Source organism: Kribbella alba, from assembly GCF_039529635.1.
GTDB lineage: Bacteria > Actinomycetota > Actinomycetes > Propionibacteriales > Kribbellaceae > Kribbella > Kribbella alba.
Map to the genome: position 1 here is coordinate 394,517 of NZ_BAAANE010000002.1, position 113,655 is coordinate 508,171.

The 113,655-nt window shown below is 68.1% G+C and carries 103 protein-coding genes, 1 tRNA gene and 1 pseudogene (1 of these 105 running past the window's edge); 27 read left to right on the forward strand and 78 right to left on the reverse strand.

The features are described 5' to 3' along the window. From sppA to ABD210_RS03855, 14 genes are all read right to left on the reverse strand, one after another. Positions 1 to 1,604, reverse strand: the 5' portion of a protein-coding gene (gene sppA / locus ABD210_RS03790; protein WP_344108726.1) for a signal peptide peptidase SppA. The gene continues 55 nt to the left of window position 1, outside the view; only the first 1,604 of its 1,659 coding nucleotides appear in the window; its start codon is at positions 1,602 to 1,604; its stop codon lies off the left edge, out of view. Between the two features lie 29 nt (positions 1,605 to 1,633). Further along, entirely contained in the window at positions 1,634 to 2,065 is a 432-nt protein-coding gene (locus ABD210_RS03795; protein WP_344108728.1) for a DUF2550 domain-containing protein, read from the reverse strand. Positions 2,066 to 2,157: 92 nt separating this feature from the next. Then, the gene (locus tag ABD210_RS03800; protein WP_344108730.1) at positions 2,158 to 2,574 is read right to left on the reverse strand and encodes a F0F1 ATP synthase subunit epsilon; all 417 of its coding nucleotides are present in this window, start codon (positions 2,572 to 2,574) and stop codon (positions 2,158 to 2,160) included. A gap of 4 nt (positions 2,575 to 2,578) precedes the next feature. Next, positions 2,579 to 4,036, reverse strand: a complete 1,458-nt coding sequence (gene atpD, locus ABD210_RS03805) for a F0F1 ATP synthase subunit beta (RefSeq protein ID WP_344108732.1) — start codon at positions 4,034 to 4,036, stop codon at positions 2,579 to 2,581. Between the two features lie 5 nt (positions 4,037 to 4,041). Beyond that, a complete protein-coding gene (locus ABD210_RS03810; RefSeq protein WP_344108734.1) occupies positions 4,042 to 4,953 on the reverse strand; it encodes a F0F1 ATP synthase subunit gamma in 912 nt (303 codons plus the stop codon). A gap of 6 nt (positions 4,954 to 4,959) precedes the next feature. Beyond that, positions 4,960 to 6,597 (reverse strand): F0F1 ATP synthase subunit alpha, encoded by a 1,638-nt coding sequence (atpA, locus tag ABD210_RS03815; protein WP_344108736.1) that lies wholly within the window; start codon positions 6,595 to 6,597, stop codon positions 4,960 to 4,962. A 105-nt stretch (positions 6,598 to 6,702) separates the two neighbouring features. After that, on the reverse strand, positions 6,703 to 7,500 hold the full coding sequence (locus ABD210_RS03820) for a F0F1 ATP synthase subunit delta (RefSeq protein WP_344108738.1): 798 nt from the start codon (positions 7,498 to 7,500) through the stop codon (positions 6,703 to 6,705). Continuing rightward, positions 7,500 to 8,066, reverse strand: a complete 567-nt coding sequence (locus tag ABD210_RS03825) for a F0F1 ATP synthase subunit B (protein WP_344108740.1) — start codon at positions 8,064 to 8,066, stop codon at positions 7,500 to 7,502. Before ABD210_RS03825 ends, ABD210_RS03820 begins: the two co-directional genes overlap by 1 nt. Before the next feature lie 31 nt (positions 8,067 to 8,097). Continuing rightward, entirely contained in the window at positions 8,098 to 8,328 is a 231-nt protein-coding gene (gene atpE / locus ABD210_RS03830; protein ID WP_344108742.1) for an ATP synthase F0 subunit C, read from the reverse strand. A 75-nt stretch (positions 8,329 to 8,403) separates the two neighbouring features. Next, a complete protein-coding gene (atpB, locus tag ABD210_RS03835) occupies positions 8,404 to 9,186 on the reverse strand; it encodes a F0F1 ATP synthase subunit A (RefSeq protein WP_344108745.1) in 783 nt (260 codons plus the stop codon). 97 nt (positions 9,187 to 9,283) lie between these two features. Further along, positions 9,284 to 9,496 (reverse strand): hypothetical protein, encoded by a 213-nt coding sequence (locus ABD210_RS03840; protein WP_344108748.1) that lies wholly within the window; start codon positions 9,494 to 9,496, stop codon positions 9,284 to 9,286. 114 nt (positions 9,497 to 9,610) lie between these two features. Then, positions 9,611 to 10,072 (reverse strand): Cg1360 family ATP-synthase-associated protein, encoded by a 462-nt coding sequence (locus ABD210_RS03845; protein WP_344108750.1) that lies wholly within the window; start codon positions 10,070 to 10,072, stop codon positions 9,611 to 9,613. 265 nt (positions 10,073 to 10,337) lie between these two features. Continuing rightward, a complete protein-coding gene (locus ABD210_RS03850; protein ID WP_344108752.1) occupies positions 10,338 to 11,459 on the reverse strand; it encodes a glycosyltransferase family 4 protein in 1,122 nt (373 codons plus the stop codon). Then, positions 11,459 to 12,178, reverse strand: a complete 720-nt coding sequence (locus ABD210_RS03855) for an L-threonylcarbamoyladenylate synthase (RefSeq protein ID WP_344108754.1) — start codon at positions 12,176 to 12,178, stop codon at positions 11,459 to 11,461. Before ABD210_RS03855 ends, ABD210_RS03850 begins: the two co-directional genes overlap by 1 nt. A 95-nt stretch (positions 12,179 to 12,273) precedes the next feature. Here ABD210_RS03855 and ABD210_RS03860 point away from each other — a divergent pair, with 95 nt between their 5' ends. Both ABD210_RS03860 and ABD210_RS03865 read left to right on the forward strand, forming a co-directional pair. Then, the gene (locus ABD210_RS03860) at positions 12,274 to 13,293 is read left to right on the forward strand and encodes an adenosine deaminase (RefSeq protein ID WP_344108756.1); all 1,020 of its coding nucleotides are present in this window, start codon (positions 12,274 to 12,276) and stop codon (positions 13,291 to 13,293) included. Between the two features lie 54 nt (positions 13,294 to 13,347). Further along, positions 13,348 to 14,304, forward strand: a complete 957-nt coding sequence (locus ABD210_RS03865; protein ID WP_344108758.1) for a hypothetical protein — start codon at positions 13,348 to 13,350, stop codon at positions 14,302 to 14,304. A 4-nt stretch (positions 14,305 to 14,308) separates the two neighbouring features. On the opposite strand, the gene prmC is transcribed toward ABD210_RS03865, so the two are convergent. The 13 genes from prmC to ABD210_RS03930 all read right to left on the reverse strand — a co-directional run bounded on the left by prmC (position 14,309) and on the right by ABD210_RS03930 (position 32,705). Next, positions 14,309 to 15,142: a peptide chain release factor N(5)-glutamine methyltransferase gene (prmC, locus tag ABD210_RS03870; RefSeq protein WP_344108761.1), complete on the reverse strand. Its 834-nt coding sequence runs from the start codon at positions 15,140 to 15,142 to the stop codon at positions 14,309 to 14,311. Next, positions 15,139 to 16,215, reverse strand: a complete 1,077-nt coding sequence (prfA, locus tag ABD210_RS03875) for a peptide chain release factor 1 (protein WP_344108763.1) — start codon at positions 16,213 to 16,215, stop codon at positions 15,139 to 15,141. Before prfA ends, prmC begins: the two co-directional genes overlap by 4 nt. 89 nt (positions 16,216 to 16,304) lie before the next feature. After that, the gene (gene rpmE / locus ABD210_RS03880) at positions 16,305 to 16,511 is read right to left on the reverse strand and encodes a 50S ribosomal protein L31 (RefSeq protein WP_344108766.1); all 207 of its coding nucleotides are present in this window, start codon (positions 16,509 to 16,511) and stop codon (positions 16,305 to 16,307) included. A 139-nt stretch (positions 16,512 to 16,650) separates the two neighbouring features. After that, the gene (gene rho / locus ABD210_RS03885; RefSeq protein ID WP_344108768.1) at positions 16,651 to 18,780 is read right to left on the reverse strand and encodes a transcription termination factor Rho; all 2,130 of its coding nucleotides are present in this window, start codon (positions 18,778 to 18,780) and stop codon (positions 16,651 to 16,653) included. Positions 18,781 to 19,108: 328 nt separating this feature from the next. Beyond that, complete coding sequence (gene thrB, locus ABD210_RS03890; RefSeq protein ID WP_344108770.1) at positions 19,109 to 19,990, reverse strand: homoserine kinase; 882 nt, start codon at positions 19,988 to 19,990, stop codon at positions 19,109 to 19,111. A gap of 1 nt (position 19,991) precedes the next feature. Further along, positions 19,992 to 21,077, reverse strand: a complete 1,086-nt coding sequence (gene thrC / locus ABD210_RS03895; protein ID WP_344108772.1) for a threonine synthase — start codon at positions 21,075 to 21,077, stop codon at positions 19,992 to 19,994. 5 nt (positions 21,078 to 21,082) lie between these two features. After that, positions 21,083 to 22,378 carry a homoserine dehydrogenase gene (locus ABD210_RS03900; protein WP_425552618.1) on the reverse strand — a complete coding sequence of 432 codons (1,296 nt, stop codon included), beginning with the start codon at positions 22,376 to 22,378 and terminating at the stop codon, positions 21,083 to 21,085. A 207-nt stretch (positions 22,379 to 22,585) separates the two neighbouring features. Beyond that, positions 22,586 to 27,826 carry a peroxidase family protein gene (locus tag ABD210_RS03905; protein WP_344108777.1) on the reverse strand — a complete coding sequence of 1,747 codons (5,241 nt, stop codon included), beginning with the start codon at positions 27,824 to 27,826 and terminating at the stop codon, positions 22,586 to 22,588. A gap of 523 nt (positions 27,827 to 28,349) precedes the next feature. Then, entirely contained in the window at positions 28,350 to 29,753 is a 1,404-nt protein-coding gene (lysA, locus tag ABD210_RS03910) for a diaminopimelate decarboxylase (protein ID WP_344108779.1), read from the reverse strand. Continuing rightward, the gene (argS, locus tag ABD210_RS03915) at positions 29,750 to 31,408 is read right to left on the reverse strand and encodes an arginine--tRNA ligase (protein WP_344108781.1); all 1,659 of its coding nucleotides are present in this window, start codon (positions 31,406 to 31,408) and stop codon (positions 29,750 to 29,752) included. The genes lysA and argS overlap by 4 nt, the downstream gene beginning before the upstream one ends. Before the next feature lie 74 nt (positions 31,409 to 31,482). Continuing rightward, positions 31,483 to 31,920 carry a YchJ family protein gene (locus tag ABD210_RS03920; protein ID WP_344108783.1) on the reverse strand — a complete coding sequence of 146 codons (438 nt, stop codon included), beginning with the start codon at positions 31,918 to 31,920 and terminating at the stop codon, positions 31,483 to 31,485. A gap of 23 nt (positions 31,921 to 31,943) precedes the next feature. Next, complete coding sequence (locus ABD210_RS03925; protein ID WP_344108785.1) at positions 31,944 to 32,459, reverse strand: hypothetical protein; 516 nt, start codon at positions 32,457 to 32,459, stop codon at positions 31,944 to 31,946. 60 nt (positions 32,460 to 32,519) lie between these two features. After that, positions 32,520 to 32,705 carry a PspC domain-containing protein gene (locus ABD210_RS03930; RefSeq protein ID WP_344108787.1) on the reverse strand — a complete coding sequence of 62 codons (186 nt, stop codon included), beginning with the start codon at positions 32,703 to 32,705 and terminating at the stop codon, positions 32,520 to 32,522. A gap of 155 nt (positions 32,706 to 32,860) precedes the next feature. Here ABD210_RS03930 and ABD210_RS03935 point away from each other — a divergent pair. Beyond that, positions 32,861 to 32,932, forward strand: a tRNA-Arg gene (locus ABD210_RS03935). A 180-nt stretch (positions 32,933 to 33,112) separates the two neighbouring features. After that, positions 33,113 to 34,609, forward strand: a complete 1,497-nt coding sequence (gene zwf / locus ABD210_RS03940; protein WP_344108789.1) for a glucose-6-phosphate dehydrogenase — start codon at positions 33,113 to 33,115, stop codon at positions 34,607 to 34,609. A 25-nt stretch (positions 34,610 to 34,634) separates the two neighbouring features. Here zwf and ABD210_RS03945 read toward each other — a convergent pair whose 3' ends face one another. Beyond that, positions 34,635 to 34,946, reverse strand: a complete 312-nt coding sequence (locus ABD210_RS03945; protein WP_344108791.1) for a TetR family transcriptional regulator C-terminal domain-containing protein — start codon at positions 34,944 to 34,946, stop codon at positions 34,635 to 34,637. Between the two features lie 83 nt (positions 34,947 to 35,029). After that, on the reverse strand, positions 35,030 to 35,902 hold the full coding sequence (locus ABD210_RS03950; protein WP_344108793.1) for an LLM class F420-dependent oxidoreductase: 873 nt from the start codon (positions 35,900 to 35,902) through the stop codon (positions 35,030 to 35,032). A 156-nt stretch (positions 35,903 to 36,058) separates the two neighbouring features. Between ABD210_RS03950 and ABD210_RS03955 the strand changes: the two genes are divergently transcribed. Together ABD210_RS03955 and ABD210_RS03960 are read left to right on the forward strand one after the other, a co-directional pair. Beyond that, positions 36,059 to 37,114: a tartrate dehydrogenase gene (locus ABD210_RS03955; RefSeq protein ID WP_344108796.1), complete on the forward strand. Its 1,056-nt coding sequence runs from the start codon at positions 36,059 to 36,061 to the stop codon at positions 37,112 to 37,114. After that, positions 37,111 to 37,998: an alpha/beta fold hydrolase gene (locus ABD210_RS03960; protein ID WP_344108798.1), complete on the forward strand. Its 888-nt coding sequence runs from the start codon at positions 37,111 to 37,113 to the stop codon at positions 37,996 to 37,998. The genes ABD210_RS03955 and ABD210_RS03960 overlap by 4 nt, the downstream gene beginning before the upstream one ends. A 121-nt stretch (positions 37,999 to 38,119) precedes the next feature. Here the strand turns inward: ABD210_RS03960 and ABD210_RS03965 are convergent, their stop codons facing one another. Beyond that, positions 38,120 to 38,503 (reverse strand): Cif family virulence factor, encoded by a 384-nt coding sequence (locus ABD210_RS03965; RefSeq protein WP_344108801.1) that lies wholly within the window; start codon positions 38,501 to 38,503, stop codon positions 38,120 to 38,122. 384 nt (positions 38,504 to 38,887) lie between these two features. Between ABD210_RS03965 and cobF the strand changes: the two genes are divergently transcribed. The 9 genes from cobF to ABD210_RS04010 all read left to right on the forward strand — a co-directional run bounded on the left by cobF (position 38,888) and on the right by ABD210_RS04010 (position 49,180). After that, a complete protein-coding gene (cobF, locus tag ABD210_RS03970) occupies positions 38,888 to 39,649 on the forward strand; it encodes a precorrin-6A synthase (deacetylating) (RefSeq protein WP_344108803.1) in 762 nt (253 codons plus the stop codon). Between the two features lie 228 nt (positions 39,650 to 39,877). Further along, positions 39,878 to 40,786, forward strand: a complete 909-nt coding sequence (locus ABD210_RS03975) for a chitinase (protein ID WP_344108805.1) — start codon at positions 39,878 to 39,880, stop codon at positions 40,784 to 40,786. Positions 40,787 to 40,887: 101 nt separating this feature from the next. Then, a complete protein-coding gene (locus ABD210_RS03980) occupies positions 40,888 to 42,513 on the forward strand; it encodes a carboxylesterase/lipase family protein (RefSeq protein WP_344108808.1) in 1,626 nt (541 codons plus the stop codon). 433 nt (positions 42,514 to 42,946) lie between these two features. Further along, positions 42,947 to 44,101, forward strand: a complete 1,155-nt coding sequence (locus tag ABD210_RS03985; RefSeq protein WP_344108811.1) for a N(5)-(carboxyethyl)ornithine synthase — start codon at positions 42,947 to 42,949, stop codon at positions 44,099 to 44,101. Between the two features lie 80 nt (positions 44,102 to 44,181). Beyond that, positions 44,182 to 45,411, forward strand: coding sequence for a precorrin-3B synthase (gene cobG, locus ABD210_RS03990; protein WP_344108813.1), 1,230 nt, complete (start codon positions 44,182 to 44,184; stop codon positions 45,409 to 45,411). Beyond that, positions 45,408 to 46,043, forward strand: a complete 636-nt coding sequence (locus tag ABD210_RS03995; RefSeq protein WP_344108815.1) for a precorrin-8X methylmutase — start codon at positions 45,408 to 45,410, stop codon at positions 46,041 to 46,043. The genes cobG and ABD210_RS03995 overlap by 4 nt, the downstream gene beginning before the upstream one ends. Further along, positions 46,040 to 47,539 (forward strand): precorrin-2 C(20)-methyltransferase, encoded by a 1,500-nt coding sequence (locus tag ABD210_RS04000; RefSeq protein ID WP_344108817.1) that lies wholly within the window; start codon positions 46,040 to 46,042, stop codon positions 47,537 to 47,539. The genes ABD210_RS03995 and ABD210_RS04000 overlap by 4 nt, the downstream gene beginning before the upstream one ends. A gap of 90 nt (positions 47,540 to 47,629) precedes the next feature. Next, the gene (locus tag ABD210_RS04005; RefSeq protein ID WP_344108819.1) at positions 47,630 to 48,304 is read left to right on the forward strand and encodes a hypothetical protein; all 675 of its coding nucleotides are present in this window, start codon (positions 47,630 to 47,632) and stop codon (positions 48,302 to 48,304) included. Positions 48,305 to 48,448: 144 nt separating this feature from the next. Continuing rightward, on the forward strand, positions 48,449 to 49,180 hold the full coding sequence (locus tag ABD210_RS04010) for a hypothetical protein (RefSeq protein ID WP_344108821.1): 732 nt from the start codon (positions 48,449 to 48,451) through the stop codon (positions 49,178 to 49,180). 296 nt (positions 49,181 to 49,476) lie between these two features. Here ABD210_RS04010 and ABD210_RS32385 read toward each other — a convergent pair. Beyond that, a pseudogene (locus ABD210_RS32385) lies at positions 49,477 to 49,626 on the reverse strand (helix-turn-helix domain-containing protein); the annotation flags it as partial. Positions 49,627 to 49,681: 55 nt separating this feature from the next. Here ABD210_RS32385 and ABD210_RS04015 point away from each other — a divergent pair. Continuing rightward, positions 49,682 to 50,743 (forward strand): FAD-dependent oxidoreductase, encoded by a 1,062-nt coding sequence (locus ABD210_RS04015; protein WP_344108824.1) that lies wholly within the window; start codon positions 49,682 to 49,684, stop codon positions 50,741 to 50,743. Between the two features lie 39 nt (positions 50,744 to 50,782). Here the strand turns inward: ABD210_RS04015 and ABD210_RS04020 are convergent, their stop codons facing one another. Next, on the reverse strand, positions 50,783 to 51,262 hold the full coding sequence (locus tag ABD210_RS04020; protein WP_344108826.1) for a GyrI-like domain-containing protein: 480 nt from the start codon (positions 51,260 to 51,262) through the stop codon (positions 50,783 to 50,785). Positions 51,263 to 51,439: 177 nt separating this feature from the next. Between ABD210_RS04020 and ABD210_RS04025 the strand changes: the two genes are divergently transcribed. After that, positions 51,440 to 51,961 carry a TetR/AcrR family transcriptional regulator gene (locus ABD210_RS04025; RefSeq protein WP_344108828.1) on the forward strand — a complete coding sequence of 174 codons (522 nt, stop codon included), beginning with the start codon at positions 51,440 to 51,442 and terminating at the stop codon, positions 51,959 to 51,961. A gap of 160 nt (positions 51,962 to 52,121) precedes the next feature. Further along, positions 52,122 to 53,345, forward strand: a complete 1,224-nt coding sequence (locus tag ABD210_RS04030; protein ID WP_344108830.1) for a glycoside hydrolase domain-containing protein — start codon at positions 52,122 to 52,124, stop codon at positions 53,343 to 53,345. 117 nt (positions 53,346 to 53,462) lie between these two features. On the opposite strand, the gene ABD210_RS04035 is transcribed toward ABD210_RS04030, so the two are convergent. After that, the gene (locus ABD210_RS04035; RefSeq protein ID WP_344108833.1) at positions 53,463 to 53,834 is read right to left on the reverse strand and encodes a cupin domain-containing protein; all 372 of its coding nucleotides are present in this window, start codon (positions 53,832 to 53,834) and stop codon (positions 53,463 to 53,465) included. A 63-nt stretch (positions 53,835 to 53,897) separates the two neighbouring features. Here ABD210_RS04035 and ABD210_RS04040 point away from each other — a divergent pair, with 63 nt between their 5' ends. Further along, positions 53,898 to 54,362 carry a MarR family winged helix-turn-helix transcriptional regulator gene (locus tag ABD210_RS04040; RefSeq protein ID WP_344108835.1) on the forward strand — a complete coding sequence of 155 codons (465 nt, stop codon included), beginning with the start codon at positions 53,898 to 53,900 and terminating at the stop codon, positions 54,360 to 54,362. A 229-nt stretch (positions 54,363 to 54,591) separates the two neighbouring features. On the opposite strand, the gene ABD210_RS04045 is transcribed toward ABD210_RS04040, so the two are convergent. The 4 genes from ABD210_RS04045 to ABD210_RS04060 all read right to left on the reverse strand — a co-directional run bounded on the left by ABD210_RS04045 (position 54,592) and on the right by ABD210_RS04060 (position 60,169). Further along, entirely contained in the window at positions 54,592 to 57,444 is a 2,853-nt protein-coding gene (locus ABD210_RS04045; protein WP_344108836.1) for a DEAD/DEAH box helicase, read from the reverse strand. A gap of 171 nt (positions 57,445 to 57,615) precedes the next feature. Further along, positions 57,616 to 58,401, reverse strand: a complete 786-nt coding sequence (locus ABD210_RS04050) for an ABC transporter permease (RefSeq protein WP_344108838.1) — start codon at positions 58,399 to 58,401, stop codon at positions 57,616 to 57,618. Continuing rightward, positions 58,398 to 59,222 (reverse strand): ABC transporter permease, encoded by an 825-nt coding sequence (locus ABD210_RS04055; protein ID WP_344108840.1) that lies wholly within the window; start codon positions 59,220 to 59,222, stop codon positions 58,398 to 58,400. The genes ABD210_RS04050 and ABD210_RS04055 overlap by 4 nt, the downstream gene beginning before the upstream one ends. Next, on the reverse strand, positions 59,219 to 60,169 hold the full coding sequence (locus ABD210_RS04060) for an ABC transporter ATP-binding protein (RefSeq protein WP_344108842.1): 951 nt from the start codon (positions 60,167 to 60,169) through the stop codon (positions 59,219 to 59,221). Before ABD210_RS04060 ends, ABD210_RS04055 begins: the two co-directional genes overlap by 4 nt. 383 nt (positions 60,170 to 60,552) lie before the next feature. On the opposite strand from ABD210_RS04060, the gene ABD210_RS04065 reads away from it, so the two are divergent. Continuing rightward, complete coding sequence (locus ABD210_RS04065; RefSeq protein ID WP_344108845.1) at positions 60,553 to 61,242, forward strand: DUF4386 domain-containing protein; 690 nt, start codon at positions 60,553 to 60,555, stop codon at positions 61,240 to 61,242. A gap of 180 nt (positions 61,243 to 61,422) precedes the next feature. On the opposite strand, the gene argG is transcribed toward ABD210_RS04065, so the two are convergent. The 6 genes from argG to ABD210_RS04095 form a co-directional block, all read right to left on the reverse strand. Beyond that, positions 61,423 to 62,841 carry an argininosuccinate synthase gene (argG, locus tag ABD210_RS04070; RefSeq protein ID WP_344108847.1) on the reverse strand — a complete coding sequence of 473 codons (1,419 nt, stop codon included), beginning with the start codon at positions 62,839 to 62,841 and terminating at the stop codon, positions 61,423 to 61,425. A 368-nt stretch (positions 62,842 to 63,209) separates the two neighbouring features. Then, on the reverse strand, positions 63,210 to 64,061 hold the full coding sequence (locus ABD210_RS04075) for a chitosanase (RefSeq protein ID WP_344108849.1): 852 nt from the start codon (positions 64,059 to 64,061) through the stop codon (positions 63,210 to 63,212). A gap of 133 nt (positions 64,062 to 64,194) precedes the next feature. Continuing rightward, a complete protein-coding gene (locus tag ABD210_RS04080) occupies positions 64,195 to 65,067 on the reverse strand; it encodes a diacylglycerol/lipid kinase family protein (RefSeq protein WP_344108851.1) in 873 nt (290 codons plus the stop codon). A 1-nt stretch (position 65,068) separates the two neighbouring features. Continuing rightward, a complete protein-coding gene (gene tatC / locus ABD210_RS04085; protein ID WP_344108854.1) occupies positions 65,069 to 65,824 on the reverse strand; it encodes a twin-arginine translocase subunit TatC in 756 nt (251 codons plus the stop codon). Positions 65,825 to 65,900: 76 nt separating this feature from the next. Next, positions 65,901 to 66,209 (reverse strand): twin-arginine translocase TatA/TatE family subunit, encoded by a 309-nt coding sequence (locus tag ABD210_RS04090; RefSeq protein ID WP_344108856.1) that lies wholly within the window; start codon positions 66,207 to 66,209, stop codon positions 65,901 to 65,903. 66 nt (positions 66,210 to 66,275) lie between these two features. Beyond that, a complete protein-coding gene (locus tag ABD210_RS04095; RefSeq protein WP_344108858.1) occupies positions 66,276 to 66,461 on the reverse strand; it encodes a hypothetical protein in 186 nt (61 codons plus the stop codon). A gap of 88 nt (positions 66,462 to 66,549) precedes the next feature. Between ABD210_RS04095 and ABD210_RS04100 the strand changes: the two genes are divergently transcribed. Further along, positions 66,550 to 67,767, forward strand: a complete 1,218-nt coding sequence (locus tag ABD210_RS04100; RefSeq protein WP_344108860.1) for a winged helix DNA-binding domain-containing protein — start codon at positions 66,550 to 66,552, stop codon at positions 67,765 to 67,767. 97 nt (positions 67,768 to 67,864) lie between these two features. Here ABD210_RS04100 and ABD210_RS04105 read toward each other — a convergent pair whose 3' ends face one another. Together ABD210_RS04105 and ABD210_RS04110 are read right to left on the reverse strand one after the other, a co-directional pair. Beyond that, complete coding sequence (locus ABD210_RS04105; protein WP_344108864.1) at positions 67,865 to 68,842, reverse strand: helix-turn-helix transcriptional regulator; 978 nt, start codon at positions 68,840 to 68,842, stop codon at positions 67,865 to 67,867. Between the two features lie 64 nt (positions 68,843 to 68,906). Next, positions 68,907 to 69,869, reverse strand: a complete 963-nt coding sequence (locus ABD210_RS04110; protein ID WP_344108868.1) for a helix-turn-helix transcriptional regulator — start codon at positions 69,867 to 69,869, stop codon at positions 68,907 to 68,909. Positions 69,870 to 69,972: 103 nt separating this feature from the next. Here ABD210_RS04110 and ABD210_RS04115 point away from each other — a divergent pair, with 103 nt between their 5' ends. After that, positions 69,973 to 71,070: a DUF3866 family protein gene (locus ABD210_RS04115; RefSeq protein ID WP_344108870.1), complete on the forward strand. Its 1,098-nt coding sequence runs from the start codon at positions 69,973 to 69,975 to the stop codon at positions 71,068 to 71,070. Between the two features lie 243 nt (positions 71,071 to 71,313). On the opposite strand, the gene ABD210_RS04120 is transcribed toward ABD210_RS04115, so the two are convergent. The 9 genes from ABD210_RS04120 to ald all read right to left on the reverse strand — a co-directional run bounded on the left by ABD210_RS04120 (position 71,314) and on the right by ald (position 81,721). Further along, positions 71,314 to 72,285, reverse strand: coding sequence for an FKBP-type peptidyl-prolyl cis-trans isomerase (locus ABD210_RS04120; protein ID WP_344108872.1), 972 nt, complete (start codon positions 72,283 to 72,285; stop codon positions 71,314 to 71,316). 212 nt (positions 72,286 to 72,497) lie between these two features. Next, on the reverse strand, positions 72,498 to 73,859 hold the full coding sequence (gene pafA / locus ABD210_RS04125; RefSeq protein ID WP_344108874.1) for a Pup--protein ligase: 1,362 nt from the start codon (positions 73,857 to 73,859) through the stop codon (positions 72,498 to 72,500). Between the two features lie 604 nt (positions 73,860 to 74,463). Then, positions 74,464 to 75,204, reverse strand: coding sequence for a pseudouridine synthase (locus tag ABD210_RS04130; RefSeq protein ID WP_344108877.1), 741 nt, complete (start codon positions 75,202 to 75,204; stop codon positions 74,464 to 74,466). After that, positions 75,197 to 76,903 (reverse strand): SMC-Scp complex subunit ScpB, encoded by a 1,707-nt coding sequence (gene scpB, locus ABD210_RS04135; protein ID WP_344108880.1) that lies wholly within the window; start codon positions 76,901 to 76,903, stop codon positions 75,197 to 75,199. Before scpB ends, ABD210_RS04130 begins: the two co-directional genes overlap by 8 nt. Then, positions 76,900 to 77,931, reverse strand: a complete 1,032-nt coding sequence (locus ABD210_RS04140; protein ID WP_344108883.1) for a segregation and condensation protein A — start codon at positions 77,929 to 77,931, stop codon at positions 76,900 to 76,902. The genes scpB and ABD210_RS04140 overlap by 4 nt, the downstream gene beginning before the upstream one ends. Further along, the gene (locus ABD210_RS04145; RefSeq protein WP_344108885.1) at positions 77,924 to 78,310 is read right to left on the reverse strand and encodes a hypothetical protein; all 387 of its coding nucleotides are present in this window, start codon (positions 78,308 to 78,310) and stop codon (positions 77,924 to 77,926) included. The genes ABD210_RS04140 and ABD210_RS04145 overlap by 8 nt, the downstream gene beginning before the upstream one ends. Further along, complete coding sequence (locus ABD210_RS04150; protein WP_344108965.1) at positions 78,307 to 79,182, reverse strand: ParA family protein; 876 nt, start codon at positions 79,180 to 79,182, stop codon at positions 78,307 to 78,309. Before ABD210_RS04150 ends, ABD210_RS04145 begins: the two co-directional genes overlap by 4 nt. 488 nt (positions 79,183 to 79,670) lie before the next feature. Then, positions 79,671 to 80,609: a site-specific tyrosine recombinase XerD gene (gene xerD / locus ABD210_RS04155; RefSeq protein WP_344108967.1), complete on the reverse strand. Its 939-nt coding sequence runs from the start codon at positions 80,607 to 80,609 to the stop codon at positions 79,671 to 79,673. Continuing rightward, entirely contained in the window at positions 80,606 to 81,721 is a 1,116-nt protein-coding gene (gene ald, locus ABD210_RS04160; protein WP_344108887.1) for an alanine dehydrogenase, read from the reverse strand. The genes xerD and ald overlap by 4 nt, the downstream gene beginning before the upstream one ends. Before the next feature lie 395 nt (positions 81,722 to 82,116). On the opposite strand from ald, the gene ABD210_RS04165 reads away from it, so the two are divergent. Together ABD210_RS04165 and ABD210_RS04170 are read left to right on the forward strand one after the other, a co-directional pair. Then, complete coding sequence (locus tag ABD210_RS04165; RefSeq protein WP_344108889.1) at positions 82,117 to 82,866, forward strand: phosphotransferase; 750 nt, start codon at positions 82,117 to 82,119, stop codon at positions 82,864 to 82,866. A gap of 219 nt (positions 82,867 to 83,085) precedes the next feature. After that, entirely contained in the window at positions 83,086 to 83,916 is an 831-nt protein-coding gene (locus ABD210_RS04170; RefSeq protein ID WP_344108890.1) for an LLM class F420-dependent oxidoreductase, read from the forward strand. Positions 83,917 to 83,981: 65 nt separating this feature from the next. Here ABD210_RS04170 and ABD210_RS04175 read toward each other — a convergent pair whose 3' ends face one another. Further along, positions 83,982 to 84,425, reverse strand: coding sequence for a cupin domain-containing protein (locus ABD210_RS04175; RefSeq protein ID WP_344108892.1), 444 nt, complete (start codon positions 84,423 to 84,425; stop codon positions 83,982 to 83,984). A gap of 215 nt (positions 84,426 to 84,640) precedes the next feature. Here ABD210_RS04175 and ABD210_RS04180 point away from each other — a divergent pair, with 215 nt between their 5' ends. Beyond that, the gene (locus ABD210_RS04180; protein WP_344108894.1) at positions 84,641 to 84,991 is read left to right on the forward strand and encodes a VOC family protein; all 351 of its coding nucleotides are present in this window, start codon (positions 84,641 to 84,643) and stop codon (positions 84,989 to 84,991) included. Between the two features lie 360 nt (positions 84,992 to 85,351). On the opposite strand, the gene ABD210_RS04185 is transcribed toward ABD210_RS04180, so the two are convergent. From ABD210_RS04185 to ABD210_RS04215, 7 genes are all read right to left on the reverse strand, one after another. Beyond that, complete coding sequence (locus tag ABD210_RS04185; RefSeq protein ID WP_344108896.1) at positions 85,352 to 86,962, reverse strand: RecQ family ATP-dependent DNA helicase; 1,611 nt, start codon at positions 86,960 to 86,962, stop codon at positions 85,352 to 85,354. A 118-nt stretch (positions 86,963 to 87,080) separates the two neighbouring features. Beyond that, positions 87,081 to 88,064 carry an N-acetylglucosamine kinase gene (locus ABD210_RS04190; RefSeq protein WP_344108898.1) on the reverse strand — a complete coding sequence of 328 codons (984 nt, stop codon included), beginning with the start codon at positions 88,062 to 88,064 and terminating at the stop codon, positions 87,081 to 87,083. Continuing rightward, positions 88,061 to 89,215, reverse strand: coding sequence for an SIS domain-containing protein (locus ABD210_RS04195; RefSeq protein ID WP_344108900.1), 1,155 nt, complete (start codon positions 89,213 to 89,215; stop codon positions 88,061 to 88,063). The genes ABD210_RS04190 and ABD210_RS04195 overlap by 4 nt, the downstream gene beginning before the upstream one ends. Further along, positions 89,212 to 90,576, reverse strand: coding sequence for a family 4 glycosyl hydrolase (locus ABD210_RS04200; RefSeq protein ID WP_344108902.1), 1,365 nt, complete (start codon positions 90,574 to 90,576; stop codon positions 89,212 to 89,214). The genes ABD210_RS04195 and ABD210_RS04200 overlap by 4 nt, the downstream gene beginning before the upstream one ends. Positions 90,577 to 90,625: 49 nt before the next feature. Then, positions 90,626 to 91,462, reverse strand: coding sequence for a carbohydrate ABC transporter permease (locus tag ABD210_RS04205; RefSeq protein WP_344108904.1), 837 nt, complete (start codon positions 91,460 to 91,462; stop codon positions 90,626 to 90,628). Beyond that, positions 91,459 to 92,430: a carbohydrate ABC transporter permease gene (locus ABD210_RS04210; protein ID WP_344108906.1), complete on the reverse strand. Its 972-nt coding sequence runs from the start codon at positions 92,428 to 92,430 to the stop codon at positions 91,459 to 91,461. The genes ABD210_RS04205 and ABD210_RS04210 overlap by 4 nt, the downstream gene beginning before the upstream one ends. After that, positions 92,427 to 93,773 carry an extracellular solute-binding protein gene (locus ABD210_RS04215; protein ID WP_344108907.1) on the reverse strand — a complete coding sequence of 449 codons (1,347 nt, stop codon included), beginning with the start codon at positions 93,771 to 93,773 and terminating at the stop codon, positions 92,427 to 92,429. Before ABD210_RS04215 ends, ABD210_RS04210 begins: the two co-directional genes overlap by 4 nt. Positions 93,774 to 93,985: 212 nt before the next feature. On the opposite strand from ABD210_RS04215, the gene ABD210_RS04220 reads away from it, so the two are divergent. After that, positions 93,986 to 94,741, forward strand: a complete 756-nt coding sequence (locus ABD210_RS04220; RefSeq protein WP_344108909.1) for a DeoR/GlpR family DNA-binding transcription regulator — start codon at positions 93,986 to 93,988, stop codon at positions 94,739 to 94,741. Positions 94,742 to 94,780: 39 nt separating this feature from the next. Here ABD210_RS04220 and ABD210_RS04225 read toward each other — a convergent pair whose 3' ends face one another. The 13 genes from ABD210_RS04225 to ABD210_RS04285 form a co-directional block, all read right to left on the reverse strand. Continuing rightward, complete coding sequence (locus tag ABD210_RS04225) at positions 94,781 to 95,434, reverse strand: NUDIX domain-containing protein (protein WP_344108911.1); 654 nt, start codon at positions 95,432 to 95,434, stop codon at positions 94,781 to 94,783. After that, positions 95,431 to 97,206 carry a CTP synthase gene (gene pyrG, locus ABD210_RS04230; protein WP_344108913.1) on the reverse strand — a complete coding sequence of 592 codons (1,776 nt, stop codon included), beginning with the start codon at positions 97,204 to 97,206 and terminating at the stop codon, positions 95,431 to 95,433. Before pyrG ends, ABD210_RS04225 begins: the two co-directional genes overlap by 4 nt. A gap of 21 nt (positions 97,207 to 97,227) precedes the next feature. Continuing rightward, complete coding sequence (locus tag ABD210_RS04235) at positions 97,228 to 98,253, reverse strand: glycosyltransferase family 4 protein (protein WP_344108915.1); 1,026 nt, start codon at positions 98,251 to 98,253, stop codon at positions 97,228 to 97,230. After that, positions 98,250 to 99,848, reverse strand: coding sequence for a murein biosynthesis integral membrane protein MurJ (gene murJ, locus ABD210_RS04240; protein WP_344108917.1), 1,599 nt, complete (start codon positions 99,846 to 99,848; stop codon positions 98,250 to 98,252). Before murJ ends, ABD210_RS04235 begins: the two co-directional genes overlap by 4 nt. A 24-nt stretch (positions 99,849 to 99,872) precedes the next feature. After that, positions 99,873 to 100,694: a hypothetical protein gene (locus tag ABD210_RS04245; protein WP_344108919.1), complete on the reverse strand. Its 822-nt coding sequence runs from the start codon at positions 100,692 to 100,694 to the stop codon at positions 99,873 to 99,875. Continuing rightward, positions 100,694 to 101,638, reverse strand: coding sequence for a copper transporter (locus tag ABD210_RS04250; RefSeq protein ID WP_344108921.1), 945 nt, complete (start codon positions 101,636 to 101,638; stop codon positions 100,694 to 100,696). Before ABD210_RS04250 ends, ABD210_RS04245 begins: the two co-directional genes overlap by 1 nt. Next, complete coding sequence (gene steA, locus ABD210_RS04255; RefSeq protein WP_344108923.1) at positions 101,635 to 102,816, reverse strand: putative cytokinetic ring protein SteA; 1,182 nt, start codon at positions 102,814 to 102,816, stop codon at positions 101,635 to 101,637. Before steA ends, ABD210_RS04250 begins: the two co-directional genes overlap by 4 nt. 140 nt (positions 102,817 to 102,956) lie before the next feature. Beyond that, on the reverse strand, positions 102,957 to 104,681 hold the full coding sequence (gene recN / locus ABD210_RS04260) for a DNA repair protein RecN (protein ID WP_344108925.1): 1,725 nt from the start codon (positions 104,679 to 104,681) through the stop codon (positions 102,957 to 102,959). Positions 104,682 to 104,687: 6 nt separating this feature from the next. Then, positions 104,688 to 105,623 (reverse strand): NAD kinase, encoded by a 936-nt coding sequence (locus ABD210_RS04265; protein WP_344108927.1) that lies wholly within the window; start codon positions 105,621 to 105,623, stop codon positions 104,688 to 104,690. Between the two features lie 21 nt (positions 105,624 to 105,644). After that, positions 105,645 to 106,460: a TlyA family RNA methyltransferase gene (locus tag ABD210_RS04270; protein ID WP_344108929.1), complete on the reverse strand. Its 816-nt coding sequence runs from the start codon at positions 106,458 to 106,460 to the stop codon at positions 105,645 to 105,647. Between the two features lie 18 nt (positions 106,461 to 106,478). After that, a complete protein-coding gene (locus tag ABD210_RS04275; RefSeq protein WP_344108931.1) occupies positions 106,479 to 107,048 on the reverse strand; it encodes a hypothetical protein in 570 nt (189 codons plus the stop codon). 1 nt (position 107,049) lies between these two features. Next, positions 107,050 to 107,610: a polyhydroxyalkanoate synthesis protein PhaF gene (locus ABD210_RS04280; RefSeq protein ID WP_344108933.1), complete on the reverse strand. Its 561-nt coding sequence runs from the start codon at positions 107,608 to 107,610 to the stop codon at positions 107,050 to 107,052. A gap of 103 nt (positions 107,611 to 107,713) precedes the next feature. Continuing rightward, positions 107,714 to 108,832, reverse strand: a complete 1,119-nt coding sequence (locus ABD210_RS04285; protein WP_344108935.1) for an HAD-IIA family hydrolase — start codon at positions 108,830 to 108,832, stop codon at positions 107,714 to 107,716. 24 nt (positions 108,833 to 108,856) lie between these two features. Between ABD210_RS04285 and ABD210_RS04290 the strand changes: the two genes are divergently transcribed. Further along, positions 108,857 to 110,032: a DUF1015 family protein gene (locus ABD210_RS04290; protein ID WP_344108937.1), complete on the forward strand. Its 1,176-nt coding sequence runs from the start codon at positions 108,857 to 108,859 to the stop codon at positions 110,030 to 110,032. A 4-nt stretch (positions 110,033 to 110,036) separates the two neighbouring features. Here ABD210_RS04290 and ABD210_RS04295 read toward each other — a convergent pair whose 3' ends face one another. From ABD210_RS04295 to ABD210_RS04305, 3 genes are all read right to left on the reverse strand, one after another. Further along, positions 110,037 to 110,900 (reverse strand): CHAD domain-containing protein, encoded by an 864-nt coding sequence (locus ABD210_RS04295; RefSeq protein WP_344108939.1) that lies wholly within the window; start codon positions 110,898 to 110,900, stop codon positions 110,037 to 110,039. Between the two features lie 139 nt (positions 110,901 to 111,039). Then, entirely contained in the window at positions 111,040 to 112,170 is a 1,131-nt protein-coding gene (locus ABD210_RS04300; protein WP_344108941.1) for a tetratricopeptide repeat protein, read from the reverse strand. Next, positions 112,167 to 113,489 carry a hypothetical protein gene (locus tag ABD210_RS04305; RefSeq protein ID WP_344108943.1) on the reverse strand — a complete coding sequence of 441 codons (1,323 nt, stop codon included), beginning with the start codon at positions 113,487 to 113,489 and terminating at the stop codon, positions 112,167 to 112,169. The genes ABD210_RS04300 and ABD210_RS04305 overlap by 4 nt, the downstream gene beginning before the upstream one ends. Positions 113,490 to 113,655: the final 166 nt, after the last annotated feature.

Below are 113,655 nucleotides of genomic sequence, written 5' to 3' on the forward strand. Positions count from 1 at the left end.
AGGGCGGTGTAGATGGAGGTGGCCAGGCCGTCGGGGGTCCAAAGTTTCGCGGTGGCCGCGAGGTCCTCGGTGGATTGCGGCGGCCTCAGGCGGGCCAGGAGGGAGCGATGCGGAGCTATTGCGATGGCGATGTGGTCCCGGTCCAGACCCGCGCGGCGACAGGCGACCTGGAGGGCGTGTTCGAAGCCGCCCAGCTCGTCGACCAGGTGGTGAGCGTGGGCGTCCGCGCCGGTCCAGACCCGGCCGCGGGCAAGGCGTTCCAGCTCCGCCTCGGGCATTCCGCGATCCTGGGCCGCCTTCGCCACGAAGTCCGCGTAGATGCGGTCGAGGGTCTCTTCCAGCCGCGCCCACTGCTCCGGCGAGAACTCCTCCTGGGCCGAGTACATCCGCGCGTTCTGCCCTTGCGAGACAGCCTGCTGCGAGATGCCGATGCGGCCGAGCGCATCCCTGACGACGGGCTTACCGGAGAGCACGCCGATAGATCCGGTGATCGTCCCTGGTTGAGCTACAACCACATCAGCGGGCATCGCCACGAAGTAGCCGCCCGAGGCCGCCACACTCCCCATGGACGCGATCACCGGTCGTCCGCTGGCTCGCAGCCGCAGCACCTCGTGGCGGATGGCGTCCGACGCGACATACGAACCACCAGGGCTGTCGACCCGCAGTACGACGGCTTTGACCTTCTCGTCGTCGGCGACAGCGCGCAGAGCGGCGCCGATGGTGTCCGAGCCTGAGCGCGGTCCCCCTAGCGGTCCACCGCCGGAGTTCCGGCCGACCATGATGCCGCCGCTGATCCGGATCACCGCTACGACAGGCTTCTGGGGCCACGGCAGGCGGTCTCGGACCTCCCGCACCGTCCGAGGACCCCGGCGTACATAGCGCTCGGCAAGCAAGGCTGTGGTCTCCCCGAGGCTCTTGCGCAGGGCGTCGTACACGTCTGATCTGTAGCCGAGCTGATCGACCAGCCCAGCTTCGCGACCGGCCTCGGACGACAGCGGCGCGCTGTCGATGCGCTCCCGCACCTTGGCCGGATCGAGCCGCCTGCGTACTGCGATGCCCTCGACGATCTGCTCGTACGCCGACTCGGCCAGGCGTGTTGCCATCTCTCGCGCCGGCGGGGTCATCTCTTTCTCGGTGAAGGTGTCCACCGCGGTCTTGTACTCCCGGCGCTTCCCGAACTGGGGAATCACGCCGACCTTGTCCAGGGCCCCACGGACGAAGGTGGCCTGGACGGAGACCCCGGTGACGCCGAGTTCCCCCGACGGCTGGACCCAGATCTCGTCGAACGCGGTGGCCAGGTAGTACGGCACGGTCCCGGCGCCGACCTCCCCGAACGACTCGGTCCAGGCGACGGCGGGCTTCCCCGACGCCCGGAAGTCGGCAACCGCCTCGCGGAGATCCTGTACCTGAGCCAACGACATCGCGGGCCCACCCAGATGCGCCACCAGCCCCACCACCGCGTCATCCTTCAACCCCTTGCGCAGGGAGGACACGAGTTCACGGAGCGTAGGCAGATGTCTGGCCCTGAACGCGGCCAACGGCGATGCGGGCGGCGTCTCCAGCACACCCCGGGTCAGATCCAACTCCAGCAGAATGCCCGTCATACACCGACCTTAGTCAGGACGAGCAAAACCTACAGATAGGTCTGGGTGCTGGGTGGGGCGGATTCCATCCAGGCGAGGACGCCGGTGAGGGCTTCTTCGGTCATCGCGAAGTGGACGGTTCGGTCACGGAGGTCGGCGTCCACGATCACGTGGCCGGCGTAGGTGACCAGGGGCTCGTTACCCATCGGGCGGCGGGTGGTGACCCCGTCAAGCTGGCGGCGGTTCACCGTCAGCTTCGGCCACCAGGCCAAGCTGAAAACGCGAAACCACTGGAGGTCGTCCCCGACGTACCGGGCCAGGCCCAGCGCCCAGCCGCGCCCGTGGTCCTTCTGGGCCAGTTGCAGGCTGCAATCAAACGTTCCGCCGTCCCTGGACAACCAGCGACGGCGGAACGCGAAAGCAGCAATCAGCAGCACGGCGGCAAGCAGACAGACCCCGACCACATCGAGGACTGTCCTCATATTTTGCCGACCTCATTCCTGATGCCGACGACTGAGCGGCACCTTCCCCGAACCGTACTGACTGTGACGATCTTCAATTATTACAGGTGGGTTCAGGTCGCCTTCTCGGCGGCCCTCACTCGTGCCTCGGCGACCCGGACGTGCTCCTCGTGCTCACCTTCGGCGTCGATCCCGGCGGCCTGGGCGCGCTCGAGATCGCGCTTGGCCTCCTCCAGGTCGATGTCGTGGCCCATCTCGGCGTTCTCGGCCAGGATCGAGACCCGGTCGTTCGCCACCGAGATGAAGCCTTCCGGCGCGGCCGCGACGAAGTACTCGTCGTCGGTGGTCCGCACCTGGACGGTGCCACCCTGCAGGAGGCCCAACAGCGGCGCGTGGCCGGGCAGGATGCCGACGTCGCCGTCGGTGGTGCGGGCGATCACGATCTTCGCCTGCCCCTGCCAGACCGTCCGCTCGGCCGCCACGAGGGCGACCTCGAGGTGCTTCGCGGATTCAGTATCTGAGATGGCCATCAGTTCACTGTTCTTTCTGCAGCTCAGCCCACTTGCGCTCGACATCCTCGAGGCTGCCGGTGTTGAAGAACGCCTGCTCGGCGATGTGGTCCGTCTCGCCCTCGGTGATCTTCTTGAAGGACTCGATGGTCTCCTTCAGCGGCACGGTAGAACCGGGGATGTTGGTGAACTTCTCCGCCATGTAGGTGTTCTGCGACAGGAACTGCTCGATCCGGCGCGCGCGGGCGACGACGATCTTGTCCTCCTCGGACAGCTCGTCGACACCGAGGATGGCGATGATGTCCTGCAGTTCCTTGTTCTTCTGCAGGATCTGCTTCACCCGGATGGCCACGTCGTAGTGCTCCTGGCCGATGTACTGCGGGTCGAGGATCCGCGACGTGGAGGCCAGCGGGTCGACGGCCGGGTACAGACCACGCGACGCGATGTCACGCGAGAGCTCGGTGGTCGCGTCCAGGTGGGCGAAGGTGGTCGCCGGCGCCGGGTCGGTGTAGTCGTCGGCGGGCACGTAGATCGCCTGCATCGAGGTGATCGAGTGACCCCGGGTCGACGTGATCCGCTCCTGCAGCACGCCCATCTCGTCGGCCAGGTTCGGCTGGTAACCGACCGCGGACGGCATCCGGCCGAGCAGCGTGGAGACCTCCGAACCGGCCTGGGTGAACCGGAAGATGTTGTCGATGAAGAGCAGCACGTCCTGCCCGGCGACGTCGCGGAAGTACTCCGCCATCGTCAACGCCGACAGGGCGACGCGAAGCCGGGTGCCCGGCGGCTCGTCCATCTGACCGAAGACCAGCGCGGTGTCCTTGAAGACGCCGGCCTCCTCCATCTCGTGGATCAGGTCGTTGCCCTCACGGGTGCGCTCACCGACCCCGGCGAACACCGAGGTGCCACCGAAGTTGTGGGCGATCCGGTAGATCATCTCCTGGATCATCACGGTCTTGCCGACGCCCGCACCGCCGAACAGGCCGATCTTGCCGCCCTGGACGTACGGGGTGAGCAGGTCCAGCACCTTGATGCCGGTCTCCAGCATCTGGGTCTTGGACTCGAGCTGGTCGAAGGCCGGAGCCTTGCGGTGGATCGGCCAGCGCTCGGTGATCTCGAACTCGGACTCGTCCTGGTTCAGGCACTTGCCGGTCACGGACCACACGCGGCCCTTGGTGACGTCGCCGACCGGGACGGAGATCGCCGCGCCCGTGTCGCGCACCTCGGTGCCGCGGACCAGTCCGTCGGTGGGCTTCATCGAGATCGCGCGGACGATGTTGTCACCGACGTGCAGCGCCACCTCGAGGGTGATCGTCTGGGTGGTGTCGCCCAGGGTGATGTCCACCTCGAGCGCGTTGTACATGTCGGGCATCGTGTCCGCAGCGAACTCGACGTCGACGACCGGGCCAATCACCCGGGCGACGCGACCAACGGAGCCCGTCGCTCCGCTGTTGTCGTTCTTCTCGGTAACCGTGGCAGTCATCTCTCTCACTCGCTCCCGGCGTTGGCATCGGCCAGCGCACCGGCGCCACCGACGATCTCGCTGATTTCTTGGGTAATTTGCGCCTGACGCGCCTGGTTGAACTCACGCGTCAGCGCCTCGATCAGGTCCTGCGCGTTGTCGGTCGCGGACTTCATCGCGCGCTGCCGGCTGGCCAGCTCGGAAGCCGCCGCCTGCAGCATGCAGTAATGGATCCGGCTGGCCACGTACTTCGGCAGCAGTCCGTCCAGCACCTCCTCGGCGGAGGGCTCGAACTCGTACAGCGGAAGTACGTCGTCCGGGTCCGGGGCTTCCTCGCCCTCGACGACCTCCAGCGGCAGCAACCGGATCACGTCCGGGCGCTGCGTCAGCATCGACACGAACCGGGTGAAGACGATGTGGATCTCGTCCACGCCGCCCTCCTCGGTCGGGGTCAGGAAGGCCTCGATCAGGGCGTCGGCGATCTCCTTGGCCCGCGCGAACGACGGGGCGTCGGAGTCACCGCTCCACGACTGCGCGATCTCACGCTGCCGGAAGGTGTAATAGGCGATCCCCTTGCGGCCGCTCAGGTACGGCACGACCTCCTTGTCGTCCTCGCGGAGCAGCTGGTTCAGCCGCTCGCCCTCGCGAATCACGGACGAGGAGTACGCACCGGCCTGGCCACGGTCCGAGGTGATCAGCAGCACCGCGGCGCGCTTCGGGTTCGGGTTGTCGGTGGTCAGCGGGTGGTCGACGTTCGAGAACGTCGCCACCGCCGACACGGCACGGGTGAGCTCACGCGCGTACGGACCGGCCGCCGCGGCGCGTTGCTGCGCCTTGACGATCCGGGACGCCGCGATGAGCTCCATCGCGCGGGTGAGCTTCTTGATCGTCGAGACCGAGGCCCGACGCTCGCGAAGCTCCCGCAGACTGGCTGGCATTGGTGATCAGCCCCGCTTCTGCCGGACGATCTGCTCCTGCTCGACGTCCTCTTCGTCCATCGCCGCAGTCTCTTCCTTGCCCGCCAGCAGCTGACCGTCGGAGGTCTGGAAGGTCGGCTTGAACTTCTCCAGCGCCTCCGTCACGGCGGCCGCCTCGTCGTCGCCGAACTGGCCGGACTCGCGGATCGCGGCCAGCACGTTGCTCTCGCGGCGCAGGTAGTCGAGGAACTCCCGCTCGAAGCGCAGTACGTCCGTCACCGGGACGTCGTCGAACTTACCCGTGGTACCGGCCCAGACCGAGACGATCTGCTCCTCGATCGGGTACGGCGAGTACTGCGGCTGGCGGAGCAGCTCCACCAGCCGCTGGCCGCGATCGAGCTGCCGGCGGGAGGTGGCGTCGAGGTCGGACGCGAACATCGCGAACGCCTCCATCGCGCGGAACTGGGCCAGGTCCAGCTTCAGCGAGCCGGAGACCTTCTTCATGCCCTTCACCTGCGCGGCACCACCGACGCGAGACACCGAGACCCCGACGTCGATGGCCGGCCGGATGTTGGCGTTGAACAGGTCCGACTGCAGGAAGATCTGCCCGTCGGTGATCGAGATGACGTTGGTCGGGATGAAGGCCGACACGTCGTTCGCCTTGGTCTCGATGATCGGCAGACCGGTCATCGAACCGCCGCCGAGCTCGTCGGACAGCTTCGCGCAGCGCTCGAGCAGACGGCTGTGCAGGTAGAAGACGTCACCCGGGTAGGCCTCACGGCCCGGCGGGCGGCGCAGCAGCAGCGACATCGAGCGGTACGCCTCGGCCTGCTTGGTCAGGTCGTCGAACACGATCAGGACGTGCTTGCCCTGGTACATCCAGTGCTGGCCGATGGCCGAACCGGTGTACGGCGCGACGTACTTGAAGCCTGCCGGGTCGGACGCCGGGGAGGCCACGATGGTGGTGTACTCCATCGCGCCGGCCTCTTCGAGCGCGCCGCGCACCGAGGCGATCGTCGAACCCTTCTGGCCGACCGCGACGTAGATGCAGCGGACCTGCTTGGTCGGGTCGCCGGAGTCCCAGTTGGCCTTCTGGTTGATGATCGTGTCGACCGCGATCGCCGTCTTGCCGGTCTTGCGGTCACCGATGATCAGCTGACGCTGGCCACGGCCGATCGGGATCATGCCGTCGATCGCCTTGATACCGGTCTGCAGTGGCTCGCGGACCTCCTGGCGGTCCATCACGCCGGCGGCCTGCAGCTCGAGTGCACGGGTGCCCTCGAGGTCGGTGATGTCGCCGAGACCGTCGATCGGCTTGCCCATCGGGTCGACCACGCGACCGAGGTAGCCGTCGCCGACGGCCACGGACAGAACCTGGCCGGTCCGGCGGACCTGCTGGCCCTCCTCGATGCCACTGAACTCACCGAGGACGACGACGCCGATGTCGCGGACGTCGAGGTTCAAGGCGATGCCCTGGGTGCCGTCCTCGAACTCGAGCAGCTCGTTCGTCATCGCCGAGGGCAGACCCTCGACGTGCGCGATGCCGTCACCTGCGTCGACAACGGTGCCGACCTCTTCGCGGGTCGCCGTCTCCGGTTCGTAGCTGGAGACGAAGCGATCCAGGGCATCCCGGATTTCCTCCGGCCTGATCGTGAGCTCCGCCATTATCTTCCGTCCCTGCTTCCTTGACCTAGCTGGCCTGGTGTGTTGGCTCTAGAGGCTTCGGTAACAACACTGGCCACTAGCACCGTAAAAGTTATGTCGTTGGGGTCAGCCCGCGATGCGCCGTTGCGCCTCTTCGAGCCGGGCCGCGATGGTTCCGTCGATCACTTCGTCACCGATGTCCACCCGGACACCGCCGACCACGTTCTCGTCGACGATCACGTTCAGCTGGATCTGTCGACCGTACTGCCGGCCGAGCGCCTCGGCGAGCCGGGAGCGCTCGCCCTCGGTCAGGTCGGTGGCCACCCGGACGGTCGCGATGCTGGCGTTGCGCCGGGCCGCCGCGGCGACCTGGTAGGCCCGCATCGTGGCCGCGAGGCTGCGTCCCCGGCCGTCGACGGCGCGCTCGGCCAGCCGCACGGTGACCGGATCCGCCTTGCCCTGCAGCAGACCGCGGATCAGCTCCTGCCGCAGGCTGACCGGGATGCCGCGGTCGGTCAGCTTGTCGGCCAGGGCCCGCTCGGCCGCGACCACCCGGTCGAGCCGGAACAGCTCGTCCTCGATCTCGTCCAGCTTGCCCTGGCTGTCGGCATAGGCCATCTCGGCCTCGACGCTCAGCTGGTCCAGCGTGTCACCGAGGTCACGGCTGCTCACCCAGCGACCACCGACGGCGACCCTCAGGACCTCGAGCGCCTGGGCGGAGATCTTGCCGCTGAACAGTTGCTCGACCAGTCCGACCCTGCTGTCCTTCGGTCGCGCCGGGTCGGTCAGGGCCCTCCGCAGCGCGCCGTTGCCGTCAAGCACCTTGGCGATCGAGAACAGCTCGTCGCCGAGCCCTTCGCTGACGGTGACACCCGCCAGGGCCTCCTGGGCCCGGGCGAGTGACTCCTTCGATGCGCCGCGCATCAGCCGTCCGTTCCGACTGCCTGACGGGCCGACTCCTGCGACTCCAGCTCCGCCAGGAAGCGCTCGACGGTGCGGCGCTGGCGCGCCTCCTCCTCGAGCGATTCACCGACGATCCGGCTTGCCAGCTGGGTGGCCATCGTGCCCACCTCGCGGCGCAGTGAGGCGACCGCCTGGGTGCGCTCGGCCTCGATCTGGGTCCGGGCGTGAGTCACGATGCGTTCGGCCTCGGCGTTGGCGTTCTCACGCATCTCGGCGATGATCTGCGCACCCTGCTCACGCGCGTCCTCACGGATCTTCGCAGCTTCCTGCCGGGCCTCGGCCAGCTGCGCGTTGTACTTCTCCAGCGCCGCCTTCGCCTCGGCCTGGGCCTGCTTGGCCTCGTTCATCCCGCCTTCGATCGCCTGGGTCCGATCGGCATAAGCCTTCTCGAACCTCGGTACGACGATCTTGGCGAAGGCGACGGCCAGCAGGATCAGGAAGACGAGGCCGAAGATGATCTCGGCGGTGTGCGGCAACAGCGGGTTGGGGCCTGCGGCCTCGCTGAGCGGTACCACGATCGTCAACATGTCTGAATCCTGTCAGTCGGGAGTTGTGCGATCAGACGCGGAAGACGAAGGCGAGCGCGATACCGATGATCGCCAGCACCTCGGTCACGCCGAAGCCGATCCACGCGATCGACTGCAGCTTGCTCTGCGCCTCGGGCTGACGCGCGGTGCCGTTGATGACCGCTGCGAAGATCAGGCCGACGCCGACACCCGGGCCGATCGCGGCAAGGCCGTAGCCCAGGACGGCGATGTTGCCGGTGAGAGCGAGAGCGATGTTGCTCATTTGCGGTGCTTCCTTTCGGTACGGATAGGGAGCTATCCGGGTTTGCGTTGCTACGGGTCTGTTGGGTGGTGCGGATCAGTGTTCGTCGGCGATGGCGCTGCCGATGTACTGCGCGGTCAGCACGACGAAGATGTAGGCCTGGATGACCTGGACGAACAGCTCCAGTCCGGCGATCGGGATGGCGATCAGATAGGTGATGACGCCGACGCCGGCCAGCCCGATGTTCCCGGTCTCGAACAGCATGTACTCGCCACCGAGAACGAAGACCAGCAACAGGATGTGACCGGCGAACATGTTCGCGAACAACCGCAGCGACAGCGAGACCGGCCGGACCAGGATGTTCGAGATGAACTCGATCGGGATCATCAGCGGCATCAACCAGACCGGCACGCCGGCCGGCATCGTCTGGAGCTTGAAGTAGCCGACGAGGCCGTGCTTGCGAATGCCGACACCGTTGTAGACGATCCAGCTCAGCGCGGCCGCGGCGTACGCCCAGCCGATGTGGCTGAAAGTCGGGAACTGGATGAACGGGATCGTCGCGGCGACGTTGTTCAGCAGGATGAAGAAGAACAGGCCGCACAGGAACGGCACGAACTTCATGTACTCCTGGCTGCCGATCGCGTCGCGGGCGATCGAGTTCCGGACGAAGTTGTAGCCGAGTTCACCGGCGAACTGCAGCTTGCTCGGCACGATCGCCGCCCTACGGGACGCCCCGTAGAAGAACCAGATGATGACGACCACCGACAGAGTGGCCACCAGCACGGGCTTGGTGAACCAGTCGACGCCCGGAATGATGGGCGGCAGGTTGAAGTCCTCAGGACCAGGCGGGGTGAAGCTGGTCGAAACGCCGGCAATCACCGGGTCTCCTCTCGCGTCGTGCTCAAGTCGTTCGCCATATGGCTAAGGGCAGGGCGGCTCAGGGCAAGGCGGTCAACAACGTCAGACCAGGCAGGGCTCAGGAACGCCCGTACCGGAAGTGCAACAGCAAGATGGTCAGGCCGGCACCGACGACGATGCCCACCGGAAGCAGAAACTGGGTGCCCAGCCAGCGGTCCAACCCGAAGCCGATACCGCCGTAAACGACGATCCCGCCGATCAGATAGGACAGGACCCGCCAGCCGTCGGCCGAGGTGTCGGGCGGCGGCTTCGGATCCTCTTGCTGGCTCATTGGCACCCGAACCGTAGCAGTCCGCGACACGCGGGGTCACATCGGTATCCGTGGGGTCCGCCACACCCTGGCTCCACGCTGGGAAACGGCTATCCCGGCCATCACGCACGGTGTTCATGCCGTTACCTCGTTGTCCAGATCGTAGATCGGCACCCGCAGATGCGACCAGGCCCAGATCTCGCCGGCCATCCAGCCCATCACGACCACCATCGCGCTGATTCCGAGCGCGGTCAGGTTGACGTTGCGATCGAGACTCTCCGAGCTCAGGGCGATGGCCAGCAGACCGCCGAAGATCGCGATCCGCCCGGTGTAGGAGGCCATCGCGACCGCGAGCTGCATGGTCGGCGTAGTACGACGGGCGAGGTGGACCGCGAGGAGGCCTACGCCGGAGAAGACGACCACCATCAGCAGGCCGAGCAACGCACCCCAAAGGCCTTTCAGCCCGGCGGCGACCGCTGAAACGGCGGCCGCGTTGACGCCGACGACCGTGGCGGCCACAAGCGCACCGCGCAGCATCGCCAATGCCGGGTGCCTAGTAGCCTGGCCGGCAGTACCGCTGTTTACCTCGGGAGCCATCTGGTGGTTCCGTCCTGCTGGCGACCGGGATTCTTGCCCTCGGTCGTCGGGTGGGCGGGGTCAGGGGTGAAGCTGTACTTCGCTGGTGCTTGTGAAAACTAGCACAAAGTCTGCACGGTCAGCAAAACGAGCCTCCCTGCCGCTTTACACGCACACCCTATCGGTAGGCCACACCGGCGACTGGTCTGGTCCCCCACAACCCCGTACCGCGGGGACCGCCCGCTCGCCGACGCCACCCTTCCACCTGCGGCCAAGGCACCTCGCGTCAGACCTTGGCGAGGGGCTTGGTGGGGCGGCGGTGGGGGAGGCCGGTGGTCAAGAGGATGGCGGTGACCGTGACGGCGAAGACCAGGAGGGCTGTCCACCAGTAGAGGACCAGGCCCAGGACGACCACTCCGAAGGCGATCAGCGCGGTCCACAGGTACATCAGGAGTACGGCGCGGCGGTGGGAGTGGCCGCGCTGCATCAGGCGGTGGTGCAGGTGGAGCTTGTCCGCCGCGAAGGGTGAACGGCCCGCCTTGGTACGCCGTATGTAGGCCATCGACAGGTCCAACGCAGGGATCGCGAGGACGGCGATCGGCAGGACCAGGGGAAGCAGCGCGGGGAGCAGGCTCGAGCCGCCGACCTCGTACGGGACGGCGTTCGGGTCCATCTGGCCGGTGAGGCTGATCGTGGAGGCAGCCAGCATCAAGCCGATCAGGAGCGCGCCGGAATCCCCCATGAACACCCTTGCGGGGAAGAAGTTGTGCGGCAGGAACCCCAGACAGGCACCGGCCAGAGCCACCGTGATCAGCGTGGAGGTGGTCGCGCGGTCGAGGTTCTGCTCGACGTTCAGCAGGTACGAGTAGGTGAAGAAGGCGGTCGCGCCGATCGCCGTGACACCGGCGGCCAGTCCGTCGAGGCCGTCGACGAAGTTCACCGCATTGGTCGAGACCAGCAGGATGCCCGCGGTGACCACCGCGAGCTGGGCGGGTGGCGGCGACAAGATGCCACCGGGCAGTGGCAACCAGTACAGCTGGATGCCCTGCACAACCAGCACGCCGACGGCGAGGACCTGCCCGGCGAGTTTGGTGATCGGGTCGAGTTCATAGAGGTCGTCGACCACACCGACCGCGCAGATGACCGCGCCGCCGATCAGGATGGCGCGGGCGTCGTGAGCGACCTGCAGGCTGTTGCCGAGGAACGGGAGGTTGGACGCGACCGCGAAGCCGGCGATCAGGCCGCCGAGGATGGAGATGCCACCGAAGTACGGGATCGGGACCTTGTGGACGTCGCGCGCGCGCACCTTCGCGACAGCGCCGTAGCGCAACGCGATCGTCCGGGCCACGCCGGTCAGCAGAAAGGTCGTGGCCATGGCCACGAACAGGACCAGCAAGTACTCGCGCACTAGTCCTCCGGCCTCACATCAGCCGCCTTCTCCTCCACCGGATCCCCTTCAACGGGGGGCTCAACGGGGTCGGGCTCGAGGTCCGTGGTGGCTTCGGGGACGATCTCGCGGATCTGCGCCATCGAGAGTGCGCCGATGCGGACCACGTGCGGGACCTCGCTGGTGAGGTCGACAATGGTGGACGGCTGGCCGCCCGTCACCTCGCCGCCGTCGAGGTAGACCGCGATCGAGTCCCGCAGCTGCGCCTCGGCGTCGTACACGTCGAGTGCGGCCGCCTGTCCGCTCAGGTTCGCGGAGCTGACGGCCAGTGGGCCTGTCCGGGAGAGCAGTTCGCGGGTGTTCTCGTGGTCCGGCACGCGCAGCGCCACGGTCCCCTGGGTGTCCCCCAGGTCCCACATCAGCGAGCTCTGCGCGTGGCAGATGACCGTCAACGGCCCGGGCCAGAACGCCTCGCACAGCTTGCGACCGGCGTCCGGGACGTCCGTGGCCAGTGCGTCCAGGGATTCGACGACGGAGATCAGCACGGGTGGCGGCATGTCGCGGCCGCGGCCCTTGGCGTCCAGCAGCCGCTGCACGGCGTCGGCCTTGAAGGCGTCCGCGGCGATCCCGTACACGGTGTCCGTCGGCAGGACGACCAGATCACCGGCCTCGATGGCATCGACGGCCGCACGGTAGGCCGGCACCAACTCGTCACCGGTGAAGTCAAAGCGCTCGCTCACGCAGTGAATCGTGCCACCCAGGCGGTGACGCACTCCAGCCGGGCTGCCCGCCAGGCCGTCTTCACGCCACGACAGTCCTGCGTAGGATCCCGGCCATGACTGTGTCGCGTGAGTTCCTTGCCGGGCTGCCGAAGGCCGAACTGCATGTCCACCACGTCGGATCGGCGTCGCCGCGGATCGTGGCCGAGCTCGCCGCGCGGCACCCGGAGTCGCCGGTGCCGGTGGACTCGGCCGCACTGGCGGAGTACTTCACCTTCACCGACTTCGCGAAGTTCATCGAGGTCTACCTGACCGTGGTGGACCTGATCACCACGCCCGACGACGTCCGGCTGCTGACCTACGAGGTCGCCCGCGAGATGGCCGCGCAGAACATCCGGTACTCCGAGCTGACCGTCACGCCGTACACCTCTGTGCAGCGGGGTATCGCGCCGGAGGCGTTCTGCGAGGCGATCGAGGATGCCCGGACGGCGGCCGAGAAGGAGCTCGGCGTGACGCTGCGGTGGATCTTCGACATCCCGGGCGAGGTGGGCATCCCCGGCGCGATCGAGACCGCCCGGATCGCCACCGAGATCCGCCCGGACGGCCTGGTGGGGTTCGGCCTCGGCGGTCCCGAGATCGGCGTCCCGCGGCCGCAGTTCGCCCCGTACTTCGATGCCGCCCGCGAGGCCGGCCTGCACAGCGTGCCGCACGCGGGTGAGACCACCGGACCCGAGACGATCTGGGACGCGATCCGGGTGCTGAAGGCGGAACGGATCGGCCACGGCACGTCGGCGATGCAGGACCCGGCGCTGGTCGACTACCTCGCCCAGCACCGGATCCCGCTAGAGGTCAGCCCGACGTCGAACCTCGCCACCCGCGCGGTCGCGTCGTACGAGGAGCACCCGCTGCCGGCGATGGTCGAGGCCGGACTGGTGGTCACCATCAACTCCGACGATCCGCCCATGTTCGGCACCGACCTCACCAGCGAGTACGTCGTGGCGGCCGAGCTGCTGGATCTCGACGAGGCCGGTGCGGCAGAGCTCGCCCGTACAGCCGTGCGGGTCTCCTTCGCCGAGGACACCGTCAAGGAGTCCCTCCTTGCCGAAATCGACGCCTACACAGCCGCCAAGGCATGACGCTGGGACACGCGCCGACGGGGATCTGTCGGCCCGGCATGGTTGTCTAGTCCGGTGGTTCAAGCGCGCACCCTTCCCGTCACTCTGGCGGCGCTGACTCTGCTGTTCGCCGCGCTCACCGGCTGCAGCGACGAAGAGGCCAGCGGGTCGCCCTCCCCCTCCAGCAAGACCACCGCCAGCAGCTCCGCGTCTTCAGCGACGCCGACGCCGGTCCAAGACGGGGACCTGCCTCGCGGCGGGCGGCAGATCTTCCCGAAGTACCAGCTCGTCGGGTACGTCGGCCTGCCCGGCTCCCCCGCCCTCGGGCCGCTGGACAAGGACCTCGAGGCCAAGGCGACCAGGCTGGAGGCGCTGGCCAGGGCCTACGCCAACGGACGGACTCCCCTTCCGGTGATGGAGCTCATCGTGGTGGTCGCGAACGGGCACGCCGGCAAGGACGGGATGTACCGCAGCCGCCTTTCCGACGACAAGATCCAGGACTATCTGACGGTGGCCCGCAAGCACCGGATGTTGCTGCTGCTCGACATCCAGCCCGGCCGCGCCCACATCCTCAACGAGGTGAAGCGGCAGGAACGCTGGCTGAGGGAACCCGATGTCGGGCTCGCGTTCGACCCCGAGTGGGCGGTCGGCCCGGGCCAGGTGCCCGGCAGGGTCTTCGGCCGGACGACCGGCGCCGAGCTCGACTCGATCGCGTCCTACCTGTCGGGTCTGGTGAAGCAGAACGATCTGCCCGAGAAGGTCTTCGTATTCCACCAGCTCTCGTTGCGGATCATCGGCAACGAGAAGGCGCTCAAGCAGCATCCCGGCGTCGCGATGGTGAAGTCCGTCGACGGGATCGGCGACCGGATCGACAAGGAATCCACCTGGCGCAAGCTCACGCCGGTCATGGCGCCAGGTGTCCACGCCGGCTTCAAGCTCTTCTACAAGGAGGACTCCCGGCATGGTGCGTTGATGACGCCACAGCAGGTGATGTCACTCGAGCCCCGGCCGGAGTTCGTGGTCTACGAGTGAGCGCTCAGACCCGGCGGCCGGTGGCGAACCGATGGCGGCCGGCCAGGTCGAGTTGGTCGCGGACCTCGGTGAACAAGCCCGTTGCGGCGAAGACCGCCGGTGCCGATTCACCTTGCACATCGGCGTGCTCGCACCCGAACCACCCACCAGGCTTCAGTAGCCGGCCCGCGGTGGCGGCGACCACCTTGATCTCGTCCAGCCCGTCGTCACCCGACCACAACGCCAGCGCCGGATCGTGATCCCGCACCTCGGCCGTGACGGATTCCCAGGCGGTCAACGGGATGTACGGCGGGTTGGCGATCACCGCGTCGACGAGTCCGTCGAGCTCCGGCAGGCAGCCGTCGATGTCGCCCTCGTGCAAGGTGGCCCCGGTACCGGCCAGGTTGCGCCGGGCCCAGACGCAGGCCTCCGGGGACAACTCGACCGCGTGAACCGTGCTGTCCGGCCGCTCGGTGGCCACGGCTCCCGCGATCGCGCCGGAACCACTGCACAGGTCGACCACCAGCGGCGATTCCACCGAGGCGATCCGGTCGAGGATCCAGCCGACGAGGACCTCGGTCTCCGGCCTCGGTACGAACACCCCGGGCCCTACGGCGAGCTCCCGATAGCGGAAGGCCGCAGTACCGGTGAGGTGCTGGAGGGGTTCACGCGCCGCCCGGCGAGCCACCAACCCGTCGTACTGGCCCTTCTGCTGGTCGGTGAGCTCGATCAGGCCGAGTTGCATTCGGCTGACTCCGGCCAGGTGGGCAAGGAGTTCGGCCGCGTCATAGTCGGGTGAAGCGACGCCTGCTTCCCGCAGTTTGCTGGTCGCCTCGGCGAGTAGGGCTCTCGTGCTCACTTGGAGTCGACGGCCTCGAGTCGCGCGGCGAGATCGGCTTCGGTGAGCGACTGGATCACCGGAGCGAGGTCGCCGCCGAGAACCTGGTCGAGGTTGTGCGCCTTGTAGCCGACCCGGTGGTCGGAGAACCGGTTCTCCGGGAAGTTGTAGGTGCGGACACGCTCGGAGCGGTCCACCGTCCTGATCTGCAGCCGCCGGGCGTCCGAGGCCTCCTGGTCGGCGGTCTCCTGAGCCGCGGCGAGCAGGCGGGACCGCAGTACGCGCATCGCCTGCTCGCGGTTCTGCAGCTGGGACTTCTCGTTCTGCATCGAGACCACGATTCCGGTCGGCAGGTGGGTGATCCGCACCGCCGAGTCGGTCGTGTTGACGCTCTGCCCACCCGGACCGGACGACCGGAACACGTCGATCCGCAGGTCGTTGGGGTCGATCTCGACGTCCACGTCCTCCGCCTCGGGCAATACCAGAACGCCGGCCGCCGACGTGTGGATCCGCCCCTGCGACTCGGTCACCGGAACCCGCTGGACCCGGTGCACGCCACCCTCGAACTTCAACTTCGCGTACGGCGCTTCGCCGGGCTCGGGGGTCCCCTTGGCCTTCACCGCGACGGTGATCGACTTGTAGCCGCCCAGATCCGACTCGGCCGAGTCGAGCACCTCGGTCTTCCAGTTCTGCGACTCGGCGTACTTCAGGTACATCTTCAGCAGGTCCCCGGCGAACAGCGCGGACTCGTCCCCGCCCTCGCCGGCCTTGATCTCCAGGATCGCGTCCTTGTCGTCGCTCGGATCGCGCGGCACCAGCAGGACCTGCAGCTTCTCGGCCAGCTCCTCGCGGCGGACCTCCAGCTTGGTCGCCTCCTCGGCGAACGAGGGGTCCTCATGGGCGAGCTCGCGGGCCGCCTCGATGTCGTCCGCGGTCTGCAACCACTCGTCATAGGTCCGGACCACCGGCGCGAGAGCGGCGTACCGCTTGCCGACCTTGCGGGCGTTGCCCTGGTCGGAGTGCAGCTCGGGGTCCGCCAGCTGCCGCTCCAGCTCGGCGTACTCCGCCTTGAGCGTCTGTACCGCTTCGAACATCCCGCACTCCTCTCTTCCTCGTGACCTGGACAACGCAACGGCGCCGGTCCCGAAACCCAGGGGGTTCGTGGACCGGCGCCGGAAAGTCGCTACTTCTTCGCGTACCGCTTCTCGAAGCGGGCCACGCGGCCACCGGTGTCGAGAATCTTCTGCTTGCCGGTGTAGAACGGGTGGCACTGCGAGCAGACGTCGGCGTGGATCACGCCGTTCTCCGCGGTCGAGTGCGTGTCGAACGTCGCGCCGCAGGTGCAGGTCACCTTGGTCGCCACGTAGTTCGGGTGGATGTCGCTCTTCATGGATCTCCTCGAGTCAAAGGCGGTCCGGGTCGCCCGCTGGTGCGGCCGTGAACCGGAACCAACAGACAAGTCTGCCATCTGATGGCCCGACCTGACGAATCGCCCCGGAATTCCGGGGCGATTCACCAGGCGGTGCGGCTTAGTTGCCGTCGTCGGTGTTGCGGCCGCCGGCGGACGGGGTGGTCTTGTTGACCTGGAGGAGGAACTCGATGTTCGACTTGCTCTCCTTGAGCTTGCCGATCAGGAGCTCCAGGGCCGCCTGGCCGTCGAGCGCGGACAGCACCCGGCGGAGCTTCCAGACGACGGTCGTCTCGTCCTTGCTCATCAGCAGTTCCTCGCGGCGGGTACCGGAGGCGACCACGTCGATGGCAGGAAAGATGCGCCGGTCGGCGAACTCGCGGCGGAGCCGGAGCTCCATGTTGCCGGTGCCCTTGAACTCCTCGAAGATGACCTCGTCCATCTTGGAGCCGGTCTCGATCAGCGCCGTCGCGAGGATGGTCAGCGAGCCGCCGTCCTCGATGTTGCGGGCCGCACCGAAGAACCGCTTCGGCGGGTACAGCGCGGACGAGTCGACACCACCGGACAGGATCCGGCCGCTGGCCGGGGCGGCGATGTTGTAGGCCCGCCCGAGCCGGGTGATCGAGTCGAGCAGCACGACCACGTCGTGGCCCAGCTCGACCAGGCGCTTGGCCCGCTCGATGGCCAGTTCCGCGACCGTGGTGTGGTCGTCGGCCGGCCGGTCGAAGGTCGAGGCGATGACCTCACCCTTGACCGTGCGCTGCATGTCGGTGACCTCTTCAGGCCGCTCGTCCACGAGCACGACCATCAGGTGTACTTCGGGGTTGTTCGTGGTGATCGCGTTCGCCAGCGCCTGCAGCACCATCGTCTTACCGGCCTTCGGCGGCGAGACGATCAGGCCACGCTGGCCCTTGCCGATCGGGCTGACGATGTCGACGATCCGGGTCGTGAGCACGCCCGGCTCGGTCTCCAGGCGGAGTCGCTCGGTCGCGTAGAGCGGGGTGAGCTTGTTGAAGTCCTGCCGCTGCTTGGCGACCTCCGGGTCCGACCCGTTCACGGTGTCGATCCGGACCAGCGGGTTGAACTTCTCCTTGCGCTCGCCGTCCTGCGGCTGCTTCACCGCACCGGTGATCGCGTCGCCCTTGCGCAGGCCGTAGCGCTTCACCATCGAGAGTGCGACGTACACGTCGTTCGGGCCGGGCAGGTAGCCGCTGGTCCGGACGAAGGCGTAGTTGTCGAGCACGTCGAGGATGCCCGCGGCCGGCACGAGGATGTCGTCCTCGTTGATGGTCGGCTCCGGCTCGAAGCGCTCGTTGCGACCACGGCTGCGACCACTGTCGCGCCCGGTGTCGCGGCCACCGGCGTCACGACCCCGGTCGCGATCGCGGCCCCGGCGGCGACGGCGACGTCCGTCGCCATCCTCGCCCCGGTCACTCTGGTTCTGCCGGCTGTCGGTGCGCTGGTTGTCGCCGCGGCCGTCGTTGCGCTGCTCGCCACGGTCGTTGCGCTGACCCTCGCGGTTCTGCTGACCGTCCCGGGCCTGCCCGTCACGGTTCTGCTGGTCGCGGTTCTGGCCCTCGCGGTTCTGGCTCTCGCGGTTCTGCTGGTCGCGGTTCTGGCCGTCGCGGTTCTGGCTCTCGCGGTTCTGGTCGGCGCGGTTGTCGTTGCGCTGGCCCTCGCGGTTGCCGCCGTCGCGGTTGGCGTTGTCCCGCCCACGATCGCGACGGTTCGCGTCGCGGTTGCCCGCGCGGTCCTCGGTGCTGCCACGGTTCTCGGTGTCGGCGCTCTTGTCCGGGGCCTGGACGGCCTCGGCCGGAGCGGCACCGTTCTGCGCGACTGTCGTCTCGACGACAGTGGCGCCGTTCTGGTCGGCCGTCCCGTTCTCGGCGGCCGCGGCACGGGCACGGCGACTGCCGCCCTCGCGCACCGGAGCCTCGGCGTCAGTGCTCTTCGAGCGCTGCACGACCACCGGCTCCACGACCGCTTCGTCCAGCGTCGGCTGGCTCGCCCGGGACCGCGAGGTCCCCGCTGAGCCGCCGCCCGTCTGGGCAGCCTTGATCGCCTCGATCAGCTGGCCCTTGCGCAGAGCGCCGGTGCCCTTGATGCCGAGCGTCCCGGCGAGCTGCTTGAGCTCGGGGAGCAGCATGCCCTCGAGGCCGCCTCCGGTCTTGCGACGGCGCGTGGTGGCGCCCGCTTCTGCCGGGGCCGACGTGGCGTCGGCTCCGGTGGAGGCTTCAACAATTTCTGTCACGTGAGGTCCTTCCCACACGGATGGACGATGTCCTCAGGTCATCGCCCGGAATCATCACCCACGACCGACGAAACGGTGACGTGGGCATAAGAGGCTCTCGCTGAATCCGGTTCCTCCCGGAGATATCCGGCGCAGGCGGCGCAAGTCCTTCACAGGGAGGTCGCCACATACACCTGGGTGTCGGGAGCAAAGCCCGGAAGCGGCGAGAGTTCGCCGATCACCTGGAGGGGATCGGGTGAGTCGAGACTAGCACCACTGAGGGTCAATCTGCTGACTCGAGGGGTACAACGCGCGTTCAGAATCGAACATTCCCCGCGGGCCCAGGTTTCTACCGGACCTCCTCCGACCAGACCTGTACTCCGACTGGATCGATCCCCAACTCGTACCGCGACCAGCCGTCGGGTGCCGCGGGCGGGCTCCCAGCTGGGTAGCCCAGCACCAGCACGGTCGGACCGGCGCCACTCACAATCGCCGGCAGACCGCTCCCTCGAAGCTTGTGAACCAGCGCCAGACTCTCCGGCATCGCGGACTCCCGGTACTCCTGATGCAGCCGGTCCTCCGTCGCCGTGAGCAGCAACTCTGGCCTGCTGGTCAAGGCCGCGACCAGCAGTGCCGCTTTCCCGGCGTTGGCCGCCGCATCCTCATGCGGTACTGCGCTGGGCAACAACCCGCGCGCCTCTTTCGTCAGCACGCGCGTGTCCGGTATATACGCCACCGCCGACAGTCCGGCCACGGGTTCCAGCCGGATCGCCCGGCCGGTGTCGCCTTCGGTCCACGCGATGGTGAATCCACCGAGAGCACTCGCTGCCACGTTGTCGGGGTGTCCCTCGATCTCGTGAGCGAGCGAAACCACCTTGTCGCGGTCGAGCGGCGTACCGGTGAGTCCATAGGCAGCAGCCAGACCGCCGACGATCGCGGCTGAGGAAGACCCGAGACCGCGGCCGTGCGGAATGCGGTTCTCGCAGCGCAAGGTGAACCCCGGTACTGCCGCTCCGAGCGACTCGAGCCCGGCCCGGATCGCCCGGACCACCAGGTGCGACTCGTCCAGAGCCACCTCGCCGGCGCCGGGGCCGACCACCTTGACCGTGACTCCCGAACCACCCGGAGTCACGGTCAACTCGTCGTACAGGGTCAGGGCCAGTCCGAAGGCGTCGAAGCCGGGGCCCAGGTTCGCGCTCGTCGCGGGGACCCTGACGCGGACCGGCCGCAACTCACACCAGCCCGGCTACGCGTGCCACAGCATCGGTATCGGCAGGTGTCACCGGAGTCTCTTGCGGCAGGGCATACGACAGCGCCGTATCGATGTCCTTCAGGCCGTGCCCTGTGACAGTGATCACCACCGTCAGACCGCCATCCAGCCGGCCGGCCGCCTTCGTGGCGAGCAACCCGGCGACGCCCGCGGCCGAGGCAGGTTCGACGAAGACGCCTTCACGAGCAGCCAGATCGCGTTGTGCGGTGAGGATCTGGTCGTCGGTGACGGCCTCGATCCGGCCGCCCGACTCGTCCCTCGCGGCCTCGGCCAGCGTCCACGACGCCGGGTTGCCGACGCGGATCGCGGTCGCGGCCGTATCGGGGTGCTCGACGATCGCGCCACGCACGATCGGCGCGGCGCCCTCGGCCTGGAATCCCCACATCTGCGGGGTTCTCGAGGCGAGCTTGTCCTTCGCGTACTCGCGATAGCCCTTCCAGTACGCCGCGATGTTGCCGGCGTTGCCGACCGGCAGGACGTGCAGATCCGGGGCGTCGCCGAGCGCGTCGCACACCTCGAACGCGGCCGTCTTCTGACCTTCCAGCCGGACCGGGTTCACCGAGTTCACCAGCGCGACCGGGTAGTTCTTGCCCAGCTCCCGCACGATCCGCAGGCAGTCGTCGAACCCGCCGTCGACCGAGACCAACTGGGCGCCGTGCACGATCGCCTGCGCGAGCTTGCCCTTGGCGATCCGGCCCGCCGGAATGAGGACCAATGGCAACAACCCGGCCCGTACTGCGTAGGCGGCCGCCGAGGCGGACGTGTTCCCCGTCGAGGCGCAGACGACGGCCTTGTCCCCCGCCTGAGCGGCGAGCGAGATCGCCACGGTCATGCCGCGGTCCTTGAACGAGCCGGTCGGGTTGTTGCCCTCGACCTTGAGCCAGACCTCGCAGTTGGTCTTCTCGCTGAGCCACTGAGCGGCCACCAGCGGCGTCCCGCCTTCGCCGAGCGTGACCACCGGAGTGTCCGCCGACACCGGCAGCCGGTCCCGGTATTCCTCGATCACGCCTCGCCATTGAAAAGGCTGTTGTGGCCTCTGCTGAACCATCGCGATCAATCCCCTTCGACCCGCATCACACTGCTGACTTCGCGGACGATGTCCATCTCGCGCAGGGCCTCCACGGTCGCGGACAGAGCAGCATCGGTGGCGGTGTGGGTGACCACCACGAGCTGAGCGTCACCGCCCCGGCCCTCCTGGCGGACGGTCTGGATCGACACGCCGTGCTCGGAGAACTCGTGGGCCACCGCCGCCAGCACACCGGCCTTGTCGGCCACGTCCAGCGATACGTGGTAGCGGGTCAGTGCGTCACCCATCGGCCGGACGGCCCGCTGGGTGTACGACGACTCGCCGACCCCCGGCACGCCCTTGAGCCGGTTGCGCGCGGCGGTCACGAGATCCCCGAGGACAGCGCTGGCCGTCGGGGCGCCGCCGGCACCACGACCATAGAACATCAGCTCGCCCGCTGCCTTGGACTCCACGAAAACAGCGTTGTAAGCGTCGCGGACCGAGGCCAGCGGGTGGCTCAGCGGAATCATCGCCGGGTAGACCCGGGCGCTGACCGAATCGGTCGCCTCGTCCAGCTCGCAGATCGCCAGCGACTTCACCACGCAGCCCATCTCGCGGGCCGAGGCGATGTCCGTCGCGGAGACCTCGGTGATGCCCTCGCGGTGCACGTCGGCGATGGAAACCCTGGTGTGGAAGGCCAAACTCGCCAGCAGCGCGGCCTTCGCGGCGGCGTCGAACCCCTCGATGTCGGCGGTCGGGTCAGCCTCGGCATACCCCAGGGCCTGGGCCTCCTCGAGCGCCTCGTCGAACCCGGCGCCGGTGGAGTCCATCTTGTCGAGGATGTAGTTGGTGGTGCCGTTGACGATGCCCATCACCCGGGTCACGTCGTCGCCGGCCAGCGACTCGCGCAACGGGCGCAGGATCGGGATCGCCCCGGCCACGGCTGCCTCGAAGTACAGGTCGCGCTCGTACTTCTCGGCGGCGGCGAACAGGGTCGGACCGTCCTCGGCGAGGAGCGCCTTGTTCGCGGTGATGACGGAGGCGCCGTTCTCCAGCGCGGTCAGGATCAGGCTGCGGGCGGGCTCGAGCCCCCCGATCACCTCGATCACGAGGTCAAGATCACCGCGGGCGACGAGCGCCTGGGCGTCCGTGGTGATCAGCGCGGGGTCGACGGCGATGTCACGCTCGCGGCCGGCCCGGCGGACGGCGATGCCGGCGATCTCCAGCGGCGCGCCCACCCGGGCGGCCAGGTCGTCGGCCCGCTCGGCGAGGATCCGGACCACCTCTGTACCGACGACGCCACAGCCGAGCAGGGCTACCTTCAAGGGTTTCCGCATCGTCATTCAGCCTCTGGGTCCAGGTTGATCACCGGCCAAGCCTACCGACCGCTGCCCGCAGGCTGGACATCGCTTCCACCCCGCAATACGCGAGGCGACCTTATCGGGACGGCGCTGGACCCCGGGCCTTGATGAAGGCGCGGGGTCCAGCCAGGTTCTACTTACTGTTGTTGTCCGTCCGGCCCGGGACCCTCCCGGACCGCACGGCTTCGCTTACCGCGGAACCACGTTGGCCGACTGAGCCGACTGAGCCGACGTCCCGACCGCGTTGGTAGCGACAACCCGGAACCGGTAGTTGCCCGGAGCCAGGGTGACCGTCAGCGACCTCGGCGTGGGAGCCACGGTCTGCGTGGTGAAGCTGACCTCGGTCGCGGTCGCCAGCGCTGAACTCATCCTCATGATCCTCACCCGGTAGGAGGTGATCGGCGATCCACCGGTGGCCGGCAACGACCAGTTCACGGTCGCCGTCAGCGCTCCACCGAGCGCACCCTGTGCCACCGAGGTGATGGCAGGCGCATTAGGCACGCTCAGCGCCGTGATCGGACCCACATTGACGCCTGGGCCGGTGCCCGTGGCGTTCAGTGCGAAGACCCGGAACCTGTACGAGGTGCCGCCGGTCAAGCCGGTGACCGTGGTTCCGGTCGCCGTGCCTGGGACACCGGTGATGGTCCTGATCAGCACGAGGCCAGTCAGACCGTCTCGTACCTGGACCGTGTAGCTGGTCTTCGGTCCTGCCGGCGGAGTCCAGGCCAGGCCGACAGAGCCGGACCCGTTCCTCGCCGCGGTGAGACCTGTCACCGGTCCCGGTACTGCCGGCGGCGCAGTCGGAGTGACTACGTTCGACAGTGCCGAGTCGGGACCAGTGCCTGCCGAGCTCACGGCCTTGACCGTGAACGTGTAGGACTGGCCGTTCGTCAGCCCGGTGACAACCCTGGGGCTGCCCGTGACACCGGTGATGGGAGCTCCCACCGCCGTGCCCGCCGCGTTGCGAACCGTGATCGTGAAGCTGCTCGTCGGCGGGATTGTTGCTGCCCCCGGCGTGAAGTTCACGGTCGCCTGGCCGTTGCCTGCCGTCGCGGTCACCGCAGTGGGTGCCGACGGAAGGCTGATACCGACGGTCTGGTCGGTGAAGCGCAACTGCTCCACGTTCCAGAGGGTGTCGATACCGTCTGCACCACCGTTGCTGTTCACGGTCACGCTGCCATTGGCGTTGTTCGTGATCGTGTAGGTGGCCAGCGCCGCGGAGAAGACCGCCACGTCGCAGTTGGTCGGGGCGGCCGCGGTGCAGTCGCCTGCTGCCGAGGTGGCCGCCGTGGTAGTGGCCGGGTTCATGTTGATCTCACGAACTGCGACCAGGTTGCCCGGGTCGACCGTGCCCGCGAACACCGCCGCCTGCAGCGTCGGGCCGGTGAGAGCGCCCGAAGCATCCCGCAGGTACTGGTGCTCCATCAGATCGGCCGATCCGATCTCGCTGGCCGGGTTCGCCGCGTCGGTCCGGACGCTGATCCGGACGCTGAGCGCGTGGTCGCCGTCGATGATGTCATCGGCGCCGCGGCCGGTGAACTCATCGCTGCCGGCACCGCCGAGCATGATGTCACCCTCGCCCCAGACAGTTCCCTGTCCGTTGATCTGGGGAGCCGCGTCGGTCGCGCCGCGGCCGGCCAGCGGGCAGTACTTGCCCGGTGACGCGTCCACGATCGGTGCGAGCTGGGACGGGAATGTCGTGACCAGACGGCCGAGGCCTGCGATGCGGGCCACACCGGTCGGGTCGAGAGCGTCGCAGCCGGAGAAGCCGGCTCCACCCAGGGTGGACGGTGCCACCGAGGTGCCCTTGATCTTGTCGTTGAACGCCGAGCCGGACACGGCCTCGGTCTCCTGCCACCGGTCACGGTTGATGACTACCTGGATCGGCAGTCCGGGCAGGTTGTTGTTGATCTCCATATCGTCGTCAGCACCGACAGTGTCGTACTGGTGGAATGCCCAGTCGAACCCACCCGCACCGGCGTTCCGGTCGACGGCCGCATTCTGGGCCATCAGGTCGTCGCCACCCTCTGCGTCGTAGTCGTTCTCGCCGACCTGACCGATGAAGATGTCGTTACCTGGTGCTGTCTGGGCCGGGTCGTCGAAGAACGGCGCTCCGTGGTCGCCCTGCAGCAGGTCCTGGCCGGATCCACCCTGGATCCAGTCGTCACCACCGTCGCCGAACACGGCGTCGGCACCTTGGCCCGCGATGACGAAGTCGTTCCCAGGCCCGGCGAACGTCTCGTTGTCGTTGGCACCACCGTTGATGAAGTCCTGCCCGTCGCCACCCATCGGGATGTCGTCGCCGATTCCAGCGTCGATAGCGTCGTTGCCTGGACCACCCTTGGGCACGTCCGCACCACCGAGGTCGGTGATGATGTCGTTGCCGTCGCCACCGAGCGCCACGTCGTCGCCGCCGTTGCCCTCGATGATGTCGTTACCGGCGTTGCCCCAGATCGTGTCGTTGTCGTTGCCGCCGAATACCCGGTCGACACCGGCCGTGCCGTTGTAAACCGACTGACCGTTGATGCCGCTCGGATCCACAGTGTTGGTCTGCCGGTACTGGATCGTCCCGTCAGGCTTGCGCAGCAGCAGCAGCGACTCGTCGCAGTCGGCAGACGCCGGGTCGTCGGCGACTGTGCTGCCGAACTGCGTGAATCCCGCCGGCGTCCCGTTCAGGTTGGCCAGCTCGAACTTGCAGTCGGCCGTTGCGAATGCGTCGGCCTTCAGCGTGCTGGTGCCTTCAGTGTTCCGCTCGATCAGCTCGGAGAACGAGTTGCCCTCGAGCTGGGTCCGCAGGTTCATGCCGGGGGTCCGGGCCAGGTAGTAGAACCGGTCTCCGTCCTGCAGCTTCTCGAGCTGGGTCTGGAACACGTAGTTGAACGTCGTGCCCAGCAGGCCGCCGAACAGGTTGGTGACCTCTGCCAGACCGCCGACCCACAGGTCGACGTCGTCGAGGCCGGTGTTCGTCACGCCGGCGGCGTTGCTCGCCCAGGCGCCGGTGCTGAACATGAAGTCAGCAGCGTCGCCCGGAGGAACGTCGCTAGCGTTCGGGTTCACGATCGCCCTGGCTGCATCCCTCTTGGCGGTAGCAGTGGCCGCACCCGTGATCGACGGGTGCTTGCCGTAAGCGGCGACGAAGTTGATCAGCGACTCCGGGTGCTTCAGGTGCTGGCCGAAGTCCGACCAGTCCGTGTAAGGAGTCAGCTGACCGTCGTTGGTCTCGTTGAAGATCTGCCGGCGCAGGTCGTTGAGCCGGGGAACACCCGCGTCGCGGGCCCGGGTCATGTTGAGCGTGGGCAGGTCCAGTGGCAGACCGAGCAGGTTGTTGCGCAGCGTCTCGACGACGAACTCGTCAAGCTCGTTGCCGGTCTGGTCGGAAGACCCCATCACGATGCTGCCTGCCGCTTGCTTCGGCGTCAGGACTCCAGCCGAGCCACCATTGAAGTACTCCGGTGGATTCAAGAAGGCCTTCAGCAGCGTCAATGAGTTGTCGCTCTTCGCGTTCGTGGTCGCGTCCACGTTGGTGCGGGCCACCGTGTCATCGAGCATCGAGTGCCCGAACCGGTAGACCGCGTGCGCGAACTCGGCCTCGACAGCCGGGTTGATGTCCGGGCTGTAGACGTGGAACGGCCGCACGGCAGGCTGCACCTTGCGGGCGAACTCCTCGAAGACGAGGTGCTGGTACTCCATCTCGGTCACGAACCGGGCGGCCTGGAACAGCCGTCCGCCGATTCCGAAGCTGACATCGGGGCCACCGGCACCCAACGGGTGCGGCGCGTTGTACGACGCGGTCAGGTCCGGGTTTGCTGCGATCGTGGCCTTGATGTCGTCGACCAGCCGGTCGTGCTCGGAGTGGAACACCTGGTGGATCGTGGACAGCGCGATGTTCTCGTTGCACCGGCCGTCACCACAGGTGAAGTGCGCGTCCAGCATCTCGTCGTCGTAGGTCCCCGCGGGCTGTGCCGCGAAGTTCGCCGACGGCGTGTTGTCCGCGTCCGCGATCGGCGCCTGCGGCGGGGTGCCCGGGTTGTTGTCATGGTCGACCGGCGACGGGTCGGCGTTGTGCGCGATGTCGGTCAGGAACGGCGTGTCGAAGTGCCGCGCGTTGGCCGGCACCGGGACAGGACCGGTGCAGCCGGCGTCAGCCGTGCGGCAGCCCTCGACCAGACCGGTTGCGGTCACGTACTGCGGAAGTCCGCGCGCCGGGCCGGGGATGAAGTTGCCGTACGGGTCCGAGGCGATCATCGGGATGTTGGTCACGTCCGTGTCGGCCAACTGCAGACCGAGAAGGTCGGCTGCCTGCTTCTTGGTGGATGCCCACGACGAGATACCGTCCCGGCCGTCCGGAGAGCCGGCGTAGGTCAGGCCGGCGCCCAGTCCGCCGAGCAGCTTGCCCGTCGAGACCGGCTTGCCCGCGGCATTGTTCGCATACTCGCGCAGGAAGACCTGGTGCGAGGCGTGCGAGGTGTAGGTCTGGGACTGGTCGACCCAGGGGCTGTCGGTGTTGTTGGCGTTCTGGATGTCGTCGGCGCTCTCGTCGACCGTCGTAGTCGCCGGGTCGTCGCCCAGTTTGCCGTCCGGACCGGGCTGGTTCTGCGCCCTGGTCAGCACCATGAAGCGCTGGCCCGGCGGCACCTCGTCACCGGTGCCGGCCTTGCCGTCCGGGCCGAGGGTGATCAGCGGGTCGTCCGCACGCAGCGGAACGAACACGGTGCCGCCGCTCTTGACCGTCTGGTCGACGCCGTGGTCGAAGAACTGCCCGAAGAACGTGAACATGCTGTTGTACGGCGGCGACAGGCCGACGTCAGTGGTCACGTTCGGGATGAACAGGGTTTGGTGCGACGGGATACAGCCGGCCGGTACGCCGATCACCTCAGGGGGGCCCGGGTCGGGGTCCGTGGTGCAGGGATGCACGCCGGGGTTCTGCTGGGTGCGGACCGGATTCCCTGCCGCCGCGATCGCAGCCGGGTTGGTGGAGGTCTGGTCCACGATCAGGTTGCTGATCACGCGCGGCTCGCTGTCGAAGACGAAACCCTTCTTCTGCGCATACGAGCTGGACCCGAAGCTCGGGCCGCCCGGACCGAAGAAGCCCGGCGGGCTCGCTTCAGCCTGCCGGAAGTTCGGGTTGGTCAACCGCGGGAACGGCACGTCGGCCGCCGCGAAGGTCTCGCGCCCCGGGAACAGGTTGTTACAGGAACCGTCCACCGTCCGCAGACCGTACGTCGTGAGCCGGTCCGGTACCTGGTTCGCGCCGGGACCCACCAGCGTCCCGCAGGGATTGGCCGGCGTCAGCGTGGCCGAGTGCTCCTCGGCGATCTTGATCTGCTTGAGAATGAAGGCGATGTCGGCCGCCGTCACCGTGAATCCATTTCCTACCGGCGCGGCCGCGCCCGCCGGCATCATGGCCAGGCTGGCCGATACCGCGATCATCGCGGTGATGGTGACGGCGCTTGTCGCCCCCCGCCGGAAGGCGCCGAGCCCCCAGCGCCTCTTTCTGAACTGAGATTGTGGTCGCATTGCGAGCCCCTCCCCGGGCACTACGGAAAGGCGGTGCGGCGAAATCGCCAGACCGCCGAAAACCCTCGATGCGTACCGCGGTACAGACAGTGGCAACCGCGAGACATCGACCTTTTGCGAAGACCGAGGCAGCACCCTCGGTCGTCCCCACCCCACCCGGGAAACCGCCTTCGGCGGCCCGGGCCCGCTCCTTCCCCCTTTTGTCCCCGCGCGGCACGACCTACTGCAGTCGCGCCGCTCTCAAAGCTCCGTCATGACAACTTCATGACAGGTCGTGGGCTCACTTTGTGTTCCCTTGCTCGGGGAAAGCAATGACGCGGCCGGGAAACTATCTGTTTTGGGGTACCGCCGGGGGGTCCGATGCCCCCATTTTGGGGGTGGACGAGAACACTCTCCGTGTCCAGCCGATCGGGAGGAGGTCAGCCGGCCGGCAACGTCATTCGGCGCCCATGTCCAAGCGCAGCAGGTCTTCCTCGGTCTCGCGGCGGACCACCACGCGCAACTGACCGTCGTTGACCGCGATCACAGGCGGTCGCGGAACATGGTTGTAGTTGCTGGCCATCGAGCGGCAGTACGCCCCCGTGCCCGGTACTGCGACCAGGTCGCCCGGGATCACGTCCGACGGCAGGAACTCGTCCTTCACCACGATGTCGCCGGACTCGCAGTGCTTGCCGACCACCCGGGCCAGGGCGGGCTCCGCAGCGGAGTACCGGCTGGCGAGCGTGCAGGAGTAGTCCGCGTCGTACAGGGCGGTGCGGATGTTGTCGCTCATCCCGCCGTCGACGGAGATGTAGGTGCGGGAGGCGCCGGCGTCGAGCTCGACCTCCTTGACGGTGCCGACCGTGTAGACCGTGCAGACGGCCGGTCCGACGATCGCGCGGCCGGGCTCGATCGACACCTTCGGCACGTCGACGCCGAACGCCCGGCACTCGTGCTCGACGATCTTGCCCATTTCGGTGGCCAGCTGGGCGGGGTCGGACGGGTCGTCCTGGGTCGTGTAGGCGATTCCGAAGCCGCCGCCGAGGTCGAGCTCCGGCATGTCCACGCCTAGCTCGTCGGAAACCCTTGCGTGCAAGGCGATCACGCGCTTCGCGGCGACCTCGAACCCCGACGAGTCGAAGATCTGGGAGCCGATGTGCGAGTGCAGCCCGAGCAGCTCGAGCTCGGGAGCTTCGTTGACCCGGGCAACGGCATCGTAGGCCGCGCCCGAGGTGATCGAGAAGCCGAACTTCTGGTCCTCGTGCGCTGTCGCGATGTATTCGTGGGTGTGTGCCTCGACGCCGGCCGTGACCCGGATCATCACCGGGGCCACGACGCCGCGCTCCTTGGCGAGCTCGATCAGCCGGGAGATCTCGTACTGCGAGTCCACGATGATGCGGCCCACTCCGGCGTCCAGCGCGCGGGCGAGCTCCTGCTCCGACTTGTTGTTGCCGTGGAACCCGAGCCGACGCGGATCGGCTCCGGCGCGCAGCGCGACGGCAAGCTCGCCACCTGAGCAGATGTCGAGGTTGAGCCCCTCCTCCATCACCCAGCGGACGATCGTCGTGCAGAGGAACGCCTTGCCCGCGTAGTAGACGTCGAAGCCTTTGAACCCCTCCTTGAACGCGCGGGCGCGCGCGCGGAAGTCCGCCTCGTCCAGCACGTACGCCGGGCTGCCGTGCTGCTCGACCAGCTCGCGGACGTCGACGCCGCCGACCTCGAGCGCGCCGTCAGCGTTCTTCTTCGAGTTCGTCGACCACAGCGGGGTGACCAGGTCGTTGACGTCCCGCGGCGCCCGCAGCCAGGGCGGTGCCCGGTGTCCGATGTCGGCGTGCAGCGTCCCCGCCTCGTGCGCCCTCACATCCGCTCCGGAGCGGTGACGCCGAGCAGGTCCAGCCCGTTGGCCAGCACGGTCCTGGTGGCGCCGACCAAGGTCAGCCGGGCCTTGTGCACAGACTCGACCTCCTCGTCGCCGCGCGGCAGCACCCGGCAGCTGTCGTAGAACTTGTGGAACGCGGAGGCCGTGTCCTCCAGGTACCGCGCGATCCGGTGCGGCTCGCGCAACTCGGCCGCAGTGGCGACCACCCGGGGGAACTCGGCCAGGGCGCGGAGCAGGTCGCCCTCACGCTCGTGACTGAGCAGTCCGGGGTCGAACTCGTCCAGCTTGATGCCGAGGTCGTCCGCGTTGCGCAGGATCGAGGCCAGCCGGGCGTGCGCGTACTGCACGTAGTACACCGGGTTCTCGCTGACCTGCCGGGTCATCTCCTCGATGTCCAGCGTCAGCGGGGAGTCCACCGGGTAGCGGCACAGCGTGTACCGCAGCGGGTCGACGCCGCCCTCCTCGACCAGCTCGGCCAGCGTGACGATGGTGCCGGCCCGCTTGGACAGCTTCATCTCCTCGCCGCCCTTGAGGATCTTGACCAGCTGGCCGATCAGGATCTCGATGTTGTGCTCGGGATCGTCGCCGGCGCAGGCCGCGATCGCCTTCAGACGGTTCACGTACCCGTGGTGGTCGGCGCCGAGCAGGTAGATGGCCACCTCGAAGCCGCGCTCGCGCTTGTTCACGTAGTACGCCGCGTCGGACGCGAAGTAGGTGGGCTCGCCGTTGGACCGGATCAGCACCCGGTCCTTGTCATCGGTGAAGTCGGTGGTCCGCATCCAGAGCGCGCCGTCGGCCTCGTAGAGGTGACCCTGCGCCCGGAGCTTCTCGACCGCATGGCCGACGCCGTCCTGCTCGTGCAGGCTCCGCTCGGACGTCCACACGTCGAACTTGGTCCGGAAGTGCTCGAGCTGCTCCTGCTGCTCCTTGAGCTGCCGCTCGTACCCGGCCTCGCGGAACGCCACCAGCTGCTCATCCTCGGGCAACTCGGTGATGCCGGGGACCTCCTGCACGATCCGCTGGGCGAGCTCGTTGATGTACTCGCCGTGGTAGCCGTCCTCCGGCACCGGCCGACCGTGCGCGGACGCCTGCAGGGAGGCGCCGAACTTGTCCATCTGGGCGCCCCGGTCGTTCACGTAGAACTCCCGGGTCACCACCGCACCGGCCTTCGCGAGCACCCGGGCGAGCGCGTCGCCGACGGCCGCCCAACGGGTGTGCCCGAGGTGCAGCGGGCCGGTCGGGTTGGCCGAGATGAACTCGAGGTTGATCGCCTGGCCCTTCAGCGCGTCGCTGCTCCCGTACGCCGCTCCCGCCTCGACGATCGCTCCGGCGATCTTGCCCTGGGCGTCGGCGGCGACCCGGAGGTTGATGAAGCCCGGGCCGGCGATCTCCACCGCGCTGATGGCCGGGTCGTCCTGGAGCCTGGCCGCGAGCAGCTCCGCGAACTGCCGCGGCGGCATGCCGGAGCGCTTGCCGAGCTGCATGGCGACGTTGGTGGCGTAGTCCCCGTGCTCGGGGTTCTTGGGTCGCTCGACCTTCAGCTCGCCCGGCAGTCCGCCGTCGACAGTGATGGTGCCGTCGTCGACGAGCGCGGTCAGGGCCTGCAGGATCTTCTCAGCGAGCTGTTCCGGAGTCACCGGCCCAGCCTAATGGCCCTGCCCCCGAACCCTTGACTCAGCATCCACTGCCCGGTACACGCCATCCCGCCGCCTCACTGGATTGCGTCGACGTATACCCAGAGCCCGTCCTCGCGGACGAAGCGGCTGTTCTCGTGCTGCTCCCCGTCCGCACCGCCGACCCGGTAGTGCGCGGTGAACTCCACCGTGCCTTCGGTGTGGAAGGCCGATCCGCCAGTTGAGCCCAGCACGTCGAGGCCGGTCCAGCGCATTCCGCGGTCCAGGGTGAGCTCCGCGGGCCGCGTTCCGGCGGACCAGGTCCGCAGTAGGTAGGCGGTGTCCTGGGCGACAAAGGCGGCGTACCGCGACCGCATCAGCCGCTCCGCAGTAGGCGCGGCGGAGCGCCCCGCGTGGAAGGCACCGCAGCACTCGGCGTAAGGCGCTCCCAGGCCGCATGGGCAGGGAGCGGAGGCAGCGGCGCCGGGAGAGTTTCCGGTGGTCCGCGAGGACCGGGCGGAGGAGCGTCGGGGCATCCCTCGATTGTGCCGGACGCCGGTCAGCGTTCGGCGGCGACCTGGATCGTGCTCTCGCGGATGAGTTTGGTGTCCCAGGCTGCTGGTTGGCCGTTCACCCGGACGGTCAGGCCGGAGCACGCGTCGCCCAGGCACTTGCCGTCGTACCGGACGCCCCAGAGTTCGAAGAACTGCTTCAGGGTCGGGCGTTCGGCCTTCGTCCTCGCCTCGACGTACACGAGCCCGTCCGTGGCGTGAGTGTGGATGGCGGCCTGCTCGGCGCGGACCCGGTCCACGCCGATGCCCGCCGGGATCTGCACCGCCGTGCCGGTGACTGTCACCGACAACTTCACCTGGTACGGCGACTGTCCGCGGAAGTCGAGGGGCAACCGTTCGAATCCCGCCTTGTCCATGTACGACACGGCGTCGCGCGGCGCGTCCCACGGCGGCGGCCCGGACCGGATCTCCACGGGTCCGGGCGGCGCGGGGCCCACCTGGCAGCCGCTCACTGCGGGCAGCAGGCTCAGCGCGGCGACGAACGCCAGCACCCGGACTCTCATGCGGAGCAGGCTTTCATGCCGACTCCCGCCGCCGTCGAACCGGGCCCGATGGCTGCCGGGTCAGTCTTCGGAGGGCATCAGGACCCAGAGCGCGATGTAGATCAGGATCTGCGGACCCGGCAGGGCGCAGCTGATCACGAAGATGAGGCGCATCACGTTCGGCGAGATGCCGAACCGGCGAGCCAGGCCGGCGCAGACACCGCCGATCCAGCGACCGCGGCTCGGACGGACCAAGGTGGTAGCCATGGTTCAGGATTCCTTTCGGCAGTTGGGCATACGACCACTATGACGCCCAGACCGACCGGGTCGATGCCGCCCCGCGGACGTTCCAGGGACCGTTCAGGGTCTCCCCCAATTCGGGCCCTGGCCGGATTCCCTGGTACTGTTTCGCTCGTTCCTGAGCCCCCGTAGCTCAGGGGATAGAGCACCGCCCTCCGGAGGCGGGTGCGCAGGTTCGAATCCTGCCGGGGGCGCCTGTCAGACCATCTTCCCCGCCTCTCGATCAAGTCGATCGGGAGGCGATTCGCATTACCCGGCGTCCTACCGGGAAATTGTTCTAGCCTGCCAGCAGGGCGGACCCGGGTGACCGTGCCTAGACTTCTGGGTGCAGGCCCCGGCACGGGTCCGGTGGCGGCGTGTTGGGAGGGACGAGAATGCCTGACGGTACTCAGACCATCGCCTATCCGTCGCCCGGTTCGCGGCCGTCGCGCCGGGATCCCGAGCCGCTCGCGCCGCACGTCATCGTCCTGTTCGGCGCCACCGGCGACCTGGCCAAGCGGAAGCTGCTGCCGGGACTGGCCTATCTGCAGCAGTCACGGTTCGCCCCCGACGTACGGATCATCGGTACGGCGACCGAGCCGCTCACGACCGAGGAGTTCCGGGCCCGGGCACGGCAGGCGATCGACACCTTCGGCACGCACAAGATGACCGATGAGGAGTGGGCGCAGTTCTCCGAGCGGCTCGAGTATGTCGCCCGCGACGCGGGGCCGGAGGCACTGGCCGCCGCGGTCAAGAACGCCGAGGCCCTGCTCGGTCCCGACGCGCGGCGGCTGCACTATCTGTCGGTGCCACCCAAGGCCGCGCAATCGGTGATCGCCATGTTGCGGGACGCCGACCTGGTCGATCGCGCCCGGGTGGTGATGGAGAAGCCGTTCGGGGACGACCTGGCCAGTGCGGTGGCCCTGAACGACTTCGTGCACGAGACCTTCGAGGAGGCGCAGATCTTCCGGATCGACCACTTCCTGGGCAAGGAGGCGGCGCAGAACATCCTCGCGTTCCGGTTCGCGAACGGGTTGTTCGAGCCGATCTGGAACCGCAACTTCATCGACCACATCCAGATCGACATCCCCGAGTCGCTCGGCCTGGACCAGCGCGCCACCTTCTACGAACCGACCGGCGCGTTCAAGGACATGGTCGTCACGCACGTCCTGCAGGTGCTCGCGTTCGTCGCGATGGAACCGCCCACCGCTTTGGAACCGCGCGCGATCTCGGAGGAGAAGAACAAGGTCTTCCGCTCGATGCTGCCGATCCACCCGACCGACGTTGTCAGGGGCCAGTACGGCGGGTATCGCGGCGAGGAGGGCGTCGCGCCGGACTCGGACACCGAGACGTTCATCGCGCTGAAGGTCGGGATCGACAACTGGCGCTGGGCGGGCGTGCCGTTCTACCTGCGCACCGGCAAGCGGATGGCCGAGGGCATGCGGATCATCTCGATCGCCTTCAAGGAGGCGCCGAAGACGATGTTCCCGGCCGGCTCGGGCGTCGGTTCGCAGGGGCCTGATCACCTGACCTTCGACCTCGCCGACTCGTCGCGGGTGTCGCTGTCGTTCTACGGCAAGCGGCCGGGGCCGGGGATGCGGCTGGAGAAGCTGTCCATGCAGTTCTCCACGCAGGAGACGGAGGCAGCCGGCGACGTGCTCGAGGCCTACGAACGCCTCATCCTGGACGCGATGCGCGGCGATCACACGCTCTTCACGACTGCCGAGGGCATCGAGTCTCTTTGGGAGAGGTCCGCGCCGCTGCTGGAGGACCCGCCACCGGTGAAGCCGTACGCCCAGGGCACCTGGGGACCCAACGCCATCCACCAGTTGATCGCTCCCCGGGCCTGGCGTCTGCCCTTCGAGCGGGAGTGGCGCGAAGGCAAACGCTGAGCCGCGCTGCTGAGGAGTGCGGGAGCTACAAACGGCGGAGATTGTCGATGGCCTCGCTGAGCGCGACCTCCAGGTAGGAGATGCGGTCAGTCGACTGCAGGAGGCCGACGCCACCGGTCAGGGCGGTCAGGATGGAGGTGGCCGCCTTGGCAGTGTCAACGCCTGCGCCGATCTCCCCCGAGTCCTTCAGCGCCTGGACACCCTTCGCCAGGTATTCGTGCCACCGGTCGACCAGTTCCAGCACGATCTTGCGGGTCGCCGGATCCGCAGTACCGAGTTGGTCCGTCAGGGCTGACAAGGGGCACCGTTGCCGCTGGGCGTCGTAGATCTTGATCACCCGGCGACGCCACGCCTGCCACTTGCGCCAGGTGGTCAGGTCGTGGTCCGCCGAGTTCGGGCCGTCCGGTGTCCGGGTGCTGATCAGAACAGGGCCGCGACGGGCAGGACCTCGAGGCCGACGCGTTCCAGCGGTTCGATCCGGGGGGCCTGGGGCACGGCGCCGATGGCCATCTCGAACCCGAGGCCGTTCAGCCGGCCGAGCTCGTCGATCAGCTGACTCTGCTTCTCGCCCTTGTCGCCGATGTCGAGGGTGATGTAGACGGTCTTGGTGATCTCGTCGTAGTCGCGCCCCTCGGCCTCGCAGTGCTGCTTCAGCACGTCGAGCTTGTGTTCCAGGTCGGGCGTGTTGAACAGGTTGCAGGCCTGGGCGTACTTCGCGACCAGTCGCAGCGTCTTCTTCTCGCCACCGCCGCCGATCATGATCGGCGGATGCGGCCTGCTGAGCGCCTGGGGAACGTTCAGCAGTCGCTCGGCCTGGTAATACTTGCCGTTGAACGGGCCGTCATCGTCGGACCACATCTGCAGGCAGTACCGCAGTGTCTCCTCGAGTCGCTCGAACCGCTCGGCGACCGGCGGGAACGGGAAGCCGAGCCCACGGGACTCCTCCTCGTTCCAGCCCGCGCCGATGCCGAGCATCGAGCGTCCCTCGGACAGCACGTCCAGCGTGGTCATCGCCTTGGCGAGCAGGCCGGGATGGCGGTAGTGCACACCGGTGACGAGGGTGAACAACGTGGCGCGATGGGTGTGAGCGGCCAGGAAGCCCAGCGTGGTGTACGCCTCGAGCATGTCGTTCTCGGTCGGGCCGACGCCGGGGATCTGGAAGAAGTGGTCCATCACCGCGATCGAGCTGAACCCCAGTCTGTCGGCCGTACTGGCCACCTCGAAAAGCTCCACCCCCAGCGCCGGGGCACCGTTGGGCCAGGTGTAGTTCGGGATCTGGAGACCGATGTCCATCGAGCAAGTCCTTCCGGTGAATCCACCAGGATCGTCACCTTCCAGATAACACCCGGGCCCAAACCACTCCGACCGCCGGGTCGGCAGGCACGCGTCACGGTGTCACCGCGCGGGCGGGGTCGATCGGCGCCTGCCGGCGGCTGTGAGGATGGTGGCATGACCAGTCACCGGATCGCTCTCATTCCCGGCGACGGGATCGGCCAGGAGGTCGTGCCCGCCGCGCTCACCGTGCTCGAGGCCGTCGGCAATCGCCATGGCGTCAGCTTCACGTACGACGAGTTCGACTGGTCGTGCCGCCGGTATCTGGACGAGGGCGCGATGATGCCGGCCGACGGTCTGGACCAGATCCGCGGCCACGACGCGATCTTCCTCGGCGCGGTCGGCGCTCCCGGCGTACCGGATCACGTGTCGCTGTGGGGTCTGCTGATCCCGATCCGCCGGCAGTTCCGCCAGTACGTGAACCTGCGTCCGATCCGCGTGTTCGACGGCCTGGAAAGCCCGGTACGGCGCGCTGTGGCGGGCGAGGTTGATCTGGTCGTGGTGCGGGAGAACGTCGAGGGCGAGTACAGCGAGATCGGCGGGCGGATGAACCGGGGGTTCCCCGAGGAGCTTGCCGTGCAGGAAGCCGTCTTCACCCGGGCCGGCGTGACCCGGCTGGTCGACTACGGGTTCTCGTTGGCGGCGCGGCGCCGGGGGTACTTGACCTCGGCAACGAAGTCGAACGGGATCGTGCACACGCTGCCGTTCTGGGACGAACTGGTCGCGGAGCGGGCGGCGGAGCATCCGGAGGTTCGCTGGGACCAGGAACACATCGACGCTCTGTGCGCCAAGCTCGTGCTCGATCCTGGGCGGTTCGACGTGATCGTCGGATCGAACCTGTTCGGCGACATCCTCAGCGACCTGGCCGCGGCCGTTGCCGGGGGCATCGGTATCGCCCCGGCCGCGAACCTCAACCCGGAACGAGACTTCCCCTCGATGTTCGAGCCCGTGCACGGTTCGGCGCCGGACATCGCGGGCCGCGGCATCGCCAACCCGATCGGCGCGATCTGGACCGCCGCGATGATGCTCGACCACCTGGGTCATCGGGAGGCTGCTCTCGAGGTCGAGTCCGCCATCGCCGGCGTGCTCGCCCGGACCTCGGTCCGGACGTCGGATCTCGGCGGCACCGCCAGCACCACTGACTTCACGAAGACCTTGCTGGAGTTCTTGTGAGGCTGCCGTTCGAGTACCAGAAGATCGATGCCGACGGCATCAACATCAACTGCGCTGTGGGCGGTGAGGGTCCACCAGTCCTGCTCCTCCACGGGTATCCGCAAACCCATTTGATCTGGCATCACGTCGCTCCGGCACTGGCGGCGAACCACACGGTTGTCGCCGCGGATCTGCGCGGGTATGGCGACAGCGACAAACCACCCGCCGGCCCGGACCACGCGGGATACTCAAAGCGCGCCATGGCTCGGGACCAGGTGCTGGTCATGCGCGCCCTTGGATTCGATCGCTTCGCCGTGGTCGGGCACGATCGCGGCGCGCGGGTCGGGCATCGAATGGCGCTCGATCACCCGGACGCGGTCGAACGCCTCGCCGTGCTGGACATCGTCCCGACCCGCTACACCTACGAACACGTCGACGCGAACTTCGCCCAGGGCTACTTCCACTGGTTCTTCCTTGCTGCTGGCAACGGAATCCCGGAGCGGCTGATCGATGGTGATCCCGAGTTCTGGATCCGCGCACGGATGTCGTCCCGGCACCAGGGTGGCACCACCTTCGACCCGGCCGCGATGGACGAGTACGTCCGTTGCTTCTCCGATCCGGCGGCGATCAGCGCCTCCTGCGAGGACTACCGCGCCGCCGCAACCATCGATCTGGTCCACGACGAAGAGTCAGCCGGGCACCCGCTGGAGTGCCCCACACTCGCGCTGTGGGGCGAGTCGAGCTTCGTGGGTCGCACGTACGACGTACTGGCCGCCTGGCGCCCCTACGCCACCAACCTCCGCGGCGCCGCCATCCCCTCCGACCACTACCTCCCCGAAGAAGCCCCCGCCGCCACGACCGCCGCCCTCCTGTCCTTCCTAACTGAGCGTATCGGCGAGCAGTAGATCTCCGCGGAACTTATCCACAGCACTCGGTGACGTGGGCCGCGGCGAACCGCGGAACCGGGTCAGAGTTCGCGGGTCCGAACACCACTTCGGGAGCGCACCTGAAACATCCTGCTCCAGCTCAGGGGGCGATTTCCAGGGTGGTGATCCGGGCGGTGTCGTCGAGGGTGAAGCGGTAGATCAGATCTACCTCGCCGCCAGGGAAGTTGCCCGACAGGTGGTGAGTGAGGACGTAGTGGGTGTCGTCGAGCTTCTCGGCGTGGGTCAGTTCGGCGGTGTAGGTGTATTCGCTGGCGGCGGTGTCGCGCCAGTGGCGGATCTCGTCATGGCCGGTGTAGGTGTTTCCGTCGTCGAGGACCGTGGCGTCGTCGGCGAAGGCGGAGAGCAGGTCGGCGTGGTTGGGCTTGCGACCGGGTTCGGCCTCGCGAAGGTACGTGGTGATCGCGTGCGGCAGGTGCTTCACGGTTTCGGCGACGTTCGGGTCGGGTGGGGTGGGGATGGTCATCGGGCGCCTTCCAGGAGAGGGTCTGCATAAGCCTACGCACGCCCCGTACTGCGAACCCGGCGCCGCAGTGGTCCCGCCGGGCCCAGTCGCGGGTCCAGTCGCGGGTCCGGTCGCGGGTCCAGTCGCGGGCGGCACCTGATAGTCGTGCCGGCGACCGCTGCGCCTAGTACGACAGCCGTAGTCCGTGATCTGGTGGCGTGGCGGTCACGAAGTGGTGACCTTGAACACCAAACGGGGACCGCGGACACGAAATAACGTGTTCAAGGCCCCGTCTACCTGTCCCAGGTCCCCACTCCTGGTCAGGGCCACACCCCACCCAGCCCTCCGCGGCCCCCTGCCGAAAGACATCATCATGAACTACGGCTGTCGTACTAGGGTCGGGGGATGATGCAGCTCAAGGTGATCGGGGTCGGAGCCGGGGATCCCGATCATGTGACGATCCAGGCCGTGAAGGCGCTCAACCAGGTCGACGTGTTCTTCGTGCTCGACAAGGGTGAGGTCAAGCAGGAACTGGTCGACCTGCGCGGGGAGATCCTGCAGCGGTTCGCACCGAATCTCGAGTACCGCGTGGTGGTCGGGCAGGATCCGGAGCGCGATCGGGCCAGTGCCGCGTACGTCGAGTCGGTGGACGACTGGCGGCGGCGCCGGGCGGACGTGTGTGCGGACCTGATCGCCGCCGAGCTCGGCGAGGACCAGGTCGGCGCCTTCCTGGTCTGGGGTGACCCGTCCTTGTACGACAGCACTCTGGCAATCCTCGACGACATCCTGGACCGCGGTGAGCTGGCGTTCGAGATCGAGGTGATTCCCGGGATCAGCAGCGTGTCCGCGTTGGCGGCGCGGCACCGGGTCGGACTGAACCAGGTCGGCCGGCCGATCCAGATCACCACCGGGCGACGACTCGCGGAGAAGTGGCCCGACGACGTCGACGACGTGGTGGTGATGCTGGACGCGCAGACCGCGTTCACCGCGCACACGGACCAGGACGCAGAGATCTACTGGGGCGCCTATCTGGGCACTCCCGACGAACTGCTGGTCGCCGGGAAGTTGTCGGACGTCGCCGCCGAGATCACCGAACTCCGGGCCGAGGCGAGGAATCGCAAGGGTTGGATCATGGACACTTATCTGCTGCGCCGCAATCGGCGATAAGTCCCGCAATTCGGCCACAGGCGCTAAATCCAGCCGATTCTCCAGAATGCGCAAGACGTTACCAAAGGTTCTTTAGAAAGTAAAGGCACAACTCGAACGTAAGATTTTCAGCCGTGCTCTTCTCCTGGTCCCGCCGGTCGCCTTAATCTGGCCCGGAACCATTTGTCCACCGCCCCCATGACCGCGTCCCCGCCCCCGACGGACCCGGTCAGGACAGAGGAGTCACTCATGAAGATGCCCCGTCTCATCCGCGCGCTGCCGGTCCTGGTGGCACTAGGCGCGGCCATGTCGATGATGCTGATGGCGCCGGCCGACGCCAAGGAGTCCGCGCCGAGCTCGACGCTCGCGTGCGACTACCCGAGCTGGGTGTCCGGCAACTGGTATGCCGCCGGCAGCATTGTGAAGTACACCGATGGATTGTTCTACCTCGCCGAGCACGACAATCCCGGCTATGACCCGACCATCAGCACCTGGTACTGGGATCCGTACGCCTGCAGCGGCGGCAACCCGCAACCGACCGCATTCCCGGTCAGCGAATCCCAGTTCAACCAGATGTTCCCGAACCGGAATTCCTTCTACTCGTACTCCGGCCTGATCAACGCATTGAGCGCCTACCCCGGCTTCGCCAACACAGGCGACGACACCACCAAGAAGCGTGAGGCCGCGGCCTTCCTGGCGAACGTGAACCACGAGACCGGCGGGCTGGTCTACATCAAGGAGATCAACGAGGCGAACTACCCGCACTACTGCGACTGGGGTCAGCCCTACGGTTGCCCGGCCGGCCAGGCCGCGTACTACGGCCGCGGCCCGATCCAGCTGAGCTGGAACTTCAACTACAAGGCAGCGGGCGACGCGCTCGGCATCGACCTGCTGAACAACCCGTGGCAGGTGGAGCAGAACGCGGCCGTCGCATGGAAAACCGGGCTCTGGTACTGGAACACCCAGACCGGCCCGGGCACGATGACGCCGCACAACGCGATGATCAACGGCGCCGGCTTCGGCGAGACCATCCGCAGCATCAATGGATCGCTGGAGTGCAACGGCGGCAACCCGGGCCAGGTGCAGAGCCGGGTCGACGCCTACCAGCGGTTCACCCAGCTGCTCGGGGTCTCCCCCGGCAACAACCTCTACTGCTGATCCCCGGGCCAGAGATCAGGATGCACCACCGACCAAAGGTGTAGGTGGAGTGGCCGTCCGGCCGAAGCGTGACCGCCCGGTCTTCGCCGACGCTGCAGTGCATGACAACACTCCGAATCACCCGTAGCAAGGTGCGGCTGGCACTAGCACTAGCCCTAGCGCTGATGCCAGCCGCACTGTTCGCCAACAGAGCTACCGCCGCTCAACCGCAGAGCAGACCACCCGCAGAGCCGACCGTAGTACGGACTGATGTGGGGTTGCTGCGGGGTGAGGCAGCAGGAGGCGCGCGGGTCTTCAACGGGATCCCGTACGCCGCTCCGCCGGTGCGGGCGTTGCGCTGGAAGGCTCCGCAGGCTGTGAAGCCGTGGCATGGCGTGCGGGATGCGCTGAAGCTAGCGAACGCATGTGCTCAGCAGGACAACCCGGAGATCCCTGGTGGTTCGACAGCCGAGGACTGCCTCTACCTGAACGTGACTACTCCCGCGCAGCAGGCAGAGCGACCGCGTGCGGTGGTCGTGTGGATCCCCGGCGGCGGCTTCTTCTCCGGTGCGGGCAACAGCTACCAAGCGTCGAAGATGGCCACCCGCGGAGACGTTGTGGTGGTCACGGTGAACTACCGGCTGGGGATCTTCGGGTTCTTCGGCTACCCGGGCTTGGCCGGCTCTGGCACGTACGGCATCCAGGATCAGCAGGCGGCGCTGCGCTGGGTGCAGCGGAACGCCCGTGCCTTCGGCGGAGACCCGCGGAACGTCACGGTGGCTGGCGAATCGGCCGGCGGCATGAGTGTCTGCGCGCAACTGGCCTCACCGACTTCTGCCGGGCTGTTCGCCAAGGCCGTCATGCAGAGCGGCTCCTGCGCATTCAACTGGGCCGACAACAGCCAGTACCCGGGGCAGGCGGCTGACTCGCCGTGGGTAAAGGAGAGCACGGTCCAGAACACCGGCAAGGAGTGGGCAGCCGAGCACAAGGCCGACCTGAAGTGCAAGGCCGGCCAGTCGATGCGGGACTGCCTGCAGGACGCAGAACCGGCTGTACTGGTGGAGAGCACGCTGCAATTCACGCAGCCGGCGTACGGCGGTAGTGCGGTGTTGCCGCTGAGTCCGGCGAAGGCGATGAAGGGCGGCCTGTTCCACCGAGTGCCAGTGCTGTCCGGCAACAACCACGACGAGGCAACGCCGTGGGTGGCTGCGTTCAACGGCGGTGTGCTTGCTGATGCCGACTACCCACGTCTGTTGACGGACATGGTTGGCGCTGCGGCTGCTGCGAAGGTGCAGCGCGAGTACCCGCTCGCGCAGTACGGATCTACTGCGGCGGCCTGGGCAGCGGTCACGACGGATCGGATCTGGTCGTGTACGCAGGTCACCAACGACCAGCAGGCGGTCAGCAAGGTGCCGGTGTATGCGTACGAGTTCGCGGACAAGCACTCGCCGCTCTCCCAGCCTGGCCAGGGCGCTGCGCACGCCACAGAGTTGCCGTACCTCTTCAGCCTCGGCGGCTACGACTTTCCGATGAGCGCAACGCAGCAGCGGCTGTCGGAGCAGATGCTCGACTACTGGACAGCCTTCGCGCGCACCGGCAATCCGAACGGGCCCGGCCGACCGTACTGGGCACCGGCATCAACCGGCGATACCCGCGGGCTGTCACTCGCTCCCACCGACCAGGGCGGCATCAAGCGAGTCAACCTGACCGCAGAACATCACTGCGGCTTCTGGGCCGAACTGAGCTAGCCAACAACCTGCCGGCGTCTCGACCAGATCCTGACGAAAAAGGGGGCGAGGACGCTGAAGACGACCGATCCGAATACCTCACGCGGGCTGACCGGGTTGTCGTCCCGCTCGAGTTCCTTGTGGCCGCTAGCGCCCGGTGCCATCAGCAACGAGGGCACCTGGCCGACCATCCACGTCGGCGCGACCCACCACTGCGAGTGTGAGGACTTTGCCGTCGACTGTAGGCACCATGCTGCCGGTAAGCGCTTCCCAGCGACACGGTGGTCACAGTCGATGAACGGATCACCGCGAGGGGGGCGGGGAGGGTCTGCTCGGCAGGAATGTGAGGACTTTGCCGTCGAGTGTTGCCTCCTCCCGTTCGTGTCGTCGATCAGCTCGCGGGGGTCGGGCCGACCGCTTGTGTGTTAGACAGGACGCAACCTAAGGGGCCCTCGTGGACCAGCTCACCCTCGGCGTCATCGGCCGTTCCCGCAAAGAGAACGAGCATCGGCTGCCGATCCATCCGCACCACTTCGACCGGATCGACGAGGACCTGCGCCAGCGCATCTTCCTCGAATCCGGCTACGGCGACCAGTTCGGCGTCTCCGACCAGCAGTTGGCCAGGATCGTCGGAGGTGTCCTGGACCGAGAACAGCTGCTCGCCGGCACCGATGTCGTGCTGCTGCCCAAACCGCAGATAGAGGATCTCGAAGAGTTGCGCCGCGGCCAGGTGCTCTGGGGCTGGCCGCACTGCGTCCAGGACGAGAAGCTCACCCAACTGGCGATCGACCGGGACCTGACGCTGATCGCGTTCGAGGCGATGAACCACTGGACCAGCGACGGCCGGTTCAACCTGCACGTGTTCCACAAGAACAACGAGCTGGCCGGCTACTGCTCGGTCCTGCACGCGCTCGAGCTGATCGGTTCGACCGGTGATTACGGCCGACGGCTGCGGGCCGTGGTGATCGGCTTCGGCGCCACGGCTCGTGGAGCCGTCACGGCCCTGAACGCGCACGGCATCCACGATGTCGACGTACTCACGGCTCGGGGCGTTACCGCTGTCAGCTCGCCGATCCACTCGGCCCGGATGATCCAGTTCGACCACGAGGACCCGGACGACACCACCGATCCGCGCCGCAGCCACGCGTTGACCGAGGACGGCAGGGTTCCGCTCGCCGGGTTTCTGGCCGAACACGACGTGATTGTGAACTGCGTGCTCCAGGATCCGGACGCGCCGCTCACGTTCCTGATCGAGGAGGACCTGCCGCTGGTCGTGCCGGGCAGCCTCGTCGTCGACGTCTCCTGCGATCTGGGCATGGGCTTCAGCTGGGCCCGGCCGACGGGTTTCGCGGATCCCACCTTCGTCGTCGGGGACAACGTCACCTACTACGGCGTCGACCACAGCCCGTCGTACCTGTGGAACTCGGCGACCTGGGAGATCAGCGAGGCGCTCATGCCCTACCTCCGCCCGGTGCTCGACGGGCCTACGGCCTGGCATGCCGACGAGACGATCCGCCGCGCCATCGAGATCGAGGGCGGCACAATCCGCAACCCGGGCATCCTGTCCTTCCAACACCGCTCCCCCGACCACCCTCACCTCCACCTCTGAACCGCCTGCTGCCCGGGCGGATAGCTGGCGCGGCCAGTGATGCAGAACACACGGGGTGTGGGGGACGTAGCATCACGGCTGTGCCTAGCGCTGGAAGGACTCACCCCGACCGTTGTCCGGGCGTCCTTGCGGTGCATGAGGCGGCTGACGGCGGGCTGGCGCGCGTTCGGTTGCCCGGCGGAGTGCTCAGCGCTGAACAGCTAGAGGCCCTCGCGGCAGCTTCCGCCGAGCTGGGTGACGGCAGTCTCGAACTGACGTCGCGGGGGAACATCCAGATTCGCGCACTGTGCCCCGGGGCGCCGCGGGAACTGTCGGACCGCCTGTACGACGCTGGGCTCCTGCCGTCGATCACCCACGAGCGGGTGCGGAACATCCTCGCCTCGCCACTGTCCGGCCTCGACAAGCACAGCCTGTACGACGTACTGCCCGCCGCGGCTGAGCTGGATCGTTTGCTCTGCGCGCGGCAGGAACTGGCAGAACTGCCCGGGCGATTCCTGTTCGCGCTCGACGACGGCCGCGGCGACTTGGCCGGTGTCGGAGCAGACGTCGCAATCCGGGTGCTGCCGGCACCGAACCGGGCGACCGCACCGAGCACCGCGGGCGAGGCGCTGCTTGTGCTCGGCGGGGGCTCCAGCGGAGTGCGCGTCGCCTTGGCCGACGTGGCTGGAGTAATGACGGCTGCTGCGGAGGCGTTCCTCGAGGAGCGTGCCGCCCAGGGGTCGGAGGCTTGGCGTATCGCGGAGCTGGAGGACGGCCCGGCGAGGATCCTCGCCCGCCTTGCGGAGTCCGAGGCGGCCGACGACGATGCGGGGACTTCTGTGCGGGTGGTGGCGGGTTGCCACCAGCAGCGTGACGGGCGGATGGCGCTGGTGGCGACGGTGCCGTTGGGGAGTTTGGGGCAAGCGCAGGCGGCTGCCTTGGTGGAAGTTGCCGGGGCTGGGCTCGGGGAGCTCCGCGTGACGCCGTGGCGGTCCGTAGTACTGGGTGGGTTGGCTGACACCGACGATGCTGTCGAACGGTTGGAAGCCGTTGGGTTGGTGGTTGAGCCGGACTCACCGTGGAACGGGGTGACGGCTTGCGCCGGGCGGCCCGGGTGCGCGAAGGCATTGGCGGACGTGCGGGCGGATGCGCGCCGGGTCACGCCGGGGCTACCAGCCGGGCGGGCTGTGCACTGGTCCGGGTGCGAGCGGCGGTGTGGACGACCAGCGGGTGAGTTCATCGATGTTGTTGCCGTGCGCAATGGCTACTCGGTTGACGGCGCCTTCCAGGAAGATGCTGTGGCGGCTGCGAGAAGGATGAGGGTGCAGTGAGCAACAAGTTCGAGTACGTGACCGATGGGGCCGAGATCTACCGGCGGTCGTTCGCGACGATTCGTGCGGAGGCAGCGCTCGACAGATTTCCCGCAGACGTGGCACAGGTCGCAGTACGGATGATTCATGCTTGCGGGATGACCGATCTGGTGACGGATCTCGGCTGGTCTCCTGGGGTCGTGAAGTCGGCGCGGGAGGCGTTGCGCAATGGTGCGCCGATCCTGTGCGATGCGGCGATGGTCGCTGCTGGGGTGACCCGGCGCAGGCTGCCGGCCGAGAACGAGGTTGTCTGCACGCTGAGCGATCCCTCTGTTCCGGGTCTGGCGCAAGAGCTCGGCACAACCAGGAGTGCGGCCGCGCTGGACCTGTGGGCTGATCGCCTCGCGGGCTCGGTTGTTGCTATCGGCAACGCGCCGACGGCGTTGTTCCGGTTGCTCGAGCTGATCGGGGCAGGCGCGCCGCGGCCGGCCGCGGTACTGGGGATTCCGGTCGGGTTCATCGGTGCGGCCGAGTCGAAGGAAGCACTGGCAGCCAACGATCTCGGCCTGGAGTACCTCGTGGTCCGCGGCCGGCGCGGCGGTAGCGCGATCACAGCGGCCGCCCTCAACGCGATCGCGAGCGAGGACGAATGACCGGACGGCTGTGGGGCGTCGGGCTCGGCCCGGGCGACCCCGAACTGATGACCGTGAAGGCCGCCCGGCTGATCGGCTCGGCTGATGTGATCGCGTTCCACAGCGCGCGGCACGGGCAGAGCATCGCGCGCTCGGTGGCCGCGCCGTACCTGCGGGCCGGTCAGCTCGAGGAACACCTGATGTACCCGTTGACCACCGAGACCACGGATCACCCGGGTGGTTACCAGGGTGCGATGGACGACTTCTACGCCGAATGTGCCGCACGGCTGGCCACACACCTCGACGCCGGGCGCGACGTCGTCGTACTGGCTGAAGGCGATCCGTTGTTCTACGGGTCGTACATGCACATGCACAAGAGACTGGCTGATCGGTATGCGTGCGAGGTGGTTCCCGGTGTGACGTCGGTGAGCGCCGCGGCTGCCGTGCTGGGACGTCCGCTCTGTGAGCGAGACGAGGTCCTCACCGTGCTGCCGGGCACGCTTCCGCCGGACGTGCTGGCTGAGCGGCTGCGGACCACGGACGCGGCGGCAGTGATGAAGCTGGGGCGGACTTTCTCAAACGTCCGTGAGGCATTCGAGCTTGCTGGGCGACTGGACGAGGCCTGGTACGTCGAGCGCGCGACGACCTCGGATCAGCGGACCGCTCCGCTGGCGGAGGTGGATCCTGACTCGGTCCCGTACTTCTCGCTCGCCTTGCTGCCCAGCCCCATCAACAACACCGCGGCTGACGATGAGTTCCGGCTTGCTACCGAAGGTTCGGTGACGGTTGTCGGGCTCGGGCCTGCTGGTCCGGAGTGGATGACGCCGCAGGCGCGGGCCGCGATCGCCGCGGCGGACGACCTGGTCGGCTACGGCCCGTACCTGGACCGGCTCCCCGATCGGGCCCGGCAGCGCAAGCACGGCTCGGACAACCGGGTCGAGTCGGAACGCGCCGCCTTCGCTCTGGACCTGGCCCGCAAGGGTTCGCGCGTCGTCGTGGTCTCGTCTGGCGATCCCGGGGTGTTCGCGATGGCGAGCGCCGTCACCGAGGTCGCCAGCGAACCGGCATACGCCGATATCGAGGTCGCAGTGCTGCCCGGGCTGACCGCGGCACAGGCGGTTGCGAGCAGGGTGGGTGCGCCGCTGGGGCACGACTACTGCGTGCTCTCGTTGTCTGATCGGCTGAAGCCGTGGGAGGTGATCGCCGCCCGGCTGACTGCTGCGGCCCAGGCGGATCTGGCGATCGCGATCTACAACCCGGCTTCGAAGAGCCGCACCTGGCAGGTCGGGGCGACCCGCGAACTGCTGCTGGAACACCGCGCAGCGACAACCCCGGTGGTGATCGGCCGCGCTGTGGGTGGTCCGGCGGAGTCGATCACGGTGACCACGCTCGCCGACCTGGACCCTGAGCAGGTAGACATGCGCTGCCTGCTGCTGATCGGTTCGTCCCAGACCCAGGTGGTCGACCGCGAGGCCGGCCGACTGGTCTTTACGCCTCGGCGGTATCCGTCCGCCTGAAAGACGCGTTAATTCTGCTGAGAGAGCGCATGAGCCGCCGCCTGCACGGGTAGGCCCCCGCCACGGGCAGACCTGTGAGGAGAAGCAGACGTGGTTCAGCACTACGGCGACACCGATACCCTGACCGAGCCTCCGACGGATTCGGCCACCCAGCGTTACGAAGCAGCGCGGGCCGCCGCCCATCGGGCCATGACCAGCGTCACCGTCATACCGGACCGACCGCCTGTTCAGCCACCCGCTGACCCGGAGCTGCCGGTCTACCGCGGCTTCAAGTTCGGGGCGGCGTTCTTCGGCTGGCTGATCACGGTCTCCATGACCGTGCTGCTCACGGCTGTCATCGCAGGGGTCGGAGTCGGCGCGGCCTACATCCTCGAGTACACCCGAGCTGATGCAGAGCGTCGGCCCGGCACCGCGGCTATCACGGCCGCCGCGATCCTGGTGCTGATGTTGTGCCTGGCCATCTACACCGGCGGTTACGTCGCCGGTCGCCTCGCCCGGTTCGACGGTCTCCGACAGGGCTTCGGCGTCTGGATGATGGCACTGCTGGTCACCGTGCTCGCGGCCGGTGCCGGCGCCGCGTTGAACACGCAGTACGACCTGGTCGGCCGGGTGAATCGCCCGAACGTGTCGCTGAGCAACGACGCGTTGACCACCGGCGGCATGATCACCGCGGCAGCCCTCCTGATCCTGCCCCTGCTCGCTGCTCTCCTCGGCGGCAGGACGGGCCAGCGCTACCACGACAAGATCGACAGCATGCTCGATTGAGCAGAACTCACGGGCCTCTTCCACCTCACGAGTCACACCGGTTCGCACAGTTCCCGCTTGGCCGATCACCGGCTGCGCATAAGGCTGTGAGGGCGGGGTACGTGATTGGTAGAGACGGGGCTGTCAGGTGAGGAGAGAGTGACCATGGTTCAGCACTATCGAGACGACACGCAGCACAGCCCGGCGATGAAGTTCCAGGACGACCGGGTCGCCGCGCAACAGGAGGCGGCCGCTCGGACTGCTGAGGGGCCGGCTGTCCAACCGACCACGGAGACCGGGCCGGACGAGACCGCACTGCAGGAAGGCGATCGGCGTCCGCTGCACCGCGCGAACGTCAAGACGTCCGCGGCGACCGAGGTGGACCCGGCGTACCGCGGCTTCAAGTCCGGTGCCGCGTTCTTCGGCTGGCTGATCGCGGTCGGGCTGACCGTGCTGCTGACCGGGATCGTCAGCGCCATCGCGGCAGCCGTCGATTACGCGATCACGATCGACCGGAGCGCGGCGGAGGCGAACGCCGAAACGATCGGCGCCGTGTCCGGTGGCGTGCTGGTCGTGATGCTGGCGATCGCCTATTACAGCGGCGGCTACGTCGCCGGTCGGCTGGCCCGGTTCGACGGCGCGCGGCAGGGCCTCGGCGTCTGGGGGATCGGACTGGTCGTCACGCTCATCGTGGCGGGCATCGTCGCGCTGGCGGGCTCGCAGTACGACGTACTCAGCCGGGTGGATCTGCCGAGCATTCCGGTCGCGCAGGAGACGCTCACGACCGGCAGCATGATCACGGGCGCCCTAGTGCTGGTGGTGACGCTGCTCGCGGCGGTCATCGGCGGCAAGGCCGGCCAGCGGTACCACCGCCGGATCGACAACAGCTGGAGCTGACCCCGAACAAGCACCCGGAAGTCGGATGGACGTGATCCGGCTTCCGGGGGTTCGTTGTCGCCAGGGCTGCCAACCGCAACGCTGACGACCATGAATGCAGCCCGTACTGCGCTGGTCGTCGGGGGGGACGAGTGGGATCGGCGCGGCCACCACGATCCGGCTGGCAGCCGATGGAGCCGCCGTGACCGTGGCAGGGCTGAACGTCGAAGGATCTCCTCGGCGTGCGGCAGCAACGCCCGCCCTTCCGGAGTCAGCGCGGCCGGGTGCGCAGTACGGTCGAAAAGTTGGACGCCGACGGCTTTCTCGAGCTCGGCGACGTGTTCGCTGATCCGTGACGGGGAGCGGAACGAGGCCTTGGCCGCGGCCGAGAAGCCGCCGTGGCGTGCGACGGCGACGAAGCTGACGATCCAGTCCAGGCGATAGCCGTACGCGGCAGTCAGGTCCATCACAGCCTCAGGCAAGCCGGGAAGATCCGGACCCGCCGCCGGTGTTGGACGCAGTGTGGAGACGACTCGGGTGGTGGTGATCGGCGCCGGCCAGGCCGGACTGTCGGCGGCATATCACCTGGTCAGGATGGGGTTCAGCCCGTACGACGGGATCGTGGTGCTGGATCGCAACGACGCTCCGGGCGGTGCGTGGCAGCACCGCTGGGACTCCCTCACCATGCGCGACGTGCACGGGATCGCCAACCTGCCCGGAGTTCCGGTGCCGCCGAGTTCCGACGACCAGCGGGCCAATGTCTTCGTGCCGCGGTATTTCGCCGACTACGAGAAGCGGTTCGACCTCCCGATCGTCAGACCGGTGATCGTCCGGAGCGTGCGCGCGGCCGACGGCGGATTCGAGGTGGTCACGGACCACGAGACCTATGCCGCCGAGGCGATCGTCAATGCCACCGGCACCTGGAACCGCCCGTTCCTGCCGTGGTATCCGGGCATCGAGACGTTCCGTGGCAGACAACTCCACACAGCCGACTACAACGGCGCCGAGGAGTTCGCCGGCCAGCGCGTGCTCGTGGTCGGTGGCGGCGCATCAGCCGTCCAGCTCCTCGCCGAGATCTCGGAGTACGCCGGTACTACCTGGGTGACGCGGCGGCCGCCAGAGTGGCGTGACACTGACGTGGAGTTCGGCCCGGAGATCGGGCGGCAGATCATCGCCAAGGTCGAGGAGCGGGTGCGCGCCGGCCTGCCGCCTCGGAGTGTCGTCGCCGTGACGGGTCTCCAACTGCGCGAACAAGAGCAGGCCGCGCTCCGCAAGGGTGTCTACCAGCGGCAGCCGATGTTCTCGCGCATCACTGCGGACGGCGTCGAATGGGCTGATGGGCGGAGCGAGCACGTGGACGCGATCCTCTGGGCCACCGGTTTCCGCGCCGACCTCGGGCACCTCGCGCCGCTGCAGCTGCGCGAACCGTCAGGCGGCATCCGCATGGACGGCACCCACACCGCGCTCGATCCCCGCGTTCACCTGATCGGCTATGGCCCCTCGGCGAGCACGATCGGTGGCAACCGCGCCGGCTTCCAGGCCGCGCGCGAGCTGAAGAGCCTCCTCCAACCTGTCGCTGCCTAAGAGCCAACCTGTCGCTGCCTAGGACACCTTGCAGCCAGGTCAGTCTCGCAGGCGAATGAGTAGTTCGGTCTCCCAGTCGTTCATGTCCGGCACCTCGTGCGGATCGGACTTGTAGATCTCCAGGCGGCACCGCCATTTGTTGCCGTCGACGTCGAACTCCAACTCCTGCTGCTTCGCCCAGGCCAGCAGTTCCCGGGTGGCGTCGATGAGCTGGGCGGGATGACCGCGATGCGTCATGCTCACGTACTTCCCGGCCGGAAGGACGCCGGAGACGATCGGATCTTCACCGGCGTGCCTGTCGTCGGTCGGATAGCCGATCTCCAGCACGAGCCCGGCCTCCAGGTCGATCTCGTCGTACTTGAAGAACGGCGCGTCGACAGGCAGCACGTTGCGCGCTGCCATCCAGCTCGCCACCTCGTCCAACCGGTGCGCGAAGGCGCCGATCTCGTCCATCGCCACGTTGCTCCGCAGCGCGACGTACGGCTGCTCCTCGCGCGTCACGATCGTCGGTTCCGCCATCGGTTCCTCCTCCATCCGGGTGAACCTCATCCTGCCGGAAGTCGCCGCAGCACCGGACCTCGCCTCCTCCTGAGCACGTCGTCGACCGGTGCGGCCTCCATCGCCGCCGGATCACCCGTTACCCGGTTCGATATAGTGAGTGGCGACTCAGCTTTCTGGTCGCACGAGGAGCAACGGGTGCCAGGCGAACTGCGGGCAGATGCACAGCGGAACCGTGTGGCGATCCTGGCCGCAGCAACCGAGGCGTTCGCCGCGCACGGTCCGAAGGCGACCACCGAACAGGTCGCGGCCAAGGCAGGCGTCGCAGTCGGGACGGTGTTCCGCCACTTCCCGACGAAGGACGATCTGCTGGCCGCGATCATGAAGCAGTCACTGCAGCGGCTCGTCGAGCTGGCGGCGGAGGCCGACCTGTTCGAGTTCATCACGGCCGTGGTGGACGAGGCCGCGTCGACGCGGATGGTGGTGGAGGCCCTTTCACAGCAGGGAATCGACATCGCCGACGCATTGCGCGGGCTGCAGAACGCGACCGCCGTACTGCTCGACCGCGCACAGCACAACGGCACGGTTCGCGTCGACGTCCGGATCGACGAGGTGATGGCGCTGCTCACCGCGACTGCCCAGGGCGCGCAGCAATCCGCGTGGTCCCCGGACCTGCGGCTTCGGACTCTGAGGATCGTTTTCGCCGGCCTGGCACGCTGATCTATGCAAGGGACCTGAAAAAGCGTGTACTGCTGGTGTGATCCGGGGTCGTCACCGCTGCCGACCGGGATCGGCACCAGGGGGCAGGAGCATGTTTCGCATCAAACTAGTTGCGCTGTTGGCGATCGGGGCGCTCGCTTTGGGGTCGGGGACGGCGGCCATGGCCGAACCTGCGACGGTGATCAACTATCCGGGCGGGTCCACCGCGAACCGGTATGTCGGGCTGGCGTTCGACACCTGTACTGCGCCGACCGTCGCGCAGCTGACAGCGTGGAAGTCCTCGCCGTACAAGGCGATCGGGACCTACATCGGCGGCGTCAACCGGGGCTGTGCGCAACCACAGCTGACGGCGAGCTGGGTCAGCACCGTCACGCGGATGGGCTGGCGGTTGATCCCGATCTACATGGGCCTGCAAGCACCCTGCTCGACCCGGCCGAACGCGCAGAAGATCTCGCCGAGCGCGCCTGGCACACAGGGAACCAGCCAAGCGACCGACGCCTTCAACAAGGCCAGGGCACTCGGCCTGCTGGCCGGCAGCGCGATCTACGGCGACATGGAGCACTACGACGCGAACAACACGAGCTGCCGCGACACCGTGCTCAGATATCTGTCCGCGTGGACGAAAGAGTTGCATCGGCGTGGGTTCCTGTCGGGTGTGTACGCGCATCAGGACTCCGGCGCGAAGCACCTGGCGGCGGTCTTCAACTCCACTGTCTATGCCCGGCCGGACGCGCTGTGGATCGCCCGGTGGGATCTGAGCTCCTCGCTGATCAACTGGCCGACGGTGTCCAACAACTTCTGGACAGCAGGGCAACGGGCGAAGCAGTACCGCGGTGACCACACAGAGACCTACGGCGGCGTCACCATGGCGATCGACAACGACCGGTTCGACGCACCTGTCGGCGCTGTCGGATTCGCGTACCAGGTGACGACCACTGCCAGCGCCCGCACGGGGCCGACCACGGCGTACCCGGTGGTGGCGACCTACTCGACCGGGACCACTCTGCAGGTGTCCTGCCAGACCTATGGGACGAAGGTCGGGACCACCACGGTCTGGAACAAGCTGATCAACGGGTTGTACGTCACGGACTACTACATCAACACGCCGTCCAACACGACTTACAGTGCACCGATCCCTGGTTGCAGCCTGCCGTTCCAGACGACCACAGCTGGTCTGAGTAGGCGGGCCGGCCCGGGTACGTCGTACAAGGTGCTCGGGGCGATGCAGAACGGCGCGCTGGCGTGGATCACCTGTCAGACCGGCGGCACCAAGGTCGGCACCACCTCGGTATGGAACCGGCTCACCGACGGCACCTACGTCACCGACTTCTACGTAGCCACCGCCAGCAACACCACCTACACGGCCCCCCTCCGCCGCTGCTGACGCCGCTCCCGCTGAGGGCTTGCCCCCCCCCGCTGAGGGCTTGCGTCCGCCGCCGAGGGCTTGCGTCCGAAGAGCTGGAGGGCCTGCCCGCTAGTTCTTCGGACGCAACAGTTGGGGTTACTGAGCCCAAGGCGGCTGGAGGTGGGTGCCGTCAGCAAGGATGCCGGTGAAGCCGGCGGTGATGGCGACATAGAGTTCGGCCGTGGTCTCGCCGAGGTTGGAGAGCTGGATCGGCTCACCGGCGAGTACTACGACAGCGTCGCCCGGGCCGAGCTTGTCGCCGTCCGGCGTCACCTGCACCGAGCCCGCCAGCACCATGAACACCTCATCGCGATCAATGGTGTGCGGCTCGTCGCCGCGGAGGCCGGCATCGACTGCTAACCGCCAGGTGCAGAGGCCGGCGGAGCCCCGGCTCGGCGAGGCGAGTCCGGTGAACTCGACGCCCGGCAACTGGAACCGCGGCGCCTCGGCCGCTCGGATGATCCGCATGTGGTCCCCCTCGGAATTTAGACAAGCTGACTTGTTCAACTTGACTTGTCTATCATGGGACACGTGAAAGCTCAGAGCAAGCCTGATTTCGGGATCGTGCTGCTGCTCGCGGACCAGGAGTTCGTCCGGGACCTGCGGAGGGCGATGGCTGAGCAGGGCTTCGACGACCAAGGCCGCTCGGACGGCTTCGTACTGCGGACGCTGGGCGCGGCGCCGACCACGATCACCGGGTTGGCTGAGCGGCTGGAGATCAGCAAACAGGGTGCGGGGCAGATCGTCGACGACATGGAACGACGGGGATACGTCGAGCGCAAGGCCGATCCCACGGACGGCCGAGCGCGGTTGCTCCACCTTTCAGCGCGCGGCGAGGCGGCCCTGGCGGCGGCCCGGAAATTCCACCAGGCCTACGAGCGCAAGCTCCGCAGGATCCACGGCGACGCGGCGATCGACGCAGTACGGACTGTCCTGACCGCAATGGCCGGCGAAGGACAGACCACCGACCCGCACTTCCGCGCGTTGATGTTCTGAGCCCTTGCGTCCGCTCTCACCCCTTGCGTCCGAACAGCCGTGGGGCAGGACCCCCGGTGATTCGGACGCAACGGCTCAGGGTTCGTCGACGACGGAGGCGCTGCGTCCGAACAGCCGTGGGGCAGGACCCCCAGCTATTCGGACGCAACGGCTCAGAGTTCGTCGACGACGGAGGCGCTGCGTCCGAACAGCCGTGGGGCAGGACCCTCGGTGATTCGGACGCAACGGCTTAGGGTTCGTCGACGACGGAGGCGTAGGAGATGACGCCGCGGCGGATCTGGTCGGTGACCTGGCGGGCGGTCTGGCGCAGCGGGGTGGCGCCCGCGGCGTCGGCCACCTGCTCGGTCAGGTCGATGAGCTGCTTGACCCAGCGGACGAAGTCGCCCGCGGCCAGGTCCGACTCGTAGAGCACCTCGGCCAGGGACGCGCCCGACGACCACCGGTACGCCGCCCAGCAGAACCCGAGATCCATCGGGCGGAGGAAATCGACCCGCATGTCGCGCTCCAGCGCGGACAGTTCCCGCCAGATCCCGCCCATCTGCTCCAGCGCGTGCCGCACCTCGCCACGAGGCAGCCGCGGCGACGTCGGCTCGTCCTTCGAGCGTGACTCGAACACCAGCGCCGCGAGGCAGGCCGCCAACTGCGGCACGTCCAGATCGTCGAAGACGCCCTGGCGCAGGCACTCCGCGGCCACCAGGTCGAGCTCGGTGTAGATCCGCGCCAGCCTGTCCCCGGCCTCAGTGGTCTTGTCGCCGTCGAGGTAGTGCAGGGCATCCAGCACCTGGCAGACCCGGTCGAACTGGCGGGCGATGGTGTTCGTGCGCTGCTCGATCTTGCGCTGCACCTCGCGCGTCTCCCGCTCGAGGCGGAAGTACCGCTCGGCCCAGCGCGCGTGGTCCTCGCGGTCGGAACACCCGTGACACGGATGCGCCCGGAGTTGCGCCCGCAGCTCCTGCAGCTCGGGATCGTCCGCGTGCGTCACGATGTCGCCGTTCCGGCTGCGCGACGAAGGCGGGCCGTCCTCGCCGAGCATGTCGGTGCGGCCCCGCAGTACATGGGCCAGCTCTCGCCGCTGCTGCGGGTTCCGGGCGTTGAACTTCTTCGGCACGCGCAGGGTGCCGATCGCCTCGACCGGAGTCGGGAAGTCGATCATCGACAGCTTGCGCACCTGCCGGTCCAGGGTCAGCACGGTCGGCCGCGGCCCCTCACGCTCGGACCGCACGCCCGGATCCAGCACCAGCGCCCAACCCGCGCTGCGACCCGCGGGGATCCGGATGATGTCGCCGATCCGGAGCTTCTCGAGGGACTCCTGCGCCTCGATCCGCCGATCCAGCTTGCGTCGCTTCGACCCCGACGACTCGCGTTCACCGATGCGCCGGCGCAGGTCGGCGTACTCGAGGAAGTCGCCGAGGTGACAGTCGATCGACTCCTTGTACCCCTCGAGTGCCTCCGTGTTGCGCTGCACCTGCCGCGCGAGCCCGACCACCGCCTGGTCGGACTGGAACTGCGCGAACGACAGCTCCAGCATGTCGCGCGCCCTGCTGCGCCCCACCTGGCGGACCAGGTTCACGGCCATGTTGTACGACGGGGAGAACGACGAGCGCAGCGGATACGTCCGGGTCGAGGCGAGACCGGCCACCGCGCGCGGGTCGAACCCCGGCTGCCACAGCACGACCGCGTGCCCCTCGACGTCGATCCCCCGCCGGCCGGCCCGGCCGGTCAGCTGGGTGTACTCCCCCGGCGTGATGTCGACGTGCGCCTCGCCGTTCCACTTGCTGAGCTTCTCCAGCACCACGGTCCGGGCCGGCATGTTGATGCCCAGGGCAAGCGTCTCGGTGGCGAACACGACCTTGATCAGGCCGCGCGCGAACAACTCCTCGACGACCTCCTTGAAGGCCGCGAGCATGCCTGCGTGGTGCGCGGCGATCCCGCGGCTGAGCGCCTCGGCGAAATCGTGGTACCCGAGGACGCCGAGGTCCTCGTCCGGCAGGTCGGCGGTCCGCTCGGCGAGCACCCGCTTGATCTCGTCCCGCTCCCTGGGCTTCGTCAGCCGCAGGCCGGACCGCAGGCACTGCAGCATGGCGTCCTCGCAGCCCTTGCGCGAGAAGATGAAGTAGATCGCCGGCAGCAGCGCGCCCGCGTCCAGCTCCTCCACCACATCGGACCGGTACGGCGTGAAGTTGCGGCTCGTCCGGGCGCTGGGCATGTCCCGGCGGCGGCGAGGCTTGCGCGAGTCGTCCCGGAACATCCGGTTGTCGTCGCGCGCGATCCGGACCAGCTGCGGGTTCACCAGGTCCTTGATGTCCGTGCCCTTCGCCGCCGGATCAGCGACCTTCGCCGGGTTGCCGGACCGGCTCCTGTTCTGCGGGCCGTACTGCGAGGGCTCGCCCACGCGCGCGGTCGGGGCCTCGCCCGCGAACAGATCGTGCAGTCGCTTCCCGACCATGACGTGCTGGAACAGCGGCACCGGCCGCTTCTCCTCCAGCACGACCACCGTGTTGCCCCGGACGGTCTCCAGCCAGTCGCCGAACTCCTCGGCGTTGCTGACCGTCGCGGACAGCGACACCACCGCAACCGAGTCCGGCAGGTGGATGATCACCTCTTCCCACACCGCGCCCCGGGACCGGTCGGCGAGGTAGTGCACCTCGTCCATCACCACGTACGACAACCCGAGCAGCGTGTGCGACCCGGCGTACAGCATGTTGCGCAGTACCTCGGTCGTCATCACCACGATCGGTGCTTCGGAGTTGATCGAGTTGTCCCCGGTGAGCAGGCCGACGTTCTCGCTGCCGTAGCGGTGGACCAGGTCGCTGTACTTCTGGTTGCTGAGCGCCTTGATCGGGGTCGTGTAGAAACACTTCTGGCCCCGCTGGAGGGCCAGATGCACCGCGAACTCCCCGACGAGCGTCTTGCCGGAGCCCGTCGGAGCGGCGACCAGGACCTGGTGACCGTCCTCCAGCGCGGCGCAAGCTCGCAGCTGGAACTCGTCGAGCTCGAAGTCGTGGAGAGCCCGGAACTCCTTGACCGCAGGATGCTCCTGGTCCGAGCGGAAAACGGCATACTTCTCGGACGGAGTGCTCATATACCCCAGGCTATGCGACGCCACCCCCAGAACCACGGGGACCCGGCTGGTACGCCGCTGTCCCACTTATAGGGGGTCGCCGCCCTTCTGTCTCGATCCAGTTACAGACGGTGATCTCGCCCTCGGCTGCCAGGACCGCGGGTGGTGCCTGCCGCTTTGCCATGATCGTGTTCAGGAGGTTGCTCCGGTGTAGCGGCGAAGACCGAGACGCCAGCACCCGATGGCGAGCAGACTGGCGAACACGGCCCCGGCGACAGTTGCCGCCAGTACAGGTAGGCGCGGTCCGTTGAGAAGTGTCGTGGTCGGGATGGTGGCGATCAGCGCCAGTGGGAACCCGTAGGTCAGCACCATCCGCAGGGGGCGACTGTAGATGTCGGTCGGGTAGCGGGCGAGCTGCCAGGCGGAACCGTAGAAGACGTCGAGCTGCAGGCGCGGCGCCCAGAAGGCCAGGCATGCGAGCAGTACGCCCATAGACCAGGTGACTGCCAGTCCGGCCGCGAGCGTCACGATCCAGGCCAGGATCGCGCCGGCACCCGGTAGTTGCCCGTGGCTACTGATTCCGAGTGCCAGGACGGCAAGTCCGAGCACGAACTGGACGAGCGCCAGGGGTGTCGACGTTGCCAGGCTGGCGAGATACAGGGTCGGCGCCGGCTGGAGCAGGTACGTGTCGAGCTTCCCTTGGCGGATGCCGTTCTCCGGGAACCAGGAGGGGTTGGGATCGATGAAGGTGCTCTTCAGGCTGGTCAGCAACTGAAAGGTGCCGATCAGTGCATAGGTCTCCGCTTCGGACCAGCCGGCCAGCGAGTCGGTCCGGCTGAACACGATCAACACGGTCGTGAGTGTGGCGCCGAGCCCGACGATCGAGAGGCCGATGTCGAAGAGCAGGTTGATCCGGAACGTCAGCGTACGTTGGACGGACATGGTGAAGCCGGCGCCGAACAGTCTGAGTAGTTTCATGCTCCCACCACCGTGTAGCGGCGGATTCCAGCACGCCACAGCAGGACGGCGGCTGTGGTGAGCAGCGCGATCCACGCACTCTGGTAGGCGAGTCCGGTGAGCAGCGGGGCCAGGCCGTGCACGCGCCCCGCGGCGACGTCGGCCGACAGGCCCAGCATGCCGTAGAACGGCAGGACCTGACCGATTCCTCGCCAGGGCTCCGGGAGGAACGCCAGGGGTGCGACGGTGCCGCCGAGCAAGTAGTTCAGGGAGCTGCCGAATCCCACGATCGAATGCACCCGCTCGGTCCAGAACGCGGTGAGGGACAGGAGGAAGGTCCAGAGGAAGGTCAGTGCGGCGCCCAGTACGAAGATCGGGAGAGCTGCCAGGACAGCGGCCCAGCGCAGGGATATTCCGAAGGTGAACCCGGTCAGCAGGACGACCGGCACTCCCATCACCGTGAGCCAGAGACGGATGGCGATATTGGTGCCGATCGTGTTGACCACAACGGGCTGCGGCCGCAGCAGGTCGTGGCTGATCGTTCCGTCGTAGATCTTCTCGGAGAAGGTGAACTGCTCGAACGACTCCGTCATCACGGTGACGAGGAGCAGCGCCACGTAGTACGTCACGACGTACGGGTCCGCTGGATACACAGCAGACCAGACGAACAGGCCGATGAGTGGCCCGAGCAGGGCTTGGACGACGAGGGTTAGAAGGAACCACCAGGTGCCGGACCATTCGAGCACCTCCAGGTGGATCCGCAGCGCGGTCAAGCGCAGCAGACGTGCTGGACGGAGGGCGGGCCGATGGTATCCGGCAGACGCCCGCGATGTCGCGGTCATCCAACGCCCTCCCGGTACGCCCTGTCGATGACCACTTCGAGTGGGGGCTCCTCGACAGCCAGATCCGCGACGTCCAGGTCGGTGAGCAGTTGAGCGGTAGTTCGGGCAACGTCCTCCCGTGGCACCCGCAGGACCCAGGTTCCGTTGGATGCCTCGATGAGTTCGCCTGCCGCACGGAGTCGTGCCTCGTCGGCATGAGGCGCGGTCAGACGGACGAGCTTGTACGGCGAGAGCCTCGCCGCCAACTCGTCAAGCCTCCCGTCATACTGCACGTTTCCCTTGTCGATCAGCACGAGCCGCGGGCAGAGCGAGGCGACATCCGCCATGTAGTGACTGGTCAGGAGCACGGTCGCGCCGGTCTGCTCGGCGTACTCGGCAACGAAACGGCGAATTGAAGTCGCGCCGCTGACGTCCAGACCGAGAGTGGGCTCGTCGAGGAACATCACCTCCGGCCGGTACAGCAGCGCGAGCGCCAGGCCGGCGCGCATCTTCTCGCCCAGGCTCAGCGCCCTCAGCTGGCGGTGCAACAGGTCATCGAGCTCGAGCAGGTCCGTGAGTTCTTCTAGGTTCCGTCGATACTCAGCCGCAGGAACCTCGTACAGCAACCGCTGGTACTGCAGGGAGTCGAGCACGGTCAGCTCCTGCGATCCACCCACCGGCTGGCTGCCGCGAATGAAGGCGATCCGTCGGAGGAAGTCCGCTCGGCGCTGCCACGGGGAGTAGTCCAGCACCTGAACATGCCCCGAGGTGGCATGCAGCAGCCCGGAGAGGATCTTCATCGTCGTCGTCTTGCCGGCCCCGTTGGGACCGATGAAGCCCACGACCTCCCCGCGGCGAAGGGCGAACGAGACGTCCCGGATGGCTGCCACGTCCCGGAACCGTCGGTGGAACACCGAGCCCAGAGTCGCCTTCCACCCGGACTCCCGGATCGGAGCTCGGTAGGTCATGCACAGGTCTTCCACCAGAACGGCTGCCACAAGAAAGCTCTCCCACCAGGGTCGGGTCGTCGGAGTCGAGTCACGTCGAACCGCCACGCTAGATGCTTCTGCGGACAGCATCGGTCCGCAGAAGAAAGACAACTGACCTCACGTCAGAAGGGAGTGGCGAGCCAGTTCCTGGGCGTAGACATGCGTGCGCCAGAGGAACATGCTTGGGCCAGCGCGGTCCGATCTTGCGCACAGCGGCCAAGCAGGGTTGCCACAGTTCCGTGTCCGTGCTGGGGGCGGTTTCCGTGGGCACAATCAGTAGTCAGCCGGAAAGCAGCGAGGCGTCGGAGCGGCGGGTCCCCGCGGCGGTTCAGGCAGCTGGGTCAAGGCTCAGCATCTCTCGGGTGGCAGGCGGTTTGTTCATCGCCTCCACGTTGGCCTTCACGGTCGCGGCGACGATTTTGTCGATGACGTTCAACTGGCCTGACATTCTGCGCGAGCCGGCGAACGTGGTGTTGCCGGAGTTCGCAGCCGGTGGGGCGAGTCTGGTGTGGACCTGGTTCGCGGTCGCCTGGACCTACGCGGTACTGGCGGTGCCGATCCTGCTGCTCCCCGCCGCGTTGGCTCGACGGGGCGACGCCGCACTGCGGGTAGCCACCTACCTAGGCGCTGCCTCGGTCCTGTTGGCGCTGATCGGATTCCTACGCTGGGTGTTCGTAGTACCGGCGTTGGCCGACTCCTACCTGAGCGGTGGCGACAGCACCCGTACTGCGGTCGCCGCGGCCTGGACTGCGCAACACCAGTACGGCGGTGCGCTGCTGGGCGAACACCTCGGACAGCTTCTCGCCATCGGCTGGTCGGTCACGGTGAGCATCGTCATCCTGCGCGCCCGGGTGCTGCCCGCCTGGGCCGGTTGGCTGGGCCTGGTCGCCAGCGCGTTCTACCTGACCAACCAGGGCGACATCCTCGCCACCGCGGTCTCCGGCTTCCCCGTCTGGGACCTGGGCGGTCTCGTCGGAAGCTACCTCTGGGCGTTGTGGTTGATCGCGATCGGCGTACTGCTTCTGCGGAGGCAGCCTGACCGGGCCTACTGATCCACTGACCGCGCGCGACACCGAGAAGGAGCACGGACATGGAGCAAAGCCAGAGCGGGCGGAGCTCGGCGTCCACCCCACCCCCATCGACCAAGCCCTGGAGCACACCCTCGCGACCTACCGCTGATTGTCGGTGGCCGGCCATAGCGTCCGACTAGCTGGAACCGCCAGTCCGGTCGATCAGTCGGTGCCAAACTCCATCGCGGCACGGTCCAGGGCGTCGGCCTCGTCGTCGGGGGCCTCGCCGCGAGCTGCGATCGCGTCGGCGCCGCCGGCCGGCATCGCTCCGATCAGCTCGCTGTGGGCAGGGCCGATGAGGCCCAGTCCGACGTACTCCTCGAGCCTGGCCCGGGAGTCCGCGATGTCGAGGTTACGCATGGTCAGCTGACCGATCCGGTCCACCGGGCCGAACGCAGCATCCGACATGCGCTCCATCGACAGCTTGTCCGGGTGATAGCTGAACGACGCCCCAACGGTGTCCATGATCGAGTAGTCCTCGCCGCGCCGCAGCCGCAGCGTCACCTCGCCGCTGACCGCGGAGCCCACCCAGCGCTGGAGCGACTCCCGCAGCATCAGCGCCTGCGGGTCGAACCAGCGGCCCTCATACATCAACCGGCCAAGCCGTCGGCCCTGGGCGTGGTAGTTCGCGATCGTGTCTTCGTTGTGGATCGCGTTGAGCAGCCGCTCGTAGACGATGTGCAGCAGCGCGAGGCCGGGAGCCTCGTAGATGCCGCGGCTCTTCGCCTCGATCACCCGGTTCTCGATCTGGTCGGACATGCCCAGGCCGTGCCGGCCACCGATCGCGTTGGCCTCCTTCACCAGGTCAACGGCCGAGTCGAACTTGACGCCGTTGATGGTGACGGGGCGGCCCTGCTCGAAGCGGATCGAAACGTCCTCAGTGGGAATCTCGACCGCCGGGTCCCAGAACCGGACGCCCATGATCGGGTCGACGATCTCCATACCGTGGTCGAGCTGCTCGAGCACCTTGGCCTCGTGGGTCGCACCCCAGATGTTGGCATCGGTGGAGTAGGCCTTCTCGGTGCTGTCGCGATACGGCAGCCCGTTGGCCACCAGCCACTCCGACATCTCCTTGCGCCCACCGAGCTCGGCGACGAAATCGGCGTCGAGCCAAGGCTTGTAGATCCGTAGCTGAGGGTTGGCGAGCAGCCCGTAGCGGTAGAACCGCTCGATGTCGTTGCCCTTGAACGTCGACCCGTCGCCCCAGATCTGGACGTTGTCCTCGAGCATCGCGCGCACCAGCAAGGTGCCGGTGACCGCCCGCCCCAGCGGGGTGGTGTTGAAGTACGTCCGGCCCGCGGAGCGGATGTGGAACGCGCCGCAGGTGATGGCAGCCAGGCCCTCCTCGACCAGCGCCTCCTTGCAGTCCACGAGCCGCGCGATCTCCGCGCCGTACTCCCCGGCGCGACCGGGCACCGAGTCGATCTCAGGCTCGTCGTACTGCCCGATGTCGGCCGTGTACGTGCAGGGAATAGCGCCCTTGTCGCGCATCCAGGCGACGGCGACGGACGTATCGAGGCCTCCCGAGAAGGCGATCCCGACGCGTTCGCCGGTGGGCAGCTGAGTGAGCACCTTGGACATGGGTTAAGTATGCAGGAGTCCGCATAACTATTCAACTCAAAGCGAGGAATTCGGCCCACCCTGCCAGCGCCCACCGACAACAACCGCTGACGAGGTCTGAGTCAACTCCCGCGTCCTGCCCCTTCTCCCCAGCAATCCAGCTGCCAGGAAGGCAGTACACCCGACATAAGCAGATCGCTTCTGCTTATGTCTTCCCCGCCAGCTCTGTCGGCGTCCAGGAGCTGCGGACCACGATCAGGTGCTCACCGAACCAAACGCTGACGCGATGAGTAGAAGTGGAGGCAATGGCCCGATCTCGTAACTCTCGATCCATCGGCCCCCACACCCCGCAGACCATCGGGATGCGGGGGCCGTCACCAGTTGGGGAATCAGCTGATGTGGAAGCTGTCGCCGTAGACCTTCCAGTCCAAAGGCGTGTTGAGGTTGAGGTTTCCGTTGCGGAGGAAGACGCGTTGGGCTGTGTCGACGCGGCTGGTGTCGCTGTGGGCTTCCTCTTGCTTCATCGCCCACACGCGGGCGTCGAGGAAGGCGTTCAGGTAGGTGGTTTCGTTGCCACCCTGCGACGGCGGCTTGGCCTTCTGCAGTGCGCGATTGCGGATGCCGCCGAAGCTGGTGGAGTCGTTGCCGGGGCCGTGCATCACGATGGCGTCGTAGTAGATGAACTGGCCGAGGGTGCCGATGCCGTCGGACTTGCCCTGGGCTACGGCAGGGTTGAAGTAGACGCGGTCGCGCTCGTCGTTTTGGGCGGTCTTGAACGCGGAGTCCGCCGCTGCTGTCTTCCAGTCCCTGGTGTAGTTCGGGTCGAGGCCGGAGTGCGAGTCGCTGCCGTTCACCCTGCGAAGGGCCGGCAGGTACTTCGCCAGCACGTTGCCCGGCTTGCGGTCCGCGTACAACTGGACCAACTCGAGCATGTCGCCGGTTCCGGAGCAGAAGCCGATGATGCCGGCCGTGTAGCCGCGGCCGTCACCGATGTCCTCGATGTACTTGTACTGCGCCTTCCAGTCCAGCGAGGAGTTCTCCGCGCTGGACACGAGCTTCATCGCGATCTCTTTCTTGGCCGGGTCATCCAGACCAACAGCGGCGATCCTGGCGACCGGGGACCCGCCGTCCTGGTGCTGCTGGTACGGCGAGGCGAACGCGGTCGCCGGGGCGGCGACGACGGTGAACCCGAGCAGGATTCCGGCCACTTTCGTGCCGGACTTCTTGCGACGGTTGAGCATGATCTCTCCTCTTAGGGGCGTCGAGGCTATCTGTTAGGAATCTTTCCTATCAGACATCCTCGATGACGAACAGAGATGGCGGAAATTCATGGCGTAACCGACAAATCTGAACCGATGAGGGCGGCCGAGAGGGTCAGGCGAAGACGGTGAGAGCGCCCGGGGCGATGCCGATGTCGATGGGCAGAGCCCCGAGGATCTCGCCATCGGCGTACGCGGTGACGCCGGTGGATTCCAGGCGGACAGTCCGGCCGCGGAGGGTGTGCATCATCGGGTGGCCGACATGGGTCCCCTTGGACAACTTGGGGAACATCTGCAGCAGGGTCAGGCGCGAGACCGGCTTGATGATCGTCACGTCGAGCAGCCCGTCGTCGATCTCGGCGCCGGCGCAGATCTGCATCCCGCCGCCGTACGTCGCGCCGGTGCCGACCGCGACCAGCATTGCCCGGGTCTCGATCACCTCACCGTCGACGGTCACGACGTACTGGAGCGGCTTGAACGTGCGGAGTTCCGCCAGCGTCGCCAGGGTGTACCGCGCGTTGCCTTTGGGCCAGGTCATCGCATTCGCGCGCTTGTTCACCAGGGAGTCGAACCCGCCGGCCACCACCGTGGTGATGAACTCGTCCTTCGCGGTGGCGAGATCGACCGACCGGGTGTTGCCGGCGACGATCAGGTCGGCCGCCGCCTGCGGATCCTTGAGCGGTACGCCGATCCCGCGCGCGAAGTCGTTCCCGGTCCCTGCGGGGATCACGCCGAACGGCATACCGGACTTCGCCAGCACCTGCGCGCCCAGGTGGATCGTGCCGTCGCCGCCCACCAGGGCGACCGCGTCCGCGCCGGAGGCGATCACCTCAGCCGAGATCCGGCCGACGTCCTCGGCGCAGGTCGTCTCGTACTGCGTGACGGTGAGGCCCGCGGATTCCAGGCGCTTCGCGACGATCGGGGCAACCCGGGCGCCGAGGCCCCGTCCGGAGGTCGGATTCACCACCAGCGCGACGTGACGCGTCATCTCAGTCGGCCAGCAACTCTTCGGCCCTGCGCGCGCGGCGTTTGTCGGTGAACCGCGAGATCAGCTCGGCGGCGAAGAACAGCAGACACATCGGGATCGCCAGCAGGCACATCGTGAACGGGTCACCCGACGGCGTCGCAACCGCGGCGAACACGAAGATCACCAAGATGATGTACGGCCGGAACTTCGCCAAGGCGGCGGCCGGCACGACGCCGAGCATGTTCAGCAGCACCACGATCAGCGGGAGCAGGAAGGCGACGCCGAAGACCAGCATCGTCCGGATCACGAAGTCCAGGTACGCCGGCAGCTCGATCAGGTTCTGGATGTCCAGCGGGGTGAAGCTGATCAGGATCGCGATGCCCTTCGGCAGCGTCCAGTAGGCCACCGCCATGCCGCCCGCGAACAGCGGAGTCGCGATGGCCGAGAAGACCATCGCCCACTTGCGCTCGCTGCGGTGCAGGCCGGGCGCGATGAACGCCCACAGCTGGTACAGCCAGACCGGTCCGGCCAGCACCAGACCGAACAACGCCGAGATCTTGATCCGGAAGGTCAGCGCGTCGCCGACACCGGGAAAGGTGAGGATCGGCGTCTTGCCGTGCTCGTTCGCCAGCTGGGCCACGCTGGTGTTGAACGGCTGGGTCAGGAACTTGAAGGCGTCGTTGTAGAAGATCCAGCCGAGCACAGTGCCGATCACAATCGCGAGCACGCTGATGAGCAGCCTGTTGCGCAGCTCGGTGATGTGCTCGCGCAGGGTCATCCGACCCTCGTCGTCCTTCGGAAGACGCTCTTTCCGCCGTCCGATCCTCACAAGCGTCACAGGTGGTGCGCGAGGCTCAGTTGGCCGTGTGCGTCGGCGGCAGGCCGTCGCCCGGCGCCTGGCCGTTCACCTGGTTCGGCTGCTGCGCGGGCTGCTGGCTGGGCGCCTGCACCGGAGGGTTGACCTGCTGGGCCGGCTCCTGCACGCCCTGGGTCAGCTCGTCGCCCTTCTTGCGGCCCGGGCCGACCTCTTCCTCCCAGATCTTCTTCGACTTGCCGAGCTGCTTCACCAGGGCCGGCAGCTTGGCCGATCCGAACAGCAGCACGACGATCGCGAGTATGACGAGCCACTCCGCGCCCTGGGGCATACCGAGGAGCGTGACCATGACGATCTCCCTTTCACAAACTTCTGTACTCGTGGCTCAACTGTGAGAACTGGGCCGATACTACGCTCAGTTTCGCGCATCCTGCCCGGCCCGGGCGGACCCGGCCCCGGACTGCGCGGCCTCGAGCTTGGACTGGGCGGCGGCCAACTCACGCGTCAGCGCCTTGCCCTGGCCCCACAGCTTCTTGGCGAGCAGGGCGAGGACCAGAAGCCACACCGCCACCACACCGAGGAAGAGCAGGAACCAGTACATACCCAGGAGCCTATCCGGTTCATCCACCGAGTCACGGCTCCGCGGTCGTCCTGTGGACCAACGGTCGTCGGAACGTAATGGTAAGAACGTGGCACACCAACAACTGGGGGGCGACATGGAGCACATCGGGGTCGAGGAGCGACGGGCCAGGATCGGACGGCGGCACCGGCTGGCACCGTCATGTCAGGCGGCGGATCCGGTGCAGGCGGCCGAGTCGCTCGTCGTGCTGCACGCGACCGACCCAGCCACCGTGCACCTGTCTGTAGCCGCCCGGGTGCCAGGCAGTGACGTCGCAGGCACCGAGCGTGCGCTGTACGACGACCGCCTGCTGATCCGGATGCTCGGCATGCGCCGCACGGTGTTCGTGGCGCCGACCTCCTTCGCGCCGGTGATCCAGGCCGCCTGCACCGACGACATCGCCATCAAGCAGCGCCAGTTGCTGGTGAAACACCTGACCGAGGCGGGGATCGCAGGCGACGCCGAGGCCTCGGGCCTGTGGTTGCGTGCCGTCGAGGAGTCCACGGCGACGGCTCTGACCTTGCGCGGTTCCGCCACGGCCAACGAGCTCTCCGCCGACGAGCCGCGGCTGCGAAGTCGCCTCGCGATGGCAGAGGGCAAGACGTATGCCGCCCAGCCGTATGTCACCAGCAGAGTGCTCTTCCAGCTCGCGGCCGAAGGGCGGATCGTCCGAGGTCGCCCGCTCGGCACCTGGCTCAGCGGCCAGCACCAGTGGTCGCCTGCGGAGAAGTGGCTGCCGGGGGGTCTGGGAATCAAGCCGCCGGCCGACGGCGCCCGGGCGACTCTGGCCCAGGCCTGGCTGAACGCCTTCGGACCGGGAACCGCGGCGGACCTCCAGTGGTGGTCCGGGTGGACGATGGGCCAGACGAGGAAGGCCCTGACCGCGGTCAATGCTGTCGAGGTGGATCTGGACGGTGCGATCGGTTACGTGCTGCCGGGTGACGAGGCCCCCGAGGCCGAGGTGGAGCCGTGGGTGGCCTTCCTGCCCGCGCTGGACCCGACCCCGATGGGCTGGAAGGAGCGCGGCTGGTACCTGGGCGAGCACAAGGCCAAGATCTTCGACAACACCGGCAACGTCGGCCCGACGATCTGGGCGGACGGCCGGATCGTGGGCGGCTGGGGTCAGCCGGACTCGGGTGAGGTCCGCTTCAAGCTGCTGGAGGACGTCGGCGCGGACACCACGGCCGCGATCGAGGCCGAAGCTGCCAAGTGGACCGCCTGGCTCGCCGGCGTCCGGGTCACCCCGCGTTTCCGTTCCCCCTTGGAGAAAGCCCTCTCCCAGAGCTGACAGCCCGTACTGCGAGCCGCCGGCGGCGCGTAGTACCGGGCGCGCCCGGCAGCAGCCCGTACTGCGGTCGTGGGGCGGCGGGAGCGCGCAGTACCGGCTAGAGGGGGTCGTCGTATGCCGACAGGGCCTCGCGGGCGGTGGCGGCGATCTGGTCGCTGAGGTCAGCTGGTTCCAGGACCGTCGCGGAACCACCAAGGCGAAGGATCAAGCGCTGCAGCCAGCTGGTATCGGCGACGCGGAGCTTGACGATCAGGGAACCGCCCGGACCTTCCTCGACCGACTCCGTCGGGTAGTACTCCGCGACCCAGCGAGCAGGCGGGGCCAACTGCAGCGTCGCGAGCAGGTCGCACTCCGACGGCTGGAACATGCCATTCGACAGATCGCGGGGCGTCGCCTGCGCGGGCGGCTCGCTCGGCAGATCCAGCAGCTTGGCGGCGGCGATCCGGTCCAGCCGGAACAGGCGGACGTCCTCGGCCAGGCGGCACCACGCCTCGAGGTAGGTCCGGCCCTCCGACACGACCAGCCGCATCGGGTCCACGTCCCGCTCGGTGGTCTCGTCACGCGACGGCACGTCGTACGTGAGGTGCAGCCGACGTTTGCCGGCCAGAGCCCGGTTCAGCGTCGCGGCGATCTCCGGATCGGCGGGCTCCACGTGCACGTGAGCGGCGGCGTTCGCGCTGGCGGCTGCGCCCTCCCCCGCCGCTGTCTCCAGCTTGGTGATCGCCCGGTCGACCGCGTCCCGGTCCTGCCCGGCTGTGACCTCGCGCAGGGTGCGCAGGGCGGTCAGCAGCGCCAGCGCCTCCTCGGCAGCGAGCCGCAGCGGCCGGGCCAGGTAGTCCGCATTGTTCAGGTGGATGACGCCTTCACCCTCGGCCGCGTCGATGTCGATCTCGATCAGATCGCCCATCTGCGCGCCCGGCAGGCCGCAGAACCACAGGACCTTCAGGTCCGCGATGATCTGCTTCGGCCGGACGCCGAACTCCGCGGCCACGTCGTCCACCCGGGCGCCGTCGTTCTCCCGCAGGTACGGCACCAGAGCGAGCAACCGCTGAACCTGGTCCCGCGCGTTACTCATGCCTGACCTCGCTCCGCGGCGGTCACGCATGAGCAGGGCTCGCTGTAGTTACTGCTTCGCTGGCTCACTGCGGCACCCCAGCGATCGTCCGCAGCCGCCGCAGGACGCCGTCCAGTACGTCGCCGGGCCCTTCCACGACCGCATCGGGTCCGTACGACGCGATCTCCTCCGCCAGCACCTCGGAATCGGCGTACGGCACCTGCAGCAGGTCCCAGCCGTCCTCGTATGGCTCGATCGCGTTCGCACGGCGGCGCAGGCTGACACACGACCCCGTCCGGGCCCGGACCTTCGCCTCGGACGTCGGCCGGGGCGGAGCCAGCTCGGACACGAGCGAGCGGATGTCGGTCCCCTCCGGCACGGTGAACGCGCCGGGCCCGCCGACCGCCTTCACGTTGCCGCCGATCCGGGACAACCGGAACATCCTGGTCGCCTCCCGGTCCCGATCGCGGCCCACGACGTACCACCGGCCGTGCCAGGAGACGATCCCCCACGGCTCGAGGGTGCGCTGGGTCGGCTCGGCGAGCCCGGAGCGGCGATGCTCGAACCGTACGACGGTGCGGCTGACCACCGCGGACCAGAGCGGGTCGAAGGCAGGCTCGGAAGCGCCGACGTGCGGCTCGATCGCGCTCAGCGCGGACTGGTCGGTCTGGATCCCCGCGGCCTTCAGCTTGAGCACAGCCGACGTGGTGGCCTCGGCCAGGCTGGCGTGCTGCCAGACCCTCGCGGCGACGCCGAGCACGGCCGCCTCGTCCGGCTCGAGGTGTACCTCGGGCAGCTCGAACACATCCCGGCGGATCCGGTAGCCCACGTCGTCGGAGAAGAACTTGTCGATGGTGCCCATCTCGATCGGGATGCCGAGGTCGCGCAACTCGTCCTTGTCGCGCTCGAACATCTTCTCGAAGGCGTCGTCGGTCTGTGCCGCGTAGCCCTCGACCACCTCGCGGATCCGCTCCTTGGTCACGTACGTGCGCGCGACCAGCAGGCAGATCACCAAATTGAGCAGCCGCTCACTCTTCCGCGCCGACACCCGACCACCTTACGGGGTCAGGAGTGCATCGTCCTCCCCCCGCGCCGAACACCTGTTCGGACGCGCGCTCGCGTGGCCTGGAGTTGGCTACAGTCACCGTGTGATGCGGTGGCGCGAAGGGGTCGTGAGCGGGCTCGGCCGGGGTTGGCCAGGGGCACAGGAGCTCGCCGTGGTGGTCGGGGACCAGGCGGTGCGCGCCCTGGCGTATCCGGATCTGGTGGGGTCGCCGGTAGTCGGTGACCGCGTGCTCCTCAACGTGGGAGCACTCGACCGCGGGCTCGGGACCGGCGGCTACGCGCTGGTTGTGGCGATCCCGGACCGGTTGCCTGCGGATCCGCCGGAGAACGGCCACCTGGTCAAGGCCCGGTACACGCCGCTGCAGTCGATGGTGCTGGGTGCGGACGAGCAGGACTCGCCGGACCACCACGTGCTGCGCGATGCCGATGAGCTGTTCGGCACGCCGGTCGTGGTGGCAGACCTGCACTCCGCGCTGCCCGCGGTACTGGCTGGGGTGTACGAGGCACGGCCCATTACGCGGGTGGTGTACGTGATGACGGATGGTGGCGCGCTGCCGATGGCGTTCTCGCGGACTGTGCCTGCTCTGAAGGACGCGGGCTGGTTGAGCGGGACGGTGACCGTCGGGCAGGCATACGGCGGCGACCGCGAGGCCGTGACGGTCCACACCGGCCTGCTGACCGCAGTACACGTGCTGGCGGCTGAGCTCGTTGTACTGACGCAGGGGCCCGGCAACCTCGGTACGGGGACTCGCTGGGGGTTCTCCGGCGTTCAGTCGGGCGAAGCCGTCAACGCGATCGGCACCCTCGGCGGACGAGCCGTGGCGTCCCTACGGATCTCCGAGGCAGATCCGCGGCCGCGACACCGCGGCATCTCGCACCACAGCCTCACGGCGTACGGCCGGGTCGCCCTGCAGCCGGCGGACGTCGTCGTACCGGATCTGGCGGGCGACTTCGGGGACCTGGTGCGCGACGCAGCCGAACCCCTCAAGGCCCGGCACAGGGTCGTGCGCGTCTCCGTCGACGGCCTGTACGACGTACTGGGTGCGGCGCCGGTGAAGTTGTCGACGATGGGCCGGGATCTCGACGGCGATCGCGCGTACTTCGAGGCGGCGGCTGCAGCTGGTCGGTACGCGGCCGGGCTGGTGGACATACCTCCACCGGCGTTGGGGTCTCAGTACTCCTGATCCCAACGGCCGGGTGGTTGATCGGCGGCTCCGGCGTAGTCGATGTGACGCCGAGCTTCGTGGCCTTCACAGCGATCCGCAGTGTGCAGGTGATCGCGGTGATCACCGGTGTGGTGCTGATGTTCCGCCTGGAAGCGAACCGTTGGTTCAGCTCTCTCTGAAACCCGCGGTGCCGTTGAAAGAAAGAAGGCGGTCGGTGCCGAAGGCAACTGCCTTCGGCACCCGACCGCCTTGGGGTCTTGCTTACTGCGCCTTCGGCGCCGGGAACGCGTTGAGGATGTCGATCACGGCGAAGGCGTTGACCGGCTTGTTGTTGGCGTCCTTGGAGACCGGGAGCTCAACCAGGACACGGCTTCCGATCGGGATGCCGGCGAGGCCGTCGAGGGCACCGGTCTGGCCGGTCGGGCCGGGGCCGACCTGGAGCTGGTCGGTCGGGGCGCCGGGCTGGGCCGGAGCGGTCGCCGAGGCGGGCTGACCATCCCAGGTGCTTGCCTGCTTCTTGCCGGTGTAGTCGTAGACCACGTAGCGGCCGATCAGCTGGCTGGCCTTCTCGATCGGCTTGCCCTTGCCGGTGGCGATGACGACCGGCTTGCCGGGCTTCGCCGGCGGCTTGGTGCCGGCCGGGACGGTCACCTTCGGCTCGGCGTTCAGCTCACCGGTGACCTTGAACTTGGTGGCCGGCGCGGCGACCGGGTCGGCGTCCAGCTTGGTGTCGTTGGCGGCGGCGCTGACCAGGTCGACGACGAAGATCAGAGTGTCGTCGCCCTTGATGCCGGCCTCGGTGTTGCCCTGCGACTTGTAGCCCTTGTCGGCCGGGATCGAGAGCAGCACGCGGCTGCCGAGCTTCTTGCCGACCAGACCCTCGTCCCAGCCCGAGATGACACCGCCGACGCCGATCGGGAACGACGACGGCGCGCCACGGTCGTAGGAGTTGTCGAAGACCTTGCCGTCACGCCAGATCTGGCCGAGGTAGTTCGCGGTGAGCAGCTCACCCTTCTTGACCTCGGCACCATTGCCCTCGGAGAGCACCTCGGTCACCAGGGAGGTGTCGGGAGCCCCGTCGCGGTGGGTGACGGTCGGCTTCTTGCCGAACGACTCGGTCACCTTGACCCCAGCCTTGCCGAAACCGTCTCCGGCCTTGGAATCGTTGGAGCCACAGGCGGCCAGGGACGCACCCAGCGCCACCACAGCGACCAGACTCAACAGCTTGCGCACGAACGAGCACCTCGAAATCTCATGGCGTGGCCCTGTCTCGGCGGGCCCGCCTGGATGTACGGCCAGATGAACGCGTTCACCCTAGCCTGCGCAGACAAGCACAACCCCAGCAACCTCAGTCACTGTTCGGTCACGTCACGCAGCGTCGCGACTACTCAACCAGGCGACATCCAGCGAGGTCCCAGCAACGTCCCAGCGGACGTACAGCCGGCTCACATGCTCGCGATCAGCTTCTCCACGCGCTCGTCGTGCGACTTGAACGGATCCTTGCACAGCACGGTCCGCTGGGCCTGGTCGTTCAGCTTCAGATGCACCCAGTCGACGGTGAAGTCGCGACGGCGCTCCTGCGCCCGCTTGATGAATTCGCCGCGCAGCCGGGCCCGCGTGGTCTGCGGCGGCACCGACTTCGCCTCGAACACCCGCAGATCGTCGACGACCCGGGTGACCGCGCCCTTGCGCTCGAGCAGGTAGTAGAGCCCTCGCGGCCGGTGGATGTCGTGGTAGGCCAGGTCGAGCTGAGCCACCCGCGGGCTGGCCAGGCCGAGGTTGTTCTGCTGGCGGTAGCGCTCGATCAACCTGTACTTGATCACCCAGTCGATCTCCCGCTCGATGCCGGACAGGTCGCCCGACTCGATCGCCTTCAGGCAGCGCTCCCACAGCGACAACGCGCGCTCGACGGCCGGAGTACCGAGTTCTCTGCGGTCGACGAAGTCGCGGGCCTTGTTGAGGTATTCACCCTGGATGTCCAGCGCGCTGGCCTCGCGGCCGTTGGCCAGCCGGACCTCGCGGCGCCCGGTCATGTCGTGGCTGATCTCACGGATCGCCCGGATCGGGTTGTCCAGCGTCAGGTCGCGCATCACGATGCCGGCCTCGATCATCCGCAGCACCAGATCGGTGCTGGCCACCTTGAGCAGCATGGTGGTCTCGGACATGTTCGAGTCGCCGACGATCACATGCAGCCGGCGGAACCGCTCGGCGTCCGCGTGCGGCTCGTCCCGGGTGTTGATGATCGGGCGGGACCGCGTCGTCGCGCTGGAAACGCCTTCCCAGATGTGCTCGGCACGCTGGCTCACGGAGTACACGGCGCCGCGCGGCGTCTGCAGCACCTTGCCGGCACCGCAGATCAGCTGCCTGGTGACGAGGAACGGGATCAGCACGTCGGCGAGCTTGGCGAAGTCGCCGTGCCGGCTGACCAGGTAGTTCTCGTGGCAGCCGTAGGAGTTGCCGGCCGAGTCCGTGTTGTTCTTGAACAGGTAGACGTCGCCGAAGATGCCCTCGTCGTGCAGGCGTTTCTGCGCGTCGACGAGCAGACCCTCGAGGATCCGCTCACCCGCCTTGTCGTGCGCGATCAGGTCGGTGACCGAGTCGCACTCACCGGTCGCGTACTCCGGGTGGGAGCCCACGTCGAGGTAGAGCCGGGCCCCGTTGCGGAGGAAGACGTTGCTGCTCCGCCCCCAGGACACGACGCGCCGAAACAGGTACCGCGCCACCTCATCGGGGGTCAGTCGGCGCTGACCGCGAAAGGTACACGTGACGCCGTACTCGTTCTCCAGACCGAAGATTCGCCGGTTCACATCACCCACCCTACGGCGCGCCTCCGACATCCGGGACTGATCTCAGGCGCGCCGCCTTCCCGCGTTACGGGTTTGATGTCAACCAACGGCAGTTGAAGAGCTTCCCGTACGCCGTTCCACCCAAGCCCAGGTCACTCTCCGTCCGCCGACGCCTACTCCCCGGATCAGCACGACCACCGCGCACCTGATCAACCCGGTCGCCGCGATCCCCCTCGAATTGGTTGACCCGCGCGGCGTGTGGGTTGCCGCTTCAGATTCTCAGGGGCAACTGAGGGGCTGCCCTCCGCCAATTCAGGCTGCCCCCTCCGCGTGGCCCCGGGGCGAGGGGTGCCCGGCGTCGGGGTGTCTTGTACCGAGCGACAGGTAGTGGTCGCCGGTTCGGGCCGCCGGCCAGCGGGTCCGGGCGGTACTGCGTGAGCGGGTAGCGAGGACTACCTGTCGGTCGGTACACCACGCACCGCGACCTGACCGACGAGGTACACCCGAACCTCGCGAGGCGGCCCCGACCAAGCGGCGCAACTCGGCAACCACCATCCGCGCCCGCGCCTGGGAACCACCTGTGCCCAGAGCGCCGTACCCACGCCATGCAAGAAGGCCGTCGTGGTCAGAGGTCGACGAGGTCCAGGAGCTGGCCCAGCTCCTTGCCTTCCAGTTCGCGGAATTCGCCGGTGTGGAGGTTGCCGCGGCGCACCGGGCCGATCGCAGTACGGGTGAGGCGCTTGACCGGGTGGCCGACCGCGTCGAACATGCGGCGCACGATCCGGTTGCGGCCCTCGTGCAGAGCCAACTGGATCAGCGTGCGTCCCTTGACGCTGGAGACCACCTTGACCGTGTCGGCCTGCGCGGGACCGTCTTCCAGCTCCACCCCGTCCAGCAGTTGCCGCAGTACGCCGGGCTTCACGTTGCCGTCCACCTCGGCGACGTAGGTCTTGGACACCTCGTACGACGGGTGCGCCAGGCGATGGGCGAATTCGCCGTGGTTGGTGAGGAGCAGGAGTCCCTCGGTATCGGTGTCGAGCCGCCCGATGTGGAACAACCGCTCGGGCCGATCCTGGACGAAGTCGGCGATACACGGCCGGCCCTGCGGGTCCGACATCGTCGTCACGACGCCGCGGGGCTTGTTCAGCACCAGGTACACGTGTGCGGTGATCGGCGGGATGCGCTCGCCGTCGACGCGGATCACCGAGACCGCGGGGTCGACGCGGGTGCCGAACTCGTTCACGACGACGCCGTCCACCTCGACCCGGCCCTGCTCGATCAGCAGTTCCGCGTTCCGGCGGCTCGCTATCCCAGCCTGCGCCAACGCCTTCTGCAGCCGGATCCCCGACTCGCCCGACTCAGTCATCGTCGATCGAACCAGTCCTGTACTGCGAGGTCTCCCCGGCCGCTTCCGAACCGTGCGCCGCCTCCGAACCTCCGGCGGCCTCCAGGTCCTCGGCCGCCTCGAGCCGCTCATCCGCCGACTCGTCGGCGTCGTCAAGCTCGTCGCCCTCGTCAAGCTCGTCGCTGTCGTCGGGCTCGTCGCCGTCGTCAGCTCCATCGACGACAGCTACTTCGCCTTCACCCTCGCCGGTGCTGTTCTCCTCGATCACGAAGTCGCCCTCGACGCCGAGGCCCTCGTCCAGGTCCTCGTCCAGGTCCTCGTCCGCGTCGTCGGCGCCGGCCGCACCCAGGTCGCCGCCGGTGTCATCCGCACCGCCGCTACCGTTGCGGCCGCCATCCTTGCCGTCGGCAGCTTCGCCTTCGCCGGTCTCCGGGAACTCCCCGGGATCAAGGTCCTGCCCGATCTCGCCGTCCCCACCAGCCTCGAGCTCCTCCGCCGGCTCCAACTCGCCGCCTTCTTCCTCGAGGTCGCCCGCTTCAGCGGCCGGCTCACCTTCCGCGGCCGGCTCGGCCTGCGCAACCGGCTCGGCCTCCGCAACCGGCTCGGCCTGCGCAACCGGATCCCGGTCCTCCCCGACCTCGGCAACTGGTTCAGCCGCGATCAGCGGTTCGGTCCCGGCAGCCGGTTCGGTCTCGGCCTTCGGTGCCGCGTCCGCCGGGGCCTCAGGGTCCACGATCCCGGGGTTCGCGGTTGCGTTCTGGGCGGCGAGTTCTTCTTCCATGTCGTCCATTTCCGGGAGGTAGGGGGCCAGTTCCGGCAGATCGTCCAGACTCTGCATACCCATTCGCTCCAGGAAGTAGGAAGTCGTCCGGTACAGCGTGGCCTGCGACTCCGTGTCCGCGCCCGCCTCCTCGACCAGCCCGCGGCTGACCAATGTTCGCATCACGCCGTCCACGTTGACGCCCCGGATCGCCGAAACGCGCGCCCGGCTGACCGGCTGCTTGTACGCAACCACCGCCAGCGTCTCCAGCGCCGCCTGCGTCAACCTCGCCTGCTGCCCGTCGAGCACGAAGCGTTCCACGTACTGCGCGGCTTCCGCGCGCGTGTAATACCGCCAGCCACCGCCGACCTCGCGCAGGTCGAACCCGCGGCCCTGCTCGGTGTACTCGTCCGCCAATGCAGTCAGCGCGGCCGAGATGTCGCCGGTCGGGCGGCCTACCGTGCGAGCCAAGGTGAGCACCGGCAGCGGCTCATCCGTCACCATCAGGATCGCCTCGAGCGCCCGCCGCATCGTCTCGTCATCGATAACCACCTCATCCCCGACCGGCACCTCAGTCTGCCCCGGCTCCAGCTGATCCTCATCCACCCCGGCGTCCTCCGCCGGCGTCGACTCCACAGCCACCCCGGCGTCCTCCACCAGCGTCGACTCCGCAGCCACCCCGCCGTCGTCCACCTGCGTCGACTCCACAGCCACCCCGACGTCCTCCACCCGCGCCGACTCCACAGCCACCCCGACGTCCTCCACCGACGTCGACTCTGCGGCTACCCCTGCGCCGTTTGCCGACGTCGACTCAGCAACCGCCTCGGCGTCGTCGGAGGTCGGGTCTACACCTTGCTCGGTGCTGGTGACGGATTCGAGGGCGTCGGCCGTGGCGGAGGCGGCCGGGGGCTCGAGGAGGTCGTGCTCCTGGAGGTCGGTCGGGGTCTGGTTCTCGGTCACTGCTCCACCGTCTCGTTCTGGGTCTTCTCGTCAGCCCTCGGCTGCTCCGCGGCCGCGGCCTGGTCTGCCAGGGCCGCGGCGTCGGCTTCGGTGAGTTCTTCGCCGGGCTCCAGGAAGTCGGCGTCCTCGTCGACGACCGGGGCTTCGCCTTCCTCCCCTTCGGGCACGGGAAGCTCGTCGAACTCGTCGCTGACGTCGATCTCGCCGTCGTCCGTACCCGTCCACCGGATCGTCAACTCACCCAGCGGCGTCACCTGGTCGAAGGCGACCGCCGCCTCGCGGAACAACTCCAGCAGCGCGAGGAACCGGCACACCGTCGTCACCGTGTCCGGCGAATCGGCCACCAGTGCGCGGAACGTCGTACTGCGTTGTCTGCGGAGGCGGTCCACGATCACCACGGCCTGCTCGCGGACCGTTACGGTCGGCGCGTGCAGGTGGTCCAGCGAAACGCCCTCAGGCACGTTGTCCTTCGGCGCCATCGCGCGAGCCGCCAGCGCGGCGAGCCCGGCCGGGTCCACTCCAAGGAGCACCTCGGGCAACAGATCCGCGAACCGCGGCTCCATCCCGACCGCCCGCGGGAACCGCTTCGCCTCTTCGGCCATCCGGTTCTGCATCAGGCCGGCGATCTGCTTGAACGCCCGGTACTGCAGGAGCCGTGCGAACAGCAGGTCGCGGGCCTCCAGCAGCGCCAGGTCCTCGTGGTCCTCGACATCACCCTGCGGCAGCAGCCGGGCCGCCTTGAGGTCGAGCAGAGTCGCCGCGATCAGCAGGAACTCCGAGGTCTGGTCCAGGTCCCACTCCGAACCGAGCGCCTTGATGTGCGCGATGAAGTCGTCAGTGACCTGCGACAACGCGATCTCGGTGATGTCGAGCTTGTGCTTGCTGATCAGCTGCAGCAGCAGGTCGAAGGGGCCCTCGAAGTTGACCAGATGGACGCTGAAACCCTTGCCCTCGGCCGCGACCGGTGTGTCCGGGTCGGCAGCGCCCGGCAGCTCGATCGGCAGTTCCGAGGTCGGGGCGTCACTCATCGCCAGAGGACTCCGCTGCCCGCAGCCGTTGCACCAGCACCGAGTCCGGCCCGTGGTCGACGAAATCGGCCAGCAGCACGTCGATCGCCTCGCGGACGATCCGGCCGCGGTCCGCGGTCAGGCCGTGCTCGGCGCGCAGTGCGAGTCTGGTCTGTTCGAGTCCGAGCAGCTCCTCCTCCGTTACGTACACGGTGATCTTCGTGTCGTGACGGATACGGCCACTGGACTTACGGTCCTCGACAACGGTCGTGCGCGACCGGCCGTTGGTCCCCGGCCGGTCGGCGACCAATGCCGATCCGTCAGTGGCTGTGCGCTTCTCGGGTCTGGTCTGCTTCGGTGCCGCACCCCCGAACAGCTCGCTGGCACCTGGCAGGCTCACCCGGCGGGACAACGCGCCAGCACCTCCTTGGCAAGGTCGCGGTACTGGGTAGCCGCTTGGGACGATGGCGCGTACGTCGTGATGGGTTCACCGACGACCGTGGTCTCGGGGAACTTGACGGTGCGCCGGATGACAGTGTGGAAGACGCGCTCGTCGAAGGCCTGCACGACCCGGTCGAGCACCTCGCGGGCATGCGTCGTCCGGCCGTCGAACATGGTGCCGAGGATGCCGACGATCTCCAGCTTCGGGTTCAGCCGGTCCTGCACCTTGCCGATGGTGTCGGTGAGCATCGCGAGCCCGCGCAGCGCGAAGAACTCGCACTCCAGCGGTACGACGATGCCGTTCGAGGCGGTCAGGGCGTTCACCGTGAGCAGGCCCAGCGACGGGGCGCAGTCGATCAGGATCACGTCGTACAACGGGATGATCGGCTCGAGCACCCGCTGCAGGGTGTATTCCCGGGCGACCTCCTGGACCAACTGGACCTCGGCCGCGGACAGGTCGATGTTCGCCGGCAGCAGGTCCAGGTTTTCCACCCGGGTCGGCCGGATCACCTCTGCCGGGGTGATGTCGCGCTGCATCAGCAGGTTGTAGACCGAGAGGTCCAGGTCGTGCGGCTGCACGCCGAGGCCGATCGAGGCCGACCCCTGCGGGTCGAAGTCGATCAGCAGCACCTTGCGGCCGGTCTCCGCGATCGCGGCGCCCAGGTTGATGGTCGTCGTGGTCTTGCCGACGCCGCCCTTCTGGTTGCACATGGCGATCACCTGGGCAGGCCCGCGCCGGGTCGGCGGCTTCACCTCCGGCAGGTCGGGAAGCGGCCGGCCGGTCGGTCCGATCTTGTGCCTCGGGCCGTGCGGGTCATTCACAGGCGCCATGTCCTCCGCGGTCAGCTTGGCCGTCGGCCGGGGCATCTCCGCATAGTTGCTGGGTGGGGTGACGGCCCTCGTCGGCGCGGGGGCCGGCGGTGGCGTGGCGGGCGTGGCGGGCGCCGGCTCAGAGGTCGACGACATCGGTTCCGCCGACGACGACAGGTGCTGGGTGCCCGGGAATGTCGACTCGTTCATGACTCGTCAAACCTCTCAACCGATACGGGCGATCCCAGCGACTGTAAGCGTGCATTCAAGCACTCTCAACCAGCCACTCCGCAGCGGGGTCGGGTGGTTTGCGGTCAGCGTTCCGGACGAGGCCGATCACCCCGCCAGAGTGACCAACCGTGACCGCATGATTGCACATCGTCGATGAACTGCGTGCGCCGACCCGCGGACGCCCGACACTCACCAACCCCGCGAAACCGCCCGCGTCGACGCGAATCCACGCTCAGCCGCTCGGCGAGAACGCCGTTGGTGAGTGTCGGCGGTCCGCGTTACCCGGACAACGCGCGCGGGTGGCTGGTGGCGTACACCTCGCGAAGTTTGTCGACGGTGACGAGGGTGTAGACCTGCGTCGTGGTGACGGAGGCGTGACCGAGGAGTTCCTGGACCACGCGGACGTCCGCGCCGCCGTCCAGGAGGTGGGTGGCGAACGAGTGGCGGAGCGTGTGCGGGCTGATCTCCTTGGCGATCCCCGCGCGCTCGGCGGCTCGTCGCAGTACGGTCCAGGCGCTTTGGCGGGACAACCGGCCGCCGCGGGCGTTGAGGAACAGCGCCGCCGTACCGCGCCCCCGGCCTACTAGGTCTGGCCGCCCGCGGACCTGGTACGCCGAGAGCGCGTCGCGGGCGTAGGAGCCCACCGGTACGACGCGTTCCTTGCTGCCCTTGCCGCGGAGGAGAACCGTGCCGGTCTCCAGGTCGACCTCGTCCACGTCGAGCCCGACCGCCTCCGAGATCCGCGCGCCGGTGCCGTAGAGGAATTCCAGCAGCGCGGCATCACGAGTCGCCAGTACTGCGGGCTCGGCCTCGGCGCCAGCCGCGGCGGCCAGGATCCTGGTCACCTCGTCGACGGAGAGGGCCTTCGGCAACCGCTGCGGCGGCGTGGGTGGTTTCACCGCGTTCGCGGGATCGACTGCGGTCAACCCCTCGCGCAGGCAGAACTTGTGGAACCCACGAACGGCGACCACCGTGCGTCCGGCACTCGACGCGGTCAGTGGCGGGTGATCCGCGTCCCCCTCCCGAAGGCGCATCAGGAATTCGCTGACCACCGCCTCGGAGATCTGGCCGAGCGCGTCGACACCAGCCGCGGCCAGATATCCGTCGTACCGGCGCAGGTCCCGCCGGTACGACGCGAGGGTGTTGGCGGCCAGCCCTCGTTCGACCGTCAGGTGGTCGAGGTACGAGCTGACCGCCCGGGAGATCTCCCCGCTCAGACCAGCACCTCGTCGAGCTTCAGCTGGTCCAGGTCGTGCGCGTCCGCGACCGGGCCGTAGGTGACGTGCCCGTCGTGGGTGTTCAGGCCGAGCGCGAGGCTGTGGTCCTGCTTCATCGCTTCCCGCCAGCCCAGGTTCGCCAGCTCGACGGCGTACGGCAGCGTCACGTTGGTGAGCGCGTACGTCGAGGTGTGCGGCACCGCGCCCGGCATGTTCGCGACGCAGTAGAACAGCGAGTTGTGCACCCGGTACACCGGGTCCGCGTGCGTCGTCGGCCGGGAGTCCTCGAAGCAGCCGCCCTGGTCGATCGCGATGTCGACGAGCACGCTGCCCGGCTTCATCCGCGACACCAGTTCGTTGCTGACCAGCTTCGGCGCCTTCGCGCCCGGGATCAGCACCGCGCCGATCACCAGGTCCGCGCCCAGCACGGCCCGTTCGACCTCGAACGCGTTCGAGGCGACGGTCTGCAGGTGGCCCTGGTAGATCCGGTCGGCCTCGCGGAGCCGGTTGATGTTGCGGTCCAGCAGTTGCACCTCTGCCTGCATGCCCAGCGCGATCGCGGCCGCGTTCATGCCGGAGACGCCGGCGCCGATCACGACCACGCGGGCCGCATGCACGCCGGAGACGCCGCCCATCAGTACGCCGCGGCCACCACCGTTGCTCATCAGGTGATAGGCGCCCGCCTGCGGGGCCAGCCGGCCGGCGACCTCGCTCATCGGAGCCAGCAGCGGAAGCGATCCGTCCGGAAGCTGGACGGTCTCGTACGCGATCGCGGTGATGCCCGACTTCATCAGCGCCGTCGTGCAGTCGAGGCTGGCGGCCAGGTGCAGGTAGGTGAACAGCACCTGCTCCTTGCGCATCCGGTGGTACTCCTCCTCCACCGGCTCCTTGACCTTCAGCACCAGCTCGGCATCCGCCCAGACGTCGTCCGCGGTCGGGACGATCCGTGCCCCGGCCGCGGCGAACTCGTCATCGCTGAGCAGCGAGCCCGAGCCCGCGCCCTGCTCGATCAGAACCTCGTGCCCGTTGCGCACGAACTCGTGCACGCCGGAAGGGGTGATCGCCACCCGGTACTCGTGGTTCTTGACTTCCTTCGGAACTCCGACCTTCACAACTAGCCCTTCTTCCGTTTCCAGGTGACGACCCGGTGTGACATCGGGTCGCCGGCGGCTCACGTCGTCGTGGTCCGCGCCCGGGCGTTTCGAGGGGTTGGGAACGCCTGGTCGCTGCCGAGTGTAAGCCCGCAAGGTTCATACCACCCGACTTGATGGTCTTGTCCTGAACCGACTCGCGGATCCAGTGTCCTGCGGAACGGTTACACTCTTGTACGACGTCGTGGCACGACGTGAGGTTGGCCCGTAAACCACGCCCTGGAAGGCCGCCCGGCGCGATCGCGCAATCTTGACGCAATCCTTTCCTTCGCCTTTACCCCGGCTTTGCACTCCCGGAAGGGCTCTGGCCCGAGCCGTTCCGGTGCCCCTTGAGGAAACGATCGGGAGGTCGTCGCATGAACGACGAGGTAGAGATCGCGCTGCCCGGCGGCAACGTCGGAGGCGCCGTCCGCGTGGGTGACACGGTCCGCCGCCCGACCGGGCCCTGGACACCCGCTGTGCACGGCCTGCTGAACCACCTCGCCGCCGCGGGACTGACCGGCGTACCGAGAGTGCTCGGGTTCGATGACCAGGGCCGGGAGGTTCTCGACTTCCTGCCGGGTGAGTCGTACGGCGAACACGTGCCCGACGACGTGCTCGCCGACGCGATGAGGTGGTTGCGCGAGTACCACCGGGTGGTCGCGTCGTACCGGCCCGAAGGGGTTCTCGTCTGGCGGACGAGCCAGGGCGTGCTCGGGCCCGACGAGATCGTCTGCATGCACGACTTCGGCTACTACAACTGGATCGGGACCGACGCAGGATTCAGCGGGGTGATCGACTGGGACATGGCCGGCCCGGGGGTCCCTCTCGACGACATCGCCTTCACGGCGTGGAGCACCGCTCCGCTCGCGCGCCCCGGCGACCCGGCGTACCAGGCGGCGCGGTTGAAGCTGATGGCAGCCGCGTACGACGGGGGCCTCACGCCGCTGCAGATCCTCGAAGGAGCCCCGCTGCGTGCGCTGCGGTCGGCCCGGGTGATCCGCGCCGGCCAACTCGCGGGCGACCCCGGGATGCTCAATCTCGCCAAGTCCGGCGAGCCCGAGAACTCGCTCCGCCGCTCCGCCGACCTGCAACGCCGCATCCCCGAGATCGCCGCTCACCTGTGACGTGCCGAGCCTCTGATTTCCGAGATGCTCGCCACAGTAGGTGTGCGGTTGAGTCGTGCGCGTCGCCATCGGACAGTTGCCTGCGCAGAGATCGTTGACGACCACGGTTGACCTTCAGGCACGCTTGACCCTGTAGTAGACAGTTTTGATCCTGTCTTGGAATGGCTCCCGCCCGCCCCGGGTTGCCATCGGTGAGTGGGTTGACGAGAGGAGCACGACGTGGCGGTCGATCTGGGACGGTTCGGGGTCTGGCACCAGGCGCAGAAATGGGGTCCCGAACTCGCGGCCGGGCTCGAGCAACTCGGCTACGGCGCGATCTGGGTCGGCGCTTCGCCGTCCGCCGATCTGCGCGATGTCGAAGTGCTGCTGGCATCGACGAAGTCGGTGGCGGTCGGCACCAGCATCGTGAACATGTGGACGGCCGAAGCCGCGGAGGTGGCGGAGTCGTACCACCGGCTGGAGGGCGACCACCCGGGGCGGTTCATCCTCGGCGTCGGCATCGGACACCGCGAGCGCATCGGTGAGTACAAGTCGCCGTACGAGACGATCGTCGACTACCTCGACGCGCTCGACGAGGGCAAGGTGCCGGTGGAGCGGCGGGCCCTGGCTGCCCTCGGGCCGCGCGTGCTGAGGCTCGCGGCTGCCCGGACCGCGGGTGCCTTGCCCTACCTGACCACGCCTGAGCACACTCGCGAGGCGCGCGCCGTGATGGGCGCCGGCGTACTACTCGCGCCTGAGCAGAAGGTGGTGCTGGAGATCGATGACGAGATCGCGCGCTCGGCCGCGCGGGACTACCTCGCGTCGTACCTGCAGCTGAGCAACTACACGAACAACCTCAAGCGGCTCGGCTACACCGACGAGGACATCGCCGACGGTGGTAGCGACCGGCTGGTCGACGCGTTGGTGCTGCATGGGACCGCAGCCGAGATCGCCGAGGGCCTCAACGCTCACTTCGAGGCCGGCGCCGACCACGTCGTCATCCAGCAGATCGGCAAGGAGGGCCCCGACCTGCTCCCCGGCTACGAAGCTCTGGCCACCGTTCTCCTCTAGTCGCTTGCGTCCGAAGAAGCGAGGGTCCTGCCCCACGGTTCATCGGACGCAAGAGCTTTGAGGGGTCAGCGCATGGTGAAGTCGGCGAAATCGAAGCCGGGCGAGACGATGCAGGACACCAGCACCGCCTGATCACCTGCGGGTCGCGCCGCCTGCCAAGCACCCGCCGGTACTACGGCCTGCGGGTGCTGGCCGGCTGTCACCTCGGGGCCGAGGGTGATCGGTTCGGGTTGACCCGGATCGTCGCCGGTGCCGCCGAGGTCGAGCGTGAGCGGACCACCGGAGTGCCAGAGCCAGATCTCGGCCGACCTGACCCGATGCCAGCGCGACTCCTCGCCCGGCGCGAGCAGGAAGTAGATCGCCGTCGCACTGGCCCGCTCGCCTCCGTAACCGGCCGGCTCGAACAACACGTCCGAACGCCAGGTCTCCCGGAACCAGCCGCCCTCCGGATGCTGGGCGAGATCCAGCACTTCAGCCAGCTCCGGCCTTCTCACGTCACTCGTCGACATGCGCACAAGATAATCGTGCTGGTGAGATAGGAACGGCCGCGACAGCTGACGCGAGGAATTCCCGGCGGTGATGAGCGAACCGAGCAGGCAGAGTTCGGGTAGAGGTGACGAATCGAGACCGCGCTCCCCTGATCACGCTCGAGTCCGCGCAACATCAGCCAGGTCGCTCGAGTTCGCGCAACGTCAGCCAGGGATCGCGGAGTTAGTGTCGGCAGATGATCAACGGAGCGCACGTCATCATCTACAGCCGGGATGCCGAGGCGGATCGGACTTTCCTGCGCGATGTGCTCGGCTATCCGCACGTCGACACCGGCGGCGGCTGGCTGATCTTCAAGCTGCCGCCGGCCGAGGTCGCCGTGCATCCCACCGATGGGGCCGAGAAGCACGAGCTGTACCTGATGTGCGACAACCTCGAGGAAACCATCACCGAGCTGACCGGCAAGGACGTCGAGTTCGTCCGCCCGGCCGAGGACCAGGGCTGGGGCATCCTGACCGCGATCCGCCTCCCCGGCGGCGGCGAACTCGGCCTGTACCAACCCCGCCACCAAACCGCCCACAACCTCTGACCCTCAGTTACCGCTGACCACCCGCTACCTCTGACCACCCGCTGCGTCCGAATCGCCGGTGGTCCTGCCCCACGGTGATTCGGACACAACCCATGGACCTCGCAACAAGCCGCCCGCAGCCGACACAGCGTCCGAACAAACACGGGTCCTGCCCCACGGTGATTCGGACACAACCCAGGGACCTCGCAACAAACGGCCCCGGCCGACCCTGCGTCCGAACAAACGCAGGTCCTGCCCCACGGCCCTTCGGACACAACCCAGGGACCTCGCAACAAACGCCCGCGGCCGACACAGCGTCCGAACAAACACGGGTCCTGCCCCACGGTGATTCGGACACAACACATAAAGCCGGCGCCGGCGTCAGGGGTCGGGGTCGAGGAGATGGTGGTAGGTGATCAATGCGGTTCGGAGTTGCTTGTAGCCGACCCGGTCGAAGAGCACCGTCATGGTGGTGCCGTCGTAACGCTCGACTAGGCCTGGCCCGAAGGTGGGGTGCTTGACGCGGCTGCCGACCGGGAACGGCTGGTCGGCGGCCCGCGCAGCTTTCCGCCCGGTCAAGTCGTTGTCGCAGTTGCCGCAGGGGCCGTCGTACTGCTCTCCGAAGTAGCTGAGCAGCCATTCGCGCCGGCAGCCGCCATACTCGGCGTACGCCGCCATCATCTCGACCCTGGAGCGAGCGACCTCGCGACGGTCGTGCTCGACCGCCGATGCTGCTGCTACAGCCGACTCGACATCAGCTCGAGCAGTGAGGTCGAAGCGGTGCCCGGCGGTGACGACCCGAGCATCCGTCAACCGGCCGAGAGCTCGTTCGGCCCGGGACGGGCTGAGGTGAGCGGCAGCGGCCAGCTCGGCGATGTCTGCGGGGTGATGCTCGTCGATCGCGGCGGTGACGGCGAGGAGGTCCTCGTCGCTGACGCCACCTGAGGCGAAGAAGCGGTTGAGTCCGAGGTCGGCGTGGCGGTAGAACAGTTCGATGTCGGCCGGCTCACCGTCGCGACCCGCGCGTCCGATCTCCTGGTAGTACGCGTCGATCGAGCCGGGGGCTTCGGCATGGCTGACCCAACGGATGTCCGGTTTGTCGATGCCCATTCCGAAGGCGATGGTGGCGACGACGACCCGGTAGCGATCGGCGAGAAAGCCGTCCTGCGCCTCGCGGCGTTGCCGGGCGGACAGGCCGGCGTGGTAGGCCTGTGCGGACACGCCGGCGATCCCGAGCTGAGCGGCCAGGTCCTCGGCATGGCGATGCGTCGCGACGTAGACGATGCCCGGGCCGCGCGAGGACCGCAGATGACTCAACAGGCGGCGAGCCTTGGTTTCCTCGTCGGCGAACGTGAAGACGGAGAGGTTGAGATTCGGCCGATCGAACCCGCCTACCACTACGGCAGGGGTGCGCATCTCCAGCCGGTGGATGATCTCCTTCCGGACCGGCGGGGCGGCGGTGGCGGTGAGCGCGAGGACAGGTGGCCGTCCCATGGCGCGCATCGCAGCGGCGAGTCGCAGATAGTCAGGCCGGAAGTCTTGTCCCCACTCACTGACCAGGTGAGCCTCGTCGACGGCGACCAGACGCGGTCGGGACGCCGCGAGCAGTTCGAGTACGTCGGCGTGCGTGAGTTGCTCCGGTGACAAAAGCACGAACCCTGGGCGGCCGTTCGCCAGCATGTCGCGGGCCTTGCGTTGCCCGCTGTGATCACTGGCGTTCAACTCGGCGACTTCAACGCCTGCTGGGTGCTCGGACAACACACGCAACTGATCGCGTTGCAGAGCCACCAAGGGGCTAACCACGACCGTCAGCCCGCCCAGCGCCAGTCCGGCAAGTTGGTAGATCGCCGTCTTACCTGTGCCGGTAGCAAGGACAGCCAGCGTGTCCTCACCCTCGAGCACCGCCCCCACCGCCTCTGCCTGGCCCGGCCGCAATGTCTCGAAGCCGAGCCGGTCGCGAGCGAGCGCGGCGATCTGAGCGGATCCCAGCATCCGCTCATCATGCCTTCAAGCTCAGCCGAGCGCGATCAGGCGGGCGGGCCTTGCCGGCTCGTGGTTCGCTCGACGACGATGCTCGTCGCGTACCGCTGGGTGCTGCGCCAGTTCCGGCTCAGGGGATCGTTTCCTGCAATCGCTCGAGGGCTGCCGGGCTGAGCGGCGCACCCGCCAGCCTGGCGGCGTACAACGCGGCACCCATCACCGGGGGGAACCGCCCCGTCCGAAGGTCGTACCGGCGGTCCGCGCGGCTGAGCTGCTGCTCGAACCGACCGAGAACCTCGGGCGCGGAGAACACCCCGCCGGAGTAGGAAACCGGCACCGCTTCGTCGGCGGCGAAGCCGAGGTTGCGGCATGCCGTCTCGATGAGCAGGACCAGCTCAGCTGCGGCCTCGGTGAGAATTCGGGCGGCAACGCTGTCGCCACGCTGGGCCGCCTCGACGACCTGCCGGGACAGCGCGGCAATGTCGCTCCGGCTGCCGCGCCAGCGGTTCAGGACCACATCGACGATATCGAGATCGGAGCCAAGGTCGAGTCGTTCACGAAGGACGTCGAGCAGTGGACCCGAGGGGAGCCGGCCGTCGCTCATCCGCGAGAACGCCTGCAGGCCACGGACGGCGATCCAGTAGCCGGAGCCTTCGTCGCCGAACAGTTCGCCCCAACCGCCGACTCTCACCCGCTGTTCCGCCCTTTGTCCGTAGCTCATCGACCCTGTACCGCTGATGACGTTGATTCCGTCCTCCAGAGCCAACGAACCGGCCCAGCCGCACACCATGTCGTTGTCGCAGCGATACCGGGCGTGTCCGAGTGCGGTCCGAGGAGCGGCGTCGAGAATCGGCAGATCTGCCGTCACCTCGCCGTACGCAGGTAGACCGAAGAAGGCAAAGGCGATCTGGGCCGGCGTTGTACCGGCTGTGGCGCACAGCGCCGGCACTGCTTCGTCCAGCACACGGCTCACCAGCGACACACCCTCCGTGCAGTCGGCACCGAGGTAGTAGCAGCTCGGTGCGTCCCTCACGGCCAGCACGTCACCGACTTCGGAGACGAGGCACAGCGCCGTCTTCGTCCCTCCCCCGTCGACGCCGAGATAGATGCTCACGCCGGCAGCGGATAGATGGTGACGCCCTGCACGACGCGGTTGACCTCACCATCGGGAAACGGGTTGTCCGGCGTCCGACCCCGTTCGAGTGAGAACTGCAGCGCCAGCAGTTGGGCGATGATCGCGAGCGGCATCGCCAACGCGGCATCACTCACCTCATCGAGCCCGCGGATACGCCAGACCCCGGCGTCGGCGGCTGAATCCCTCTCCTGGGCGCCGACAACGAGGACGTTCTCACTTCCGATGGCCGCCCGGAGTTCCTCGGCGATGTCCTCGTCGTAGCGCCGGGTGTACACGTCGTTGGAGAGGTAGACGACCACCAAGGTCCGCTCGCGCAGTACGGCCTTCGGTCCGTGCCGGAAGCCGAGCGCGGTGTCGTAGTAGCTGACCACCTCGCCTGCGGTGAGTTCGAGCAGCTTCAACGCCGACTCCCTGGCGAGACCGCCCAGAGGGCCGCTGCCGAGGTAGACGACGCGGTCGTAACCGCGGGCAGCCAGGTCGGCAAGGAGGTCTGCTTCCCCAAGCACCTGCTCGGCAGCAGCCGCCAGGCGCTCTGCGAGGTCGGCACGATCCGGTGCCGGGGAGAGCACCAGCCAGGCTGCGAGCAGCATGGAGGTGAAGCTCGACGTCATGGCGAAACCACGGTCGTTCGCTGTCGGCGGCATCAGGAGCACGAGCGACGATGAGGAACCCGCATGTTCGCGGGCCAGCTGACCGTCGGGATTGCAGGTGAGGATGAGCTGGTGGACCGGACCGAGACATTGCTGTGCGAGTCGGGTGGCAGCAACACTTTCCGGGCTGTCACCGGAGCGCGCGAAAGAGACCAGGAGCGTCGGGACGTCTTCTGCGAACACGTCTCGTGGGTTCGAGACGATGTCGGTGGTCGCCACCGCGTCGACGCGTCGGCCGAGCGAGCGCTCCAAGGCCGGACGGAGCACCTCGCCGGCGAACGCCGATGTACCGGCACCGGAGAGCATGATCCGCAGATCGGGCCGCGCCAGCAGCGGTTCGAGAAAGGCAGCCACCTCGGCCGACCTCGCGGACAGCATTCCGGCGACCTCACGCCAGACCGCAGGTTGCTGGGTGATCTCGCGGTACGTCGACGCCGCGCCCCGGCCGTAGTACGGCTCCGCCTCGAGCTGGCCTGTCACGCGACAACCTTTGGCGCCGCGAAGCGATCCATCACGGACCCGTGAGCCTTGACGGCGTCGTCGAGGATCGCAGTGGCCACGGCGAGGCCGGGCACCAGCGGGTCGAGTACGAGTGCTTGCAGGGCCAGTTCCCGGTCGCCGGTGAGCGCCGCGCGAACGGTGATCTCCTGTTGCTGCGCCCGGGCCGTCAGTACCGCGGCGATCGCGTCCGGCAAGGCGCCGACGCCGAGGCCGGTGATCCCCGCGGCGCCGACGACGGCCGGCACCTCGACGACTGCTGACGGCGGCAGGTTGGGGATCTTGCCCTCGTTGGGCACATTCACCGCCAGTTCGACGTGATCCTTGCCGGTGACAACGGCCTCGGCGATGGCGACGAGGCGCTCCGCTTCCTGATTGTCGGTCTCCGGCAGCGGCGCCTTACCGTCAGCCTGCGCGTGCAGGAGCTCCCACAGGTCAGCCTTCTCGCCGATGTACTCCATCGTCGCGTCGCGCCCGCCTTGCAGACCCCAGCGCAGGTTCGACTCGTCCGCGGGGGTCCCGTTCTCCCCCCTGAGATACGAGCCGAAGAACTCCGCAACGTGCCGATCGCCCGGCGCCGGATACCTGCCGAACGTCCGGAACAGGTCCGCCGACACCGGCAGGTGGACACCCTCCTCGCGAGTGGAAGGGGCATCCGCCCCGCCTGCGCGCTCGGCCACGACCTGCCGCAACCGCGGGTACAGGTCCTCAGCTCCTCGCCGGAGGTCGAGGAGCCAGCAGAGATGATTGAGTCCCGCGAAGACCGCATGCACCTCTCCCGCGGGCAAGCCGAGGTCGGCGGCCAGCTTGGACAGCGTGTGCATCGTGCCGTGGCACAGGCCCACAGCCTTCACGGGTGTCTGTGACGTGATCGCGCGGACATTCGCCGTCAGCGGGTTGGAGTAGTTGATCAGCTGGGCGTCCGGGGCGAGGTCCGCGATGTCTTCAGCGATCGCGACCAACTCCGGCACGTGCCGCAGGGCCCGCAGTACGCCGCCCGGGCCGACACTGTCGCCGACCGTCTGCGCGATCCCGTACCGCCCCGGTACTTCGATGTCGTGGCGCCAGCCGTCGGCCGCCCCGACCGCGATGGTTGTCGTGACGAACCGTGCACCGGGCAGCGCGTCGCGACGATCGGTGTGCGGGACGAACTCGAGCTTGGCCCCCCGCTGGTCAGCGATCCGGCGTCCGACGCGGGCCATCGTGTCGGCTGCTTCTCCGTTCAGATCAACCAGATGGACGGTCCAGCCGTCGAACGTCGGCGACGAGACGAGGTCGGTCATCAGGCCCGGGGTGAACACGGTGCTGCCGGCGCCGATCAGGACGATCGAGTTTTCGCTCAAGAGACTTCCCTTTCATGGTTTCCGCGCACCCCGGTTCCCGGCGCGTGCGTCACTTGGTGCTGCCGGCCAGGAGGCCGTTGACGATGTACCGGTTGAAGGCCAGCGCCAGGACCGCCGGAACGACGATCGCCAGCACGCCGGCTGCGTTGAGCAGCGTCGACGGCACGACGTGGCGGCCCTGCAGTGAGGCGATCACGACGGTCAGCGGTTGCGTGGACAGATCGCTGGAGAGGACCAAGGGGAAGAGGAACTGTCCCCAGGCGAACAGGAACGTGATGAGCGCGGTGGAGATGATGCCCGGCCCGGCCAGCGGAAGGAGGAGGTACCACAGCACCTGCAGTCGGTGTGCCCCGTCGACGAGTCCGGCCTCCTCGATCCCCATCGGCAGACTGGCGAAGTAGTTGTGCAACACCCAGGTCGCGAGCGGCAGGAACCCGGACACGTAGACCAGGACGATCCCCGAATAGGTGTTCACAAGACCGAACCCGCTCATGATCCGATACAGCGGGATGAGCGTGGTGTAGGCGGGAAACGCCATCGTCGCGAGCACCGCGTAGAAGAAGATGTTCCGGCCCTTGAACCGCATCCTCGCGAACGCATAGGCGGCCAGCGTGGCCAGCAGGACCGTCACGATCGTGGCGACGCCGCACTCGATGACGATGTTCACCGCGGACTGGCGGATCTGCCCGGGGATATCGCCGCCGCCCGACAGCAAGGTGGAGTAGTTCTTCAGGGTCGGGTTGGTCGGCAGGTAGTGCGCCGGGCGAGAGCGCGCGTCCGCCTCGGTTTGCAGGCTGGTCTTGATCGCCCAGTAGATCGGCACCAGCGACCACAGCAGGATGAGAACGACGCCCACCCCGCGCAACCTGCCCGTACGGCGCTTCACAGTTCGACCCTCCGGTAGACGGCCCGCACCACGACGAGGGAGATCACCAAGGTGACGATGGTGATCAGCAGCGACAGTGCATAGCCTTCGCCGAAGTCGAGATCCTGGAAACTGATGAAGTACGTCTGCATGGTGACCGAGGAACCGGTGGAGGCGGCACCGTTCAGGACGTACGGCTGGTCGAAGACGTTGAGCGTCGCGATGACGGCCTGCACCATCGTCACCGCGATCCCTGGCCTGGCCAGCGGCAGGGTGATGCGCAGGAATGACGCCCACGGGCCACATCCATCGATCTCCGCCGCTTCGTACAGCTCGCCTGGAATGAGCTGCAGGGTGGCGAGGATCAGCAGCACGGACAGCGGCGCGATCTGCCAGACCTGGACGAGCTCGATCAAGGTGATGGTCAGCAGGCGGTTCTGTCCGAGGAGGACTGTCGAGCCATCCGACAGGTGCAATGACGACAGCACACTGCTGATCAGACCGCCGTTCGGATCGAAGATCCCGCTCCAGAGAATGCCCTCGACGACTCCCGGCAGGGCCCAGGGCAGGATCAGTACCGCGATGACGAGGCTGCGGCCGCGGAACGGCTTCTGCAACACCACGGCGGCACCGATTCCGATGATGGTCGACAGCGCCACCCCGACGACGACGTAGAACGCCGTGTTCCCGATGCTGCCGATGACCGCCTTGTCATGGGCGAGCCGCACGAAGTTGCCGAACCCGTCGAAGCGTGTCGGCGGGTCGAGGGCGTTCACCCGGAAGAACGACTGCACGACCGTGAACACGGCAGGGACGAGTGCGAGGCAGGCGATGAAGATGAGTACTGGCGCGATCAGCAGGTACGGCAGTACGTCGAAACGGGACTTGCGCGCAGGCGCGACCCTGTTGGGTCCACCGGCCGCCTGTGGCACCCTGGCCGCCGCCGGGCTCGCCACGGGCAGCGGTCGACTCGACTGGGTCAGCTTCACGATCCGGATCCGAGTTGGTCGGCCGTGTCGCCGATCGCCTTCATCGCCGCCTCGACCGTCATCGACCCGGTGGCCGCGGCATGGAGGTTCGTGTAGACGGCGTTGGAGAACTTCGGGTACCACGACGGCGCCCCGCCCTCGAAGACCGGCTTCGAACCTTGCAGCATCGGCACGAGCACGTCACCCCCGACCAGGTTGCCCTTCGCGGTCATCTGCTGCACGGCCGACAGGTGTGACGGGATCGGGTAGCCCTGGAACGCCTTGGCCGGCCCGTTGACGCCGGCGAAGTCCGCCTGCTGTTTGGCGTCGGTGAACCATTCGATGAACTTCGCGGCAGCCTGGGGGTACTTCGCCTCCTTCGGGATACCGATCCCGTCGGGGTTACTCAGGTTGGCGGCCGGTCCGGTGACCCCCGGAGTCTTGATGTACTTCACCTTTCCGGTGACCGAGGACGAGTCGGGCACGTTGTACAGCGTGCCCACGGTGCCCGAGTAGTCGGAGAACGTGCTGGCGACCTGTCCCTTGGCCATCAGGGTCTGCTGCCCCTGGCTGTCGGCGACGTTGATGTTGCCGGGTGGCACCAGGCCGGTCTTCAGAGCGTCCACCATCCACTGCGCGGCCTTGAATCCGGCTGAGTCGGGCGTGGTGAACTGGGGCTTGCCGTCCTTGTCGAGCACGGTTCCGCCGAACGCGCCCGTCGTCTCGTACCAGTACGTGGAAAGACCCTCCGCGGCGGCGAACGGAATGTTGAGCGGATACTTCGCGACTCCGCTGGCCTTGATCTTCTTCAGCGCCGCGGTATAGGCGTCGATGGTCTGCGGCGCCGGGTCGGCGCCGGCCTTCTCGAAGATCTGGGTGTTCACCGTCGTGACCATGAAGGAGGCGTCGTACGGAATGCCGACCACGTGTCCGCCGCTGGTGAAGGAGGCGAGCTGCGGGACATCGGCTGCCAGGGACTTCGTGTCGAGGTAGGACTCCATCGGATAGAACCAGCCGAGCTTCCCGAGCTGCCCGACCCGGGACCAGTCGACGTCGGTCGCGTCCGCGAAGTACGTCTTGGCGGTAGCTGCGGCCGAGATCTTGGTCTGGAGGCTGTCCCAGTCGATGTTCACCCACTTCACCGTGATGCCCGTTTGCTTCGTGAACGCGTCGAGCGCTGCCTTGGGCGGCGGGTCCGAGGCCAGGGCAACCGTGATGGTGACACCCGTGGTCTCAGTCGACCCCCCGCTGCTCTTGTTGCCGTTCCCCCCGCAGCCGGCCAGGACGAGCGCGCAGGCCGCCACACCTGCCACGACGGTCCCGCGCCAGCCTGTCCTGCCTGAACGACGCCTGATCCTCGGCATGATGCCTCCCTTTCGATCTCTCCAAGAGGCAGCCACGGCCACCACACGGTAGAAAGCCAAAATCGCGCAAGAACGCTCAACCATCGCGCAGTCATGCGCAAATTTGATTGAAAACTAACTGGAGACGGGAACGCCGGTCAAGCATCTTGCTCAAGTACGCAAGGCATTGCGCAAGTGCGCAGAGATCGCTCAACTTTGTTAGAGTCGATGACGTGCGGAGGGCAGAGCGGCTGAGCGGCATCCTCGACGCTGTCGCCGAGCGTGGGAGCGTGGACGTCGCAGAGCTCGCTGCCACTCTGGGCGTGTCAGGCGCGACGATCCGCCGCGACCTGCAGTCGTTGAGCCGGAGTCAGCTGCTGGTCCGGACCCATGGCGGGGCGCTGGCCAACGAGGTCGGCGACGAGGTGCCCGCCCGGGTGAAAGCCGCGCTCCGGCAGCCGGAGAAGAAGCGCATCGCCCGTGCGGCGGTCGAGCTGATCGAGGACGGTGCCGTCGTCGGCATGACCGGCGGCACCACGGCGCTGGAGTTGGCGCGCGCCCTGACCGAACGCCGCGGCATCACCGTCGTCACGAATGCGCTCAACATCGCCTCGGAGCTGGTGGGACATGCCGGATTGAGACTCGTCGTGATCGGCGGGATCGCTCGGCACTCGCAGGAGTTGGTAGGTCCCGCGGCCGAGGCGATGCTGGCGAACTATCACCTCGACATCAGCTTCATCGGGGTCGACGGCCTGACCCCCGAGGAAGGCTGTACGACCTACGACGAGATGGAGGCCCAGACCGACCTGGCCTTTCTGAGCCGGGCCCGGCGCCGCGTGGTCATCGCCGACAGCTCCAAGATCGGCAGAGTGACTTTCGCCCGGATCAGCCTGCTGTCGGGCGTCACCGACGTCGTCACCGACCAAGGCGCCCCCACCGAGCAACTCGACGCTCTCCGTCGCTCAGGCGTACAGGTCACCGCCGTGTGACTTTCAGGTCACTGCCACAGCTCGTCCGTGCCTCGGTACTCAGTTGTCCTTGGCGGGCCAGGGGGCGTCGGCTGGGCGGAGGGAGTCGAAGCCGGGGCCCTGAAGGGCCGTCCAAGCGGCTAGTGAACCCATGACGAGGACCGGGTTGTGGAGGTCGCCTGCCAGGACCGCGCCGACTACGTGGGCCAGCGGCGCCCAGACCGTTTCCATGTCGGCTTCTTCGTGCAGGCGGTCATACACCTCGTCGGAGGCGGACAGGTCGCGGGCGAGGAAGATGCGGACCGCTTCGTTCGTCAGTCCGGGCGACGTGAAGGCGTCAACCAGCACGCGCCAGTTCGCGGCCTTGGTGGCGGCTTCCTCCCAGAGTTCACGCTCGGCCGCCGCCCGGTAGTCCTCACCCTGTACGTCGAGCAGCCCCGCGGGCGGTTCCAGTAGGCGGTAGCCGACGGGGTGTCGGTACTGCCGGACCAACAACATCCGGTTGTTCTCGTCGAGCGCCACCACCCCGACAGCGCCCGGGTGGACCACGACGTCGCGGACGAACGGTTCGCCGCCGGTGGGCGGGACCACCTGGTCCCGCCGGACGGAGATCACCCGGCCGGTGGAGTGGACGGTCTCCGACTCCGCGACCGGCCAGGACTCCCGGGCGTCGGCCAGGCCCTCGCCGAACCGGAGTTCCGGGTGGTCCGTCATCGAGCCTTCACCGTCTCCGCCTTGGCCGACTCAGGCTTGGCCGACTCAGGCTTGGCCGGCTCGGGCTTGGCCTTGGCAGCGGACGCCTTCTTGCCGTTCTCCGCGACCTCCTCCACCGGGAGCCGGGACTCGCGCTGCCGGACCAGGGCGGCCGCGATCAGCCCGGCGAACAGCGGGTGCGGCTTGGTCGGCCGCGAACGCAGCTCGGGGTGCGCCTGGGTGGCGACGAAGTACGGGTGCACCGAGCGGTCGAGCTCGATGAACTCGACCAGCTCGTTGTCGGGCGAGACGCCGCTGAACACCAGGCCGGCCGTCTCGAGCTTGTCCCGGTACGCGTTGTTCACCTCGTAGCGGTGCCGGTGGCGCTCCTGCACCAAGGGCGCGCCGTACAGGTCGCGGACGATCGAGCCGTCGGCCAGGTTCGCCGGGTAGAGGCCGAGGCGCATGGTGCCGCCGAGATCGCCGGAGCCGGAGACGATGTGCTTCTGCTCCTCCATCGTCGCGACGACCGGCTGCTCGGCGTCGGGGTCGAACTCGCTGGAGTTCGCGTCGACCAGGCCGGCCAGGTCGCGGGCGACCTCGATCACCATGCACTGCAGGCCGAGACACAGCCCGAGGATCGGGATGCCGGACTCGCGGGCATACCGGATCGCGCCGATCTTGCCCTCGATGCCGCGGACGCCGAACCCGCCGGGGATACAGATCGCGTCGACGTCACCGAGCAACCGGGCGGCCGCTTCGGGAGTCGCGCACTCGTCGGACGCGATCCAGCGCAGGTTGACCTTCGCGTCGTTGTCGAAACCACCGGCGCGCAGGGCTTCCGCGACGGACAGGTAGGCGTCCGGGAGGTCGATGTACTTGCCGACCAGCGCCACGGTGACCTGGTCCTTGGGGTGGTGGACCACCCGCAGCAGCTCGTCCCAACGGGTCCAGTCGACGTCACGGAACGGCAGGTTGAGGCGCCGTACGACGAACGCGTCCAGGCCCTCGGCGTGCAGCACCTTCGGGATGTCGTAGATGCTCGGCGCGTCCGGCGCCGCCACCACGGCCTCGACGTCGACATCGCACATCAGCGAGATCTTGCGCTTGACGCTGTCCGGGATCGGCCGGTCCGCGCGGCACACGATCGCGTCGGGCTGGATACCGATCGAGCGCAGCGCGGCGACGGAGTGCTGGGTCGGCTTGGTCTTGAGCTCCCCGCTGGGCGCCATGTAGGGCACCAGCGAGATGTGCAGGAAGAACACGTTGTCGCGGCCGACGTCGTGCCGGACCTGCCGCGCGGCCTCGAGGAACGGCAGCGACTCGATGTCACCGACGGTGCCACCGATCTCGTGCAGCACCACGTCCACGTCGGGGCCGGCCATGGCGACCATGCGTTCCTTGATCTCGTTCGTGATGTGCGGGATCACCTGGACCGTGTCGCCCAGGTACTCGCCACGGCGCTCCTTCGCGATCACCGACGAGTAGACCTGGCCGGTGGTGACGTTGGCGACCTGGGAGAGGTCCCGGTCGAGGAAGCGCTCGTAGTGCCCGATGTCCAGGTCGGTCTCGGCGCCGTCGTTGGTGACGAACACCTCGCCGTGCTGGAACGGGTTCATGGTGCCGGGATCCACGTTGAGGTACGGATCCAGCTTCTGCATGGTGACCCGGATGCCCCGTGCCGTCAGCAGACTGCCGAGGCTTGACGCCGTCAGCCCCTTGCCGAGACTGGAGGCCACGCCACCGGTGACGAATACGTGCTTGGTCTGCTGCCCGAACGAAGCTCTGTCCACGGGCCTCCAGCCTACCCGCTGTCAACCAGTGGTCGCGACGAGACCCGCGTAGATGTCGAGCAGATTCTTTGCGACCTCGTCCTCGTCCGGCCACCCAGCGGCCAACTCCAGGCCTTTTGTCCGCATTGCGGCCGCCGCCTCAGGATCCGCCAGAACCTTCCGTACGCCGTCCGCCAGCCCGCGCGAGTCGCCAGGAAACGCCAGTACTGCGCTGTCCCCCACAAGCTCGGGTACTCCGCCCACAGCCGTCGCCACAGCCGGTACGCCGACCTGCAGCGCCTCCTGCAGCACGAGGGCGCGCGCCTCCCAGTGGGAAGTCAGCAGGAACACGTCAGCCGCGCCCAGGAGATCCGCCACGTCGTTCCGGTGGCCCAGGAGCCGCACCGGCAGGCCCTCCGCGTCGATCCGCGCCTGCAGGTTGTCCCGCAACGGTCCGTCACCGACCACAGCGAACATCACATCGGGCCGATCCTTGGCAACGTCCGCAGCTACGGACAGTAGCGTCGGGTAGTCCTTCTGCGGAGCCAGCCGGCCCACCGTGAGCACCAGCGGCGCGTCACCGATCCCAAGAGCCTCCCGCACCGCAGCGGACGGCGTACGGACGTCAGGGACCGCTGGAGCCGCCACGGGAGCCAGGCGGACCTGGCGTGCGCCTAGCGACCGGGCGAGCTCCACGAGGTCGCTAGAGGCCCCTAGAGTCAGGTCCGCACCTCGGGCCACCAAGCGTTGACCGAGTCGCATCACGAGCCCACGAGGGCCCGGAGCGAGGACGGCGTTGTGCCAGGTCACCACGAGCGGGCGCAGCCTCGACCGGTCCCGCAGCGCCGCCATGCCGGCGCGGTAGCCGTGCGCGTGGATCACGTCGCAGCCGCGAAGTCCCGGGGCCTGCGCCACCACCGTGGCCTCGCCGAAGTCGAAGTGGTCCGCTGTCCCGGGCGGAGCGCACACCACGACCTCGTGCCCGGCCTTCAGGTAGCGCGGCACGAGGGAGACGACGTGCTGGCCGATCCCGCCCCGGGACTCCGCCAGCAGCAGGCCGATCCTCATTGCTTCTCCTCCACAGCGGTCGGGACACCACGACGCAGCATCGCCCGCGCATCCGGACGATCCACGGCCACGGCGACCACGGCGTACACGATCACGACGGCGAGGCCGGACAGCACCGAGAACACCAGGGCGCTGACCCAACCACCGTCACTGGACGGCAGGGCGACCAGCCAGCCGACAGCTCCGGCGAGGACGGCTCCGAGCAGGGACGCGAGTGTCGCGCGCGGCAACCCGCTGAGCACACCAGGTCCGGCGACCTTGCGCAACACCACAAGCAGCACAACCGCCCCTGCGATCATGCCGACCGACATCGCGGCCGCCAGGGCACCTACGGCATCCAGCCCGTCCCACTGCAAAGTCAGGACCACGCCGGCGACGGCTACAACCAACCAGGCGACGCCCGTCACGACCGCGACCTGGCGGCCGGCGTGCCGTGCGTAGAGAACCCGGCCCACGTGCATCAGCACCGAGAACCCGATGATCGCCGGGGCAAACGCAACCAGACCGGCTGCCAGTGACGACGCCTGCGCCTCAACCACCCGGCCGTGGTCGTACGCGAAGATCCGCGCCACCGGGATCGCCGTACCGACCAGGAGTGCCGCGCCGGCTCCCCCCGCGAGCACGACCGCCCGAGTGGACGTGGCGGCGTACAAGTCGAAGGCAGCGTTGTCACGCGACTCGAAAGCAGCTGCCAGGCGCGGGAACACCGCGGTTGTGATCGGAACCGCCAGCACTGCATACGGCAGCAGGTAGACGGCGTTCGCCCAGGTGTAGACGGCGATGCTGCCCGCAGCGCCCCGGTGATTCGCCAGATAGGTCGTGACCAGGAATGCCACCTGCTGCGCAACCAGTACTGCGAGGCCGGCCACAGCGAGCTTCCGCAGTACAGGGCCTACGCCGGGATCGAGTCGCAGGGTCGGCTTGATCGGCAACCGCAGTACCAGCATCGGCACGAGCACGGTGAGAGCCAGAGCGAACACCCCGGCAGTGGTGCCCCAGGCAAGCAAATCCGCAGCTCCCCGGGACGCGTTGTCAGCCTCGGGAGCCGCGGCGGCAAAGAGGAAGTAGGTCGCCACGACAACCAAGCTGGACACCAAAGGAGCCACAGCGCCGGCCGCAAACCGCTTGTGGGACTGCAGCACAGCCGTCGCAACCACTGTGATCGCATACCCGAAGACCTGCGGCACGAAGATCAGCAGCATCCGCGTGGCCGTGTCCGACGAGCCACCGCACTCAGGACCAGCATCGAGCATGGCGTCGGTGTAACGGGAAGCCAACAGCCAGGCCAGCAAGGCGAAAGGCGTCAGCAACACCACGGACCACGTCAACAGCGCACCGATGATCCGCCCCTGCGCAGCACGATCCCCGCGAGCCACCGGCCCGGCCAGCACCGGAATCACCGCACCGGCGAGCGCACCGCCGACCACGATCTCGAACAGCACATTCGGAAGCTGGTTCGCCGTCGCATAAGCGTCCGCGAGACACCCCGCCCCGACCGTCTTCGAGAAGACCAGCCATCGCCCGAACCCGACGACGCGGGCCAGAACGGTGACCCCGGCAACCAGTAGTGCCGCCCGGGCAATCCGACCGCCCATGATCACAACTCAGTCACAGCCCGGTCACCTGGGTCGTCGGCCCCACTGATCGAGATTGTCGAGCACGGGCGTTTCGGCGATCACCTTGGTGAAGCTGACCTTCTCGCTCGCCAGGTTGAGCGCGAACACCGCGCCCAGCGCCAGCACCTTCAACGGACGCGGCAGCGACGCGGCCAACGCCGTACCGGTGATCGCGCCCAGCCCGTTGGCGCCGCAGTCGCCCAGCATCGAACGCTCGCCCAGGTCGGCAGGAGCCGCAGCGGCAGCCGCGCCGACCACGGCGGCGGCCGGTCCACTGACCAGAGCCACCGGCGCGCTCAACGCCGTGACCGCCTTCAGTGCGCGGCCCGGTCGGAGGTCCATCAGGTTGGTGAGGTTCGCGGTCCCGGCGATCAAGGCGCCGTCGGCAACGACTTCGACGACCGCGCCGAATCCCCTGGACCGACGAGGCAGCAACGCCGCCGCGACGAGGCCGGCCGCGCCGACGCCGAGGATCTTCACCGCACCACTGGTCACCTCGCCCTGGCGCAGCGCGCTCAGGTGACCACGAAATCCCTTGGCCGTCGTGGTTCCCGCCAGGTCGTCGTACGCGCCGACTGCTCCCGAGACGAATCCGGCCAGCAGCGCGGCGGCCTTGACCCGGCCGGTCGTCGACGGTGCGGCGATTACTCCCGCCAGCGCACCGAGGACCGCGACCGGTCCTTCGAGCAGCGTGACCGCCTCGCCGCGGTGGTTGGTGCGTTCGAACGGTTCGCGGTTCTCCTTGGGCAACTTGTCGGCCGCCTTCGACAGAGCGGTCGTCGCTGCGGCCGAGATGACAGCAGCACCGAGCCTTCCGAGGCCCATCAGCTGCCCTGGGCCTGAACCGCGGACGGGGCGACACCGTTCCTGGCGTCCACTCCGCCGTACTGCCCGGCCTTGCCGCTGACCTGCTCGACCAGCGCGAAGACGACCGTGGCCTGGCCGCTGGGCAGGTTCGCCACGTCCACCGTCGACACGATCTTGGTCGCCTCCGAATCACCGCGCAGCGTCTTCAGCATGCCGCCGTTCTGCGCGCTCTCCGGCATCCCCGCCACCACCACACCGGCGCTGCCGAGGTCGAGCCCTTCGGCGAAGTCGACAGCGTCGTTGTAGGTCGCGTTGTCCGGCGCCGGGGTCGGCGGTTTCGCCGCGACCACGACGACCAGGCTGCCCCGGTCCTTCGGGGTCGGTTTCAGCGACAGCAGCTTCGAGTCGGTCAGCCCACTGAGGATCTTGGTGGCCTCGGAGTCGACCAGCTTCCCCTCGTCCTTGGCAACGATGCCGCGGGCAAGGATCATGCCGGCCCGCTGGTAGGTGTTGCTGGTGGCCGGGAAGGTCATGTCGGCGGTGACGAGCTGGTTCACCAGCGGCTCGACCAGCTGACGCTGGGTCGGGTCGAAGAGCTTGCTGTCCAGCGCAACGCGGGTGGTGACCTGCGCACCGGCCGCCGTCAGCTCGTCGTTGATCGCGTTGGTCATGTCGCTGTCCGCCCCCGGCATCGTCACGATCACGATCCGTTTGCCGGTCAGCTTGGCGGTGGTCAGCCCTGCCGTCACCTTGGCGACGTAGTCGTCGCGGTACTTGTCCAGTGCCTTGGCCGCGATCAGCTGTGCACGGGCGTCCTCGAGCGCGGCGCGGTCCTTGTTCGCCTGGCTCGCGACGATGTCGCTGCCGGTGCCCTTGAGCGGGCCGGCACCCAGCACCACACCGGCGCCCAGGGCGAAGAAGATCGCCACGATCGAGACGATGTGGTAACGAAAGTCGATCACGCGAACAGCTCCCGGATCCAGTAAACGAGGTCGTTCCAGCGTGCCCGAAGGATCGACCAGAGCACGTCATCCGCGCCGATGGCCACCATGGCGACACCGAGCGCGAACAGGCCGGCCACGATCAGCGCGACCACCTGGAAGGTCGACACCCGGCTGCGATACAGCCGGCCGACGCCCTTGGCGTCCACCAGCTTGGCACCGACGCGCAAGCGGGTGATGAAGGTGCTGGCCATCCCGGAGCGCCCCTTGTCGAGGAACTCCACCAGCGAGTTGTGGGTGCCGACCGCGACGATGAGCGAGGCGCCCTTGGAGTCGGCCAGCAGCATCGCGACGTCCTCGCTGGTGCCGGTGGCGGGGAACTCGATCGAGTCCACGCCGAGGCGTTCGAGCCGCTCCGAACCCGGCGCGCGACCGTCCCGGTAGGCATGGACGACGACCTCGGCCCCGCACTTGAGGGTCTCGTCCTTGACCGAGTCCATGTCGCCGACGATCAGGTCCGGCAGGTAGCCGTTCTCGACCAGCGCGTCGGCGCCGCCGTCGACCCCGATCAGCACCGGCCTGTACTCGCGGATGTACGGCCGCAGGGCGACCAGGTCCTCGCGGTAGTCGTACCCGCGGACCACGATCAGCACATGCTTGCCGTCCATCGGCGTGTGGATCGTCGGCACACCGACGCCGTCGAGCAGCAGATCCCGCTCGCGGCGCAGGTAGTCCAGCGTGTTGGCGGTGAACGCCTCGAGCTGGGTCGACAGGCCCGCGCGGGCGTCGTCCATCAGCTCCGCGACGGTCAGGCTGTCCTGCGAGATGCCCTTGGCCACGACCTCCTCGCCGCGGTACACCACCCCGTCGTGCACGCGGACACGCTCGCCCTCGTGCAGCACGGAGAAGACCTCAGCACCGATCCCGTCGACCAGCGGGATACCGGCCTCGACCAGGATCTCCGGACCGAGGTTCGGATACCGGCCGCTGATCGAGTCGGACACGTTCACGACCGCGCCGACCCGGCAGTCCACCAGGGCCTCGGCGCTGACGCGGTCGAGGTCGACATGGTCGATGATGGCGATCTCACCCGGCTTCAGCCGTTTGGTGAGATTCTTGGTACGGCGGTCCAGCCGGACCACCCCGGCGATCCCGGGCAGTTCAGTAGGGCGTGCTCTCCGCAGGCTGGGCAGTTTCATCGCGCTCTCATCCTGCCATGGCAAGAGGCGTCCGCCCGCCTTTTGAGGCCCCGCGGCAGGCATTCACGTAGTTCTACCCAGGTCACACCCCGTCAAATCATCCTTTCGACGGACCGGGGACGACCGCGCAGAACGCTCGCTCAGCGCTTCTTCTTCCTCGGTTTCGTGTGCCGCTCGGCGGCGAGGGCCAGGAGTTCCTCGGCGTGGGCCTGGGCGGCGTCGGAGTTCTCCAGACCGGCCATCATCCGCGACAGTTCCTTCAGCCGGGCATCGTCATCCAGCGCGACCAGACCGCTCGTCGTCACCGAACCGTCGTCGCTCTTCAGCACCACCGCGTGACGGTCCGCGAACGCGGCCACCTGCGGTAGGTGCGTGACCACGATCACCTGGGCCTTCTCGGCCAGTCTGGCAAGCCGTTTCCCGACCTCGACGGCCGCCCGTCCGCCGATTCCGGCGTCGATCTCGTCGAACACCAGCGTCGGCACCGGGTGCGTGTCGGACAGGATCACCTCGAGCGCGAGCATCACCCGCGAGAGCTCACCACCCGACGCCGCCTTCTGCAACGGACGCGCCGGACTGCCCGGGTTGGCGGCGAAGCAGAACTCGATCTCGTCGGCGCCGAACGGCCCAGCCGCGGTCTCGTGCACCTCGACGGTCAACTTCGCATGCGGCATCGCCAGCCCGCTGAGCTCCTCGGACACGGCGACCCCGAGCCGCGCGGCTGCTTCCTTCCGCGCCGCGCTCACCTGGTCGCCGAGATCCTTCAGCTGCGCCTGGAGCTCGGTCCGCTCGGCGGTGAGTTGCCCGACTCGCTCGTCACTGCCCTCGATCTCGGCCAGCCGTTGGGCCGACCGCTTCGCCCAGTCGAGCACCTCGTCGACCGTGCCGTCGTCGGCGCCGTACTTGCGGACCAGGCCGGTCAACGCAGAGCGTCGCTCACTCACCGCTGCCAGCCGGGCCGGATCGGTGTCCACATCCGCCGCGTACGACGACAGCTCCCCGGCCAGGTCTGCCGCGAGATAGCCGAGCTCACTCGCGCGATCGGCGAGCTCGGCCAGCTTGGCGTCATGCTCGCGCTCTCCGTCGAGCACCTGCTTCGCGAGTGCCAGGAGCCCCAGCACGTCGCCCGGGCGGCTCGAGTCCAGGTCTTCCGAGGCCAGCGCGTCGGCCGCGGTAGTGGCCGCAGTACGGAGGCCGTCGGCGTACGCCAGCCGCTCCTCCTCGGCCGCGAGCTCCACATCCTCACCGGGCAGCGGCTCCGCCTTGGCGATCTCCTCCAGCCCGAAGCGCAGCAGATCCGCCTCGGCCAGCCGGTCACGCTCCCGCGTGGTCAGCTCGGTCAGCTCGGTCTCGACCTCCCGATGCCGCCGGTACGCCGTTGTGTACTCCCCCAGCGGGACGAGAACCGCCTTGCCGGCAAAGGTGTCGAGTGTCTCCCGCTGCCGGGCCGGCTGCAGGAGGCGCCACTGATCAGCCTGGCCGTGGATCGCGACCAGGTCGCCTGACACCTCGGCAAGCACGGAAACGGGCACGGAGGCGCCGCCCAGGAAGGCCCGGGATCTCCCCTCGGAGGACAGCTCCCGCGCGATCAGCAGCTCGTCGTCGTCCAGCTCGCCACCGCGGTCCTCGGCCTGCTGCACGATCGACCTCGGCACTGCGCTGGCCCGGCCCTCGACCCTCGCCCGGCGAACGCCATGGCGGACCAGGCCGCTGTCCGCGCGCCCGCCCAGCAGCAGGTTCACGCCGGTCACGACCATCGTCTTACCGGCACCTGTCTCGCCGGTGACCGCGGTGAAGCCGGGGTCGAGCTCCAGGGTGGCGTCCTCGATCACGCCCAGACCGGTGATGCGGATCTCAGAGAGCATGGTGACTCAGATCTCCTCTTGTGCGCTTCGCTTGCGCTCTGCCGCGCCCCGCCAGCCGAGAACCGGCAGGTCGAACTTGGCCACCAGCCGGTCGGTGAACGACGCCTCGTGCGCCCTCGCCAACCGCACCGGGGTCTTGCCGCGCCGGATCTGGATCCGGGCGCCCGGCGGCACCTCGACCATCCGGCGACCGTCGGCCCACACCACCCCGCGACCGTGCCAGGCCGCGACCAGCTCCACCGTCAACTGCGACGTCGGCGCCACCACGATCGGCCGGGAGAACAGCGCGTGCGCGCTCAGCGGCACCATCAGGATCGCCTCGACCTCGGGCCAGACGATCGGCCCGCCGGCGGAGAACGCGTACGCCGTACTGCCGGTTGGCGTCGCGACGACCACCCCGTCACAGCCCCAGCGCGACAGCGGGCGACCGTCCACCTCCACCATCACCTCGAGCATCCGCTCGCGGGCCGCCTTCTCGATGCTGGCCTCGTTCAGCGCCCAGGTGTCGAAGACCAGCTCGTCGCCGACGTGGACGTCGACCGCGAGCGTCATCCGCTCCTCGACCGTGTAGGTGCGGTTCACCACCACCTCGACGATCCGCTCCAGGTCGTCGACCTCGGCTTCGGCCAGGAACCCGACATGCCCGAGGTTGACCCCGAGGACCGGCGTCCCGTGCGGCCTGGCCAGCTCGGCGCCTCGCAGGATCGACCCGTCGCCGCCGAGCACGATGATCAGCTCGACGTCCTGGGCGGCCTTCTCCGCGTCGTAGGCGACCTCGACCGGGTCCAGCTCGAGCGCCTCGGCCTCGTCGCCGATCAGCCGGACCACCATCCCCGCGCCGGTCAGCAGCCGGTGCGCCTCCCGGGCCACCTCGACCGCCAGATCGCGCCCGGTGTGCGTGACCAGCAGCACCCGCCGTGGATCGGACGCCGGCTCAACCACGAGGACCTGCCTTCACTCGACTCACTGCGGGCCGCTCTCGATGGCGGTCCGGAGCATCGTCTCATCGAGAACCGACGCTGTACGGCGTATCCACAGGAAGTATTCGACATTTCCTGACGGACCAGGCAACGGACTGGCCGCGACGCCCTCGACACCCCAGCCCAGCTCGGCCGCCTTCGCAGCCACTCCGCGGACCGCATCGGCCCGCAGTTCCGGGTCGCGGACCACGCCGCCCTTGCCGAGCCGCTCCTTGCCGACCTCGAACTGCGGCTTGACCATCAGCACCAGGTCGCCGTCCGGCTTCACCACGCCGATCAGCGCGGGCAGGACCAGCGTCAGCGAGATGAAGGACAGATCGCTGACCACCAGCTCGACCGGATCACCGCCGATTTCCTCGAGCGTCAGGGTGCGGACGTTGGTGCGGTCCATCACGGTGACGCGGTCGTCGGTCTGCAGCGACCAGACGAGTTGCCCGTAGCCGACGTCGACGGCGATCACGCTGGCCGCTCCGTTCCTCAGCAGGACGTCCGTGAAGCCGCCGGTGGACGCGCCCGCGTCTAGACATCTGCGACCCTTCACCTGGACGCCGCTGAACGCCTCCAGCGCTCCGACCAGCTTGTGCGCGCCTCTCGACGCATAGCCGGGGTCGTCGGTCTCCGAGGTGTTCACCAGGATCGGCGCATCGGCCCCGACACCGGTGGCCGGCTTGGTCGCGACCGCACCCGACACCTTCACCTTGCCGGCTGCGATCAGCTCGCTTGCGTGGTCACGGGACCGGGCCAGGCCGCGCCGGACCAGCTCAGCATCAAGCCGGGACCGCCGGACTGCCTTGGCCACTCAGCCTGCCCTGCTCATTCAGCCACGGTCGTCGGCGTCTGCCTCGACCAGCGCGCTCTGGAGCCGCTCGTGGAGGTCCGCATACACCTCGGCATGCTCGGCCACCGGCCGCTCGCGCAAACCCTCCAGCCGAGCCATCGTCTCCTCCACCAACGGATGAGCCCCCTCTTCCCTGTACTCCGAATCGTCCTGGTACGCCGAATCCGCCGATTCTCGCGCGTCTTCCGGGTACGGCGGAGCCGGTGCGGGCTCGTGCGCCGAAGCTGCCGGAGCCCCCTGGTACGACGGGCCGGGTCGGGGTGCCTGGTACGTGGTCGGCGGCCCGGGCTTGAACGACGGAGAGGGCGAGCCCACCTCGTCGCCGTGCTGGCCATCGCCGGTCTCGGCGGACGGAGAGGTGGGCCGCTGGGGCGCGGCTGGTCTGATCCAGGCTCCGGGGCGAGGGACGGAGGTGTGGTGGGACTCCGGTTCCGGTTCGGGTTCGGAGTCGTAGTCCGGGTGGGACTCCTCGTCGGGCTGCGGTTCGAAGGCCGGCTCGACGTCGGGGTCGACCGCCGGGGGAAACTGCTCGCCGGGGTGTTCGGTCACGTCACGCCTTCTTCGCCGGGGCCTTCTTGGCCGCCTTCTTCGCCGGCGCCTTCTCAGCCACCGACTTCTTGGCCGCCGACTTCTGCGCTGCGGACTTCTTCACAGCCGGCTTCTTCAGCGCGGCCTTCCTGGCCGGCGTGCTCTTCTTCGCCGCCTCCTTCGCGGACGCGGAAACCGCTGGAGCGGCCTCAGCCGAAGCCGGCGCAGAACCTCGGGACGCGGTCGCCGCGGCAACCGCCTCGTTGGCGTCGGCGAGCTCGCGCTCGAGTCCCTCGACGCGCCTCGTCAGCGCGGCGACCTCCTCGGAACGGACGAAGCCCAGCCTGGCGACGGCGCCCTCGACCTCGTTCGAGACGATCGCCAGCAGCAGCTGGCGGTTGCTCTTGCTGGTGGCAACGATCTCGTCGGCCAGTTCTGTCGCCTTGGTGGTAACGCCGGAGGTCAACGTGTCCGCGCCGGTCTGCTGCAGTAGCGCCTTCGCGGCCTGCTGGGCCCGCTGTCTCGTCACCTCGGTCAGACCGTTCGCCAGCTGTACGTAGCCGCGCAGTGCGTCCATCACCATGACTGCCTCCTCGCTTCGTTGCCTGCCACGGTATCGCGCCCGCCCCCCATTACCAGGCCGACCATGCCTGTGACTATGCCGCGATCAAGCCCACGACCAGCGGCTACTTGCCGAGGCCTACCTTGCGGAGTGCGGCATCGATGTCGATCGAACCCGGCGCCGGCGCGGGTTTCGGCAGCGGCCGCCGCCCCCGCCCGCTGGTCTTCGTCGGCACCTTGGCCGCGGCTCCGGGCTTCGCCGGACCATCCACCGCCGCCCAGACCGCCGACAGAATGGCGCGCAGGCCGTCGAACGGCTTCCCCTCGCCAGTCACCGCGACCGCACCGTTGACCACCTCAGCAGTCCAGCCCTCGCAGCTGTGCTTGCTTCCGTCGACCTTCACGCCGGGCTGCGTCTCGGCCAACGCGCCGAGCCCAGCAGCGATGTACGTCGGCCGCTGGTTCTTCGGAGCCGCGGCGAGATCGTGGGCGTCGTTGATCCCGGTCGCCACCCAGAGGCTCGCGATACCGACGTTGTGCGCCCCTTCGATGTCGGAATCCAGCCGGTCCCCGATCATCAGCGGCCGCTCCGCCTTCAGCCGCTCGATGCTCGTCTCCAGCAATGGCGGTTCGGGCTTGCCGGCGACGACCGGATCGACCTCGACCGCCGCACGGACCGCCTGAACCAACGTCCCGTTCCCCGGCGCCTTGCCGGCGGCCGTGGGGATCGTCAGGTCGAGGTTCGTCGCGTACCACCGGGCGCCCTCGTTGATCGCGTGCGCGCCGTCCGCGAGCATCACCCAGTTCACGTCCGGGTGGAATCCTTGCACGACCGCGACAGGATCCGCGTCGCTGCTGCGGACCGGCTTCAACCCGTATTCCTCCAGCGCGACGTACAGGCCCTCGCCGCCGACGACGAGGACGGCCGAGCCCTTGGGGAAGTCGCTCGCGATCAGCTTCGCGGCCGCCTGGGCCGAGGTGACCACGTCGTCCGGGATCACGTCCAGGCCGAACGACGCGAGATGCTCGGCGACCACCGAGGCTGGCCGGCTGGCGTTGTTGGTGACGTAGCCGATCCGCATGCCTTCTTTGGCGGCCTTGCGGAGGTTTTCGGGCGCGTCGGGCACGGGATCCGGCCCGACATACACGACACCATCCAGGTCGAGCAGCGCCACGTCGTACCGCTGGGCGAGCGGTTCGTCACAAGCCGACAGCGGGGCGGGCGGTTCTTGTGTCCGAGTCACGCTTCCCCCCGTACGATGCCGCCCATGTCAGAAGCCACCGGGAACGTGCTGCGGCTGGAGCCGCTGCGCGCCTGGCGGTTCGTCGCCGGCAAGGTGAGTGCACTCGGCGCGGTCACGTCGCCGCCGTACGACGTGCTGGAACCCGCCATCGTCCGGCGGCTGACTGATTCTGATCTGCACAACATGGTGAGGCTCATCCTTCCACGCGACCCCGACCTCGGCCCCGGCCGGTACGGCGAGCCCGCCCGCCGGCTGATCGACTGGCAACGCGACGGCGTCGTGATCCAGGACTCCCGGCCCGCGTTGTACGTGTACGAGCAGCAGTTCGGCGATGCCGTGCTCTGCGGTCTGGTCGGGTCGCTCGGCCTCGATCCGGCCCGGCAGGTGGTGCTCCCGCACGAGAGCGTGATGCAGCACTGGGTCGAGGACCGCCTCGAACTGATGGAGGCGACGGACGCCGATCTGGAACCGATCCTGCTCGCGTACGGCGGGGGCGGCGCGGCCAGTGATGCCGTCGACGCGGCCCGCTCGGGGACTCCCTGGGTCACGGCCGACACGGACAACGGCGCGCACCACCGGATCTGGCGGATCGACGACCCTGACACGCTCGCCGCGATCTCGGCGGAACTGGCGCAGCACGAAGCCCTGATCGCCGACGGCCACCACCGCTACGCGGCCTACCTCGAACGCTCCCGACGCGAACCCCGACGCCCCGGCACCGACGTCGGCCTCGCGATGCTCGTCGACAACGACCGCCACCCGCTCACCCTCGACCCGATCCACCGTGTTGTCCCCGGCCTCTCCCTCGAGCTGGTCAAGGCCCGTACGCCGGCCGGGTGGGAGGTGCTTCCCGGGCGGGTGGAAGGCGTGCCCGACCGGATCGCCATCTTCGACGGGATCTCGTGGGTGACGCTGCGATCCACCGAGGGCCAGGTGAGCCCGACCGTGTCACTGCTCCACGAGGTACTCCTGCCTGCCTGGGGTGTCCCGGCCGACGAGATCACGTTCCACCACGCGCTCGGGGACGCGATCGCACTGGCCGGACCAGCTCGGGCGGCCGTGGAGTTGGTGGCGCCGAGGATGGACCAGGTACTGCGGTCCGCAGTACGGGGCGCGGTTCTCCCGCAGAAGGCGACGTCATTCGGGCCGAAACCCCGGGTAGGACTGCTCTTCCGGACGTTGCCCGAGTCGGGACACTAGCTGCTCAGGGCCGGTGGTACAGGCTGAGGAACTCCTCGCGCAGGGGTTTGCGGGCCGCGCGGTGTCGCTCGATCAGCCGGCCGAGTGAGAACGACAGCTCCGCATCACCTTGGGCCGCCGCCTCTTTGGCCAGCAGATCGAGGGCATCGGCCGCGGCGCAATGATCCTGGTGCTGGCCGAGCAGTTCCTGGAACCGCGCGGCCTGTACGGCGATCTCCTTCGCCTCGTCGCCGAGTACGGACGCGCTCGTGTCGGCCGCGTATCTCACGCGCTTCGCCAGCAACCGCACCTCGTGCCAGTCGTCGTCAGGACTCCACGGCTTGAGCTGCTCAGCAGCCTCGTTGAACGTACTGCGCGCGCTCTCCAGCAGCTGAGGAAGAACCTCCCCAGCGGCCCGCGAAGCCGTCTCCTTGAGCGCAGGTGCTGCCGCGACGACCTCCAGGTCCTCTACCAGCAAGGAAGTTCGTTCACTGGTGACGGCCTCGACCGAACGCGCGGCAGCTCGCTCCAGTCCGACCGTCAAGGTGGTGAGAATCGTCGCCAGGTGATCGGGATCATCCTCGCTGATGGCGTTGTCGCGGACCAGCGCTGCGATCACCTCGAGGTCCCTCGCCTCTCCGCAGCTCAGCGCCAGCCAGGCGAGCTCGGCCCGGAGGCCTTTCGCCCAATCTCCACTCAGGAGCTTGCGGAACAGCTTCAGGTCGCTGCGGAGCCGTCGGCAGGAGACCCGGACTTGGTGAATGGCGTCGTCTTCGGAGTTGACCGCCATGGCGATGGAGCGTTCCAGCCGCTTCGACCCTTTGACGAGAGCCGCCGCGACCAGCGCACCAGCCGGCGACTCAGACGTCAGCACTTCCGGGGTCTCCACCACCCCATTCTCGCTGACTGTCCCTAACCTCGCCCAGGGACGAGCGCCTCAATGGCGCTCTGCCGGGCTCTGCAGACAGAGAAGCGGCCCGGGTGGGCAGCGAATCTCCGCTGCCCGCCCGGGCCGTCTCACCTGCTCGTCAGCCCTTCGGCTGGTCCTTCTCCGAGGCATCGTCCACGAAGTCGTCCCCGTCATCCGGCTTGACCTCGCCGGTCAGCGGGACGCCATCCTCCTCGTCCTGCCCACCTTCGACGTCCTGATCGACGTCCTGATCGACGTCCTCATCGACGTCCTCATCGACGTCGGCTGGGAGGTCGACCTCGCCGTCGAGCGCATCGTCGACGACCGGTTCGTCGCCGCTCAGGTCCTCGTCGCCGCTCCGGTCCTCATCCTGGAGGTCCGCGCTGTCTTCGAGGCCGTCCTGCTCGTCGTCCTCGTCCCCGCGCTGGAGGTCCGCGCTGTCTTCGAGGTCCTCGTCCTGCTCGTCGTCCTCGTCCTCGTCGTCGAGGTCGTCGTCCTGGACGTCTTCGAGGCCGGCAACTCCGAGGTCGTCTTCGTCACCGGCGAGGTCTTGGTCGGTGAGGTCCTCGTCAGCGAGATCTTCGGGCGTCTCGTCGTCGTAGTCGTCATCGTCGTCGTCATCGAGGTCGGTGAACTGCAGGCCCTCGAGCTCCGCCGCGCGCTCTGCTGCCCCCGTGGAACCGTCCGCGTCAGCGCCGGCCGCGCGGTGGAACCACACGAGCGCATCCTCGGTACGCCCGGCCTCCGCCAGCGCATCGGCGTACGCGTAACGCAGCCGCGGCAACCACTCCGCTCGCGTCCGCTTCGTCAGCTCCGGCACGTCGAGCGTCTGGATCGCCGCCGCCGTCTGGCCCATGTCCCGGCGCGCACCCGCAGCCACGATCAGCATCTCGATCTGCGAGGCCTCTTCGAGCTGGTGGACCTGCTTCTCGCGCGACAACGCGAGCGCCTTCTCCGGCCGCCCGAGCGCTCGCTCGCAGTCCGCCATCATCGGCAACACCTCGTGGTTCCCCGTCATCCGCCGGACCGCACGGAACTCGGTCAACGCCTCGTCATAGTGCTCAGACAGGTACGCGGTGATCGCCACAGCCTCCCGTACGCCGCCCAGCCGCGCGGCGAGTCGCCGTGCGGTCTTGGCGTGCAGGTAGGCCAGCTCAGGGTCTTGGTCCAGCAACTGCCCAGAAGCGACCAGGTGCTGCGCAACCAGATCAGCAAGGCTGCGCGGCAACGACCGCAGCTCAGCCTTCACCGAGCGGTCGAGCTCAGCTCCGGTGATACCAGCCGGGATCGCCGGGTCATCCCGACGCGGCCCGACCTTCTCCTCATCAGAGCGCCCGGGGCCGCGGCCGCCCCGCTCGTTGCGGTCGTTCCGCCGCCCGCCACGCTCATCGCGCCGCGGCCCGGACCGGTCATCGCGCCTCGGTCCCGAGCGATCATCCCGACGAGGCCCGGACCGATCATCCCGCCTCGGCGCAGAACGGTCATCGCGCCTGGGCGCAGACCTGTCATCCCGCCTCGGCGCGGACCTGTCGTCCCGGCCGGCGGCAGGACGGTCGTCGCGCCGCGGCCCACGGTCATCGCGCTGCGGCCGCTCACTGCTCTGGTACCCACCGCGGTCATCGCGCCGCGGCGCAGACCTGTCGTCCCGGCCGCCGGCAGGACGGTCGTCACGCCGCGGCCCACGGTCATCCCGCTGCGGCCGCTCACTGCTCTGGTATCCACCGCGGTCATCGCGCCTGGGCGCATACCCGTCATCCCGCCTCGGCGCAGAACGGTCGTCGCGGCTGGGGCCAGAGCGATCGTCACGCCTGGGGCCAGAACGGTCGTCACGCCTCGGAGCAGAACGGTCGTCATCGCGCGACCAGGACGCCCTGTCGTCACGCTTGCCTGCGGGGCGATCGTCGCGGCGGGGTCCACTGCTGGGCAGCTGTCCACGGAACGGGTCACGCCCCGGAGCACCCTTGTCATCCCACCGCGTATTGCGCTTCTCGCCTTGCCCACCAGCGCGCTCATCCCGGCGGGGGCCCGACCGGTCATCCCGACGAGGACCGGAACGGTCGTCTCTGCGGGGGCCGGAACGGTCGTCACGGGAGAAGCTCGAGCTACGAGGGCCGCCGCCAGCGCCCCGGGGAGCACCGGAACCGGGACCGCCAGTGCGCGGAGCACCACCACGTCCGGAACCACCACTTCCACCAGCGCCGCCAGAGCGTCCAGCAGCACCACCGCGGTAGCCGTCACCGCCAGAACGCCCACCGGATCCGCCGGACCCACCACGGTAGTCATCGCCCCCCGAGCGACCGCCAGAACCGCCAGAACCAGAACCAGAACCGCCGGAATTACCAGCGCCACCGCGGAAGCCGCCACCAGAACCGCCGGCGCCGCCACGGAAGCCACCGCTACCGGAGCCGGAGCGACCACCGGAGCCGCTCGAACCGCCCGCGCCACCACGGAAACCACCGCCAGACCGACCGCCGGAACCGCCAGTGCCGCCAGAGCGCCCGCCACCTGAGGAGTCGGAACGCCCACCACCAGCCCGGCCGGCACGGCCCGAGCCGTCGGACGAACCACGGCCAGAGCGATCGCCCGGGCCAGAACGGGGGGTGCGAGGTGGCGTAGCCACGGTGACTCCTATCGGTCGTACGAGGGTGTTGCGCTCAGACAAAACTACTGCCACAAATGTTAAGGGCCACCCGTGTGGGTGGCCCTTAACAGTGTGAATGTCCGGCGACGTCCT

Excerpts from the sequence above, each read along its gene's own strand:
- ABD210_RS04105 (WP_344108864.1), bottom strand. The coding sequence starts at position 68,842 with ATGAGTAACGCGCGGGACCAGGTTCAGCGGTTGCTCGCTCTGGTGCCG.
- ABD210_RS04050 (WP_344108838.1), bottom strand. The coding sequence starts at position 58,401 with ATGAAACTACTCAGACTGTTCGGCGCCGGCTTCACCATGTCCGTCCAA.
- ABD210_RS03845 (WP_344108750.1), bottom strand. The coding sequence starts at position 10,072 with ATGGCTCCCGAGGTAAACAGCGGTACTGCCGGCCAGGCTACTAGGCAC.
- atpE (WP_344108742.1), bottom strand. The coding sequence starts at position 8,328 with ATGAGCAACATCGCTCTCGCTCTCACCGGCAACATCGCCGTCCTGGGC.
- ABD210_RS04035 (WP_344108833.1), bottom strand. The coding sequence starts at position 53,834 with ATGCGGATCATCCGAGCGGCCGAGGCGCCGCGGTTCCAGTTGCCGGGC.
- ABD210_RS03950 (WP_344108793.1), bottom strand. The coding sequence starts at position 35,902 with ATGGACATCGGTCTCCAGATCCCGAACTACACCTGGCCCAACGGTGCC.
- ABD210_RS03975 (WP_344108805.1), top strand. The coding sequence starts at position 39,878 with ATGAAGATGCCCCGTCTCATCCGCGCGCTGCCGGTCCTGGTGGCACTA.
- zwf (WP_344108789.1), top strand. The coding sequence starts at position 33,113 with ATGCCTGACGGTACTCAGACCATCGCCTATCCGTCGCCCGGTTCGCGG.
- atpA (WP_344108736.1), bottom strand. The coding sequence starts at position 6,597 with ATGGCGGAGCTCACGATCAGGCCGGAGGAAATCCGGGATGCCCTGGAT.
- ABD210_RS03925 (WP_344108785.1), bottom strand. The coding sequence starts at position 32,459 with ATGAGAGTCCGGGTGCTGGCGTTCGTCGCCGCGCTGAGCCTGCTGCCC.
- ABD210_RS04290 (WP_344108937.1), top strand. The coding sequence starts at position 108,857 with ATGTCAGAAGCCACCGGGAACGTGCTGCGGCTGGAGCCGCTGCGCGCC.
- ABD210_RS04010 (WP_344108821.1), top strand. The coding sequence starts at position 48,449 with ATGGTTCAGCACTATCGAGACGACACGCAGCACAGCCCGGCGATGAAG.
- ABD210_RS04245 (WP_344108919.1), bottom strand. The coding sequence starts at position 100,694 with ATGGGCCTCGGAAGGCTCGGTGCTGCTGTCATCTCGGCCGCAGCGACG.
- prfA (WP_344108763.1), bottom strand. The coding sequence starts at position 16,215 with ATGTTCGAAGCGGTACAGACGCTCAAGGCGGAGTACGCCGAGCTGGAG.
- steA (WP_344108923.1), bottom strand. The coding sequence starts at position 102,816 with ATGAAACTGCCCAGCCTGCGGAGAGCACGCCCTACTGAACTGCCCGGG.
- ABD210_RS03930 (WP_344108787.1), bottom strand. The coding sequence starts at position 32,705 with ATGGCTACCACCTTGGTCCGTCCGAGCCGCGGTCGCTGGATCGGCGGT.
- ABD210_RS04115 (WP_344108870.1), top strand. The coding sequence starts at position 69,973 with ATGCGGTGGCGCGAAGGGGTCGTGAGCGGGCTCGGCCGGGGTTGGCCA.
- ABD210_RS04060 (WP_344108842.1), bottom strand. The coding sequence starts at position 60,169 with ATGACCTACCGAGCTCCGATCCGGGAGTCCGGGTGGAAGGCGACTCTG.
- ABD210_RS04020 (WP_344108826.1), bottom strand. The coding sequence starts at position 51,262 with ATGGCGGAACCGACGATCGTGACGCGCGAGGAGCAGCCGTACGTCGCG.
- ABD210_RS03825 (WP_344108740.1), bottom strand. The coding sequence starts at position 8,066 with ATGTTGACGATCGTGGTACCGCTCAGCGAGGCCGCAGGCCCCAACCCG.
- ABD210_RS03795 (WP_344108728.1), bottom strand. The coding sequence starts at position 2,065 with ATGAGGACAGTCCTCGATGTGGTCGGGGTCTGTCTGCTTGCCGCCGTG.
- thrC (WP_344108772.1), bottom strand. The coding sequence starts at position 21,077 with ATGGTTCAGCAGAGGCCACAACAGCCTTTTCAATGGCGAGGCGTGATC.
- ABD210_RS04045 (WP_344108836.1), bottom strand. The coding sequence starts at position 57,444 with ATGAGCACTCCGTCCGAGAAGTATGCCGTTTTCCGCTCGGACCAGGAG.
- ABD210_RS04185 (WP_344108896.1), bottom strand. The coding sequence starts at position 86,962 with ATGCTGGGATCCGCTCAGATCGCCGCGCTCGCTCGCGACCGGCTCGGC.
- ABD210_RS04095 (WP_344108858.1), bottom strand. The coding sequence starts at position 66,461 with ATGTACTGGTTCCTGCTCTTCCTCGGTGTGGTGGCGGTGTGGCTTCTG.
- ABD210_RS03840 (WP_344108748.1), bottom strand. The coding sequence starts at position 9,496 with ATGAGCCAGCAAGAGGATCCGAAGCCGCCGCCCGACACCTCGGCCGAC.
- tatC (WP_344108854.1), bottom strand. The coding sequence starts at position 65,824 with ATGACCCTGCGCGAGCACATCACCGAGCTGCGCAACAGGCTGCTCATC.
- argG (WP_344108847.1), bottom strand. The coding sequence starts at position 62,841 with ATGTCCAAGGTGCTCACTCAGCTGCCCACCGGCGAACGCGTCGGGATC.
- rpmE (WP_344108766.1), bottom strand. The coding sequence starts at position 16,511 with ATGAAGAGCGACATCCACCCGAACTACGTGGCGACCAAGGTGACCTGC.
- ABD210_RS04215 (WP_344108907.1), bottom strand. The coding sequence starts at position 93,773 with ATGCCGAGGATCAGGCGTCGTTCAGGCAGGACAGGCTGGCGCGGGACC.
- ABD210_RS03810 (WP_344108734.1), bottom strand. The coding sequence starts at position 4,953 with ATGCCAGCCAGTCTGCGGGAGCTTCGCGAGCGTCGGGCCTCGGTCTCG.
- ABD210_RS04075 (WP_344108849.1), bottom strand. The coding sequence starts at position 64,061 with ATGCTCAACCGTCGCAAGAAGTCCGGCACGAAAGTGGCCGGAATCCTG.
- ABD210_RS04235 (WP_344108915.1), bottom strand. The coding sequence starts at position 98,253 with ATGAGGATCGGCCTGCTGCTGGCGGAGTCCCGGGGCGGGATCGGCCAG.
- ABD210_RS03900 (WP_425552618.1), bottom strand. The coding sequence starts at position 22,378 with ATGACGATGCGGAAACCCTTGAAGGTAGCCCTGCTCGGCTGTGGCGTC.
- ABD210_RS04030 (WP_344108830.1), top strand. The coding sequence starts at position 52,122 with ATGGCCGAACCTGCGACGGTGATCAACTATCCGGGCGGGTCCACCGCG.
- ABD210_RS04140 (WP_344108883.1), bottom strand. The coding sequence starts at position 77,931 with ATGAGTGACGCCCCGACCTCGGAACTGCCGATCGAGCTGCCGGGCGCT.
- ABD210_RS04175 (WP_344108892.1), bottom strand. The coding sequence starts at position 84,425 with ATGTCGACGAGTGACGTGAGAAGGCCGGAGCTGGCTGAAGTGCTGGAT.
- ABD210_RS04165 (WP_344108889.1), top strand. The coding sequence starts at position 82,117 with ATGAACGACGAGGTAGAGATCGCGCTGCCCGGCGGCAACGTCGGAGGC.
- ABD210_RS04055 (WP_344108840.1), bottom strand. The coding sequence starts at position 59,222 with ATGACCGCGACATCGCGGGCGTCTGCCGGATACCATCGGCCCGCCCTC.
- ABD210_RS04180 (WP_344108894.1), top strand. The coding sequence starts at position 84,641 with ATGATCAACGGAGCGCACGTCATCATCTACAGCCGGGATGCCGAGGCG.
- ABD210_RS04130 (WP_344108877.1), bottom strand. The coding sequence starts at position 75,204 with ATGACTGAGTCGGGCGAGTCGGGGATCCGGCTGCAGAAGGCGTTGGCG.
- ABD210_RS03955 (WP_344108796.1), top strand. The coding sequence starts at position 36,059 with ATGACCAGTCACCGGATCGCTCTCATTCCCGGCGACGGGATCGGCCAG.
- ABD210_RS03980 (WP_344108808.1), top strand. The coding sequence starts at position 40,888 with ATGACAACACTCCGAATCACCCGTAGCAAGGTGCGGCTGGCACTAGCA.
- ABD210_RS04150 (WP_344108965.1), bottom strand. The coding sequence starts at position 79,182 with ATGGCGCCTGTGAATGACCCGCACGGCCCGAGGCACAAGATCGGACCG.
- ABD210_RS04000 (WP_344108817.1), top strand. The coding sequence starts at position 46,040 with ATGACCGGACGGCTGTGGGGCGTCGGGCTCGGCCCGGGCGACCCCGAA.
- ABD210_RS04080 (WP_344108851.1), bottom strand. The coding sequence starts at position 65,067 with ATGACGCGTCACGTCGCGCTGGTGGTGAATCCGACCTCCGGACGGGGC.
- ABD210_RS03860 (WP_344108756.1), top strand. The coding sequence starts at position 12,274 with ATGACTGTGTCGCGTGAGTTCCTTGCCGGGCTGCCGAAGGCCGAACTG.
- ABD210_RS03920 (WP_344108783.1), bottom strand. The coding sequence starts at position 31,920 with ATGCCCCGACGCTCCTCCGCCCGGTCCTCGCGGACCACCGGAAACTCT.
- cobF (WP_344108803.1), top strand. The coding sequence starts at position 38,888 with ATGATGCAGCTCAAGGTGATCGGGGTCGGAGCCGGGGATCCCGATCAT.
- ABD210_RS03820 (WP_344108738.1), bottom strand. The coding sequence starts at position 7,500 with ATGCGCGGCGCATCGAAGGAGTCACTCGCCCGGGCCCAGGAGGCCCTG.
- ABD210_RS04280 (WP_344108933.1), bottom strand. The coding sequence starts at position 107,610 with ATGGTGATGGACGCACTGCGCGGCTACGTACAGCTGGCGAACGGTCTG.
- recN (WP_344108925.1), bottom strand. The coding sequence starts at position 104,681 with ATGCTCTCTGAGATCCGCATCACCGGTCTGGGCGTGATCGAGGACGCC.
- murJ (WP_344108917.1), bottom strand. The coding sequence starts at position 99,848 with ATGGGCGGTCGGATTGCCCGGGCGGCACTACTGGTTGCCGGGGTCACC.
- atpD (WP_344108732.1), bottom strand. The coding sequence starts at position 4,036 with ATGACTGCCACGGTTACCGAGAAGAACGACAACAGCGGAGCGACGGGC.
- ABD210_RS04090 (WP_344108856.1), bottom strand. The coding sequence starts at position 66,209 with ATGGTCACGCTCCTCGGTATGCCCCAGGGCGCGGAGTGGCTCGTCATA.
- ABD210_RS03800 (WP_344108730.1), bottom strand. The coding sequence starts at position 2,574 with ATGGCCATCTCAGATACTGAATCCGCGAAGCACCTCGAGGTCGCCCTC.
- ABD210_RS03905 (WP_344108777.1), bottom strand. The coding sequence starts at position 27,826 with ATGATCGCGGTATCGGCCAGCCTGGCCATGATGCCGGCGGGCGCGGCC.
- ABD210_RS03965 (WP_344108801.1), bottom strand. The coding sequence starts at position 38,503 with ATGACCATCCCCACCCCACCCGACCCGAACGTCGCCGAAACCGTGAAG.
- ABD210_RS04225 (WP_344108911.1), bottom strand. The coding sequence starts at position 95,434 with ATGACGGACCACCCGGAACTCCGGTTCGGCGAGGGCCTGGCCGACGCC.